This is a genomic window from Rhizobium cerradonense, assembly GCF_030182455.1.
Classification (GTDB): Bacteria; Pseudomonadota; Alphaproteobacteria; order Rhizobiales; family Rhizobiaceae; genus Rhizobium.
Genome location: NZ_JAQJCK010000005.1, coordinates 1 through 114283 on the forward strand (window position 1 = coordinate 1; position 114283 = coordinate 114283).

Consider the following 114283-nt stretch of genomic DNA (forward strand, 5'->3'; position numbering starts at 1 on the left):
AAAATGGGCGATCCCGGCAGGGTGGCGCTCAGCTATGCTCCTCCTTACCTGCTGATTGTCCTTCTGTTCCGGATGGTAGCACCCAAAGCGCCGGTTACGCCACTTTGTGCCGTGACGCTTCTGGCGTCACTCGCCGCCGTCGTGCCGTTGGTCTATCAGGGTAAGGGCTGGGCCTACCATGCTTTCGCTGCGATCTCGCTGGCTCTTGTTGCTGTGCTTTGCAGGGTCGCAGCGTCTTCCGGCTGGCGTTACAACCGTGAAACGCTCGGACGTGGCATTCTTTGTGTCATTGTCGTCATGTTTGCATGGCTGCCGTTTTTACAGACGGAGAAGCCGAGCGACGCTTTCGTCGCGGCAGTGAAAGCGGCATCGAAGGGGGAGCCGACGCTCGGCGTCATCGGCAGCGACATCGCCGCTGCCCATCCGCTCGCCAGGATTGTCGGGGCCCGCTTTTTGTCTGCCAATAACAGCGACTGGTTCGGCGCCCTTGCGTATGTTCTGGCTCGGAAGGCGTCAGCAAAAGGAGAGGTGGCGGATGCCGCTCGCTACCAGAAGCGGTCGGATGCTTATCTGGACACCAAATATGCCGAGTTCGCCAGCCACAACTACGATCTGATCGTTATCCAGCAGGACGAGCCGCTTTGGACCGATTACGTGCTTGGTCAAGCACGTTTTGCCGCGCTGCTTTCCGCATATCATCCCATTGCTAGGGATGAGCGGTTTATGGTCTATGGCCGCGCCGCTCCTGCCGACCAGAGTTCAATTGCTCGGTGAGCGATCCAGAACTTTTTTGGCCAGCAGAAGGGATTGCGCGCCCAGATAAGTTGCCGCCGTATCGGTAGGCTTATGGCGCTATGGTGAAGGTATAGGTCCCTTCGGTCTTATGGCCGTCGGCTGAAAGGGCATGCCACTCCACAGTGTACTTGCCAGCCGTCAGCTTGTCAGTAACCGGCACCATCAGTGTGGTGTCCCCGTTCATCAGCATGGTTTCACCAGTCTTCACCGCCATCTTCTCCGGACCGGTAACCTTCACCCCGCTGAACTTGAGGTTTAGTCCTTCGGTGAAAGTAAGATCGAGTTCCGAAGGTGCCTGCTTCACCGTGCTGTCAGCGGCGGGAACGGCGGACTTAAGGTGGGCATGGGCGAATGCCTGGCCGGCAAATGCAATGCTGGCTGCGGTTGCAACAAAAAGGAGCTTCTTCATCTCGAGCATGCTGGTTTTCCTTCTGGGGTTGATGATCCGCAGGTTCAGTGCGGCCGGTTTCATAAGCGGGATGTTGTCTTCGGATTGCCAATGGTCCGATTTGTGATCCGGTCCGTGATCGATATCCTTCTTGAAAATTTGCAGGTAAGCTGAGCCATTCGTGTCGTTCCCGTCCATCAGGAGAAGAAGCGCCGGAGCGGCGGTACCAAGCGCACCACGATTTGGTCGAAGAGCAACATCACGACGACGGCCAGCCCGGTTAGCGGGAAGGCCGCGCCAAAGACGATCACGATCAGCCATAGACCGACATAGACGCACTTCTGTGGCGGCATCGGCGGCACGCCGAGACGCCCGGCCGGCCGGCGCTTCCACCACATGGCGATCGCAGTCACGCAGGAAAGGATGATCGCCATGCAGGTGGCCAGCATCAGGAGTTGGTTGAACAAACCCCATTCCTGGCCCTGATGGACGTTGATGCCCCATTCGATTGCTTGACCGAGCGCCGGATACTGGGCGAAGGAGAGGTCGACCAGCGGCTTGCCGGAATATTGGTCGATGTGAACGGTGCGCTCGTTACCGAGATTCCCCAGATAATGGCTGGCGGTGTAGACGCCCGTTTCATCGGTAGGGATCGCGAGGTCAGAGCCCAGCGCCATGCCCAGCCCATGCATGATCTCGACAGCCTTGTTCAGATCGATCGGCTTTGCAGCTTGCGCAGCGGCGATGTCGGACAGCGGTACGGGCGCGTTCTCGACGACCCAGCCGGCCGGGCTGACGATATCCTGTGTTACCTTCGCCGACTTCGGCACACTGTCCCAAAGCGCGGCCGGAGTGCCGAGATCATGGGCCGTCAGCCAGGCATTGACATTGGCGCCCCAATAGCCTGACCAAGGCATGCCGCTAAAGGCGAGGAAGAAGATGCCGATGCCGGTAATCGCTCCGGTGACGGCATGCAGATCACGCCAGAAGACACGGCGCGAAGGTGTGCCGCGCACGCTGAGCACGCCGCCTCTCTGCTGTCGCGGCCACCAGAGATAGATACCGGTGACAACGAGCATGAGTGCGAAACCGCCGACGATCTCGACAATGCGGTTGGTCCATTTGCCGAAATATTCCAGGCTGTGAATGCGTTTGACGACCCAATTGAATTCCTGTTTCGAGCCGATCGACGCGAGCACCTCGCCGTTGTGCGGATTGACATAGACGATCGTCGATTGGCCGTCCTTCGATACCGTGACCACTGCAGACCGATTGCCGGATGGGGCCTCGCGATAGGATGCCGGCTCTGAGCCAGGGACGGCGGCAACCGCGGCATCGACGATCTGCTGCGGTGTCAGCATCGATCCGGTATCCGCGACGATGTTGCGATGGGCGTAGAAGGTATCGGCGATCTGATCCTTGAACAGATAGAGCGATCCGGTGATCGCCAGATTGAGCATGAAGGGAATGACGAGCAGCCCGGCGAAGAAATGCCAGCGCCAGATCGCGCGATAGAGCGATACATTATGGGAGGTGGAGGCCTTGGGCTCGGCGGCGGCGAAGGTAGACATGGAAATCCTCAGAAGATCGGCTGGCGGTCCGGAAAGTCATATCTGCGGGGAGATGGCGACCGTTCCGGTCGCAGCCTTATGCGGATGTGCACGCGCGTTTGGGATACCGAGGCAGCCCGTTTCGCGTCGCGATGTTCAGCATGGAGGCAATCCGCCCGCAGCCGGCACGATCAGTTCTCGTGCATGGTCCGGCCGCCGTTGACGACAAGCGTCACGGCTTCCGCCGCAACGCAGGCTCAAGCAGTGATCTGGAGGATGGGCGGAGCGCGGGGGCCGGTGTTCGGCGGATAGAGCTGGCGATGGAAAGCTTCGGCTCTTGGCGCGAGCGCATCCTGATCGGCAGAGGCAAGATGCTCGCAGACATCCGTCGGCGGCACGGGAAGCAGGACTGCCGTGGCGATCCGGCAGGCTTCGCATCCCGGCGCATGTGTCTTGCTGTGTTCCTTACCGTCGGTGCCCTTGTAGGTGACGCAAAGGATCGGCAGGGTCCCGTCCGGCAACCGGTATTGCACCAGCTTCGCAGGGGTGAGCTCATCGGCATCGGAAATCGGCGGCTGATGGGCGAAGCCGACAAGCACCAGCGCGAGGGCGCACATGATGCGCACCATCCACTGTGTTGTGCAGAAGTGCTTCTTCCCCACGGCCGTCCTCATCCCTCTAGCGCGCAACCTTTAGGATGTTCGGCGCGCAAGCTCAATGCGGCAATTTGCTGCCATTGTTATCCCGCGCGTTTTCCGTCGCTATCGAAGACATGCAGATGCTGCGGCGGGAATATCACATTTACCGTCGGCCCCGCCTTCAGCACATCGCGATTGAGCGTGAAGACCTTGAATGGCAGACCATGAAGCGAAAGGTGGAGAATGATGCCGAAACCGGTCGGCTCGATAAGCTCCACATCGGCGCTGATGCCGGAGTCGTCCGAGGACAAAATCACGTGCTCCGGCCGGATGCCGAGCGTCACTTTGGCGCCGTCCGGCAGGTTCGGCGCTGCCGAAAGTGGAACAACCGTTCCGTCCTTGAGCCTAACACCGCCGGTTTCATAGGTCGCGTCGAGGAAATTCATCCCCGGAGAACCGATGAAGCCGGCAACGAAGAGATTGGCGGGACGGTCGTATAGCTCGAGCGGACTGCCGACCTGCTGAACCACGCCGCCATGCATGGCAACAATCCGGTCCGCCAGCGTCATCGCCTCGATCTGATCATGCGTCACATAAATTGAGGTCGCCTTCAGGTCGCCATGTAGTTTCTTGATTTCGGCCCGCATCTGTTCGCGCAGGCGCGCGTCGAGGTTCGAAAGCGGCTCGTCGAAGAGGAAGGCCTTCGGCTGGCGCACGATGGCGCGACCCATGGCGACGCGTTGGCGCTGGCCGCCCGAAAGCGCCTTTGGGCGGCGTTCGAGCAATGGGTCAAGCCCGAGCTTCGAGGCCGCACCCGCGACGGCACGCGAAATCTTGTCTTTCGCGATCTTCCGGAGCTTCAGGCTGTAGCTCATGTTGCCGGCGACATTCATGTGGGGATAGAGCGCATAGGATTGGAACACCATGGCGATGTCGCGGTCTTTCGGATGCAGCTCGTTGACCCGGTTGTCCGCAATACGGATCTCGCCGCCGCTAATGTCTTCGAGGCCGGCGATCATCCTGAGCAATGTCGACTTGCCGCAGCCGGACGGGCCGACGAGAACGACGAATTCGCCATCCTTGATCCTGAGGTCGATGTCGTGCAGCACCTGCACGTGGCCATAGGCTTTCTTGACGTTCTGGATATCGATCGATGCCATTTGACTAACCCTTGACCGCGCCGGCCGTCAGGCCCTGCACGAGATAACGCTGAATGAGCAGGAAGAAGAGGCCGGCCGGAATAAGCGCCATGACGCCCGCCGCCATCATCTGCCCGAAATCCACGGAGAACTTCGAAACGAAGGTGAGAAGGCCTACAGGGAAGGTGGCTGCCTGATTGCCGTTGATGAGCATCAGCGCGAACAGCAGCTCGCTCCAGGCGGCCGTGAAGACGAAACCGAGCGTCGCGGCAATGCCGGGCAACGTCAGCGGCAGAATGATCTGCCGGAACGCGGTGAACTGCGTCGCGCCGTCGATCATCGCCGCCTCTTCGAGGTCCTTCGGGATGCCGTCGAAAAAGGACTGCATCAGAAAGGTGGCAAAGGGCACGTTGAAAGCCGTGTACACGATGACAAGTCCGGTCAGGCTGTTCGTGAGATGCAGCGGCGTCAGGATCTTGAAGATCGGCGCGACCAGCATGACCAGCGGAAACATCTGCGTCAGCAGCATCAAGGCCACGATCCAGTATTTGGCGCGGAAGGTGAAGCGCGAGAGCGCGTAGCCGGAGAGCGACGCGCAGACGGTCACCGCGACCGCCGTCGAAGCAGAGACGATCAGGCTGTTTTCAAAAAATGTCGGGAAATCGCTGTGTTGCAGCACGAAAGCATAGTGCTCCCATGTCGTGCGCGACGGCCACATGCGCACGCCTTCCGTATAGAGCAGGTCGTTTGGTGTGACCGAGACCTTCAACAGCCAGAAGAGTGGGAAGAGCGCAAAAACCACATAACAAAGGATTGCCAGGCGATGCGCGATGGTGGGGATGACGGATCGTCTCATGGCTCAATCCTTGTTCAGCAGGGTCTGCCGCAGCAGGATGATCAGCATGGAATAGGCAAGCAGCAGCAGGAGCAGGACGAGGGCAATGGCGGAGGCATAACCGAAATCCAGCCGCTTGAAGGCCTGGGTGAAGATATAGCTTGCGACGATCTGGGTGCGGTCGGCAGGTCCGCCGCCGGTCATGACGACGATCAAATCGGCGAAGTTTGAGATCCAGACCGTGCGCAGGAGCACCGTGATAGCAATAGTCGGAGCCAGGAATGGGAGCGTGATCGAGCGGAAGCGCTGGAACCAGCCTGCACCGTCGATCGAAGCTGCTTCATAAAGATCCCTGGGGATCGCCTGGAGAGCGGCCAGCAGCGTGATGGCGAAGAAGGGAATGCCCCACCAGACATTGGCGACGATCGGGCCCCACATCGCATATTGCGGATCGGAGAGAATGTTGCCGGGCTCCTTCATCAGGCCGAGGCCGAAGAGCCAGTGCGGGATAGGCCCGATCACGGGATTGAAGAGCCATGACCAGTTGAGGCCGGCAAGGAAGGAGGGGACCGCCCATGGCAGAAAAACCAGCGCCTGGACGATCGCCCTGCCGAAAAACGGCTTGTCCAGCAAGAGGGCAAGGATCAGCCCGAAGATGAACTGCAAAACCACCGAGGCGCCAGTCCACCAGAGCGTATTCTTCAGTGCCCAATAGAAGGCGGCATCCTTTGAAAGATCGCGGAAATGCTCCAGGCCGACAAAGCCGCCGGAAAACGGATTGAGCAGTTGAATATCCCGAAACGCATAGGAAATGCCGATCACCAGCGGCACCAGCATGACGGCGATAATGAGGATGAGCGCGGGAGCGCTGTAGAGATAGGGCTCCGAGGCATCGGCAAAGCGCTTCAGCCACGGCCTGCGGTCGTGACGCCTGTCGAGCGTGTCGGCGGTCATGGTCATCGGCCAATGTTCCCATTCGCGGCGTTCGGACGCCGTCTGTGTCATGTGCGGAAAGCGGCGGCGGATCGCTCGGCCGCCGGTCAGGCGATCTTATTTCTTGGCAAGGAATTTCTGCTGCGCCTTGGTCAGATAATCGGCCCATTGATCAGCCAGATCCTTGGCCGAGATATCGCCGAGCAGCGCCTGCTGCGACGTCTTGATGGCGAGCGAATCCTTGAAGAAGGCGAATTCCTCGAGATAGGTCGGCATGACAGTCGGAACCGTGTTCTTGTCGGCCAGTTCCTCGAACCAACCCTTGAACTGGTCGCCGGCATAGAAGGGGTCCTTCTCAGCCGAGGTATAGGCCGGCAAGGCGCCGATCTTCTTGTTCCATTCAAGATTGCCTTCCTTGCCTTCAAGGGTTGCGATCAGCTTCCAGGACAGATCCTTGTTCTGGCTCGTCGCGAACATCGACCAGCCGGCATAACCGATCGTCGGGAAGGACTTGCCGTCCGGACCCTTCGGCAGCGGAGTGACGCCGAAGTCGTCCTTGTTCATGCGTTCGGCGATCGCAATCAAGGCATCCGGATCCTGATCGAGGAAAGCGCAGGTACCGGAATAGAAACCGGCGACGACTTCATTGAAGCCCCAGTTGACGCTGTCCTTTGGCGCATAACCCTTCTTGTAGAGATCGACCATCCATTCAATGCCCTTGGCCCAGCCGGGGCTGTTCATCGTCGAGGTGCCGTCATCCTTGAAGTACTTGTTGTCGCCGGCCATGGAGGCCGCGAAGATCATCCAGCCGTTTAGACCGCCGGGGCCGCCGCGCATGCAGTAGCCGTATTTGCCGGGCAGTTTGGAGATTGCTTCGGATGCCTTGACGAAATCGTCCATCGTCTTCGGCGGTTCGGCGATGCCGGCGTCCTTCAGGATCTTCTTGTTGTAGAACATGGCGCGCAGATAGAAGCCGTAGGGCAGCATATAGGCCGTATTCTTCACATCGCGGCCGAGTTCGAGCGCCCGCGGCGTCAGCTCTTTGGTCTGATCCCATTTCGCGAGATAGGGTTCGAGGCTTTCGAGCATGCCGTTATTGCCATAGAGCGACAGCCAGGTATCGGGCATTTCCATCACGTCCGGCGTGTCACCCGCCGAAACCATGGTAGCGAACTTCTGGAAGGCCTCGTTCCAGGGCAGGGAAATGATATCGACCTTCGTGCCCGGATTGGCTGCTTCGAACTTGGCGACGATCGACTTTAGTGTCTCGGTGCGTTCCGGGCTGGTAATGACTTCGACGAGCTTCAGCGTGGTATCGGCAAACGCCGTACCCGCCATCATGGTGGCGAAGAGTGCTGCCGTGATCAGTGTTTTCATGTCAGTTCCCCCTGTTTAGGTGTTTCTCTCGGGTTGATGGTCTTATGAGGCGGCGGCGATCGCTTCCTCGATATCTCTCCACAGCGCCTCGGTTCCTTCGAGACCGACATGGAGACGTACGGACCGCGGGTTGATACCAAAGGTATGCGCGGAATTCGGCTGTGCCTTCTGCTGAAGCACGACCTCGCCCGGTACGATCAGGCTTTCGTGCCCACCCCAGCTCACACCCAGTTTGAAGAGCTTGAGGTGATCGGCGAAGGCGCGGATATCGACGTCTTCGCGGAAGATGAATGAAAACAGGCCCGAGGTGCCGTTGAGCCCGGCGGGCAAGCGGTTGGCAAGGCCCGGATGGCAGACCTGCTCGACGACATCGAGCTCCTGCAGCCGCTTGGCGATCGTCATTGCGGCTGCCTCATGCGCCCTCATGCGGATCGGCAGGGTGCGCAGGCCGCGGATCAAAAGCCAGGCATCGAAAGGCGAAAGCTTGCCGCCGAGATAAGGATATGCCTCGGCTTTCAGCCGCGCAATCATCGCCTTCGAGCCGGCAACAACGCCGGCAACGACATCGCTATGACCGCCCAGATATTTGGAGGCGGAATGGATGACGAGATCGACGCCGAGCGTCAGCGGCCGCTGGAAATAGGGGCTGGCCCAACTGTTGTCGATCATGGAAACGGCGCCATGCTTCTTGGCGAGTGCGGCGAGCGCGCCGACATCATGGGCTTCCATCACCCAGCTCGTCGGGCTTTCCAGATAGAGAACCTTCGCGCCGGGAAGTGCCTTGGCAACGGCTTCCTCGTCGCGGCCATCCACATAGGTCACCTCGACCTTCATGCGTTTCAGCACCGTGCCGAAGAGGCGGAAAGCGTCCGGATAGACATGCTTGACCGCGACGATCCGATCGCCGGGTTCGACGAAGCTCAAAACGGCCGAAGAGATCGCCGCCATGCCGCTCGCGAAGCCGAGCGCATCCTCTGCACCTTCGAGTTTTGCCAGCATTTCCTCGAACATGCGCACGGTCGGATTGAGGCCGCGCGTATAGATCGGCCGCACCTTCTCGCCGCGATAGGAAGCGATCATGTCGTCGTAATTGGCAAAGGTGAAAAGCGATGTCTGAAAAATCGGCGGCACCACGGCATCGGCATAGTTGCCGTCGTCATGGGCCGTGATGAGGGAAGCGAGATCGAACGGCTCTAGCCCGTCAGTCATTTGGACATTTCCTTGATGTCTTCCTCGACGACGTCGAGAATTTTCAATGTTTCGGCGCGCGCCGCCTCGGGATCCTGGGCAACGATCGCGTTGAACAGCGTGCGGTGAAAGGGGAAGGACCGGCGGGCAAAATCCTGCCGGTCGAAGGGGTGGGTCCAAAACCGCTCGAAGCTGCCACGCATCTGTTCGAGGAGCTGCTTGAACAGCGGATTGTGCGTGGCGTCGTAGACGGCGAGGTGAAACGCCAGATCCTCCGGCCCGGACGTGCCCTTTGCGATATGGACGCGCTCCATTTCATCGAGCTTCTCCTCGATGATCGCAATATCCTTGGTCGTGCGTCTCTTGGCGGCGACCATTCCGGCCTCGCATTCGATACCGCGGCGAACCTCCAGGGTCTGCAGCAGCGCATCGCGCAGATGCGCGGTATCGAGCGACAAGGGCATATGGATGGTTGCTTTGGAAACGGGTTTCAGCAGATACGTGCCGCTGCCCTTGCGGGTTTCCACGACACCCAGGGCTTGAAAATGCGTGACGACTTCCCGGATCGTCGAGCGCCCAACCGAAAGGGCCGCCATCAGCTCGCGCTCCGTCGGCAACCGGTCACCGGCCTGGAGCTTCGAAGACTCGATAAAGTCGGACAGCGCGTCGATAACTTGCTGCGTCCGGTCGATTGACGGGAGAGGGGTTAGCATTGCTTTCGTCATGACCTTAAATTGGTCTGACATCTGCTATCAGGTCAATCTATTTTTTATATATCAATCTATTTTTCACATGGGGATTGCGGTCTCACCCTCTAGGGGATCAAGCCCGACACGCGGTAACGGCAAGGCCACTACCGAACTGGTTAAAAAACAAAGGCCCGGCTGTGGATTCCTTGAAATCCGCATACCGGGCCGCATTGCAGGGCAAATTTGGGATCAGCGCGCGCTCATCAAACGACCGCTGAACACGCCTTTCCACCGCAACAGTCTCATCGCATTGGCAGTGACAAGTACCGTCGCGCCGGTATCGGCGAGGATCGCCGGCCAGAGACCGGTGATGCCGGCAATCGTGGTCACCAGGAACACCGCTTTCAGGCCAAGCGCCATGCTGATGTTCTGGCGGATGTTGCTCATCGTCGTCCGCGACAGCGCGACCATGTTGGCGACATCGGTGACGCGGCCGTGGAGAGCGGCGGCATCCGCCGTTTCCAGCGCCACATCGGTGCCGCCGCCCATGGCGATGCCGACGTCGGCGGCCGCCAAGGCGGGTGCATCGTTGATGCCGTCGCCGACCTTGGCGACGATCTGTTTTTGCGCCTGCAGTTCGCGCACGATGCGCTGCTTGTCTTCCGGCAGGAGCTGCGCGCGAGGTTCGATCCCGAGACCCTTCGCGATTGCACCGGCCGTGCGGGCATTGTCGCCGGTCAGCATGACGGAACCGACGCCGGCTGTCCGCAGCGCCTCGATTCCGGCGCGCGCATCGGCGCGGGGTTCGTCGCGCATGGCAATCAGGCCGGCGATCTTGCCGTCGACCAAGAGAACGGAGACGCTTTTGCCTTCGTCGTTCATGGTTTCGATCCGGGCGTCCTGTTCGGCCGACAATGGCTCACTCTCCCGAGCCGCCTGCGGAGAGAGAAGCGACAGGGTCTCGCCTCCGACACGGCCGCTGACGCCTTTGCCGGGCAAGGCCTTGGCTTCGGCCGCAGGCGGGACCGGAGCACCATCGGATTTCGCCCGCTCCAGAATTGCGAGAGCAAGCGGATGGCTCGAACCGTTTTCGAGAGCTGCCGCCCGTGAGAGAACCTGTGCCTCGGTGAGACCGAAGCCCAGGACGTCCGTCACCTTGGGCTTGCCCTCGGTCAGGGTGCCCGTCTTATCGAAGGCAACCTTTGTCACCTTGCCCATTGTTTCGAGAACAGCGCCGCCTTTCAACAGCAGGCCGCTGCGGGCGCCTGCCGACAAGGCGGCCGCGATCGCGGCGGGCGTCGAGATCACCAGCGCGCAGGGGCAGCCGATCAGCAGGATAGCGAGGCCTTTGTATATCCATTCTAGCCAGCTTGCGCCGGCCACCAGCGGGGGCGTCACCGCGACCAGTGCCGCGACGGCGACCACGCCGGGCGTGTAATAGCGCGAGAAGCGGTCGATGAAGCGTTCGGTCGGTGCCTTGGATTCCTGCGCCTCTTCGACCAGCTTCACCACGCGGGCAATCGTGTTGTCGGCCGCGGCCGCGGTCACTCTGACACGCAGCACGGCATCCGTGTTGATGGTGCCAGCGAAAACCTTGGCCTCCACGCCCTTGCGTACCGGCGTGCTTTCTCCGGTGACCGGCGCTTCGTCGATGGCGCTTTCGCCTTCGACGATCGTGCCGTCGGCTGCGATGCGGTCGCCCGGACGCACGAGAATGACCGCACCCACCTTAAGGCTTTCGGCCTGCACTTCGCGGGTCTCGCCGTTGTCTTCGATCAAGGCGGTTTTCGGGACCAGGGTCGTCAATGATTGGATGCTTGCGCGCGCCTTTCCGGCGGCGACACCTTCCAGCAATTCGCCGACGAGGAAGAGGAAGACCACGGTCGCCGCCTCTTCACCGGCATTGATGATCACCGCGCCGATGGCCGCAATCGTCATCAGCATCTCGATGGAGAAGGGCGTGCCCGCCAGCGCCGCCATCACGGCGCGGCGCGCGATCGGCACGAGACCGACCAGCATGGCGACAACGAAGGCATAGGATGAAATCGAGGGCACGAGATGGCCGATGGCATAGGCGGCGACCAGTGCCGCGCCGGATACGATCGTCAGCCGGCCCTTCCTGCTCGCCCACCAGGGGCCATCCGTGGGCGTATGGTCGTGACCATGCAGCCCCTCGATTTCCTTTACGGCGTGGTCGTGATGATCATGATCGGCGTGGTCGTGCGATGAATGATCATGGCTATCGTGATTGTGATGATGATCATGATCATGGTCATGATGGTCATGTCGATGTTCGGAGAGCGCGCGCTCAGCCTTGCCAGCCAGCGGCGCGAGGGAATAGCCGAGGCCCGTCACTTTCTTTTCGATCGCGGTGAGATTGCTGGTCTCGTCGTGACGAACGGTCATCGTTCCCGCAGTGACGGAAACGGAGACATCCTCTACGCCCGGCATGCGTCTCACAGCCGTGTCGATCTTGGCCGCGCATGAGGCGCAGTCCATGCCGCTCACCCTATACCGTGCTTCCCCTGTCGCTGCCATGATCCGTTTCCTTGTCAAACCGTGGCATCTCTCCTACATCCTCTAGTGGCTAGAGGTGCAAGAGGAAAATCATGAAAAAGATCACGATTGGCGAAGCGGCCCGGCAAAGCGGCGTGAAGGTGCCGACGATCCGCTACTACGAAAGCATCGGACTTCTGGCTGAACCGGACCGGAGCGAGGGCAACCAGCGTTCCTACGAGCAATCGCACCTTCACAGGCTGGCCTTTATTCGCCACGCCCGCGAATTGGGCTTCGAGGTCGATGCGATCAGGACGCTTCTGGCGCTCCAGGACGATCCAAATCAATCCTGCGCCTCCGCCGACGCCATCGCCAAGGCCCGCCTGATCGAAGTCGAACAAAAGATACGCAGCCTGACGGCCCTGAAAGCCGAGCTGGAGACGATGGTCGAAGGTTGCGGCCACGGCCGTATCGACCAGTGCCGGGTGATCGAAGTTCTGGCCGACCACGGGCAGTGCATGCATCCGCGCCATTAGTGCGGTTAAGCTTGTTTACATTGGCGATCGCGGGCTTGAGCTTCGGATCAAGGGAGAATGCCTGCCGCGTTGCGGGCCGTTCGATCTCAGAGTAGAATCCGCCAACCGTGCCACGAGAGGTACGGAGCATCGCGGAAGGAGGTCCGATATGATGGGCCCGCCCGCACATGAAAGCGACACCAAACCGCCACTCGGAAAGACAAGTCTCCTGTTGGCCGGCACCCTGCGTGAATTGACTGTCCATGCCGATGTTCTCGCTTTGCTGCCCGATCCCGCCATCGTCCGAAACTGCCTGGATCTCGCCGAGGATGCCGCGGGTGCCATACATGGCAGCATGGCTGCAGCGCATATCGGGGCCGATCCCGAAAGGATGATTGCCGCGCCTGAGGAAATTGACCTGCAGATCCTGCGGGACATGGACGAGAACTCTCCGCACCAAAGATTCGAGCGGATTGCCGATGCCTTTGAGGATTGGAAGCGGGAGCGGCCGGATCGTGCGAGCCTTTTCCTGGATGATTGCCGGGGCGATATCGAGCGCTGCGTGATGACCGAATGCCATGAGACGGCGCTTGTCGTCGCTCCCTGTCACGGCAACATGGATGCGCAAGACACATTCTATGATCTTCTGTTCAAGAAGCATAAGCTGGTGCTGGTGCCGCCTGCGGGGGCTTACTCCGGCAATCTGCTGGGCCATGTCCTGATCGGCTGGAAACCGCACAAACATGCGCTGCGCACCGTCGTTGCGGCAAGACGCTGGCTGGCTGTGGCCAATCGCATCACCGTTCTATGCATCGACGATAGAGCGGACGGAAACTATCAGCGCACGGCCAGCGAATTGCTTGATCAGCTCGGCCTTAGGGGCGACGTCGTCGCGGTCAGCGCCGGAGGCCGGCCGGTCGGAGAAACTATCCTCGAGTTTGCCAGATCCACGAGCGCGACATGCCTGCTGATCGGTGCGTTCAAGCGCGGATATTTTATGGAGCTGCTTCTCGGCCGCATTACGCGCCACCTTCTATCGCATTCCACGCTTCCCTTGATGATGAAGCATTAGGAGTTCGCGGGCATTCTCGGACGGCCTTCGCCGCTACACACGCTCCAGGATGATGCCGTAGTGATAGGGCGGCAGTTCCTCGACGCGGGCAGTGACAAATCCGGCAGGTTCGACGATCCTTCGCACCGCGTCGGGCGACATGCGCATGTCCGTCTTCGGTCCACGTGGCTGATCCAGCACGACCGTTTGTTCTCTGGGTATCACATGCCAGTTGACGATCGCGAACAAGCCTCCGGGCCGCAGGACATGCCAGACTGCCCGCGCCAGATCCGGCTTGTCCGGCACGCCATGAAAGGTGTTGGCCATCAGCACGTAATCGACCGGTTCGGGCAGAAGCGACGCGATTTCGCGCGCATCGGCGTTGATCCATTGGCGCACAGTCCCGCCGAGGCGCTCGACCTCGATTCTTGCCTGCTCGATCATTTCCGCATCCAGATCGAGGGCATAGACACGGCCATCGACGAGACCGGCAAGCGGCGCGGTGAAATAACCATCGCCGCAACACAGGTCGAGCACGGTCATGCCGGGCTGAATGCCGAGATCAGCCAGGACCTCCGCCGGTCGCGGCCAAAGTGCCGCCCACCAATCTCGGTCGGGCATGGAGGTCGCGGGGAACAGATCATCCATTGTCTTCTCTTCCGGCGCGCAGGCCGTTTCTGGCTCGGGCAGAATTGCCGAGTGCCAGCAACCTTGATGGTAGGCTAGACGGGCTCTTTCTGGAACCCGTCCACATGCGATTTGACCACCTCCGTCACAAAGGCTGCGCGTTTTGTCGGAAGAAATTTAAGCCCGGAAGGATGGTCTCCCGGGCTCAACCTTTACGTGCTCGTCGACATCATGGAAGCGTATCGAACTGAGCGTTGTGAAGCCTGGCATAGCTACCGCCGCGCGCCAGCAGCTCGGCATGCGCTCCCTGCTCGACAATGCCGTCTGGCCCCATGACAATGATGCGATCGGCGTTGCGGATGGTCGTCAGCCGGTGCGCTACCACCAGGGTCGTGCGCCCCTTCGAAAGATCCGCCAATGCCTGCTGGATGGCAAATTCGGTTGCCGTGTCGAGTGCAGACGTTGCCTCATCGAGGATGAGAATCGGCGGGTTCTTGAGGAAGATGCGCGCGATGGCAAGACGCTGCTTCTGCCCACCCGACAGTTTCACGCCGCGTTCGCCGGTCGGCGTGTCCAGGCCGTCGGGCAGCGAACGAACGAATTCATCGAGCGATGCGCGGCGCAGCGCCTCCATGATGTCCTGATCGGTCGCGCCGAGCTTTCCATAGGCGATGTTCTCGCGAATGGTCGATCCGAACAGGAACACGTCCTGCTGCACGATGCCGATCTGGCTGCGCAGCGAGGCCTGCGTCATATCGCGGATGTCGATGCCGTCAATGGTGATGCTGCCGCCGGTCACGTCGTAGAAGCGCGGCAGCAGCGAGCAGATCGTTGTCTTGCCTGTTCCCGAAGCGCCGACGAAAGCGACCGTCTCTCCGGCCGATATTGTCAGATTCAGAGCATCGAAGATCGTACCCTGATTCGAATAGCCGAAGCTGACATCCTTATAGACGATATCGCCCTTGAGATGATCGACCGCAAACGCGTTCGGCCGGTCGGCAAGGTCGGGCTGTGTATCGATCAGCGACAGGAAACGTTTGAAGCCGGCGATGCCCTTCGGATACATTTCGAGCACCGAGGTGATCTTGTCGATCGGGTGAAAGAAGACGTTGATCAGGAGCAGGAAGCTGACGAAACCACCATAGGTTAGTTCGCCAGACACCACGAACCAAGTTCCGGCCACCATGACCACGAGCTGCACGAGGCGCGTGCTGAAATAGCTGAGCGCGATGCTCGCCGTCATATAGGCATAGGCATTGAGCTTTGTGGCCTTGTAGTCCTCGTTGTTGCGGGCAAAAAGCCGGCTTTCGTAATCCTCGTTGGCGAAAGCCTTGACGACCCGGATGCCGCCAACGCTCTCCTGCACGCGAATGTTGAAGTCACCCACCTTGGTGAACAGGCTGCGCCAGTTCAGTGTCATCTTGGCGCCGTAGCGGCTGACCAGCCAGGTCATGAAAGGCACGATGATCGTCGTCAGCAGCGCCAGCTTCCAGTGCACCGAGAACATCAGCAGGAAAGCGCCGATGAAGGTCATGATGGCGATGAAGACATCCTCGGGTCCGTGATGGGCGATTTCGCCCACCTCTTCGAGATCCTTGGTCACGTGGGTGATCAGATGCCCGGTCCTGTTGTTGTCGAAATAGCGGAACGAGAGCTTCTGGATATGGTCGAAGGCCTGGCGGCGCATGTCCGATTCAATCGAAATGCCAAGCGCATGACCCCAATAGTTGACCACGGCCATCAGGCCGGTGTTCAGCGCATAGACGATCAGCAGCAGCGCGGCAGTCGCGGCGATCAGACCCCAGTTACGGCTCGGCAGCAACTCATCGACAAAGAGCTTGACCGCCAGCGGAAAGCCCAGTTCGAGAAGACCAGCGACAACCGCGCAGCCGAAATCGAGAAAAAACAGGGTCTTGTAGCGCGCATAATAGGAAAAAAAGCGACGAAACATGAATGCCCTCCAAGGGCACGAGAGATCATATTGTCAGACAAGGATGGACTGAACAGCAGCCCGCATTCGGCGGCGCTGTTCAGCGCTGATTGGTGCCGAAATGTCTCATCTAACTGATCTCCCTCATGAGTCGCAGGGATCTTATAACCGACGAACCAGACGTTGTCATCCCCAACGGCAAATTGGTGCTATGACGGGCGCTGATAATGCCACATTATCGCCGTGTGTCGCTTTGAGAGCTAGGACACACGGCGATGTCTGCATAGCCCAGATCAGCGGGCGTTATATTTCGCGTCGACTTCGTTGATTGCCTTGACGTTTCCGGCCGAGCGGCCCTCTTCGTCGAATGTGTGCGCAAGGAAGGTGTCGGCGATGGCCTTGGCAAGTTCCGGCCCAATGACACGGGAGCCCATCGTGATGATCTGCGCGTTGTTCGAAAGTGCGGCACGTTCGGCCGAATAGGTGTCGTGCGTCAGTGCCGCGCGGATGCCGGGGACCTTATTGGCCGAGATGCTGACGCCGATGCCGGTGCCGCAGACGAGGATCGCCTTGTCATAGGTGCCGCCGATGACGCCCGAGGCGACGCGATCGGCAAGGTTCGCGTAGAACGGATCCGGACCGGCGTCCGTGCGCGACACTTCCTGCACGTCGTAGCGGTCCTTCAGGTGGTCGGCGAGAATTTTTGCGAGGCCTTCGCCCGCACTGTCTCCTGCAATTGCAATCTTCAACGTCTATCTCCTTGGAGTTTGGCGGTGCATTGGGCGAGGATGCCGAGATAGCCTTCAGCGCTCCAGGCCGAACGACCGATGAAAAGCCCATCGATATTCGGGCACGATATGAGGTCTTCACAGTTCCCCGGATTGACCGATCCCCCGTAAAGGCAGGGGACGCGGCGGCCGAGCACATCTTGCGCGATCGATACGATCTCGGCATGGCGTGCATCGGCATAGTCTGGCGAGGCGGGAATTCCCCTTTCGCCGATTGCCCAGACAGGTTCGTAAGCCAGAAGGATTTGTGCGCCCTTCTGCGCCTCGGACAGCTTCGAAAAAGCGCCGAGAACCTGAATTTTCAAAATATCCGTGGCCCGACCGCTTTCCCGGTCGGCCAGTGTCTCGCCGATGCAGATGAGCGGGATCAGACCGTGGCGGACGGCGGCTTCGGTCTTCAGGCCGACGGTCTCATTAGTCTCGCCGAAATGTTCGCGGCGTTCGGAGTGGCCAAGCTCGACAATATCGAGATTGCAATCCCTGAGCATGAGGGGAGAGATCTCGCCGGTCCAAGCACCCTCATCGGCCCAGTGCATATTCTGCGCACCCACCTTGACGGAGGTGCCGGCGAGAAGGGCCTTGACCTCGCGCACCGCCGTAAACGGCGGGATGATGAAGCGCTGAATGGCCAGGTCTCGCCCGGCATCGGCATCGGCAGCGCGCAGCGCCTCGGCATAGCTGCTGGCTTCCGCCAGCGTCTTGTTCATCTTCCAACTGGTTCCAATCCAGAATCGAGGTGCGGCGCTCATGTCGTCTCCCAGTTCAAGGCAATGGTCAGCGTGATGTTGGCGCGTTCGAGCTGCTTCAGGGCGGCAGGCTCGGGGGTGTCGTCGGTGATGATGGTGTCGAAATCGGCAAGGTCGGCCATGACATGCAGGGCGGTATGTCCGATGCGCTGGTGGTTGACCAGCAGGCATGTCTTGCTCGCGGACGCGATCATCGCCCGCTTCGCGCGTACGACATTGTCATCCATATGATAGGCAAGGGTGCCGGAAACGGCTGGCGTCGAGATGAAGGCGATATCCGCCCTGAGGCGAAACAGCGCTTCCTCCGTCACCACGCCCAGAAACGCGTTGAATTTCGGCGAATATATGCCACCCAGCGCAATCAACGTGATGCCGCTTTCGTTCTTCAGCCTCTCGATGATCGCGGCATTGTTGGTGATCAGCGTCAGCGGCCGCTTCTGCAACAGCATCTCGCCGAGTACGGCGGCCATGGAGCCGTCGTTGACCATGACCGTCATGCCCGGCTCGACAAGCTCCAGCGCACGACGCGCCATGCTGACCTTGGCCTCATGTCCCTGGCGTTCGCGGATGCGGAAGTCGCTTTCGAACTGCATGCCCGCGTCGATCGTCGCGCCGCCGCGGATCTTGCGCAGGACGCCGGACTGTTCGAGATCGTCGAGATCGCGATGGATGGTCATCTTGGACACGGCAAAGCGGTCGGCCAAGTCGTCGAGGTCGACGCTTTTGTGCTCGACGAGCAGATTGACGATCAATTGTTGGCGTTCTTCGCGTTTCATCTTGGTGCTCCGGTTCTCTCCGGATCGAATGCCTGGGAATGTAACACGTTTATCACATGGTTCCACATTAATTTTGTTATTTTGTTATAATTCATGTGGCGAGGAAGGCCCCAGAAGCGCCTGGGCGGTTCGTTCGTCGGTAATCAGGCCGTAGAGGCATCGGCTTTTCAGGACCGCGCGGATGGCCTCGGCCTTCGCAACGCCGCCGGCCAAGGCGACCAGCCTTTCCTTCTTCGACCGCGGCAAGGAAGCCGACAGGGTTCGCGCCGTCAGCGTCGTCTCAAGAATGTGTCCGTCAGTATCGAAGAAATGCCCGAGTATCTCGCCAACGCCGCCTGCGGCCGCGATCTCCGCGATTTCACGCGGCTCAACCATCCCGGATAGGACAAGCTGCGCGTCGGTATCGACGGTTCCGAGACCAACAAGCTTCAGGTCGGCATTGTTGGCGAGATCGAACACTTCCTTGACGCCGCGCTGCGCAAGCATCACTTCGCGGTCCTCGCCGGTATTGGCGAAAAAAGGCACGGGCATCATATAGGCGTGCGCGCCGGTCTTTTCGGCGATGCGGTGCATCACGTCATAGGGATTGGCCACATAGTTTCTCGACAGGCCACCGAGCATCGAGACGAACCGCAGCCCCTTGGCGTTCAACCGCGGCATATGGTGCACGGCCGATGACAATGTTCGACCGTGGCCGAGGCCTATGACCTTGTTGTCGCCGCGCTCGATCTCTCGCTTCAGGAAGCCGGCGCCGGCCTGGCCGAGGGCGCGAAACTCGAAGCCCTCTTCGCCGAGATCCGGCGCCACCTCGCAATATTGCAGGCCGAAACGTTCCGCCAGGCGGGTCTCAAGCTCCACGCATTCGACGATATCGCCGTCGATCGTCACCTTGACGACGCCGTCGGCGACCGCCCGTGCGATCAGGCGGTGCGCCTTGACCGACGGCACGCCAAGGCGTTTGGCGACCTCCGACTGTGTCAGTCCGCCGGCATAGTGCAGCCAGGCGGCGCGCACGGCGAGCGACTCATCCGCATCGGCCATCGATTGTCCCCTTCCATTCTTTCACCCAAAATCGCGCTTTCGCCATCGGTGCCTTTCGATGGTGGCCAGCGGCAGGCTTCGTTGCTGTTGCGGCATCGGTGCTCGACCAAGAATCAAATGTAATGCCGCAACGTTGATGTCCTAAAGCCTTGCCGGGTTCTTGCAACTAGAGGCGCAGGCTGCCCGCGCCGGTGTCGATATGAGGCGCCCAGAAGGCGATGCTTTCAGCGATCTGTGATATGACCTGGCGATCATTGGGTTCGCGCTCCTTGAACGACAGCTCTAGGCAAATCTCGTTGTCCTCCGCACCGCCCTCGGCGAAGGCCTGCAGCAACGGGGCGGGCTGGATACGGCCCCTGGCGTTGAATTCCGCCGTGAAGGGCCGATGCCCGCCCTTGTCCATCAGGCTTTGCTTGATGTGGATGATCGGAGAAACCGGGGGAACGGCGCGCGCCCAGGCATAGGGATCATAATCGTCGGGATTTGCCGACGTGACATCGCCATGATCGATATCGGCCATCATCCACATCGGCACCGCGAGATCGGCGGCCGTCAGGCGATCCTGAAGCGCAATGCATTCGCTGATCGTCTCGCCGAATTCGCGGCCGATACTCATCGGCTCCCAAAACACATAGGAAAGACCGGCCGAACGGGCATGCTCGGCAACCTCAGCCCAGCAATCGATGGCGATCTGGGTGAGGCTCTCCCGCTGCGCCGGATCGTCGAAATCCTTGTAGGTGAAGATGGCGAATTGCGTGCCGACAGACTGGCCGCCGAGATCGGCGATGATATCGGCGAAGGTCTTGAACCAGTCAACGTAGTAGCGCCGGACATCGGCGTCGGGATGGCCGAAATGATTGAGGCGCCCATAGGGGCCGGTCATGCCCGAGGTTACGCGAACGCCGGTGCGCTCCAACGCGGCTCGCATCCTGCGGGTCAGCCGTCGGATTGCCGATGCTTGCCAGCTCGGATTGATGAATTCATGCGTCAATTGCAGGTCGCGGATCCTGAGGTCGCGCGCAACCGTCTCGATGAGATCGTCCGGCTCGGCGAAGCGGTTCACAAGCGGATTGGTGTTGAGTGAAAGTGTCAATGCCATGGGATCGGCTCCTCGGATGTCTCAGGCGGCCAGAGCCAATTCGCTCTTGAACCAAGTCGAGAAATCCGCCTTCTCCTTCGCGGTCATATGCAGGCCTTCTTTGGTGCGCCGCAGGAGAACATCGTCCACGGTCTGTGCCCATTCGTAAGCAACGAGATAACGCACCTCCGCCTCGTAGAGATTGCCGCCGAAATGGCGCCCGAGGCCGGCAAGTGACGTGGCGTCGCCGATGATGGTTTTGGTCCGCGCCCCATAGAGGTGGCCGTAGTGGTTCACGAGCACGCGCGGCATCCAGGGATAGGCCTCGCGCAACGTGTCTGCGAAGCTGGTGTAGTCCGCGTTCGGAATGTCGCCGCCCGGCAATGTCGCCGCACGGGTCCAATCGCCGCCCATCTTGGGGAAGAATTTGGCGAGCCTTTGCAGCGCGTGTTCGGACAGTTTGCGGAACGTCGTGATCTTGCCGCCGAAAACGTTGAGCATCGGCGCGCCGCCGGTTTCGTCGAGATCGAAAACGTAGTCGCGCGTCACGGCGGAAGGATTGCCCTGACCGTCGTCGAACAACGGCCGAACGCCGGAGAAGCTTGAGATCACGTCGGAACGGCGCAGCTTCTCCTTGAAATAGCGGTTCACGGCGGCGATCAGATAATCCATCTCTTGCTCGTCGGCCTTCACCTCCTCCGGTTGGCCTTCGTAGGGAATATCAGTTGTGCCGATGAGGGCCATGTCGCCTTCATAAGGGTTGATGAAGATCACGCGCCGGTCATGATTCTGAACCAGATAGGCATGTTGCCCGCTCCAGAATTTCGGAACGATGATATGGCTGCCTTTGACGAGCCGGACCTTGCGTTGGCTGTTAGAGCCGGCGACGCGGCCGATGATGTCATTGACCCATGGGCCTGCGGCGTTCACAAGGACGCGCGCCCGCACTGTGCGCAGGTCGCCGGAGCGCTGGTCGCGCATCTGAACGATCCAACTGCCATTGTCGCGCCGTGCGCTGATGCAGGCCGTGCGCGTCAATATCTGAGCGCCCTTTTCGGCCGCATCGAGTGCGTTCAGCAGCACGAGCCGTGCATCGTCGACCCAGCAGTCGGAATATTCGAAGCCCCTGGTAAATTGATCGACGATCGGCGTGCCTTCCGGATCGCGGCTGAGATCGAGGGAGCGGGTGCCGGGCAAGCGCTTGCGGCCGCCCAGATGATCGTAGAGGAAGAGGCCGAGGCGGACGAGCCAGGCGGGCCGGTCCGTCGGGCTATGCGGCAGCACGAAACGCATCGGCCAGATAATGTGGCTTGCGGAATTCAGCAGCACCTCGCGCTCGATCAAGGCTTCGTGTACCAGGCGAAACTCATAATATTCAAGATAGCGCAATCCTCCGTGGACGAGCTTCCCCGATCGCGATGATGTGCCTTCCGCCAGATCGTCCTTCTCGCAGAGCATGACGGAGAGACCCCGACCGGCTGCGTCCCGCGCGATGCCGGCGCCGTTGATGCCGCCGCCGATCACGAAGAGATCGAGGATTTCGGATTCAGTCATTTCACGCTCCTTAGGATGCCTTGCGCATCAAAATCATCTGTCTCGACCGCGCGCGGGATGTGTATGCCCCTATGGCTGCGAAGCGAGCTTGTCCCACGCGGGTGCGATCGCCTGCCGCACCTCTAGATAGGCCGCAAATAGTCGGTCATAACGGCGAGCCTCGTCCGCGTCGGGCGCTTCGGTTTCACCAAGCAGCGGCGTCACCCATTCGGCAATGCAGTCGTCCATGGTCCCATAGGCGCCGATTGCGACCGCGGCCATCATGGCAACACCTGCGGCTCCCGCCTCCTGGCGTTCAGAGACTCTGACCGGCGCATTGACGGCGGCCGAGAGCGATTGCCGCAGTGCGCGGCTCCGTGCCGCTCCGCCCGTCATCCGCAGCTCGAGCGGCATATCGCCCATCGCCGCGTAACAATCGCGCGTCGCCATGCCGAGCCCTTCGACCACGGCGCGAACCAAGTCCGGAAAGCCGTGGCGAATGGAGAGCCCGGTAAAGCCGGCCCGCGCATGGGCATTGACGAAGGGGCCGCGTTCTCCCGCCTCGGAAACATAAGGGTGGTAGAGAATGGAACCGGGACGGCTTTGAGCGAACCAGGCGTCGATCCGGGAGATGAGATCCGAGGCGGCTACAGGCTTGCCCGCTTCGGACATCAGATCGGCGGCAATCTGCAAAATCCAGTCGATATTGATCGTCGCACCCATATTGGTCTGAACCTGGGTGACGATGCCGGGGATCGGCAGGGTGATGACATAGCCGGTGCCCTCGGCATTGAGCTGGACATCGGAGACCGCCTTGGCGCGCATATGCACACCTGTCGAGCCAATCGTCGAGCAAGCGGCATTCTGGCCGGCGGTACGCACTCCCGCGCCGAGCGCCGTCATGACCATATCGACATAGCCAAGGCAGACGGGCGTGCCGGCCAGCAGCCCGGTCGCGCTTGCCGCATCGGCCGATAGCGGATGCGTGAGCTCGGTCCCTTCGATGATCTCGGGCAGAAGGGATGTTCTGTGATTGAGGCCGAGCGCGTCGATGACGACGGAATCGTAGCGACGCGTACGGAAATTGCCGAAGGTGAAGCTTGCCTCGGACGGATCGGTCGCGCGAATGCCGGTGAGATTGAGGTAGAGCCAATCCTTGCAATGCAGCGCCGTCTCGGCGCGATCGAGAAGCTCCGGCATATAGCGGTCCATATGCGCGAGCTGCGAGCCCTGCTGACAGGTGTTGAGCCCGGTGCCGGTCGCCTCGAAACGCGCGCGATTGTCCGGATGGCTGGTCAGGCGATTGACGGTCGGGGCCGCCCGTGCGTCGAGCCATAGCCAGGCATCGCCGACGGGCTCGTTATTGGAGCCGACGAGCCAGGTGCCGTCTCCTTGGCCGGTCACGGCAATGATGGCGGCACGCGCGGCAAGGTCGTTGACCATATCGGCGAGTCCGCGCAAGGCGCTGACGCAGTCCGTCCACGTACGGCCGAGCGGCTGCGTAGCGGAGCCGTCATCCCCCATCGTATATTGATTGCGCGCCGATGCCGACGCGATCTGCCGGCCCGAAAGCTCGAAGGCTACGGCCTTAATGACGGAGGTTCCCGCATCGATGCCAATGATGAGCGTTTCGTTGCTAGGCATTGCGCAATAGCTCCGGCGCGCCAAGACCTGCATCCACGGCGGTCAATCCTTGTGTCGCATCCATTCTTCGCTCCTCCCCAATCGCTTTCATTGAACCGCGCCTGCGGCGCCATCTCAACGACTGCATTCGCTGCCGAAATGCTCGATCAGATTATAACATAGAGATATCATAACGTCCGTAATATTTTTCTAGTAATGTAATTTTTTTCATATAAAATGGATGGTGTCAATTGTTTCGGATATCCCGCGAGCCAAGCGGCGCTTGGTTGGCGGGCATTGCATGGCTTGGCCTTGAAGTGGCCGCAGCCAGGATGCGGTCAATTGAGCAGTCAGCAAATTGACGCTAAAAACTATTGGTTTTCAACGGTATTTTTGGCCTCTGTTGATTTATGGACACTAAGCCGAGCATTGGTGAATGCCGAAAGGCTGGCGATGGCGGCAAGCGCGATGACTATCGTTGCCGGCCCTATCTCATCGACGGCGAATGCGCCAGGAAGCCAGTAGGATCAAGAGAGGCTGTTGACACATCGGAAAATTTATAACATGGTTGATGGCGTTAATAACATATATCTATCGTAACTAACGTCATAGCTGTGATGATGAGGTCAGGTGATTGGGGGAGACAAGCGCCGGCAACCGAGGAGGAATTTCGATGAGCTATTTCGTTTCAGGATACGGTCCGGTTTCGTGCCAAGGCGATCGCGTCTGTGAACGAGGCACGCGCCGTTCCGTTCGCGCAGGCCGACAGCGGCTTCGATGATTGCCGGCCGCCGCTCGCGGTTCCCTTCCTTGTCAACAGAGCAATCCGGCCGATAGCGCCGAAGGTCTTTCGAATATGAGTGCACAAATTCAAAACGCGGCCTCCAAGCCGAAAATTACATTGTGGGCGAGCGTGGCGGCGGCGGTGATCGTCATCGCGGCGATCGGCTTCGATACGACCGTCGTAAGGATCGGCTCCAAACATGACGTGCGCGAACAGGCGTTCTCGCCAGAGGCTTACGGCGCCCAGGAGTTCCCGAAGGTGGTGGCGAATGTCGAGCAGCGCGCCGTTGGTGCCGTCGATCTGGCCAATGCGATCGCGGCCGACAAGAAGGCGGCAGGCGACAAATACGGCGTTGCCACGAGCACCGGCCCGGTCATGCCGGTTTCGCTGACCGGCGTCTTCGGCGCCCGAAAAGCCAATTACAACGAGATCAAGGTGGATGGATTGCCGGACGATGTCGTTGTCCGCGTCCAGACGGGTCCGGCCGTCAACGGCACGGACCTGCGCGATGCCACGGGCACCATCGAGTTCGGCCAGTTCACCAATCAGATCGAGTATCAGGATGCCGGTTCGGCTATAAACAACGAGATGAAGAAGAACGTTCTTGCGGGTCTCGACGTGGACAATCTCTCGGGCAAGACCGCATCCGTCGTCGGCGTCTTCAAGCTCATCAATCCGAAAAACTGGCTGATCACTCCGGTCAAGGTCGAAGTCAAATGAGTGCAGCGCTGCAAAATGAGGGCGCACGCGGCGAGGTCGTTCTTGCCGCCCGCCACATCGCGAAATCCTATGGCAGTGTCCATGCCCTGAAGGGCGTCAATTTCGACATTCATCGCGGCCAGGTGACCACTCTCTTCGGGGAGAACGGCGCGGGGAAATCGACGCTGATGAAGATCCTCTCCGGCGTTGTCCAGCCGAGTTCCGGCGAGATTGTCCTCGACGGTCAGCCGGTCTCGTTTTCTTCCTCTACCCATGCCCGCGAATGCGGCATCTCGATCATTCACCAGGAATTGAGCCTCGCTCCCAACCTCAATGTCCGCGACAATATTTTCATGGGCCGCGAGATTATCAGGAGCGGCAGCGTGGACTTTGCCGAGGAAGAACGCCAGACGCGCGCCCTGATGGCGGAGCTTGAAGAGGAGATCGATCCGCTGACCCCCGTCGAGGATCTGCGCCTCGGCCAGCAGCAGATCGTCGAGATCGCGCGCGCTCTGTCGGTCAATTCGCGTATCCTCATCATGGATGAGCCGACCTCAGCGCTTAGCGCCAGCGAGGTGGAGGTTCTCTTCAAGGTCATTCGCGACCTGACGAGCCGGGGCGTCTCCATCGTCTATATCTCGCATCATCTCGAAGAGGCGCTTCAGATCACCCACCATGCCGTCGTGCTCCGCGACGGCAACATGACGGCCTATGCCGAGCGCAAGGACATCGATCTCGAATGGATCGTCCGCAATATGGTCGGCGAAAACTTCGACCTCGGAAGTCCGCCGATCGGCCATGAGATCGGCGAGGTTGCGCTTGCACTTGAGAATTTGACGGTTCCTGGCCCCTCGGGCGCTGCCTATAACGCGGTGGATCGTCTTTCGCTGCAAGTCCGTGCCGGTGAGATCGTCTGCATATACGGTTTGATGGGGGCAGGGCGCACCGAACTGCTCGAATGCGTCGCGGGACGTCTTCGCTCGAGCGGCGGCAGGGTCCAGCTTGAAGGTCGTGATATCGGCAATCTCAACATCGCCGGACGTATCGCCAGCGGCTTGGTGCTGGTGCCTGAAGACCGCCAGCGCGACGGCCTCGTCCAAACGATGACGGTCGGCTCCAATCTTTCGCTGGCCAGCATCGCTGCCTTCACCAAGGGATTGCTTACCTCCGGCGGACGCGAGCGGGAGCTGGTGAACAACTCGATCCGCAAGGTTCATATCAAGACGGACGGCGGCGAGGCGGCGATCGGCTCCCTTTCGGGCGGCAACCAGCAGAAGGTTGTAATCGGTAAGATGCTAGCGACCGAACCCAAGGTCATGCTGCTCGACGAACCGAGCCGCGGCATCGATGTCGGCGCGAAGGCGGAAGTCTTCAAGCTTTTGGCCGAACGCGCCAAGCAGGGCCTGGCGGTGATCTATTCGACCTCGGAGGTCGGCGAATGCCTCAGCATCGCCCACCGCATCATCGTCATGCATCGCGGCAGGATATCCGCCGAATTCGGTCCCGACGTCACCAAAGAAAAAATCATGGCCGCCTCGGGCGAAGCAGTGGTCGCGCACTAGCCGGCAATTATGGAGCACTGATTATGTCAGTCACGAATGTCACTGAAAAGAAAGCGGTTGCGAACGGGCAGAGGCGGAACACCAATGTCATCCGGTTGATCCTCGAAGGCCGCGCGTTCTTCGCGCTGATCGTCATCGTCGCAGTCTTTTCCTTTCTGTCGCCCTATTATTTCACGCTCAACAACTTCCTGATCATGGCCTCGCATGTCGCGATCTTCGGCATTCTGGCGATCGGCATGCTTCTGGTGATCCTGAATGGCGGCATCGACCTCTCCGTCGGTTCAACGCTTGGCCTTGCGGGCTGCATCGCCGGCTTCCTGATGCAAGGTGTGACGCTGTCGAGTTTCGGCGTCATCCTGTATCCGCCGGTCTGGGCCGTCGTCGTGATCACCTGCGCGCTCGGCGCGGTCGTGGGCGCTGTGAACGGCGTGCTGATCGCTTATTTGCGCGTACCAGCCTTCGTGGCGTCGCTCGGCGTTCTCTACGTAGCGCGCGGGGTCGCGCTGCTGATGACCAACGGCCTGACCTACAACAATCTCGGCGGCCGGCCGGAACTCGGCAATACCGGCTTTGACTGGCTCGGCTTCAACCGCCTGGCAGGCATTCCGATCGGCGTCATCGTATTGGCGGCGCTTGCCATCATCTGCGGTCTGGTGTTGAGCCGCACCGCCTTCGGCCGCTGGCTCTATGCCTCCGGCGGCAATGAGCGCGCCGCCGATCTTTCGGGCGTGCCGGTCAAGCGGGTGAAGATCATCGTCTACGTTCTTTCCGGCGTCTGCGCCGCGATCGCCGGCCTGGTCCTGTCGTCGCAGCTCACCTCCGCCGGTCCGACAGCGGGCACGACCTATGAACTGACCGCAATCGCGGCTGTCGTGATCGGCGGCGCGGCGCTGACCGGCGGCCGCGGCACCGTCCGCGGCACGATGCTCGGCGCCTTCGTTATCGGCTTCCTGTCCGATGGCCTCGTGATCATCGGCGTGTCCGCCTACTGGCAGACCGTGTTTACCGGCGCAGTCATCGTGCTCGCGGTCCTCATGAACAGCATCCAATACGGACGTCGGACCAAGTCGGGCTGACGATCGCGACAGAACTTGTCCACGACGGCAGACCTGCTTCGAACAGCCCGCCGATTGCGGAAAGCACCGCCGGTTCGCCGGCATTATCTGAGCTCATCAAATGGGAGAGAGACCAATGTTTAAAAAGGGATTGCGCATTGTTATGACGGCTGTCGCGGTGGCGCCGCTTTTGACCGGGGCGGCATGGGCCGCCGGTCAGATGACGATCATCGTCAACGATCCGGCCAACCCATACTGGCTGACGGAAGGCAATATCGCCAAGGCAACGGCCGAGAAGCTGGGCTATACGGCGACCGTCAGCGCCCATAAAGGCGATACCAATACTGAAAGCAATCTGATCGACACGGCAATCACGAACAAGTCTGTCGCCATCATCCTCGATCCGGCCAATGCCGACGGCTCGGTCGGCGCGGTGAAGAAGGCAGTGGCTGCTGGCATTCCCGTTGTCCTGGTCAACGCTGAAATCAACCAGGAAGGTCTCGCCAAGGCTCAGCTCGTTTCCAACAATGCGCAGGGCGCCGCACTCGGCGCGCAGCAATGGGTCGAAAGCGTCGGCGACAAGGGCAAGTATGCCGAGCTGCTCGGCGCCCCCTCCGACAACAATGCCGCAACCCGTTCCAATGGTTACGAAACGGTGCTGACGCAGTATCCGGACCTGAAGAAGGTTGCGCAGGAAGTCGCCAATTGGGACCGCACCCAGGGCCATGACAAGATGCAGTCCATGCTGCAGGCCAATCCCGACATCGTCGGCGTCATTTCCGGTAACGACGAAATGGCGCTCGGCGCGATCGCCGCGCTGAAGGAAGCCGGCAAGCTCGCCAAGATCAAGGTCGGCGGTTTCGACGGTTCGCCGGATGCGGTTGCCGCGATCAAGGCTGGCGAACTGCAGTACACCGTGCTGCAGCCGGTCGCGACCTTCTCCGCGGAAGCGGTCAAGCAGGCCGACAACGTCATCAAGACGGGCAACACCGGCGCCAAGAGCGAGAAGCAGCTCTTCGATTGCATTCTGATCACCAAGGATAATGTCGACAAGTACACCGCTCCGTTCGTGCTGTCGCAGTGATGACAACGGGGGCGCCGGTCGCGGCGCCCCCATTCGGCCGCCGGCAGTTTGCTGAAGGCGGCCAGGACATGCGCAATGCAAAGGGTTGTTCCATCTCCTCTTTTTGCCTTCGCACTGCATTCGCTGTACGAAAACGACATCGACGAGATTCAGCGGCAGGGGCCAAAGTGACACAGAAGACAAGCTTAGGAACATCCCTCTTGGACGAATTGCCAAGCGACAGCCGGCACACCCGCCAGCTCGCTCGCCGGCAGATGATTGCCGAGGCGGTGATGACGGAAGGCTCCATGCGTATCGAGGATCTGACGGAGAGATTCGGCATCAGTCTGATGACCGCTCATCGCGATGTCGACGAACTCGTCAGCCGCGGTCTTTTCCGCAAGACGCGCGGAATCGTCACGGCCGCCGCCACCAGCCTTATTGAATCGAGCGACGTCTACCGTTCAAACCGGCAGGCGGCCGAAAAGAAATCGATTGCGGCGGCGGCAATGCAGTTCGTTGAGCCTGGCCAGGCGATTTTCTTCGATGACTCCACGACCGTGCTGCAGATGGCAGCCCATCTTTCTGCCAAGGTGCCGCTGACGGCGATCACCAACTCGCTGACCCTGATGAACACGCTCAAGGGGATGCATGACGTGACGCTTCTGGCCCTTGGCGGCCAGTACTATAGCTGGTGCAACGCCTTCATGGGCCGCATGACGATCAACGAGATCACCAGGCTGCGGGCCGATATCGCCTTCATTTCGATGTCGGCGATCACCGACGACATCGTCTTCCATCAGTCGCCTGAGATAGTCGACACGAAACGGGCGATGTTCGACTGCGCCGTTAAGCGCATCCTGCTTGCCGATCACACGAAATTCGAGCGGCGTGCGTTGCACAGCTTCGCGGCGCTCGGCGAGTTTGATGCCGTGGTCGTCGATGACAAGACGCCCGCCATCCACATCGACCGCATGCGGTCCAAAGATATCAACGTCGTCATCGCCAAGGGCGATGGGGGTCGGTCATGATAGTGGTGAGGATAGACGGGGCCAAAAGCGGCCAGTCTGTTCGCGGACCGGATCATGCCTGCGGCCTTTCCACTATCCGGAGTCATGAGAATGCCGAGTCTGCTCGGAATTGATAGCGGTCTGACGGTCACAAAGGCCGTTATCTTCGATATCGACGGCACGCCGATTGCCGTGGCACGGCGGCGCGTCACGCAGTTCATACCCAGGGCCCGCCACATCGAGCGCGATATGGATGAGCTCTGGTCGGCGACGGCGGATGCGATCGCCGAGGCGATCAGCCTCAGCAAGCGTCCTGCCTCCGATATCCAGGCGGTCGCGGCAACCGCCCACGGCGACGGCATCTACATGCTCGATCGCTCCGGCAGGCCGCTGGCGCGCGCGATCCTGTCGCTCGACAGCCGGGCAGGGGCTGTTGTCGATCGCTGGCTCGAAAGCCCGGTCGCAGACGAAGCCATAAGGCTTACCGGGCAATTGCCGCATGTCTCGGCGCCGTCGGCGCTGCTTGCCTGGATCAAGGAGAAGGAACCGGCCCGTTTTGCCGAGATCGGCCATATCATGAGCTGCAAGGACTGGCTTCGCTTCTGCCTGACCGGGGCGATCGGCACGGACAGGACGGAAGCAAGCACCTCCTTCACCGCTGTTGCCAGCCAGGATTATTCGCAGGATGCGCTCAAGCTCTTCGGACTGGAAGCGCTGGCGGATGCCCTGCCGCCGGCCTCGCGTTCCGACGAGATCGTTGGTCATGTGACGCGGACCGCCGCGGCGCGAACGGGGCTTGCCGAGGGAACACCAGTCGTGGCCGGGCTGCACGATGTTACCGCATCGGCGCTCGGTGCGGGCGGTTACGCATCCGGCGTGGTTGCCGTGATTGCCGGCACATACTCGATCAACGAAACCCTGTCCTCCGAACCGCGCGTCGACAGGCGATGGTTCTGCCGCAATGCCATTGCGCCCGGCCAGTGGAACAACATGTCGATCTCGCCGGCTTCGACGGCGAATTACGACTGGTTCCTCGATCGCCTTTGCGCCAGCGAACGCGTAAGCAGCGAAGCGTCTGGCGGATCGATCCATGCACTGCTGGCGCCCGAGATAGAGGCGGCGTTTGCACGTTCCTCGACAGCGCTTTTCCATCCCTATCTGTTTGGCTCGCCCTACGGCGCTTCCGCAAGCGCCGGCTTCTTCGGTCTGGGCGGCTGGCATGATCGCGGTGACATGCTGCGGGCGGTTCTCGAGGGAATTGCCTTCAATCACAAGATCCATGTCGATGCTTTGAGTGATGGCTTCGCCTTTGGGGAGGCAAGGCTTGCTGGCGGCATTTCCCGCAATCCGAGGGTCGTCCAGATGTTTGCCGACGTACTCGACATGCCGGTGACTGTGACGGAGACGGATGAGGCAGCGGCTTGGGGCGCGGCTCTCTGTGCAGGTGCGGGTGTCGGTCTCTATACCGATCCGCAGAGCGACCCTCGCGATGTCCCCAAGATCGCTACAACCCTCCATCCGGATGCATCCCGCAGCCTCCATTATCGCGAGAGATACGATCTGTTCCGTGAAATCGCCGAGGCAATGACCCCGATCTGGCCGAAGATCGGCCGCCTCGCCTCCACTGAATCGCAAGATTAGGACAATAGGCCGCCGCGCGCGGATAGCTCGCACTGACGGTACTTCCGTAGGAAATAATGGTATGACCGATATCGCCGCCGATCTGAAACAACGCTTTGCGACGTTGCCGGACAGGGACAAGGACATAGACGTCGTCATTCTCGGTGCCGGCGTCAACGGCGCGGGACTCTTTCGCGATCTTGCCGCCCAGGGCGTCAATTGTCTCATCGTCGACAAGGCCGATTTCGGGTCGGGAACGAGCGCGGCGCCGTCGCGCCTCATTCACGGCGGCTTGAAATATTTGGAGACGGGTGAGTTCGGCCTGGTTGCCCAATCGACGCTGGAACGCAATCTCCTGCTTCAGAACGCGCCGCATTGCGTCGAGCCGCTGCCAACCTTCATCCCGATTTTCTCATGGACGCGGGGCATATGGGCGGCTTTGCGCACGCTGACGGGCTCGACGACGGCACCCCGCAGCCGCGGCGCCGTTCTTATCAAGATCGGGCTTGCGCTTTATGACTTCTTCGGATCACGCAACCGCGTCATGCCGCGTCACCGGTTCATATTGAAGAAGCGCGCGCTCAAGGAAATGCCGTATGTCACCCCTGATATCGCAGCGGGTGGCATTTACTACGATGCCACGATCAGCCGGCCGGAACGGCTCGTTTACGAACTGGTTATGGACGGGCTTCAGGCCAACAAGAACGCGCTGGCGGCAAACTTCACCATGCTGACGTCATCGGCGGGTGGGAGGCTCAGCTTCGAGCGAGCTGACGGCACGACATTTTCGGTTGCTCCTAAGCTTGTCGTCAACGCCGCCGGTCCTTGGATCGATCGCGTCAATGAAGCGCTCGGCGCGCCCTCGCATCTGATCGGCGGCACGAAAGGCTCGCATATCCTGCTCGATCACCCCGAGCTCGTGCGCGGCCTGAACGGCCATATGATCTACTTCGAGGCGGATGATGGCCGTATTTGCCTCGTCTACGGCTATCTTGGCCTCGCTTTGGTCGGCTCCACGGATATTCCCTGTGACGATCCCGACAACGTTCGGTGCGATGAGCCGGAGATCGACTATTTCCTCGAAAGCGTCCAGGCATTGCTGCCGGGTCTTCGCTTCGGGCGGGAGCAGGTGGTCTATAGCTATAGCGGCATTCGTCCCTTGCCGGCTTCGGATGCATCGTCGCCGGGGCTGATCAGCCGCGACCATTCCGCTCCGGTGATCGAGCCGAAGGCGGATCGTCCCTTTGCGATCGTTTCGCTCGTGGGCGGCAAGTGGACAACCTTTCGAGGCTTTGCCGAGGAAGTTGCGGATCTTGCGCTCCAGCGCCTGAACCGCACGCGGACCCAATCCACAAAGCATCTCGCGATCGGCGGCGGCCGCGATTTCCCGATGAATTCGACGGCGCGCGCGGAATGGGTGCGCGCCGTGGCGAAACGAACGGGTGCGACGCCGGGGCGGATCGACCAACTCTTGAGCCGCTACGGCACCACCGCGACCGCGATCCTCGATTATCCGTCGGCACATACCGATACCGTGCGCCTCTCTGGGGCTTCACATTACAGTGCTCTCGAAATCGATTGGATCGTGCGGCAAGAGCTCGTTGTCCATCTTTCGGACGTGGTGTTCCGGCGCACGACGCTCGCGATCGAGGGCGCGCTGACCATGCAAGGCTTGCGCGACATCGGCGCAATTGCCGCCGAAGCGCTTGGCTGGACGGAACAAAGGCTAGAAGCCGAGATCGAAGACGTGGTGAATTTGCTCGCAAAGTTCCACGACGGCCGGCTGACGGATGCGTCTGGTCAGCAGCCGGTGGACGTGCGGATATGAACCGGCCCAGCCTCTGTTTCCGCTCACCCTATTCTTTGTAGGACGCGTCGCTGCGGTCGAGCATCGATTTGAGGTAATCGAAATGTGCGAACGCCATGCCCTTGTAGGCATGCCAGCCTTCCGCGGTTTTGTGGGCGATCTCGTCGGACAGGATGTTCAATGCCTGGCCGCTGGAATAGGCCAACATCAGCGTCTTCGCAGCCTTTTCAAAGAAATAGAGATCCTCGAATGCCTCCGCTACGGTATCGCCGGTACAGGTAACGCCATGATTCCCCATCAGCAGGGTCTTGTTGCTGCCGAGAGAGCGAGCCAGCCTTTCGCCTTCCTCGGCATCATCAGCGATCCCTCCGAAACCGAGGTCGATGCCCAGCCTGCCGAAGAAGCGCGCCGTATTGTTGTCGATCGGCTTCATCGACGGGTCCTTGAGGGTGGAAAGTGCCGTCGCATAGGGCGGATGGCAGTGGAGCAGCACGCGGACCGCAGGGCATTCGCGATGGATTGTGCCATGAACAGTCCACGCAGACGGATCTGGTGCATTTGTGCGGTTCATAACCGTCCGATCATCCGCATCGAGCAACAAGAGATCGCTTGCCCGGATTGATCCGAAGTGTTTCCACTTCGGGTTCATCAGGAACCGTTTGCCATTCGCAGACACGGCTGCGCTGAAGTGATTGCCGACGGATTCGCTCCAGCCGAATTCGACGCAGAGACGAAAGGCGGCCGCCAGATCGATCCGCAACTGTGCGAGATCATCGCCGGCAACATCGGCATGGGAAGCCTGTCCGTTCATTTGAACCGTCCTTCGGATGTCAGCGCGCGATAGGTGCTGCGCATCTCGCCGCGATCGGCGTAGCAACCGCGAAGATAGCGTTCGCCGCTGTTTGCCGAATAGGCCGCCCGCCCGTGCACGATGCGGTGATTGTCGAAGACGATGCATTCCGTCGCCTTCAGCGTGAAGCGCATGAGGTACTTGTCGGATTGCAACATGCGGCCGAAACGGCAGAAGGCCGGATAATACCGATCCAGAAAAGTCTGCGGCAGGTCGAATATATCGGCCATGTGTTGGCTGATGGTGACGCCGGACACCTCGCCGTGCTCGTCCAGTTCGATGACCCTCTGACGGGAGCGCACATCATAGGCGTCGTGCTCGCAGTAATAGGGAATTTCCGTTTCCGTCAGGAGCTTGAAGTCGTCCGGAAACTCCTTCTTCAGATCGTTCGCCACGGCAACGCCATCGAGAAAGAGATTCCTGCCTCCCTCGACGCTATTGGCCCGGCAATGCAGGAATTGCATGCCCGGCGCCATTTCTTCCGCGGGAGTGTCGGTATGCAGTTCCAGAGCCTTTGCCGTATAGGCAAGGTTTGTCGGTTTGATATGCGTGCGCACGTCAAAATAATCGCCGAAGAATGTCGGGCGTACATGCCCCATCAGGCGCACCAGTTCCGTCAGCCCCTCGTTGCTGTCGGGCATGTCCGTCACGATCGCGACACCTTCGACGATCAGCGCCTCCAGCCATTTGGCGACGATGGATTTGTCGCCCAGAAGCGCCGGCTGTGAGAATCTGGCAATGGCGGGATAGTGATCCGAATACCAAGGGCGTCGCGGAAGGTCTGCAGGATCATGCCGGCGCTTGCCGTTGCTATACTGCGCCAGCAGGCTCAGCGGATAACGGCTCTTGTGCCCGTCTCCCGTCCAGACGATTTCTAAGGCATTTTCGACCATCGTGGCCTGCTCCGGTACGGGTGCACTATCAAGATGGAAGATATCGAACACGCGCTCGCGCGTCTGACTGTCGAACGATGTCGGGCAATTATCCCGCAACCAATAGTAGTTGAAATAGCTTGCCGTTCCACCTGACAGGCAGAGATGAAGACCCAGCTCGCCCAGTTTTACCGGTGCTTCGTTCAAAAGACTCGTGCCCATCCTACCCTCTTGCTAGCTTATGTTTTACCGTTGGCCTTCATCTCGAAAGGCCCTTGTTTGTGGACAATAGAGAGGGTAGGCGCTAATCTGAATACTGGAAAAAATACATCTAGTATAATGTAGGGATTATATTGGGCGCTCGTCTTCCACCCCTTCGATTGCTGACGGTCTTCGAGACCGTACTACGGACAGGCAGCGTCCAGAAGGCTGCGTCGGACCTGAATGTTACGCAACCGGCCGTGAGCCAAGCGCTCAAGACCCTGGAAGACTACGTCGGCACACGCCTGCTTGACCGGAGCAAGCGCCCGGCAACACTCACGGAAGCGGGCAGGATTCTACAGACCGGTGTTTCAGAAGGGCTTGGGCGCATAGCGGAGGCCTTCATGCAGATACGCTCGCTTCAGAATGCTGCCGAACAATCCGTCACCGTCGCCTGCAGCGTCGGTACGGCGACCTATTGGCTCATGCCGCGGCTGGCGGATTTCTACAGTGAGCACCAGAACATCGCCGTGAACGTGCTCACGACCGCCGGCGCGCCGGAATTCCAGCCCGGTGTGGATCTTGTCATCCGCTACGGCACGGGCAGGTGGACGGACGGTCGAAGCGTTAAGCTCTTTGACGAAAGGGTCGTTCCCGTCTGCAGTCCGCTCGTCGCTAAAAGGATCGAATCCGAAGGCGGCCTGTCGACCGCGACCTTGCTGCATGTCAGAAGCGACGACAATAGCTGGCTCACTTGGAAGGATTATCTCAGTCTCAATGGATTGCCCGAAAATCGGGCGCTGGGCCGCTACTTCACCAACTATGTTCAGGCAACCCAGGCTGCCTTGTCGGGGCAGGGCGTCCTGCTCGGATGGGAGTCGAATGCGGGAGATCTCGTTCGCGAGGGGAGGCTCGTGGTGTTTGGCGCGACTGCCTATTATCCCAAGGAAGCCTTCTTCCTCGTTTCTCCCACGACGTCGGAGCGCGGGGAGGCGGTGCGGCTTCTGACGGAGTGGATCGTCGGTCTCGGAACCGGCAGCAATGGCGTCGGCGCTTCGGCCTGAGGAGCGGCCGTTCGCATATCCGGAAGAGAGTGTCCACAAAGCCTGCCATCCCCGGCAGGCTTTGTGGATCGACATTTTACGTTTGTGCCGGAGTCGGTCTATCGCCCGACATCAGCTTTTACGAAAAGACCGGGTCGAGCGAGCCGGACTTGTAGCGCTTGGCCATTTCGGCGACCGAAAGCGGTTGAATGCGGGCGGCGTGACCGGCCGTTCCAAACTGCTCGAACCGCTCCTTGCAAAGCTTCGTCAGCGCCGCCATGGCGGGCTTCATATATTTGCGCGGATCGAATTCGCTCGGGTCTTCCTGCAATATGCGGCGAATCTGGCCGGTCATCGCCATGCGGCCATCGGTGTCGATGTTGATCTTGCGCACACCGTTTTTAATGCCGCGCTGAATCTCTTCGACCGGCACGCCCCAGGTTGGCTTCATCTGGCCGCCATACTTGTTGATGATCTCCTGCAGTTCGGCCGGAACCGAGGAAGAGCCGTGCATGACGAGGTGCGTATTGGGCAGCTTGCGATGGATTTCCTCGATCACGTTCATTGCCAGCACCGAACCGTCGGGCTTTCGCGTGAACTTATAGGCGCCGTGCGAAGTACCCATGGCGATGGCAAGCGCATCGACCTTGGTCTCGCGAACGAACTTGACCGCCTCGTCAGGATTGGTGAGAAGCTGATCATGCGACAGCTTGCCTTCGGCACCATGACCATCTTCGGCCTCGCCCATGCCGGTTTCCAGCGAGCCCAGCACGCCAAGCTCACCCTCGACAGAAATGCCGCCGAGATGCGCCATGTCGGTGACCGTCTTCGTCACGCCGACATTGTAATCCCAATCGGCCGGCGTCTTGGCGTCTGCCTTCAGCGAACCGTCCATCATGACCGAGGTGAAGCCGGCCTGAATCGCCGTCATACAGCTCGAGGGATCGTTGCCATGGTCAAGATGCACGCAGACCGGAATATGCGGGTAGATCTCGACGACCGCGTCCATCATGTGCTTCAGCATGATGTCGTTGGCATAGGCTCTGGCGCCGCGTGATGCCTGCATGATGACGGGCGCATTGACAGCGTCGGCAGCCTCCATGATGGCGAGCGCCTGCTCCATATTGTTGATATTGAAAGCGGGTACGCCATAGCCATGTTCTGCTGCGTCATCGAGCAACTGCCTCAACGTGATGCGTGCCATTCAAGCTCTCTCCCTTTGCCATTGTGAGCGACTGCGATCATTTTGATACTTATCGGGATGTCATTTCGATTGCACCGGAGATTGGCTACAGGTCGTAGCCGGATGCGAGATCGAAGATAGCTGGAACCTCCCGAAAACTTCGTGGAAGGCCTCATAGCATTCCATCAAAATTCATAACAGCATAAACTAACAAGATCACATGGTTTGTGACGCTTTGCTTAAAGTCGCAGGAAATCGCGGGAAATTCCGCCCGCCGCTTTGTTAAGCGCGGATATCTCTTTATACTTCAAGCAATCTTGTCGGTGATTTGATTATTATGTCTTTTCAGGCGTTTTTTCGAGACGAGGCATTCAACCTATGCATCACAGGTTGAGAGAATCGCTTCAATTTTCATGTGATGGGATTATCGGTTCGCCATCCGGTGGCTGTTACAGGCAGGCCGAGGACCTGTGAATGGCATGAGAGGCAGGTGTGCCGCTCAGTTCGCAATTCTGACCGGAACGTGATTTTCATCGAAAAAAAGAAGGGATTGGATCGATCGTCTCGGGGGACAGAGCACGATAGACCCTAATCCAAAACAACGCTTCGCTTGTTCGTTGGCTGCGTTCGGCAATCAGCGCCCGTATCAACGCTTCAGAGCCGGCCATATCGTGCCAGCTCGTTTTTAATCCAGTGGCGGCTTGGCTCACCGCCTCCTCCGCTTCGTCCGATTGGCCCATCTCGCTCTCCTAACGTGAGGATATACGACCGCCTTTCCTAACGTCATTCCCCTCATATGTGGGGATCCCCTTGTTTGTGGAAGCAATCTCGCGGTAAGATGGTATCGAAGCGAGGTGGTGCGTCATGCGGGGAACTTCCGACAACCCAAGATTCGAGCACGCCTTCAATGAGATCAAAGCGGCGCCGAATGTCGACAGCGCCATTCGGTCTCTGCAGGCGGCATATCACGTCGACTACGTGACTTACCATCTTGCGCAGACCATAATGGATACGATCGACGCGCCATTTGTGCGTACCACCTATCCGGACGCCTGGGTTTCCCGATATCTTCTCAGTGGCTACGTCAAGATCGATCCCGTCGTTAGGGAAGGCTTTCTCCGTCAACTTCCGTTCGACTGGAGCGAGGTGGAGCCGACGCCGGAGGCCTATGCACTATTGGTCGACGCGCAGAAACATGGTCTCGGCGGCAACGGTTATTCCATTCCGGTTGCCGACAAGGCCAGACGCCGGTCGCTGCTTTCCATCAATTCAGGCTTGCCGGCCGATAAGTGGCAGGAATTGGTCGTCAGTTGCCGAGAGGAATGGACGGAACTTGCACATCTCATCCACGGCAAAGCCGTCTTGGAACTTTATGGCGAACATGATCCGGTGCCATCCTTGAGCCCAAGGGAAATCGAGTGCCTGCATTGGACAGCGCTTGGCAAGGACTATAAGGACATCGCGCTGATCCTCGACATTTCCGAACATACGACACGCGATTATCTGAAGACGGCGCGGTTCAAGCTCGGCTGCGCCACCCTCTCGGCTGCCACCACCAAAGCCGTCCAGCTTCGCATCATCACGCCCCTGACCAATCCCCTCAAATGAGGGGCTCCATTTGCGGGATTTCCGATAGCGGTTTTCCGGCCCATTCTCGCCTTACGACAGCAACTGTTGGAGGCGAAAATGTTCATAGTTATTCAGGCTCATGAATATCATAAATATGCGAACATCCTCGATCAGATGTTCCGCCTTCGTAAGACAATCTTCGCAGATACGCTCGGCTGGGACGTAAACGTCATCGGACCTTACGAGCGCGACAGCTATGATGCGCTCGGCCCCGCCTATCTTGTTTGGTGCGATGAGCGCCGCATGCGGTTCTACGGCGGGATACGGCTCATGCCGACGACAGGGCCGACGCTTCTTTACGACGTCTTCAGAGACACGTTTCCGGCCGCAACGGACCTCGTTGCCCCGGGGATTTGGGAAGGAACGCGCATGTGCATCGATGAAGCTGCCATTGCGAGCGAGTTTCCCGACATCGATGCAGGCCGGGCATTCAGCCTGTTGTTGCTCGCGCTTTGCGAATGCGCGCTCGATCATGGCATCCACACTATGATTTCCAACTATGAACCCTATCTCAAGCGCGTGTACAAGCGGGCAGGTGCCGAAGTTGAGGAACTCGGCCGCTGCGACGGATATGGAAAATATCCTGTTTGCTGCGGTGCGTTCGAGGTCTCGCAGCGTGTGCTCGCAAACATGCGGCGCATGCTCAAAGTCTCGGCTCCCCTTTATGTTCGCCCGAAGCCGATCCGATCCGTTACGACCCGACTGTTGGAGATCGCGGCGTAAGAAACGTGACCTTCGTGTTTCGAATTAGGAGGTGCTCATGCCCGAAGACGATAGTCTGAGAGTGCGTGAATTTGTCAGAATGTTCAGGCTGATTTCCACGGCGAAGGAGGCGGCCGAAGCGCTACAGCTTCGCAACCTTGTCCACCTGACGAACATGGCACTGCTGCAGGTGGCATTGGACTGGGATGGTCTGGACCCGGAACGTGACCCCGATATCGATCTCGGAGGACTCGTTCGCGAAAAAGCACGGATCGCGATGAGGAACGGCCGAGAGAACCTGCTCGTCCTACCTCATCCTTGAATGACGAAACCTGGGCGGGGGACATTCAATGATTTCCATTGGGTCGGGTCGGCGCCTTCGTCGACCTGATCTTCGTCCAGAGCGTCGTTGCGGCTTTGAAGGGTGGCATTCGACTCGGTGCCGGGACTCGAAAAAATGCCCCGCGGCGCGGGGCAATTGGCTAATACGACCTGTTAGTGCCAGGTCTGCCTGTTATACCAGCTATCAATGTCGCGCCGCGCGCGATCTCTTTCCAAACCATAGCGTTCCTGGATTTTGCCTTCGAGCTGATCCAGGCGGCCGTCGATTTGATCGAGGTCGTCGTCCGTGAGCTTACCCCACTGCTCCTTTACCTTGCCTTTAACCTGCTTCCAGTTTCCTTCGACTCTATTCCAGTCCATGATTTTCTCCTCGTTATCTCGGTTGCTCATGGGGAGATAACGCTGCTTGGCTGTCTTTGTTCGGGAAAAAGGCCTGCGACGAGGAGCGAAAATGACAGGCTAACTAGACTTACGAGAGATCGGCCAGGATGGGCCGCAACCCCATCCCAGTAGGGTCAAGTGACGTACAGAACGATCATCGGAAGCCCGCAGATATTTAGGCCCGCCGCGAAGCTGGGCAAGCACGCGACGGGCCAGGGCATCGCTGCTTGGTTCATGCGATACCCAGTGGCGCCCCCCTGCCACCCGCGTTCAAACCACGATAATCTGGGAAAGTTCCAGGGTATTTTCTGAAAGCCCGGCTAAAGACCTAGACGTTGTACAAAAGGCGTAGTTCCCCAGCCGAGCCATTGTTTGACCGCTTCTTTCTTGGTTCTATGGTCGCCGCACGACCCGCATGACCAGCGAGACGATAAACAAAACCAGGAAGATGAAGAATAGAAACTGTGCGATCGAAGCAGAGGCGCCTGCAATGCCCCCGAATCCGAGAACACCGGCAATCACTGCCACAACCAAAAACACGAGAGCATAGTAAAGCATCGTGGTCTCCTTTCGATTGATGTAGGAGATAACGGAGCGCTTCGGTATTAGTTCCGAAAGGTCATGCCCGCGCCAATCTAACCTTTCGAGCATGGCTATCGCATCGATCGTTCAAACCACAGATGGACGCCGGCGGCGACCGGGGCGGGAGCAACTATTTGTTGGCTATCCAAATCCGACGGCATGCTGGAATGATCTGTCGCCCTCATTGGGCTCCGGCGGTTCCGCCGCTTGAAGGTAGAATTTGACAGGCGCCGTCAGAACGAACCAAATACTTGCGCCGAACAAAAAATACGCGCCCACGGAATCGCCGGAGCCGGCGAAAAACGGAAGGCTGGCGGACATGAACAACACAGTCATTCTCACTGACCATTCTGTTTCCCGTCTTGCGAAGGCATGTGTCCTAAGGCGCGCATATTCCCGCCGGCCATATGTGTCGGCTTTTCTCATCGACAAATAGAGCTTCCAAACGGAAGGAAGTGCCAGCATGATGAGCGCTGCAGCGCTGACGAGGAATCCCGAGCCGTGTAGAAAGTGTTCAGCGGCAATGAAAAGAAACAGGAGTACGGCAAGGTGCCAAGTCGGCTCGAGCCGCTCTGGAGGTTGACCGGAATAAATATGCCAGGCTCGAAGCCAGTTGGCTGCGCCATCGAGCAGTGGCTGATCGATGTAACGATTGATCCATTCCATTGCGTAAGTCGTCCCATTTGCCGGAGGAGAAGGGAACACCACGCAATTCCGTCATCATCGTGGCAAGATTAGTGATAAGCAATAAATGGCTGTCACCGAAGGCACCGCTGACGGCCGGAACTTGATGAACAGTCTGCCGTTTATAGCCATCTCTCATCGGAGGACATCATGCAATTCACCGACATAGCTATCGCGTTCAATGGGGCGACCGCTCCAGTGGAATTCATCGGCGAAGGAGTCAAACTGTGAACACTGCCAACCTCCAACTCGAAGGTCTCCTCACCGCAGTCGCTTCAATCAATGCCCTTCTCGTCGACAGCGGCATCGTTTCTCGCAGCGAAATGCAGCAGGCGTTGGAACGAGCACAGCAGGGCGTCAATGGCGAGGCCCGCGGCCTTTCAGAAGCCAATCGAAAGGCCATGCTCTTTCCCATTCGCCTTCTGCTGCTTGCCAACGAGGACGCTGATTTGGGGAAATCCAGGACATTTGCCGAATATGCAGAGGCAGTCGGCAAATCATCCTGAAGAATGCCTGATCTCCGAGACATGCCTGAGGAGAACCGGAGAGCTGCAGCCGCCGGGCCGAAAGAGTTTGCGGCAGATTATGCCATTCCTGTCTACCGCAAACGGGGCGTTCGCACGAGGCCGTAAGTCGATATAGAACTCCATCGGCCAGTCACGAAGCTGCGGTCGAGCTATAGGTGAATGTTGCGGTGCCCGTCCTAAGGCTGCTCTCGCGTCCCCGGCGCGGCGGTCCGTTTATCCGCATCTTCCAGATCGCTTTTTACCAGAAATGCGTCGGTATGTTTGCGGGCGGCTTCCCGTAATGCATCAAGTTTCGGCACGTCGTCGCCCTCGATCTCGATCTTATCGAGATGGAACTCGCCGCTGATCTGTCTTTCCGCACGTTCCCAGTGCTCGACGGCTCGACCTTCCGGTCTGCCTTCGTTCTCCCAGATGGCGTAAGCCCGCTCTCTGATTTCCTTTTCAAGGTCTCTTGTTGCCGGTTCCGCCGCTTTTGATTGATCGGCTGCTGGTGAATTGATGGGTGCGTTGTCTGCCATCGGTCATCTCCTTTTGCCTATCAAATCGACGTAAGGAGAGTATGTTCCGTGCCCAGGCTTGCCTTTTGCTCATTCCGCGCAAATTTCTGCGGCGGCACGTCATCGGCTGACGCAAACGCGCTCGGCGATCTACTTGAGCAAGATGCCTTTGGCGGCAAGGCCCCGTCTCAGCCGCTCGATCATGGCGTGGCGCGTCTCCGACCATTCCCTCGTTTTCGCCCAGTATTCGATCATCAGGACCGTCTTATCGGCGGTAAGATCGTCCGAATAAACGCGGGACGGCGGATCCTTTTGCACTCGTTCGTCCGATCTGACGAGTTCGAGGATCGCCTGCGTCACGATGTCGATATCGACATCGTTGCCGACCGCTACCGATAATTGCTGGCGCCGGCTGACCTCGCGGCTGTGATTTTTGATCGGTGTATTCCAGAGCGTGGAATTTGGAGCCATCAGGTAGAGGCCGTCGGCCGTCTTCATCTCGGTGGCGAACAAGCCTATTTCGAGAATGCGTCCTTCGACGTTGGCAGTCTCGATATACTCACCGACGCGCAGCGGCCTCAGCACCAGAAGCATGATGCCGGCTGCAATGTTTTGAAGCGTGCCTTGCAGCGCCAAGCCGATCGCCAAGCCTGCAGCGCCCAGAGCAGCAACGATCGATGCGGTCTGGATGCCGAATTGCGCCAGTACTGCGACAAAGACAAAAATGAGAATGCTGTAGTGCAGCAGGTTTTCGAAAAAGCGCGCAAGTGTCTCATCGATCCCATGTATTCTCGACAGACCTTCATAGGCCCACCGGCTTAAAACGCCGGACAGAATCCAGCCGGCGACGAGAAGAATGACTGCGCCGAGGATGGAGAAGCTATATTGTACAATCAGTGCCGCTGCTTGGCTGAAGGCGGCGCGGGCGGCGAGAATAAGATTGACCGGCTGATTTTCCATCGGAAAAGCATCCTTCCAAGATAGTGTCGACTTTGATTGGGTCTGAAATAGTTCGTTGCCCCCGTTTTCAACCGAGATGTTGCGGTTTCTGTCGAGGCGAAGCTTAGCCCGGAGCGGTATCGAGGACGGCGATGCACGAAACGCCGCTCCTTCATGGGCGCGCTGGCAAGCTTATTTCTACTTGGAGGATCAAGGTCTTCCGGCTGTCGCTCGATGTATGGCATGAGGGGCATGGAACATGAAAAGAACTCGCTGCCCTCTGGCGGATAGCGGCGAGTTCTCTTCATTCAGTCCGCCGCAAAGCACTCATCTTTCCGCTTTGTGGCTGCACGAAATTCTTCGACTCAGCACCGCCCCGAATTCCGCAGAATACTTGCCACATGCCGGGGCATCCAAATAGTCGCTAATAGGTATTAGCGCGTTCGGTTCAATCGGGGTACCGATGGTTGGTCCAATCAACCGCGCGGTGGGACGTCGAAGCCCTGCATCGGACGGCTACTCGAGGTGGCGCAATTCGAGAACAGATTTCCTCCTTTCGTAGCAAGGAAAGATGCTCGTTCCTTTTATCTACTATTCTTATAGAGAATATTGGTAAGCGGTCTTGGATGACCGATAGGGCAGACGGCTTAGTTCTGCGTGACGAGATCAACGAGATGGAGGATCGCATGAAATTCGATTTCATCAGCCGCTTGAAGATAGTTTTCCGCCGTCTTGCACCTCACCAGTCGGGCAAGCCTGGCGCTCTGAGGACATCTGTCGAAAGAACGATCACGTCGGGTGAAAGCCACGATCCATCGGCGCGCGATTACGAGCTCTATTATTGGTGCTCCACGCCGGCGCCCTGGTATTGAGAGGAAACCCGCTATGGCATTAGCCTTCGATCTGCGACGACCGGTTGCGAACCGGTTTCCGAGCGACATTCGATCCCATCTTGTTCATGGTATCGAAGTTTTCTCCGTTATTTCGGCCTTCCTGTTTCTGTTCGCGTTTGTGGCGGGCGTATTCTGATGCCTCAAAGCATAATCATGGACATGCGATGAGCAGAGTGCTGATCTTGCCGGGTCTGTTCGGATCGGGGGAAGGGCATTGGCAGCGTTACTGGCTGCAGGATCAGCCGGACGGGCGCCTGGTGGATCAGGACGATTGGGATCACCCGAACTTTTGCGATTGGATGGCGAGGCTTGAGGCAGCGCTTGAAGAGGCAGGAGAAGCCTACATCGTTGCCCACAGCCTCGGCTGCCTCCTGGCAGCGCGGCTGGCGGGCCGGACGGCGGCGCGACACGTCAAAGGCGCGCTGCTCGTTGCGCCTTGCGATCTTCCGGCAACCGAGGCGCTGCATGCGGGACATATTTCTTTCGGAGCCATGCCCACCGAGGCCTTGCCTTTTCCCAGCATGACGATCGGCAGTCTGAACGACATATACATGACGCTTGACCGCCTTACGATGTTCGGGCACCTCTGGAATTCCGATATCCGGAATATCGGCCTTGCGGGCCATATCAATGTCGCGAGCGGCTTCGGGCGCTGGCCGAGCGGATACGGCTTGTTGGAGATGCTGAAGGCGCGGGCTAAACACTGGAGACCCCGAAGGTCTATGTCCGTGACTGCCGCGACCGCCTAAAAGGAGGACTTTTCTTCGGATGCATTAGGCGGCATCCTGCGATTAGATTTTAACCCAACGTTCGCCGCCAAAAATTTGCAAGAGACGACGAGCCCCTATTTGGAGGATCCACCATGAGCCTGCGTATCAATGATATCGCACCCGACTTTACCGCCGAGACGACCCGCGGGCCGATCCAATTCCACGACTGGATTGGCAATGGCTGGGCAGTGCTGTTCTCGCATCCCAAGAACTTCACGCCGGTCTGCACGACCGAGCTCGGAGCAATGGCGGGCCTTGAGCAGGATTTTGCCAAGCGCGGCGTCAAGATCATCGGCATTTCCGTCGATCCGGTCGAGAGCCACAGCAAGTGGAAGGGCGACATCAAGACGGCGACCGGCTTCGATGTCGACTATCCGCTGATCGGCGATAAGGACCTCAACGTCGCCAAGCTCTATGACATGCTGCCCGCCGGCGCGGGTGAAAGCTCGGAGGGCCGCACGCCCGCCGACAACGCCACCGTGCGCTCAGTCTTCGTCATCGGCCCCGACAAGAAGATCAAGCTGATCCTCACCTATCCGATGACGACCGGCCGCAACTTCAACGAAATCCTGCGCGCTATCGACTCCATTCAATTGACGGCGAAGCATCAGGTCGCCACGCCGGCGAACTGGCAGCAGGGCGAAGATGTCATCATCACGGCCGCCGTTTCCAACGAGGACGCCATCACACGCTTTGGCTCGTTCGATACGGTTCTGCCCTATCTTCGCAAGACGAAGCAGCCCTCGGCCTAAGCGGCCCGCATCCGGGAACGTCGGCTCGATCTGAGCCGCGTTCCCATTCCATCGAGGGATCGCCAATTCGCTCCCTATTTAATGTTCTTGTTTAACAACAGAAAATTCTTGTATTGCGCTGTTCTTGAATGATTTTCATGATAGCTGCGTATGCGGAAAGCCGAATTTAGCTTTCCGGGCGCCTCGCGGGCTCACCGATTTATGTCAGATGGAAAGGTGCCTGGAGCGGAGAGAGTCGATTTCGCCCGCCGAATTGCATCCAGTGCAATCATCGTCAACAACGCTGCGGCCAGAATGAGAAGGTAGCCGCCGACGGCGCGATAGATGACGACGCCCAGAATGCCACCGATCAGGAAGGCGGCAATGGTGTAGAGATGCAGCCGGAGCTTGGTCAGATTGTGCCGCGCCTCAGTCTTGGGCTCGCGCCCGCATAGAATGTCGAAGGCAATCCCGAGTTCGATTCCGAGATCGGTGGCCATGCCTGAGACATGTGTGGTGCGCACGCGGGCATCGGAGATGCGGGTGACGACGGCATTTTGCACGCCCATCAGGAACGCAAGGCCAAGAACGAGAACCGGCACACGCCAGATGGCCAGCAGCCAGAGATCCGCGCAGCCGAGGAGGGCAAGCAGTCCCGCTTCGGTCAGGATGCTATAGGCGTAAATGGCATAGACGTTACGGCGGCGGCCTTCGTTGATGATCAGCGTCGAGACTGCCGCGCCAAGTATGAACGCCACCACGATCCCGCCATAGAACAGGGCGGAGAGCCACTGGCCAATCGCCAGATCGTCGGAAAGCGTGGAGACGTTGCCCGTCATATTGGCGGAGAAGAAGCCGACGGCATAGAAAGCCGATGCGTTCAAGGCGCCGGCGATGGCGGCAAGCGAAGCCGCAAGGCCGCGATCGATCTTTTCGTTACGGTGAGAACCCTGTCTTACGAGCATATGTTGAGAGCTATTGGCGTGACGGCATGTGTGAAACGCTCTCAGCTTACCCACAGGCGCCGAGTCTTTACAAGCGGCGGTTTCGATCGTGCTGCAGGCTCTGCCGGGCGCGCTTGGCTTAGGGCTGCCGTATCTCCAAATGCCGCCAGCCCTCCCTTGAAGATGAAGGGGACTGGGCAATATTCATAGCTCAGAGCGATTGGGACGGCATTCGACTGGAGGAAGAAAATGTTGAACAACAACGTTCCCTGGATACGGTCCGTCAGCATCCGGTTGCAATGCGGTTTGGAGCGGAGTTTCTCCGGCGCATACGATGCTTTGGATTTCCTCGAAAATGAATGGCCACTCCGACACGGAAAGCGGTATGATCGCGCAATCAAGTCATGCCACGGAGCGTTGAATGGCGTGATCCCCTCGATCGTCGCACGTGAGGCGTTTCTCGCAGCGTGCCTGGAGGCAGATATGCCGGCGGTCATTTCGCCTCGCAAGGCGATACCGCAACTGGCTTCCGGACCTTCGCGGCCAATGCGCTCCACCAGGATTTGAGGCAGATGGCTCCGCCTGAGGGCGGAGTTCTGAGCAGCGGGTACAGGTATCACCGTTAAACGCCCAACGAACGGAGCAAATCTCTCCGGTTGGCGATGTCCGATATCATCAACGTTACAGGTTGGAGAAGACAATGCCTCCCGAAGAGATGAATGACGTGCTGACGAAGCTGCCGCTCCGGATCGGTGCCTATGTGCCCGAAGACTTGCTTGAAGATTGGTTTGCTCCGGGGACCGGCATGAATCCGGTGAGCAAGGCGGCCCTCGACAATGCCGAAGCCTATGGCCGGCGCTTCGAGTGCGAATTCAAATATTATCCGGAACGCTCTGAGGGCGTGTTTTGGAAATTTGTACCGGCGATGTAGAAGCAGCTCACGTTCACGGCACGTATATGACCCCGGTCAAATGCCGCGCTTCGCGATGATCCAATCGACCGCTGCGGAAATATCATCCACCGTTGCGGTTGGAGAAGGCTTGAAACGATTCTCGTCCTCACGACGGTATTTGCCCGTACGGACCAGCAACGCGCAGGAGATTCCGGCCTGCAAGGCTCCCGCGACGTCGTTTTCCGCATCGTCGCCCACCATCACCGCTTCCGTTTTCGAGCAATGCATGCTGTTGAGCGCGGACAGAAAGAAATCGGGTGAGGGTTTCCCCAAGATGACGGCACGCTTCTGACTTGCGAACTCAAGCGCCGTCACAAACGCGCCCGCATCGAGACTAAGTTTTCCGTCCGCATCTTTGAACGCCCTGTTCGGTGCGAGCGCCAGGAAGTCCGCGCCCTCAATCAATTCTCGAAATGCCCTATTCAGCGTCCGGTAATCGAAAATCTCGCCTGCATCGCCAACAACAACAGCCTTGCCTTTGCTACCCGTCAGGTCATGAAAATCCGGCACAAGATCGGGATGGACTAGGAGGTGGGGCGATTGCTCATGTCGACCAAGCCACTCGCGGGCCGCTTGCGCGGGAGTGAACAACTCATCGCTTTTGATTGAAAGTCCGAACCGGGAAAGTCGGTCCAGAATGGCCTGCTTGCTTGAGCGTGTCGTGTTGCTCACGAAACGCACGGGAAGGCCGGCCTCGTGCAGGCGGGCGACCGCAGATGTTGCGCCCGTTATGAGGTCTTCGCCATCATAAATGACGCCGACTAGATCAAGAAGCACTCCACTGATCATCGAAGCAAATTACCTTTCTTCGTGTCATCTGGGCTCTGCCGCTCACTCTTCCGCTTGTTCTCCGCGATTTCAACTGGGGCGCTGGCCAAATGTTCCGGAATGTGGGGCTCGATGGAGCGTTGTGGGGTACCCTGATGCCGGCTATTGCTCTCCGCCGAGCATCTTCTGTAGTTCCCGGATTTGCTGGTTCAATGCGTCCAACTGCTCAGGCGTCATGCCCGAGCGCGCCATCAAGGTTTCGCCCAGGCAGCGACTCCGGGCGAAGAGGTCGCCGCCGGCTGTCGTCAGCCAGACATGGACCTGGCGTTCGTCGATCTTGCTGCGTCGGCGTTCGACAAAGCCCGCCTGTTCCAGGCGCTGCACCGGGGGGGTGATGGTGCTCGACTCTAGTGCGAGACGGTCGGCGATCGCGCCGACCGTCAGCCCATCATTTTCACCCAAGGTGCATAAGACCAGATATTGCGGATAGGTGATGCCCATCGAATCCAGCATCGGCTTGTACGTTCGATTGATAGCTATGCTTGCCGAATACAGCGAAAAGCAAAGCTGATTGTCCAAGGGGACGGGCGTGGGTTCTGACATAGACATCTTCCAATTGCGCTCATCCTTTCTATATCACGAAAAATGATATCGCGATAATTTTTTATGGACAAGGATTCGAAATGGCTTTAAGCATATAGATATCGCGATAATAAATAGTGCGATATAAATTAAATGGAGATTGAAATGAGCCAGTCGATCAATCAAGCTACCCGCCGAGGCGTTATGACGGCCGGTCTTGGCCTGGCCGCTACAGCGGCTGTCATGCCCTTCGCGCAAACTGCACAAGCCTCTCCCGTAAAACAATCTTCGAAAGGTAAGGACATCATGAGCAGCAGCACGATTACGACCAAGGATGGAACGCAGATCTTCTACAAGGACTGGGGCACAGGTCAGCCGATCGTCTTTCATCATGGCTGGCCGCTGAGCGCCGATGATTGGGACGCGCAGATGCTGTTTTTCCTGCACCAGGGCTTCCGTGTCATCGCCCACGACCGTCGCGGTCATGGCCGCTCGAGCCAAACGGCGACTGGCAATGAAATGGATACCTACGCCGCCGATGTCGCAGAGCTCGCAGCTCACCTCGACCTGAAGGGCGCCATCCACGTCGGTCATTCGACTGGCGGTGGTGAGGTTGCCCGCTATGTCGCCCAGCACGGTGGCAACGGCCGGGTCTCCAAGGCGGTGCTGATTGGCGCGGTCCCGCCGATCATGGTCAAGTCCGAGAAAAATCCGGGTGGTTTGCCGATCGAGGTGTTCGACGGTTTCCGCGCCGCACTTGCCGCCAACCGCGCCCAGTTCTTCCACGATATTCCGGCCGGGCCGTTCTATGGCTTCAATCGTCCGGGTGCGACTGTCTCTGAAGGCATCATCGACAACTGGTGGCGTCAGGGCATGATGGGTGGCGCTAAGGCTCATTACGATTGCATCAAGGCCTTCTCGGAAACCGACTTCACGGAAGACCTGAAGAAGATCGATGTGCCGGTGCTGGTGATGCACGGCGACGACGACCAGATCGTCCCGCTCGCGGATTCGGCACTTCTGTCGTCCAAGCTGCTCAAGAATGCGACGTTGAAGGTCTACAAGGGCCTTCCGCACGGCATGGCGACCACCCATGCTGACGTCATCAACGCCGACCTGCTTGCCTTCTTCAAGGCGTAACAATCTTCAGAAAAAGAGAGCGCTCGCCGGCAGGCGGGCGCCTTTGGGGCAATGACCCAGGCACTTCACTTCGGCTGCGGCAGGCGGAGAAGCAATGTTCTTCCGCCGTCACACCATATATTATCGGCCGCCTTCGATCTTGCGATGACGCTGATTGGCGCCGCCCTTGCCGTAGGGGTAATCAGACGGCTGCGGTGCGCTGACCTCGTTGAGCCTGCCCATCTCCGCCTCCGATAGAGTCAGCTCCGCCGCACCGAGATTGTCGGCAAGCTGTGCGGGCGTGCGGGCGCCGAGGATGACGGAGGTCACGGCCGGCCGCGCTGCCGTCCAGGCGAGCGCTACCCGTGCCATGCTGACGCCGCGTGCCTTGGCGATCTCTTCGACGGCGGCGATAATCGCCCAGGTCCGTTCCTGCGCATTACGTGCCGCGTAGGATTCGCTGCCGCGGTTGGGGTTTTCACCGAGGCGAGTTGCGCCGGTCGGCATATGGTCACGCTTGTACTTGCCGGTCAGCCAGCCGCCGCCGAGTGGCGACCAGGGGAGCAGGCCCATGCCGGCATCCTGGCAGGCCGCGACGATTTCAAGCTCGATATCGCGAGCAAGCAGGTTGTATTGCGGCTGAAGCGTAACCGGCCGCGTATAGCCGCGCGCCTTGGCAATTTCGACGGCCTTGGCGATGTGCCAACCGACATAGTTGGAGAAACCGTAATAGCCGATCTTGCCGGCAGAGACGGCGTCATCGAGGAAGCGCAGCGTCTCTTCGATCGGCGTCAGCGCGTCCCAGGCATGCATCTGATAGAGGTCGATATGTTCAACATCGAGGCGCCGAAGCGAGTCATTCAGAGCTTGGTTGAGATGCCGGCGTGACAGACCGATATCGTTCGGCCCGTTGCCCATCGGAAAGCGTCCCTTGGTGGCGATGATTGCCTGCCGCGCTTCGGTCGGCCGCGCTTTCAGCCAGCGTCCGATGATCTCCTCCGATTTGCCGGCACTGTAGACATCGGCGGTGTCGATGAAATTGCCGCCCCAGGCGAAATAATCGTCCAGCAATATGTGAGATTCCGCTTCGTCGGCCTCCGCACCGAAGGTCATGGTGCCAAGGCAATATGCAGTAACGACAGCCCCGCTGGGACCGAGCTTGCGATAATCCATTCCTGCCTCCTCTGGTGGGAGCACCTGCATCCGATCCGCAAAGCGGCCAGCAGAGCGAGAGCCCCGTGATCTATAGCGATGTTGTGCTTGGGACGGCCTCCGGCCATCGAATGACATTCGGCGCTTTGCGCTTCAGCGCAAGGCCGCGACGGAACAATAGCCAATCATACCGCTGCGACCAAGTGGGTCTGCAAAATAAGCCGCACCGCTCCCGGCGGGACGGATCAATCAAAAATCTCAGGTCTTCGCGCCAACAGAGAGTCGATGGTGCGGAAGACCTGCTGCAGATGTTTGGCCATGTGTTTTTTGGCAGCCGAAGCATTGCCAGCTTCGATCGCGGTCACGATTGCCAGATGCTGTTCGTAGAGCTCGGCCAGGTGCCCCGGCTCGGGCAGGCTTAGGACACGAACGCGGTCAAGCTGGCCTTTGACATTCTGGATGACCTTCCAGGCCCGTGTCAGATTGACGGATACGGACAGGATGAAATGGAAATTTTCATCCTCCGCCAAGAATCCATCCAGGTCGCTGTTGTCGACCGCGCGCTTCTGTCGCGCCAGGCTTTCATGCAGGCGAGCGACGACGGCGGGATCGGACATTTCGGTCACGCGCGCGACAACGGCTACCTCAAGCGCCTCGCGAATGAACTGTGCCTCCAGAACTTCCGAAACACGGATCGGCGCAACGAATGTGCCACGCTGGGGAAAGATATCGACCAGCCCATCCTCGGCGAGCTTGATCAGCGCTTCACGAACGGGCGTGCGGCTGACGCCGAGCATGAGGGCAAGCTCCTTTTCGCTCAAGGCCTGCTTGGGCGCGAGGCGGAGATTGAGGATCGACTGGCGAATATTGCCATAGATCTGCGGCGCCATCGGCAGTTTCGGATCGATTGCAAGCAGGGATGACGACTTTCTATCGGTCAGAGCCAATGATGTTCTCCTGTACGGGTGGAACGCTTTTAGCACAGAGGTGTGACGGCGCGCACTGACCAGCTTCATTGACATGTTACCATGGTAGTGTATGTGAATCGAGAGCGATTATTGCCTGGTTTGGTGGCGTAGGTTTTCAAGGGAAAAGTCAGGATGAGACATACGTGGAGATGGTTTGGACCGATCGACAAGGTCAGCGTCAGAGACGCCGTTCAGGCTGGCGCGGATGGCATCGTCAGCTCCCTCCATCATATTCCGACCGGTATCGCCTGGCCGTTGGAGGAAATCCGCAAGCGGCAGGATGAGATCCGGCAGGGCGGATTAGAGTGGGAGCTAGTCGAGAGCATCCCGGTTTCCGAAAGCATCAAGACCATGTCCGGCGATTGGAAAGGCCATGTGAAGGCGTGGGCGGAGACTCTCCGGCGTCTGGCTGAAGCAGGAATTTCCACGGTCTGTTACAATTTCATGCCCGTTCTTGACTGGACCCGTACCGACCTGCGCTGGACGACGCCCAGAGGCGCAAAAGCCATGCGTTTCGATCTCGTCGATTTCATCGCCTTCGATCTGCATATTCTGCAACGCCCGGATGCGGCGGCCGATTATTCCGCCGAAATGGTGGAGGCTGCCGCCCGGCGCTTCGCCGAGATGCCGGAAGAAGAGCGCTCGGTGCTTTCGCGCAGCGTCGGGGCCGGACTTCCCGGGCAGGCAGAGGCCTATACTCTGTCGGAATTACGTGCCGAACTCGTGCGCTACAGCGCCATTGATGCTGACCGCCTTCGCGGCAATCTGGTCGACTTCCTGTCCGAGGTTGTGCCGGTCGCCGAGGAACTGGGCATGCGGCTCTGCGCCCATGGAGACGACCCGCCATGGCCGCTTCTCGGCCTGCCGCGCATTCTCTCGACCGAAGAGGACTATGCGCGCATCCTGAAGGCCGTGGACACCCCGGCCAACGGCGTTACCTTCTGCACCGGCTCGCTCGGCGCGCGCGGAGACAACGACCTGCCGGCGATGATCTCGCGGCTGGCCTCGCGCATCCATTTCGTTCATCTGCGCAATGTCCGCCGCGAAACGACGGCGCAGCCGGGTTCCTTCTTCGAGGACGAACATCTTGAGGGAAATGCCGATATGGTCGCGGTGATTGCCGCCGTCCTTTCGGAAGAGCGGCGGCGCAAAGCCGAGGGGCGCGCGGATCATACGATTTTCATGCGGCCAGATCACGGCCAGGAAATCCTGGATGACTTGGCGCGCGGGGCGCAGCCGGGCTATCCTGCCATCGGCCGGTTGAAAGGCCTCGCAGAACTGCGGGGCATCGAGCGAGCCTTGTCACACCCTCAATATGGATTGGCCCGCTGATGGAACGATTGAATGCCCGCACGCAACCACATGATTCAATTCAGTCTCCCGCTTATGACCGGCAGGTTCTGAAGCCTGGGATCGTCCATATCGGTCTCGGCGCTTTCCACCGTGCGCACCAGGCGGTTTATACGGATGCGGCGCTGGCTCAGGCATTTGGAACCTGGGGTATTGTCGGCGTCAGCCTGCGGTCGACCGAGATCGCCCATGATATGCAGGCGCAGGACTGCCTTTACAGCGTTGTTGCGCGTGACCGCTCCGGCGATAGCGTCCGGGTTATCGGCTCGATTGTCGAGGCGCTTGCGGCAAGCGAAGACGGAGAGGCTGTCCTTGCGAGGCTCGCCGATCCGGCCGTCCATGTCGTGACGCTGACCGTCAGCGAAAAGGCCTATGGCATCGATCCCGTCGGCGGCGGAATTGATCATGCCCATCCCGCAATTGCCAACGATCTGAAATCGCCGGCCCGCCCTTCGGGCGTGATCGGTTACTTGACCGAAGGACTTGCCCGGCGGCGGGATAGGGGTCTGCCGCCGTTCACCGTGCTTTGCTGCGACAACCTGCCGAGCAATGGCCGCATCGTCCGCCGTCTTGTGACCGAGATGGCAGAAATGCGCGATCCCAACCTTGCTGCCTGGATCACGGAAAAAGTGTCCTTTCCTTGCAGCATGGTGGATCGCATCGTTCCGGCCGCAACGGCGGAAACCCGCGCCCGCGCCGAAAGTCTCCTGGGAGTGGAGGACATGCTGTCGATCGAGGCGGAAACCTTCTCGCAATGGGTGATCGAGGATGATTTCGTTTCGGATCGCCCCGTCTGGGAGGCGGGCGGCGCGCTCTTTGTCAAAGATGTCGAGCCCTACGAGAAAATGAAGCTGCGGCTGCTCAACGGTTCGCACTCCCTGATCGCCTATCTCGGGCAATTGCAGAAGCTCGAGTTCGTCCGCGACGTCATGAGTGTGCCGGAGAATGTCGCGCTGGTTCGGCGGCACATGCAGGCGGCGGTGCGCACGCTCGATCCCGTGCCCGGTATCGATCTTGCCCACTATATGGATCAGTTGGTGGAGCGTTTCGCCAACCCGGCCATCGCGCATCGCACGCTGCAGATCGCCATGGACGGCTCGCAGAAACTGCCGCAGCGGCTTTTCCAGCCCGCTGTCGACGCCCTTTCTTCGGGGAGCGACGGAGCGGAGTTCGCCTTCGCCACGGCTGTCTGGATAGCCTTTCTCAAGCAGGCCGATACTCTGGACGATCCGCGCGCCGACGAACTGTTGAAGGCCGCGGCGGACACGGGGCATCCGGACGACGAAACAGCCTCCTTCTTTGCTGTGCCGGGGCTTTTCCCGAGGGAATTACAGGCAAACAGGGCCTGGCGTGACCTGGTGAATTCGCTTTTGAAATCCCTCCAGTGAGGCGAGAGGCGCTTTGTCGATGACAGCCTAAAAAACAGCCTTGCGCCTCCCGGCATTCTTGGATACAAGTATGCAAGCTTTACATCAGCCGCTTCTTTGGAGCGTGGCCTATGTGGGAGCAGGGAGGATACATGGTTGCGATAGCGGTACGCGCGCCTCATCGGCTGGCGTTGGAGGACGAAAATTCTTCTGGAGAATTGGCGCCGGGCGAAGTTTCGATCCGCGTCAGCCGCGCCGGCATTTGCGGTTCGGACATACACATCCTGCACGGCTCGAACCCGTTCGTCGTCTATCCCCGTATCATTGGGCATGAGTTTGCCGGCACGGTGGAAGCGATTGGTGCCGGCGTTTCACGCCTTGCGGTCGGGGATCATGTGGTCGCCGATCCCGTCATTTCCTGCGGAAAGTGCCATCCCTGCCGCATCGGCCGATCGAATGTCTGCGCCAATCTGCAGGTGATCGGCGTTCACCGCGATGGCGGCTTCCGGTCGGTGGCCGTCGTCCCGGAAGACAATGCGGTAAAGGTTTCATCGTCCCTCGGTTTCGACATAGCCGCTCTTGCCGAGCCGCTGGCGGTTGCCGCGAATGTGCTGGCGCGAACGGGCTGCGGCCCCGAAGATGCGGTGTTGATCTATGGCGCTGGCACGGTCGGCCTGACTGTGCTGCAGGTCGCCAAAATGAAGGGCGCGCGCTGCATCGTTGCCGATATCGATGACAAGCGGCTTGAGCGTGCTCGTGAATTTGGCGCCGACCTCGTGTTCAATTCTTTGGAAAAGTCCGTTCCGGACATGGTTGCCGGCGAGCTGGACGGGCTCGGCCCATCGGTCGTTATCGATGGTGCGGGAATCCCTTACCTGCTTGAGGAAGCATGCCGTGTCGCCGCGCCTGCCGGCAGGATCGGATTGCTCGGATTTTCCTCCGCGCCTTGCAATGTCAGCCAACAGGAGATCGTCCGCAAGGAGCTGAGCCTCGTCGGTTCTCGTCTCAATCGCCGTTTCATTCCAGAGGTGATCGGCTGGTTGGAAAGCGGCGCGCTCAAGCCGGATGCGATGATCACGCAGACCTTTGCCGCTGCCGATGCGGCCGCAGCCTTTGATCTCATCGAACAGCATCCCGAGCAGACACTCAAAGTGCAGCTCGCCTTCGATGCCTAGTCACCCCGCCGCTTAGCGGAAGCATTCAACCTAATGACCTGGGAGGGTATATCCATGTTCTTGAGACGCGCATTTTTGGGTCTTCTTAGTGGTCTGGCGATCGCCGCAACTGTTTCGGTTCCGGCCTTCGCGGAATCCGGCAGTGTTCTTCAGTCGATTCTTTCCAACGGCAAGCTTCGCGTCGCCGTGCTCGGCAGCCTGCCGCCCTATGCGACTGTCGGCGCCGACGGCGTGCCTGTCGGCTACGACATCGAAATCGCGAAAAAGCTGGCGGCGGCATTGAAGGTCGATCCGGAATTCGTCGTTACCGATATTCCAAGCCGCGTAACGTCGCTGCAGACCGGCAAGGTCGACGTGACGATCGCCGACTTCACCCGCAATGTCGAGCGTTCGACGTCGGTTGCTTTTTCGAACCCCTATGTGGTGACCAATATGCGGCTGCTCGTGCCGGCAAGCGCGCCCTATAAGACGATCGATGAGGCCAATGCCGCCAAGATCCGCGTTGCTATTTCTCGCGGCGGTACGGCGGAGCGCGCCGTGCCGGCCCATATGCCCAACGCCCAGCTCGTCCGTTTCAACACGCAAGCCGACGAACTCAGCGCTCTGCTGTCCGGACAGGTCGACGCAATGGCGGAAGACGATTTCTACAACCGCAAGGCCATCAGCGACAATGCGGGCAAGCTTCGCCAGGTCGACGGTTCGCTCGCGCGCGCTGAGATAGCGATCGGTGTGCCGGCGGGCGATGCCGATTGGCTGCGGGTCGTCAACCTGTTCGTCGACCAGTTCAACGCGTCCGGCGACAACAAGGCGCTTTTCAAGACGTGGTTCGGCTTCGACCAGCCGGCGCTGCAGGCACAATATTGATCCAAGGGAGCGGCGTTGAGCCGCTCCACCATCCCGCGGAGAGGACTTGGCGGAGGGGACCATGCACTACACGCTCCAGTTTCGCAGCATCCGCGAATATCTGCCGCTGCTCTGGGATGCCGCACAGACCACGCTGAACCTGTCGATTCTCGCGATCGTCCTCAGCGTGATCATCGGCTGCGGATTGGCAATCATGCGGCGCAGCCAGAGCCGCCTCTCGCGCGTCTTGGCGATCACCTATATCGAGATCATGCGGAACACGCCGCTTCTGGTCATTCTCTATATCGTCTATTTCGCGCTTCCCGCCATGGGATTGCGGTTCTCTTCCTTCACCGCCGCCTTGATCGGATTGACGCTCAACAGCGCCGGCTACATGGCAGAAATCATCCGCGCGGGGCTCGTCGCCATCGCGCATGGCCAATTCGAAGCGGCGCGGGCGCAGGGTTTCAACCCCGTCCAGACCTATCGCCATATCATTCTGCCGCAGGTCTTTCGGGTCATCTACGCCCCGCTCGGCAATCAGGTGATCGCAGTCATCCTTGCCTCCTCACTCGCTTCCGCGGTCGCCGTGGAGGATGTGGCCTCGTGGATGCAGACGGTCGGCTCCACCTCCTTCCGGTTCTTTGAAACCTTCTTGGTGGCGGCGGGCGTCTATCTGGTTCTTTGCCAGGCGGTGAACCTCATGCGCCTTGCGATCGGCCGCATGCTTTTCAGGGATAATGGTGCGCGCCGATGAATCACGACCTGTTTTCCTTTCTGCCGCTTTTTCTGAAGGCGGCCGCACTCACGATCTGGTTGTCATGGCTGGCTCTGATGATCGGTGCCGTCGCGGGTGGCTTCGTGGCGCTAGCGCGGACGTCCCGCTGGTGGCCGCTAAGAGTGGTGGCTCTGCTTTTTGTCGAATTCTTTCGGTCCATTCCGATCCTGATTGTGCTGTTCTTTGCCTATTTCGGCCTGCCGGTCATGTTTGGGGTTGATATTTCGACCTTTATGGCGGCGACCCTTGCGCTGGCGCTGCACGCCACGGCCACGATGTCCGAGGTCATGCGCGCTGGCATCGAGAGCGTGGGACGCGGCCAATGGGAAGCCGCGCAATCCTCGGGAATGACCTTTGCTCAGACCATGCGGCATGTGGTCGGCCCGCAGGCATTGAGGGTCGTCCTGCCGCCTTCGGTCGGTGTCTATGTGACGACGCTGAAGGAGTCCTCGCTCGCCTCGATCATCGGCTATGTCGAATTGACCAAGACCGGTCTTCTGGTCCGCGAAAGCACGGGCGGCAGTTTCGCTCCGCTGCTGATGCTCGGCGTCCTTTATTTCCTCATCAACTATGGAATCTCGCTGGCGGGAGGCGCGCTTGAGCGGCGCTACAACGTCGGAACGAAGCTCATGCTCGCGGGAGGCGGACAATGACGCAGGCAGTCCTCGAATTCGACAATGTGGTGAAGCGCTTTGGCAAGCGCACCATTCTCGATGGTATTTCCATGCAGGTACAGCCGGGTGAGATCGTCTGCTTCATCGGCCCTTCCGGCACCGGCAAATCGACGCTGCTGCGTTGTGTCAATGGATTGGAAGACATCCAGGGCGGCGAGATCCGCTTCGAGGGCCGGCCGGTGCTTGCGCATGAACGCGGCGCGATCACCAGCGTCCGCCGTCGGATCGGCATGATCTTTCAGCATTTCAACCTCTATCCGCATCTGACCGCCCTGCAAAATGTCGTGCTCGCCTCCGTGGTCGTGCATAAACAGGATCGAAAGACGGTCGAAGCGCGTGCAAAAGCTTTGTTCGAACGGGTGCGCCTATCCCACCGGATGAATGCCTATCCGGCGCAGATGTCGGGAGGCGAGCAGCAGCGGGTGGCGATCGCCCGTGCCCTTTGCGCCGAGCCGCACATCTTGCTGTTCGACGAGCCGACCTCGGCGCTCGACCCGGAAACCGTCGGCGAGGTTCTCGGCGTCATGCGCGACCTTGCTCGCGAGGGCCGCACAATGCTAGTCGTCACGCACGAAATCCGTTTCGCCGCCGATGTCGGTACACGGATGATTTTCATGGACGAAGGCAAGATCGTGGAAGACCGGGAGCCTCGCGCGCTGATCGCAAATCCGAGCAGTGACCGAGCCCGGCGCTTCCTGAGCACCATCACAGCAGAGGCGCATTGAACCGATGGCCGTATCACCAATCCGCCCACGGATGAGCATCAAGGACCTTTATGACGTCCTTTATATGCGGATACTGACCGGCGAACTTCGTCCGGGCGCGGCTATTTCGGAAACACGGATCGCCGACGAGGTCGGCTTGAGCCGAACGCCGGTTCGGCAGGTGTTTCAAAGGCTGGCGGATGCGGGCTTTCTGGTCGTCGTGCCGCAGGTCGGCACCTATGTTGCACCCATCGAAATCAGCGCGGTTCGGGACGCGCAGTTCGTGCGCGAAATGCTGGAATGCAGCGCCGTCGCCGAAGCCGCCACGTCACCCGTGGCGGACAAGGAAGCGCGGCTGCACCGGTTTCTGGAGGACCAGCGGCGATTGATTGGCAAGGGCGATCACATCGGTTTTTTCCTGTCTGACGAGGCGATGCACCGGGCACTGATGGAAATCGCCGGGCATCCCCATGTCTGGGGCATGATCGCGTCGGCAAAAGTGTCCCTCGACCGTCTTCGCTATCTCTCGCTCGAGCGGATCGATTGGCTGGAGATGATCTTTCGTCAACACGAGGATTTGGTCCATCGCGTCGTCACGGGCGATCCGGATGGGGCGACCAAGGTGATGCAAGCCCATTTGCGCACCGCTTTTGCCGCCATCGAACGGATCGCCGCGGAAAATGCGGATTTCTTCGCGGAATAGCGTTCAGGTGCGCAAGGGGATTTCGTTGCGAAAACAGGGTGCATGGCGTAGACACCTTCACCTCGAAACTCCGTTTTTCAGATTCTGAACATCCTCTGCCCATGGATCAAACTCCTACGACCCGAATGCTGGCCTGGGCACGCAATTCGACGATCTATCGCCTTGAACGCAAGATGATGACCGAGAAGCAGTTGTTCGATGTGATTACGAGAAAAGCGAAACAGAAGTTTGAAGACATCAGCGATGCGCAGATCAAGGCCGTCGCTGATTTCGCGGTCCAGTTCGCTTATGACCAGAACGCCCTTAATGACGTCGCCTATGCCGAGATCAGCACGCGGTCCGCGATGCGCTCCGGCAAATCAAGGAAGGCCATTGGCTACAAGCTCGCTTCGAAAGGCATAGACAGCAACACGGTGATGACGGCGTTGGACGCCACGAACGACTTGTTCGCGGCCATCATCTTTGCCCGCAAACGCGGCTTCGGGCCATTTCGGAGAGATGAGCCCGATGAGAAGCGAAAGGCGAAAGAACTGTCCGCATTCGCCCGCAACGGATTTGGCTTCGAGATCGGCAAGGCGATTTTCCATATGAGCCGGCAGGAGGCCGAAGAACTCCTGCAGTCATCGCCGGTCGTCTGAGCGGGACGAGTTCGTTCGGCTTCTCATCGTCCGATTGAAAGCGGCATTTGCACCCGGTAGTTTCGCCGGCATTGGGCATTGTTCATGGGGATTTGCATGAAGGCAGGCGTTCGATTTTGTGTGCTGACAGTCTGTTTTGCATCATTGCCGATGGTTGCGCACGCCCAGTGGCAGGCCGTCGAGAAGGTGAAGACCTATGCCATTGCTGGCAAGTCTGGCGCGGATCTTTATGAATCGATCGGCGAGAAAGGGCCTGAGGTTGGCGGTGGAGCGCGCGCTATCGCACACACGGGTTTCAAGCTGACCTGGACGAGGAAATACGAACCGCAGGGCGAATCCTGCGTCCTAGTTTCCGCACAACCGAAGCTGACAATCACCTACACGTTGCCCAAGCCTGCGGAGCAGTTGCCGGTCTCGACCAAGAGAAGCTGGGAGACGTTTATCGCAGGCGTGCACAAACATGAGCTCGTGCATGGCGAGATGATCAAGGACATGGTGAAGGAGATTGAGACCGTGAGCGTCGGCCTCAGTGCCGCCGACGATCCTGAGTGCCAGAAGATCAGGAGTGATCTGACGAAGCGCCTGTCCGAGATTTCCGACAGACAGCGTCAGCGAGCCCGGGATTTCGACAAAACCGAACTCAGCGACGGCGGCAATCTGCAGCAGCTCGTGCTGAAATTGGTGCGGGAACAATAGGCCCCGTTGGGATCTATTGAGCCGCGGTCAGATAGTTGTTGCCGATCGAAAGGCCTTCCGCGGTGCGAACGAGCTCTGCGCCCAGGGCCGTTTTGTGGTCCTCCGAAACATCGATCGGCAGGACGAAGCAGATGGTCGCTTCGACGATGCCGTTCGAGTTCCAGATGGGGGCGGCCATGCATTGGGTGAAGCTGTTGATCAAGCCCGTGGTGACGATCAGCTTCTTTTTCTTGGCCTCGCTGCATTCGCGGGCGAAATCCTCTAGGTCGACCGAGCGTCCGTCGGGAAGGGTCAGGTCGCCTTCCTCCAGCAATCTACCGATTTCTTCCTTGGATAGATGTGACAGCAGCAGCCTTCCCGATGCCGTCCAGGGGATAGGTACCTGCGATCCGATCTCCGAGCTGATGCGGAGCGGGCGCGAACCTGGCGCGGCATGGACGATTGCCTGCTTGTTCCTATGGCGCACACAGAGCTCGCTCGTCTCGCCGGTCTGTTTCGAGAGCCGCTCGACTGCTTCCCTGCCGCGAATAATGATGTCGTTTTCCTGCAGGTAACGCGTGCCATAGAGATAAAGCAGCTTGCCGAAATAGACCCTATTGTCGCTGCCGTTCGTCTCCAGAATACCCGCATCAGAGAGGATACCAACGAGATCGTAGATGGTCGATCGCGGCGCGTCGATCGCCTTGGGCAGATCGGCGAGCCGCACCGGTTGCCCGGCCTTGTTCAGATAAGCGAGCAATTTCAAGACTCTATCGATACCGCGCTCACGAGGTCCGTGGGCCTCCCGGGTCTTTCGCGCACCTTCGTCGTTCGAAACCATGCCAGAAATGCTCCATTGCTGCCGCTCTGGCATTGCGCCAGCGCCAAAATCGGTATATCGTCCTAAATATAAGAAACGTGTCTTATATATAAGACAGAAGCTTGAAAAACAAGCTCGACTACGGGAACTTTATCTCAAACGCGGAGGCTTACATGAACGATATTTCGCAGCGTCGTGATTTTTTGAAGCTGGGCCTGGGTGGCTTGGCGGTCGGTACCGCCGTTGGCCTTATGGCCAGCAGCGAAGAGGCGGCGGCGCAGGCAGCCAGCGACAGCCTGCTGCGCACGGTGCTGGATCGCGGCCACCTGATTGTCGGCACCGGCAGCACCAACGCTCCCTGGCATTTTGAGAACGATGCCGGAGAGCTGGTCGGCATGGACATCACCATGGGCCGCATTCTTGCCAAGGGCCTGTTCGACGATGAAACCAAGGTCGAATTCGTCAAGCAGGATGCGCAGCAGCGCATTCCGAACATCGTTACCGGCAAGGTCGACATTACCATCCAGTTCATGACGATGTCGGCGCAGCGTGCGCAGCTCATCAATTTCTCCCGGCCCTACTATGTCGAAGGCGTCGCGCTGCTAACCCGTCCAGACGCCGACAACAAGACCTTTGACAAGCTCCTGGCCGGTGGCAGTAGCACGCGCGTTTCCATTCTCCAGAACGTCGACGCGGAAAAGACCATTCACCTCGTTCTGCCGGATGCGCAGGTCATGCAGATCGACACCCAGGCGAACGTTCTACAGGCTTTGGAAGCCAAGCGTGTCGATGCGGCCGCGGTCGATCTGTCGACCGTGCGCTGGCTTTCCTCGCGCAATCCCGATCGTTATTTCGATGCGGGCAAGCAGTGGAACAGCATGCTTTACGGCGCCGGCGTCCGTCAGGGCGATCTCGACTGGCTGTATTTCGTCAATACGACGTTCAACACCGCCATGTTCGGCCATGAATCGGCGCTCTATGATGCTGCTTTCAAGGAGTATTTCGGCCTGGATGCGCCGGTGCGCAAACCGGGTTTCCCGACCATCTGATCTGGACGGAGCCAGCGCGGCTTCGGCTGGCGCTGGCTCCGCCGCAGACATCGATCGCTTAGCGGGAGATAATGGCCGGCATGGGCTATCACCTGAATTTCAATCTTATCTGGCGGCACATCGACAAGCTGTGGGGCGGGCTGCTGCTTAGCCTCGAGTTGGCGGTCATTTCTATCGCCATCGGTGCCTTGATAGGGCTCGTCCTCGCCATCTGGTATGTATCGGCCGGCAAAATTGTGCGCCGTTTCATTGCCGCTTACGTCGAGTTCATCCGCAATGTGCCGTTGATCCTGCTCGTCTATCTCGTCTTTTATGGACTTCCGACCGCTGTGAACATCGCCTATAGCGCGACGACCTCCTTCGTCATCACCTTGTCGGTCTATGCTGGTGCCTATCTCGTTGAGGTGTTCCGATCCGGTCTCGAAGCCGTGCCGCGGGGCCAGATCGATGCGGGCAAGGCGATCGGGCTGACGCCGTTGCAGCGGCTCCTCTATGTCCGCCTGCCGACGATGACGCGCATTACCTTGCCTGCGCTATCCAATACCTTCATCTCCTTGTTCAAGGATACGTCGGTCGCCTCGGTCATTGCCGTTCCGGAGCTCACCTACGGAGCGCAATGGATCAATTTCAACACCTTCCGCATCGTCGAGGTCTACATCATCGCGACCCTGATGTATCTCGTCACCGGCTACCTCATCTTGTTCGGCCTGCGACGGCTGGAAGGTCATTTCAGGGTGGAGCGCTAGTATGGCTGCGATCGTCTATGCTCTGCCGTTCCTTCTGAAAGGGCTGCTGATCACGCTTTGGGTCTCCGCGATCGTTGTCGCGCTTTCGCTTTGCATCGGCATCGTCTTTGGGGTCGGGCTGATCTACGGCCCCTGGCCGATCAAGCTGCTGGTGCGCTTCTTCAGCGATTGTATCAGAGGCATTCCAATCCTCGTTCTCATCTTTATCGTCTATTATGGATTTCCGGCACTCGGCCTGCATATAGTTGCCTTTTGGGCCGGCGTCGTCGCGTTGACGCTGTTCAAATCGGCCCAGGTCGTCGAATACGTGCGCGGCGCCGTTCTCTCCATTCCCAAGGGACAGATGGAAGCCGGCATGGCCATCGGCCTGACTTTTGTGCAGCGCCTGCGCTACGTCATCTTCCCGCAGGCGACACGCCGCTTTCTGCCGCCCTGGATCAATGGCGTGACCGATGCGGTCAAAGGAAGTGCTCTGATTTCGCTGCTCGGCATCGTTGACCTCATGCAGTCGATCAACGAAGTGATCGGCCGGACCTATGAGGCCATGCCGCTCTACCTTCTCGGAGCCTTCATCTACTTCGCGATCAACTACAGTCTCTCCAGCCTGAGCCGGAGAATGGAGCGCCGCTACTCCTACATCAGGGATTGACCGTCATGAACAATATACAAGCTGCCACGCCGCTCCTTAGAATACGCAATGTCGCCAAGGCATTTGGACCCGTCCAGGTTCTGCATTCCATCGATATGGATGTCGCCAAAGGCGAGGTGGTCTCGGTCATCGGCCCTTCGGGCAGCGGCAAGACCACGCTTCTGCGCTGCGTGAACTTTCTCGAAAGTTATGACAGCGGCTCGATCCAGATCGATGGCGCCGAGGTCGGCTATCGGGACGGCACCAATCAGCAGCGCCGTGGCGAGAAGGACTTGGCACGTATGCGGGCCGAAACGGGCATGGTCTTTCAGAGCTTCAATCTCTTTCCGCATCTGACTGCCGCGGAAAATGTGATGCTCGGCCTTCAGAAGGTCCGGGGCAAGCCTAAGAAGGAGGCGCGGGAGATAGCCGAACATTGGCTCAGCCGCGTGGGGCTCGGACACCGCATCAACAATCTGCCGTCGGAATTGTCGGGTGGCCAGCAGCAGCGCGTTGGCATCGCCCGCGCCGTGGCCATGGACCCGAAGATTCTGCTGCTTGATGAAATCACCTCGGCGCTCGATCCGGAACTGGTGAACGAGGTTCTCGATGTTGTCAGGCAATTGGCGGAGGAGGGCATGACGATGCTGATGGTCACCCATGAGATCGCCTTTGCCAGGGACGCCAGCGACCGCATCGTCTTCATGGCTGATGGAAAAGTGTCCGCTCAGGGAGCGCCGAAGGATCTTCCGGCGCTTGTGGCGGAGAATGAACGGCTGAAGGCTTTCTTGTCCCGCTTCCATGCGGCCGCGGCCGTCTGAGATTGAACGGGAGAACAGAGACATGCACCGTTCGCAAATGGCCGGACTGAGGGAAACTAGCCTTAAACGGCATCGGCTCCAATGGCAACAAGTGCGGCGCGGGCGACCTCGAAATCCTGATCGCCTGTGCCCGACCCTACGCCGATCGCGCCAGCAAGCCGGCCGCGGAAACGGATGGGCAGGCCGCCCGGCAGATGCGTGACGCCGCCTTGCGAGGCGATGCCGGCGGCGGTGCCGAATTCGAAGGAGATGGCGCCGGTCGGCGCATTGATCGAGGCGGCGGTGCGGGCCTTGGCGCGAGCCGTATGCATGCTCAGATATTTTGCGCCATCCATCCGGATGCTCGCAATGGTTTCGCCGCTCGCGTCGACAATAAAGACACACTGCGGAATGCCGATCTTCTCGGCATGGACGATCGCTGCCGCAAGAGCCTGCATTGCGCCGGCATGGGACAGGGCTAGGGTTTCGCGTGTGACGGACATGGGCTTGTAACTCCTCAACTATCAAATTCTCGCGGCAAAGATGGGCTGCCTGTAGCTAGACCGGTATGCTCATAATTGGCAATGCCAAGAGGCGAGGCCGCCAACACCCGTGCGCGGCCAAGGGCAACGAATTTTCAGACGACACCAAAGAAGGGGTCTTCATAGATAAAATTAGATAATATCGATAATATGTTGATATAATTCTTTTATTCTCAGAAAGAATCCCGTCCCCGTAATCGGTGACGGGATTTCGGTTCGACATAGCGCTGAAGACGCCGATCAGCGTCCTTTCTGCTTCCGCCACTCGGCGAACTTGACCTTCGGCGCGTCGCTGGTTGCCGGGTAAAGTCCGATGATGGTCGCGCCGTTCAGAACTTCCTCGGTGACGAAATCCTCGTAAGCGGTCATTTCGACAGTCTCATCGGCGATTTCGTCGGCGAGGTGGGCCGGGATGACGATAACGCCCTCATTGTCGCCGACAAGAACATCGCCGGGGAAAACTGCGACATCGCCGCAGCCGATCGGTCCATTTATTTCGATCGCCTGGTGCAGCGTCAGGTTTGTCGGCGCGGACGGGCGGTGATGATAGGCGGGAATGTCGAGATTGGCGATTTCCGGACTGTCGCGAAAACCGCCATCAGTCACGACGCCGGCGACGCCGCGCACTTGCAGCCGCGATATCAGGATCGAGCCGGCCGAGGCCGCGCGTGCATCCTTGCGGCTATCCATCACGAGGATGGCGCCGGGCGGGCACGCTTCCACTGCTGCACGCTGCGGATGTTCAGGGTTGCGGAAGACCTCGATCGTGTTCAGATCTTCGCGCGCGGGGATGTAGCGCAGCGTGAAGGCCTGGCCGACCATATTGGCCTTTTTCGGCGATAGCGGGCGGACATCCTGAATGAATTGGTTGCGAAGGCCGCGCTTGAAGAGCGCCGTGGCGATCGTCGGCGTGGCAACGCCCATAAGCTTGCTGCGGGTCTCGCTGCTCAACACGTAATTGCTCATGATATCGTCCTTTGCGGTCAATAAATATCGGGTTCGCCCGGCGTCGGGCCGAAACCGGTTTCCAGGAAATCAAAGTCGCAGCCCGTATCGGCCTGCGCTACGTGGCGGGCGAACATCCAACCATAGCCGCGGCCGAATTTTTCCGCGGGCTTGACCCAGGCTTCGCGCCGTCGCTGCAATTCGTCGTCATCCACAAGCATGTCGATCCGCCGTGCTTCAAGATCGAGGCGGATAATGTCGCCGTTCTTCAGCAGCGCCAGCGGGCCGCCGACATATGATTCCGGGGAGACATGCAGGATGCAGGCGCCGTAGCTCGTGCCGCTCATGCGGGCATCGGACAGACGCAGCATGTCGCGATGGCCTTGCTTCAATAGTGCCTTCGGGATTGGGAGCATGCCCCATTCCGGCATCCCAGGCCCGCCCTGCGGGCCGGCGCCGCGCAGCACCATGACATGGTCCGGCGTGATGTCGAGATTTTCGTCGTCCACCGCCGCTTTCATCTCCGGATAGCTGTCGAACACCAAGGCCGGTCCCTGGTGCTTGTGGAAGCGCGGATCGCAGGCAGCCGGCTTGATGACTGCTCCGGTCGGCGCAAGATTGCCCTTCACGACTGCGAGGGAGCCCTCGTGATAGACGGGATTGTCGAGCGAGCGGATGACATCGTCATTGTAGCACTTGGCGCCCTCCAGGGTCTCGCCGAGGGTGACGCCGGAAACGGTCAGCGCGGAGAGATCGAGCTTCGTGGACAGCTTTGCCATCAGCGCACGCAGGCCGCCGGCATAGTAGAAGTCTTCCATCAGATAGGCCTTGCCGGTCGGCCGGATATTGGCGAGTACCGGCGTCGTCCGGCTAGCCTTGTCGAGATCATCCAGCGTAAGGGCGACACCGGCGCGGCGCGCCATGGCGATCAGATGCACGACCGCATTCGTGGAACAGCCCGTCGCCATAGCCACTGCAACTGCGTTGCTGACGGCGGCGGCCGTGACGATCTTCGAGGGGACAAGGTCTTCCCAGACCATCTCGACAATGCGGCGGCCGACGGCCGAAGACATGCGGATATGGTTGGAATCGGCTGCCGGGATGGAGCTCGCTCCGGGCAAGGTCAGGCCCAACGCCTCGGCAATCGCCGTCATCGTGCTCGCCGTGCCCATCGTCATGCAGTGGCCGTAGGACCGGGCGATGCCAGCTTCGACGTCGACCCATTCCTTCTCCGAAATGGCGCCGGCGCGGCGCTCGTCCCAGAACTTCCAGGCGTCGGAACCGGAACCCAGATATTCGCCGCGATAATTGCCGCGGAGCATCGGGCCGGCGGGTAGGTAGATCATCGGCAGGCCCACGCTGAGCGCGCCCATGACGAGGCCGGGCGTGGTCTTGTCACAGCCGCCCATCAGCACGGCACCGTCGACCGGATGCGAGCGCAGTAGTTCTTCCGCCTCCATCGCCAGCATATTGCGATAGAGCATAGTCGTCGGTTTGACATAGCTTTCGGACAGTGACAGCGCCGGCAGTTCGAGAGGAAAGCCACCGGCCTGAAAGATGCCGCGTTTGACATCTTCGACCCGGTGCTTGAAATGCGCGTGGCAAGGGTTGGCGTCGGACCAGGTGTTGAGGATGGCGATGACGGGCTTGCCCGCCCATTCTTCCGGCGCATAGCCCATCTGCATGGTGCGCGAACGATGTCCGGAACTTCTGAGGTCGTCGGGCGCGAACCATCTGGCGCTGCGCAAGCCCACCGATTTCCTTTTGATATTCATTATGTTGAGACCTTATATTCAACTATTGGCCGAGGACTCGAATTTGCGCGGGCGTCATTCCTTCATGCCCCATTTCTGTAAGGTTCGGCGCTCGATCGTCTGGAAGACCAGGTTCTCGACGATAAGGCCGATGACGATGACCGTCAGCAGGCCGGCAAAGACCGAGGGTATGTCGAGGAGGTTGCGGTTTTCGAAAATGAACCATCCAAGCCCGCCTTGACCGGAGGAAACGCCGAAGACGAGTTCGGCGGCGATCAAGGTGCGCCAGGAGAAGGCCCAGCCGATCTTCAACCCCGTGAGGATTGATGGGAAGGCGGCAGGGATCAGAATGCGGAAGACATAGGAAAGTCCGGTCAGCCCATAGTTGGCCCCCACCATGCGCAGCGTGCGCGAAACGCCGAGAAAGCCGGCATGGGTGTTGAGTGCAACCGCCCAGAGCACGGAATGCACGAGCACAAAGACCAGGCTCGCGGGGCCGAGACCGAACCAAATGAGGGCGAGCGGCAGCAGCGAGATCGCCGGCAGCGGGTTGAACATCGCCGTCATTGTTTCGAGAAAATCGGTGCCGATACGGGTGTTGATTGCGACAACGGTCAAAATAGCGGCGAGGACCGTCCCCGTCACGTAGCCGGTCACCAGCACCTTCAGCGTCGTCCAGATGCGCTCGGGCAGAACGCCGTCTGCAAAACGATCGTAGAGCGCCGTCAGCGTGTCGCTGAGTGTCGGGAAAAGCAGCGGATTGTCGAGATGCCGCGCATAGCTCTCCCAGATGATGGCCAGGACGACTATCAGCAACGATTTGCGGAAGAGGCTCGACTGCCAAAGAAGTTCGATGGCGCCGAGTTTCTGCTCGACAGAGGCGATGTGGCCTGCGGGTTCGGTCCTCTCAGGCGCGAGGATGATCTGCGGTGCGTTCATGGCCTATTCCCTATGTCCGGCTTCGGCAAACAGCATGTGATGGATTTCGTGTTCCAGTTCCGCGGCTGCGGCGGTGTCGTGACGGACGGATTCGACATTGCGAACCTCGGCCTTGACGCGGCCGGGATGCGGGGAAAGCAGCAGGATGCGGTTCGAGATCTTGATTGCCTCGGCGATCGAATGCGTGACGAAGATGACGGTGAAACGCGTATCCTCCCAAAGCTGTAGAAGCTCGTCCTGCATCTGCCGGCGGGTCAGCGCGTCGAGTGCGGCAAAGGGTTCGTCCATCAGCAGGATATCGGGTTGCATAGCCATGCCGCGAGCGATCGCCACACGCTGTTTCATGCCGCCCGAAAGCATATGCGGATAGGTATCGACAGCCCGGGTGAGCTTGACCTTATCGATATAGTCGCGGGCGATGGCTTCGGCTTGCGCACGAGGCAGGCGCCGGGCGGTCGTCAGCGGAAACATGACGTTTTCCAGGACGGTCTTCCAGGGCAGGAGCTGGTCGAACTCCTGAAAGACCATCATCCGGTCCGCGCCGGGCTTCTTGACGGGTTGCCCCTTGATTTCGATGCGGCCTGCCGCCGGCGTCAGATAGCCGCCGATCGCCTTCAGCAAGGTCGATTTTCCGCAACCGGATGGTCCGAGGAGTACGAAACGATCGGATTGCGCTACCGAAAAGCTGACCTCTTCGGTGGCGGTGATCAAAAGGTTCGGCGTCTTGTAGCGAAGCGTCACCTTGTCGACGTTCAAGAGTGGTTTGGCCTTGGCCATTTCAGCCGGCACGGCATCGGCTGCAATTTTTGCCTGAAGCATAAGGCTCCTCCATGAGAGATAGCTGAGGGCGGCATTGGCGCCGCCATCAGGCTTCAATTGCCATTCAGATCCGCCGCTTCCGGCAGATAGTAGTCGGTCCAGGCCTTGGGCATCGCCTTCAAGGTCCCGATCTTGTGGAGATGCGCCGCAAATTTCATGGTTCCCTGCGGATCCATGCGGAATTCCATCATGTGCGGCTGGTTCAGGATCGTCAGGAGGTCGTCGACACTGGTCTTGTCACCGCTGACCGTCTTGTAGGCCTCGACTGCTGTCTTCGGGTCCTTTTTGATTACACCGATGGCATCGGCCGTCGCTTCGCGTATGGCCTTGATGATCGTGGGGTTGGCATCAGCGAATTGCGTCGTCGTGAAGAAGGTGCCTTGCGTCAGCTCGCCACCGATGATGTCGCGGGAATCGACGACTTGATGAACGCCCGGCTGCTTCAGTTCTAGATATTGGAAGGGTGGGGCCGAGAAATGGCTTTTCACTTCATGGTTCTGGTTTGCAAGCGCCGCCATGGCGTCGGGATGGCCAAGCTGCACCGTATTGGCGTCGAACTTGTGTACTTGATCGTCACCATACATCTGAGCGGCGGCCATCTGCAGCAGGATCGCCTGCGTCGAGACGCCGACCGTCGGCACGGCGATCTTATCGCCCGGCTGGATGTCCTTCAGCGATTTGATGCGCGGATCGCGCGAGACCATGATGACCGGCTGCGCGGAGTTGGTGACGATGCCCTTGACCTTGCCTCTCGTGCGATCCCAGAGCAGCAGCAGATTGCCGGTGCCGGTATTGACGATGTCGACGCTGCCGGCAAGAAGCGCGTCCGTTTGCGCGCCGCCGCCGCTAAAGGTACGCCATTCGACCTTGACGCCCGGTAGGCCGTCAGCTTCGGCGCGTTTCTCGATCAACTTCTGCGTCTCCATGACGTGGCTGACGAGATAAAGAATGCCTGGCTGGCGTGTGATCGAAATATCGGTCTTTTCGGCAGCGCTAGCGGAAAACGTGCCGGCCAGCATTACGGCAACCGCGGTCATGCCGCGAAGAAATCCTCTCATTATGTCCTCCCAAATGACGCAAACCCGTGAAATCGCGTTTACATAAATTGACTAAAGCACTAATGTATCAGTGCATCAAGCCCTAAATTGTGCTTTATGAACTTACGTTCTCGATCAGGAAGGTAGCCAGTGAAAGTAAACCCGAAAGAATTCGCCTTGGATCGCTCCCGCCAAGTGGCGCCGCAGATCCTGGAAATCCTGCGATCGCGTATTCTTTCAATGAGTTTGCCGCCGACCACCGTCCTGTCGCGCATCTCGCTTCAGAGCGAGTTCAATGTCAGCCAGACGCCGGTTCGCGATGCTTTGATCAGGCTGGAGGAGGAGGGGCTGGTCGAGGTTTACCCGCAATACGCCACCGTCGTCGCGAGGATCGATATCGGTAACGCCGTCGAGGCGCACTTCCTGAGATTGTCGATCGAGCTGGAAGCCGTCCGGCGATTGACGGCCGAATCGCCGGAGGAAACGGCGGCGGCGTTGCGGCATGTTTTGGTGCGGCAAGAGCATGTGGCGTCACCCGAGACCTACGATCTGTTCGATGCCCTCGACAAGGATTTCCACCGTGTCCTCTTCGAAAGGGTCGACATCCTGGGACTGTGGGCAACCGTGCGGCGCCAGAGCGTTCATCTCGATCGGCTTCGCATGCTGAACCTGCCGATGCCGGGCAAGCAGCAGCAGGTCATCGCCGATCATCATGCCATTGTCGATGCCATCCAGTCGGGGGATGTGGAACAGGCAGTGGCAGCGCTTCGCAGGCATCTTTCCGGCACGCTGTCGATCATCGATCTCATTTGCGAGAAATATCCGGATTACGTCAGCCGATAAGCGCTTGTCCTAGAACGATCATCGAAAAGTTGCGCGCAGCACATGCCCCGAGGCGTGCGTATCCTCCTCGGGAACGGTCCGTCTGGTCGTGACAAAAACGGAGCGCGGATTGGCTCTGTCCATGACGATCTTGGTTGGATGTGTCACGGGAAAGGCGATCGGTTCCAGCGTTTCGCCCGATGGTGCGAAGCGGAGGAGCTGCGATCCCTCGACGCCGGCAATCCAGTAGATGCCGTCCTCATCGATAAACGCGCCGTCGGGCCGGCCGGCGAATTCATGCGTCGTCGCAAAGACGCGGCGATTGCTCGGCGTTCCCGTGGAGACATCATAATCGCAGACCCAGATCGTTTGTACGGTCGGATGAGAATCCGAGAAATACATGCGGCTACGGACCGGATCGAAGGCGAGCCCATTGGGCGTCCATATGCCATCGAAGACGCGGCGATGACTAAGATCGGCTTCGACGCAGAAAATGGCGCCCGCAGGTTCGGTCAGGGTGAATTGCATGGTGCCCGCCCAGAAGCGGCCCGCCGGATCGAGGGCGCCATCGTTGAAGCGAACATCCCTACGGCTTTCCGGCGAGCAGGCGAGGTCGAAACCGCCCTTTGCCGGATCGAAGAGAAAAATGCCGCTGGCGAGGCCTGCCAGCAGCGTTCCATCCGGCCGCAGGGCGATGCAGCCGACAGCCTCCGGCGCATCCCAGACCTCGGTTCTGCCGGACGCTACGTCGGTTCGCAGCAGCCGGCAGCCCTCGGTATCGACCCACCAGAGACAGTTGCCGTCATCCGACAGGACCGGGCTTTCGCCGAGAAAACTCCAGCGGTCGGAGAATACTTCGAAGGCTGATATCATTTTGTCTCTTGCTTATGCGCGCTGTCGGCGGGCTTCCATATTATCGCCAGACGTCAAGCTGTCGACCAGATCCTTCCATCGCCCGAGGCGCGGCGCCGTTTCCGGCAGCGCCGCCGTGCAGGCGATGGTGATCGCACAGCCGAGAGCGACGAAGCCAGCAAGCGCCCAGGGCGCACCATTCAAAAGCGCCAGAAGCCAGCCGGCAGCAAGTGTTCCGACGGAGCCGATCAACGCGCCGATCTGCTGGATGAAGGAGACGCCGCTGGCGCGGACCCGGGTCGGGAAGAATTCGGCAAAATAGGCGGCCTGCGGCCCGTACATGGCGCTATGGCCGATGGCCAGCGCCGCCGTCAAGCCGACCCAGATGTAGCTGTCGACGCGATAATAGACCAGCGCGAAGGTCGGAAAGCTCGCCAGCAGCACGGTCGACGCGCCAAGGATATAGACCGGCTTGCGGCCGATGCGATCGGAAAGCGCGCCCCAAAACGGCATGCAGACCAACTCCAGCACGATGGCGATAAGCGATGCCGTCGTCATTACCGGCCGCGACACGCCGCGGCTCGTCGCATAGGCGGTGATCAGCACCGCAAAGCTGGTGAATGCAACGCTTTCGGCAAACTTGGTGCCGCAGCCAAGCGCCAGATAGCGCGGATATTTTCTGACGATCTCGACAAGCGGATGCGGGTCCTCGGCGCGGCGCCTGCGCATTTCCAGGAACAGCGGCGATTCCGTCAATTGCAAGCGGATATACATGCCGACAGCCACCAGCACGAGGCTGAGCAGAAAGGGAATACGCCAGCCCCAGCTCATGAAAGCCTCTTCCGACAGCGTGGCCGTTAACGCTGCGAAGATGCCGAGCGGCAGGATGAAGCCGGCGGGCGCACCCGTCTGTACCCATGAGCCGAAATAGCCGCGCCTTTTGGCGGGCGCATGCTCGCACATGATGAGGATCGCATTACCCTGTTCGCCGCCGATGCCGAAACCGTGCAGCATGCGGATGAACAGCAGGATCAGCGGAGCGGCAATGCCGATGCTTTCATAAGTCGGCATGAGGCCGATGACGAAGGTGGCGATGCCGACGATCAAAAGCGTGGTGACTAGCGCGCTCTTGCGGCCGTATCGGTCGCCGAGATAGCCGAACAGTAACCCGCCGATCGGCCGCACGAAGAATCCGGCGGCATAGGTACCGAGCGCAACCAGCGAGCCGACGAGCGGATCGAAACTCGGAAAAAACAGCTTATTGAAAACCAGCGCCGAAGCGGTGGCATAAATGAAAAAATCATACCACTCGACGGTGGTGCCGATGCAGGAAGCAATCGCCACCCTTCGCATCATGGCGGAGTTTGCCTGCTCCTCCAGTCCGATATTGCTCATAATATCCTCCCAAATCCGGCAGGGCCGGCCTCACGCGTGCAAGACTAAAGCACTAATGTATCAATATATCAATAGGACGCTTACAATATGTTTGGCTGGCTGCAAGTGCTCGCGTGTAGGAGTTTGCACGCGTTTATATTGTCGGGAATTGTTGAGTGGCCGAACGGCTGCATTGGCTTCGGTAATGCTTCGTGCGAGAAAAGCAGAGCTCGAACAAGATAGGGAATCTTCTTGACCATTGGACTTGCGCACGCCGAATTGATCGCGGTTCTCACAGCCGTCACCGGCAACGATCCCCGGGTTATGACGGTGCGCTCCGGCGATGCTTTGCCGTCGGGACCATTCGAGCTTGGACACCGGACGCTGCAGAGCGGTCTTCGCGAATGGGTGCGGGAGCAGACGGCGCATCCGGTCGGCTATCTCGAGCAGCTTTACACATTTGCCGACCGAGACAGGAACAACGAGATCCTGGGCGGCCGGACGATTTCGATCAGCTATCTCGGTCTCGTGAGGGAGCAGGCGGCGCCTGGCGGTGGGCGGCCGGGATGGCATGGTTGGTACGAATATTTTCCTTGGGAAGACCATCGCAACGGCCGGCCGGCCGTCATGGATGATGTCGTCGAGCGGCTGAATAGCTGGATCTCCGACGACCCGGCCAAGCGCGATCAACGCCGGCGCCGCGCGGATTTCACTTTTGGTTTGAACGATGCCCCCTGGAATGAAGACCTTGTTCTGCAGCGCTACGAGCTTCTTTATGAGGCCCGGCTTGTCTTGGAGGCGGGCTGCGCGCAGCAGAGCAATTCCGGTCGGCCGATGTTTGCCGATCACCGGCGGATTCTTGCGACCGGCATGGCGCGGCTACGCGCGAAAATCAAATATCGTCCCGTCGTCTTCGAACTGATGGCGGAGAGTTTTACGCTCCTTCAACTGCAGCGTACCGTTGAGGCTCTGGCAGGTTTAACACTGCATAAGCAAAATTTCCGCCGGCTGATCGAGCAGCAGGAGCTGGTGGAGGAAACAGGCGCAACCGAAAGCGAGACAGGCGGGCGTCCGGCCAAGCTCTTCCGTTTCCGCCGCGCCATCCTCGAAGAACGCGAACTCGCCGGAACGAAATTACCGCTCTCCCGCAATTGACATATGCTCATAACGAGAATATCTATTTGCGCATGATATACTCAAGATGAGTATAATTAGGAGAGCCGGTCATGAACCAACCCGTATCCGCATCCTCCCTCTACAATCGCGTCAGCCGCGTTATTCCCAAAGCCGAATGGATGATGTTTCAGGACGATGTCGAGGCGATCCTCGAGTTGAAGCGTCGCCGCAACGCCGTCATCCTAGCGCACAACTACCAGACGCCGGAAATCTTCCACGGTGTTGCCGATATCGTCGGCGACAGCCTGGCGCTCGCTCGCAAGGCGATCGATGTAGACGCCGACATCATCGTGCTCGCCGGTGTGCATTTCATGGCCGAGACCGCCAAACTGCTCAATCCGGAAAAGACCGTGCTGATCCCCGATATGGCGGCCGGTTGCTCGCTGGCGGAATCGATCACGCCGGAAGACATTGCACTTTTGCGCCAGGCCCATCCTGGGGTTCCCATCGTCACCTATGTCAACACGTCCGCTGCGGTGAAGGCGGCATCCGATATCTGCTGCACGTCGGGCAATGCCAAACAGGTGGTGGAATCGCTCGGCGTTCCCAAGGTGCTGATGATCCCCGATGAATATCTGGCGCAGAACGTGGCGCGCGAGACCAATGTCGAGATCATCGCCTGGCATGGGCATTGCGAGGTGCATGAACTTTTCACCGCCGCCGATGTGCGCCAGCTTCGCGAAAATTATCCCGGCGTGACGGTGCTCGCCCATCCGGAATGTCCGCCTGATGTCGTCAGGGAAGCGGATTTCGCCGGCTCTACCGCCGTCATGTCCGATTACGTCGGCAAGAAACGCCCGGCGCGCGTCGTGCTGCTGACCGAATGCTCGATGAGCGACAATGTTGCCGTCCATCATCCGGATGTCGAGTTTGTCCGGCCCTGCAATCTCTGCCCGCACATGAAGCGCATCACGCTCGGTAATATCCGCAGGGCACTTGAGGAAAACCAGCATGAAGTGACTGTCGACCCCGCAATTGCGGTCGCAGCCCGCCGCGCAGTGGAAAGGATGCTGACGATATGACCGAGGTTCTTCACGATCTTGCAGACCGCGTCGTCATCGTCGGTAGCGGTCTCGCCGGACTGATGGCGGCATTGACGCTGGCGCCGCAGCCGACCGTCATCGTCACCCGTGCAGCACTTGGCGCCGAGACATCGAGCGCCTGGGCACAGGGCGGCATCGCCGCGAGCATGGGAGCGGACGACAGCGCGGAGCTGCATGTCGCCGACACGCTTGCCGCCGGCGATGGGCTCTGCGATCCCGTAGTGGCCGCAAGCATCATCGGTGAAGCGCCGGCGGCAATTGCCGCTCTGGAGCGGGCAGGCGTCCGCTTTGACCGAAATGGTGCGGGAGCCTTGTCGCTCGGCCTCGAAGCCGCCCATTCGCGCCGCCGCATTGTGCATGCCGAAGGCGACGGCTCCGGCGCGGCGATTGTTCGGGCGCTGGTGCATGCCGTCGCCAACACGCCGTCCATTACGGTGCTTGAGGGATATGAGGCGCGGCGGCTGCTCCTCCTGGATGGCGAGCGGATCAGCGGCCTCCTATGCGCGACACCAAAGGGAATGGCCGTTCTGCCCACCTCGCGTATTCTCCTCGCGACCGGCGGCATTGGTGGTCTCTTCGATGCGACGACCAATCCCATCGGCAATTTCGGCCAGGGAGTAGCACTCGCCGCGAGAGCTGGGGCGCTTCTTGCCGATATGGAGTTCGTGCAATTCCACCCGACAGCGCTCGATTCTCGCCGCCGGCCGCTAGCGCTGGTCAGCGAAGCTGTGCGCGGCGAAGGTGCCTTGCTTGTCAACGAGAGAGGCGAGCGTTTCATGGCTGAGGTTTCCGGTGCGGAACTGGCCCCGCGCGATGTCGTTGCGCGGGCGATCAGTGCGGAAATCGCCCGCGGCGGCCGTGTCTTTCTCGATGCGCGCGAAGCGCTCGGTAGTCGCTTTGCCGCTCGCTTTCCGGTGATCGATGCGCTCTGCCGGGAGGCAGGCATCGATCCGGCGAGCCAGCTCATCCCGGTCCGTCCCGCCGTCCATTACCACATGGGCGGGGTTGCCACGGATGTAAACGGCCGCAGTTCCGTCTCCGGCCTCTGGGTGGCAGGGGAGGCGGCGTCAACCGGCCTTCACGGAGCCAACCGGCTCGCTAGCAACTCGTTGCTGGAGGCCGCCGTCATGGGCATGCGTGCCGCACGGGACATGGGAAGCACTCCTGCGACCTCTGCGAATATGCCGTCGGTCCACGCACGTCCGATAGTTCCGGATCCTTCGCTTGTCCGGCCGATCGCCTCGCGTCATCTCGGCGTGCTTCGCAATGCCGGCGCCATCCACGGAGCAATCGCTGCGCTGTTGCCGCTGGCCGAAAGCGAAGGTCCCGCCGCCGATTCTGCCGTGGTGGCGCTGCTGATCGCCGTCTTCGCAAGTCTCAGAACGGAATCGCGCGGCGCCCATGCCCGCACGGATTTTCCGTTGAAACTGAAGCATACTCAGCGGCGGACAATGCGACTGCCGGATGCATTGGATATCGCTCGGTCGGCCATTCCCTATACTTTCGCCAGGAGCGCCTGACATGACCCTCGTTCCCCTGCCGCGCCTCATCATCGAGCCGCTGGTGCGCAATGCTCTGCTGGAAGATCTCGGCCTTGCCGGCGATATCACGTCTGCCGCCGTCATCCCGGAGGATCACCGTTCCACCGTTGCCATGGTGGCGCGCCAGCCGGGCGTGGTCGCCGGGCTGGATGCCTCGGAACTCGCCTTCCAGCTCGTTGATCCGCGGATCGTCATGATCCGTCATCTGCACGACGGCGCAAAGGTGGCTGCCGGCGATATGATCGCAACGATCGAAGGCCCGTCTCGCGGTCTGTTGACGGCGGAGCGGACCGCACTGAATTTCCTCGGCCATCTCTCGGGTATCGCGACCGTAACAGCCGGCATCGTCGAGGTGATCAGCGGCACGAAAGCCTCGATCGTCTGCACCCGCAAGACGACGCCGGGACTGCGGGCGCTGGAGAAATATGCAGTCCGTGCCGGCGGCGGTATGAACCATCGTTTTGCGCTCCATGATGCCGTGCTGATCAAGGACAATCATGTCGCGGTTGCAGGCGGCGTCACAGAGGCTATCCGCCGGGCAAAAGCCGGGGTCGGTCACATGGTCAAGATCGAGGTTGAAGTGGACACGCTCGACCAGCTTCGTGAAGCCATGGCAGAAGGCGTCGACGCCGTGCTGCTCGACAATATGACGCCCGATCAATTGCGCGAAGCGGTAGGCATCGTTGCCGGGCGCGCAATCACCGAGGCCTCGGGCCGTGTCACGCCCTCAACTGCCGCGACAATTGCGGCTTCGGGCGTCGATCTGATCTCGGTGGGCTGGGTGACGCATAGCGCGCCGACGCTCGATATCGGGCTCGATTGGAAAGCGGTTGCATAGCGCTGAGCTCGATATTGGCATAGCAAGCAGCGACGGAATCGGCGGTAGTCAGGTAACGATATCGTTATGGAAATTCCCCCCCGTGGCATTCGCTTGGCGCTTGCACACCCGCCGCCTTGCTGATCAAACTCCGCGAGTTTTCATCATCATGCATGGGATGCGGCAAACAGTGACCAAGATCATAGATTACGTTTTTTCCATCGGCTCGCCCTGGTCCTATATCGGCCTGGAGCCGTTTCTCGATCTCGCCGAAAAGACGGGCGCGGAAATCCGGCCTTATCTCACCATCGTCCTCGAGGAGAACGGCGGCATTTTCTCGCGCAATCGGCCGGAGCCTCGCCGGCAATATTGGCAGCGGGATCTCAAGCGTTGGGCCGGCCTTCGCGGTAAGAAACTGCTTCTGGAAAATCGCCCGCCGCTCGCGGACCCGGCGCCTGCCGCCTTCATGGTCATCGCCGCCTATCTCGACGGCAAGCCCTGGCTCGAACTGACGAAAGCCCTACAGGAAGCCTTCTGGGGTCGCGGCGAAGATATCGGCAATCCCGCGGTACGCAAGGCGATCGCCACCGCCGCAGGTTTCGACGGCGATGCGCTCGCAAAGCGGGAACAGGATGCGGACGTACAGGGCAAGTGGACGGCGGATCGTGAGTTTGCGATCAAGAATGGCGTCTTCGGCTTTCCATCATTCCTCTATGACGGCGAGCTTTACTGGGGCCAGGACAATCTGCACTTCCTCGAGAGCCATCTCAACGGCATCAAGCCGTAAGTAAATCGGCTTTGGTATAGCCCTGAAGATAGAAATCGACTGGGGGTTAGACGCTGTTTGGAAGTACCATGGACTGCATTGGTGCAATGCAGTCCGGCATAGCGGAAGGGTAAAGGCATTTGAGCAATCCTTGGTCCGGGGGCCAAACAATCGATGTCGCCATTATTGGCGGCGGTGCGGCCGGCGTCGCAGCGGCGCGGCGGCTGCAATCCCTCCGCCCCGACGTTTCGGTGTTGATTCTCGAGGCGAAGGACCGGGTCGGAGGTCGCGCCTGGACCTTTCGATTGTCATCGCTCGGGGATGAGCCGGTCGATCTCGGCTGCGGATGGCTCCACGGCGCAAGGACGAATGGATGGACCGAGATTGCCCGCCAGCTCGGGCTGACGGTGGAAACGACGCCCGCCCCCTGGAGCGAAGGCGGGCGGACGATCGGAGGGGCGGAAGCGAGATCCGCCATCGGCGCCTTTTTCGCGCGCGCGGAACAACGGGGGGATTCCGGCGAAGACGGATCGCTCGACGAACTGCTGGAACCCGGAAATCGCTGGAATGGCTGTGTTGAAGCAATCGGCACGTTTCTAAATGGCGTCGAGCTCGCGGCGGCCTCCATTCACGATTATGTCCATTATGATCCGGGGCCTAGCCCGGACTGGCGCGTGCGTGAGGGGTATGGGACGCTGATTTCGGCCTACGCGCAGCCGATACCCACGATGCTGTCGACTGTGGTCCAAACCATCGATCATCGCGGCGCCGAATACATCCTTTTGCAGACGGATCGCGGCACGCTGCGTGCACGCATGGTCTTGGTCACGGTCGCGACAAATATGATTGCGAAGGATCAGATCAAATTCGATCCGCCACTGCCGAGAAAGCGGGAAGCGGCCAGTCGATTGCCGCTGGGGCTTGCCAACAAGCTGTTCCTGAGCGTGCTCTCGCCAGACGATCTGCCGATCGATACCAGACTGACGGGTTCCCTGGATCAGGTCCGAACGGGTTCCTACCAGATACGCCCCTTCGGCACCGCCTTGATTGAGGCCTATTATGGCGGTTCATTGGCGCGGGATCTGGAGGCCTCTGGGGAGCAGGCGGCGCTCGCATTCGCCAGAGAAGAGCTGACGAAGCATTTCGGAAGCGCCTTCGGCCGTCGGATTGATGCTGTGGCAATGTCGGCCTGGCGTGGCGAGCCACATATTGGCGGATCCTATTCCTATGCCGAACCGGGCGCTTCCGGTGAACGTATCGTGCTCGGCGAAACCGTTGACGACAGGCTCTTCTTTGCCGGCGAAGCCTGCTCGCCGACACGCTTTTCAACGGCACACGGCGCTCTCGAAACCGGCTTCGGCGCCGCCGAAGCGATCGCTGCGGCTTTGAAGCGAGCCGCTTGATGCGATCACCTCTCTTGTATTGCACTTTGCATTACATTGGCCTATTTTTCTTCTGAAACTGAGGATCATGTGATGGCAACGCCTGCGCAGAAAAAAGAGACACCCGTATCGATGCGGTTGCGCAATGACGATCTGGCCATCATTGACCGCGGCGCGGAACTGCTCGGTCTGTCACGTACGGAGTTCATGCGCCGCGCCGCAGTTCATGAGGCGCAAACCGCGATCTTGAACGAGACGGTCATTCGTCTTTCGCCAGGAGCTTTCGATGATTTCCTGCAGGTCATCGGCGCAACACCGGCAGTTCCGCCGGCAAAGGTGAGGGAGCGGTTGCAGCGCAAGGCGCCGTGGGAACAATAGGACCATGGCGCTTTCCGGCATCGCCCTTTTATCCGATCATCACCGGTTGGATGGTTTTACCTGCGGGAAACCTGCGCTGGATGATTGGTTGGCAAATTTTGCGCGAACCAATCAGACACGCGGATTCACCCGAGTCCTCGTCGTGGCTGATGACGATGTCGTCGTTGGTTATTACGGCCTTGCTCCCTCCGTCATTGAGCCCAATGCCACCCCACGCAAGATTCGCACGGGCCGTCCGCCTGATCCCATCCCCTGCTTATTGATCGGTCAGCTCGCCGTTGACCGCCGCTACGCCGGACGTGGCATCGGCTCGGGTCTGGTGAAGGACGCGCTGGCGCGCTGCGTCGCCGGCGCGGATATCGTTGCAGGGCGGGCTGTGGTGGTTCGTGCTATAGACACGGAGGCGGAGACATTCTGGCAGAGCTGGGGTTTTATTCCGGCCCATGATAATCCCTCGATCCTGATGCGTTCAATAGACGATATCAGACACTGGCTTGCCGAATGTGCTTGATAGGCGTCCGACGGGTGAGCACCCCCTGCTAGGAGAGTTGCTTCGCCTTCAGCACCGAGACGGCCGCTTCGCTGTTGTGAACGTAATCGTTCGCGTCTGGCTGCCTCTGCACGAGCAGGATGAACAGCAGGTCGGTGAGCATCAGTTGCGCGTCGCGCGCCGTAATCGCCGAGGAGCGGACGCGGTCTTCGTCGCCGACGGTATAGAGGCGGATATCGGCGACGTGGGCCAGTGGATTGTCCTGAAGGCCGGTCACGGCGATGACGACCGCATTTCGCTGGCTGGCGAGTTCGGCGATCCTGAGAGTCTCGATGCTGGTGCCTGAATAGGAGAGGGCGAATAGCAGGTCGTCGGGGCCGAGTGTGGAAGCATTGGCCATCTGTACATGGCTGTCGCTGTCGTGCAGGACATTTCGGCCGAGTTTCATAAGCTTATAGGAAAAGTCTCGAGCGACCAGCGAAGACGCGCCGACACCGGCGAGATGAATGCGGCGGGCTTCGTAGAGCGCTTTCAGCGCCTTGCCGATATCGAGTTCATTGTTGACGGCGATCGTCTGCTGCATGGCCTGCAGCTTGCTGCCGAGCAATTTTTGCAGGATCGTCAGATAACCATCATCGACTTCGATGGTCCCGTGGATCATGCCCGCCGGGGCCTGCCATTCCTGCGCCTTGGCCTCGCTGACGGCGAGTTTCAGTTCCTGATAACCGGCATAGCCGAGTTTCTGGCTGAACTTGACGACGCTCGACTGGCTGCGGCCGGTCTCGGCGGCAAGGGCGGCGGAGGAGAGCCGCAGCATCTGATCGGGATTTTCGACGATGAATTGCCCGATCTGGCGATCGGCCGGCGCCATGCCTTCGAGCTTCGCGCTGATTTTCTTTAAGATAGACATCCGCCCCTTCAGGCCCTGGAGGCCAGTACACACGCCGACATAGTCGCGCAACAAGATATCATCTGACCGAGGGTGGGCAACCATGCTTTCACTCCGTCGGCCGCTGACGTTAGCACAAATGCGAGGAATAAAAAATTCCACTCCGCATTGACATGGCGGAATGAACGAATAGTCTTGAACCGGAAGCAGACGAGATGGCGCATGCTCCTTCGCCCCTCTCTTCGACGGGTTTCATCTCATGGACAGATTGCGGATATCAGGCGGAAACAGGTTGCAGGGCGCTGTGACGATTTCCGGCGCCAAGAACGCCGCCTTGCCGCAGATCGCGGCGGCGCTACTCAGTTCGCATCCGCTGGAACTGACGAACCTACCCGCCGTGACCGATGTCGAGAACATGCTCGGCGTCGTTGCCCTCCACGGAGCGGTCGTGACCCGCGCGGCGCACGGAACCACCATCGATCCCAGCGCCATAGTCTCGAAGGAGACCTCCTACGACACGGTGAGGCGCATGCGGGCGACGGTGTTGGTGCTTGCGCCGCTGCTGGCACGCTTCGGGCATGCCCGCGTCTCTCTGCCCGGAGGCTGCGCCATCGGTGCACGGCCGGTCGACATGCATATCAAGGCACTGGCGACGCTTGGCGCTGATATCGCGATCGAGAATGGCCTGATCGTCGCATCGGCCCCTGGCGGACTGAGAGGCGCGCGTATCGTTTTGAGCTCACCATCCGTCGGCGCGACCGAGACTGCGATGATGGCGGCATGTGCTGCCAAGGGCGAGACGGAAATCTTGAACGCAGCGCGCGAGCCGGAGGTGGCCGATCTCGCCGCCTGCCTTACAGCCATGGGCGCTCGGATCGAGGGCGCAGGTACGCATCGCATCCTGATAGAGGGCAGCACGAATTGGCAGCCTGCCCGGCATCATGGCATATCCGACCGGATCGAGGCCGGCACCTATGCCGTCGCGGCCGCCATCACCGGCGGCCAGCTTGAACTGATTCACGCCCGGCTGGAGAATCTCGCTTCCGTCGTGCAGGCGCTGGAAGCCATGGGCGTCAGCGTCTGGCCAAGCGATCGCGGCCTGGTGGTTTCGAGGGATGGCCCGCTGAAGGGCGCCGATATCACTACGGAACCCTATCCTGGCTTTCCCACAGACCTGCAGGCGCAGTTCATGGCGCTCGCCTGCTGCGCCGAAGGCGCCTCGCTGATCCGCGAAACGGTGTTCGAAAACCGCTTCATGCACGTGCCGGAATTGATGCGTCTCGGCGCCAACATCACGCTGCAGGGCACCACGGCGCTGGTCCGCGGCGGCGCACCTCTTCGAGGGGCGCAGGTCATGGCGACCGATCTGCGCGCCTCCGTCTCTCTGGTGTTGGCGGCGCTGGTGTCGAACGGTGAAACCATCGTCAACCGCGTCTATCATCTCGATCGCGGTTACGAGCAGTTGGATCGCAAACTCCGCCTTTGCGGCGCTGATATCGAACGATTGACGTCATGAGCGGCGAAACAGACGACGTCCGCTACTTTCTCGGCATCGACGGCGGGGGCACCGGCTGTCGCGCAAGGATCGAGGATGCGGCCGGGGCCGTATTGGGCCAGGGACTATCCGGCCCCGCGACCACGCGGCTCGGCATTGCCGAAGCATGGGCTTCCATTACGAGGGCTTTCGAAGCCGCGATCGAAGAGGCGGGCCTCAGCCCATCTGACATCGTGCGTGTTCACGCGGGCGTCGGCCTAGCCGGGATCGGGCGCAAGGGTGCGCTAGAGGCGCTGCGAGCCATAAAGCATCCCTTTGCCAGCATCGATTTCGTCAGCGACGGCGAGGGCGCCTGCCTCGGAGCCCATTCGGGCCGCGACGGTGCGATCGTCATTGCCGGGACGGGATCGATCGGCCTGGGTTTTGTCGAGGGTCGCCACTTGCGTGTCGGAGGATACGGCTTTCCGATCTCAGACGAAGGCAGCGGCGCGGATCTCGGGTTAAAAGCTGTGCAGCTTGCGCTACGCGCCAATGATGGCCGCCACGAGAAGACGGCACTGTTGGCCGAGATCATGCAGCGATTTCAGAATGATCCCATGGAAGCGGTCGCCTGGATGGACCGCGCCTCCGCCACGGACTACGCCGCTCTGGCGCCGATGGTCATGCGCCATGCGGATCAGGGCGATGCCGCCGGGCGGCGTATCGTCCAGAATGCGGCCGAGCATATCGACACGCTGATTCGCACCCTCTTCGACAAGGGTGCTCCGCGCGTCTCCTTGCTCGGCGGCCTTTCCAGCCCGCTTGAGCCGTGGCTGGCGCCGGATGTCCGCCGCCGCCTCAAACCCATTGACGGCGATGCCGTTTCGGGCGCCATCATTCTTGCCAGAAAGTCGGTCTGCGGCCGCTGAAATGGCGGCTCTGCGTGTCGTCGATTTTACGCATTAAATATGGAATATTTTATTCCCATCATGATTGACTGGCGGAATAAATGGACATAATGTTAACGAAGGTAAACAGGGAGGCCAGCAGCGAATGAAGCCATAAAGGCCGGCTGCTTGTGCTGATGACCAGCTTTCTGTTGTGTTGAAAATCCAAGGCTGCTGCGGCGAGCCCGATCCTTGTCGATCGAGCTCGCCATCCCTGATCTATTGATATCGAAGAGCATTCTTCCGAGAGCAGGCACATGACAGAGCAAAGATTGATATCCGAACTGGAGCAGTTGGTTTCCGAGGGTCGCAATCCGAACACGATGCATATCGATCTACTGTCAACCTTCGATATCCTGCGTGAAATCAACTATGAGGACCAAACCGTCCCCGCTGCGGTCGAGAAGGTGATTCCTTCTATCGCCGCCGCGGTGAACCAGATCGTCGCGGCCTTTCAGAAAGGCGGTCGACTGATCTATATGGGCGCCGGCACCAGCGGCCGGCTTGGTGTTCTCGATGCATCCGAATGCCCGCCGACGTTCAGCGTGCCGCCGAGCATGGTGATCGGCCTGATCGCTGGTGGCCCCGACGCGCTGCAACGCTCGATCGAAGGCGCGGAGGACGATCCGGAAGAGGGTCGCCAAGCTTTGCAGGATATCAACGTGGCGGCCGCGGATGTTGTCGTCGGCATCGCCGTCAGCGGCCGTACGCCCTACGTCATCGGCGGGCTGAACTATGCAAAGAGCGTCGGCGCGGCCACCATTGCCCTGTCCTGCAACCCCAATTCCGTCATCGCCGGCATTGCCGATCTTGCGATTTCTCCCGTCGTCGGTCCGGAAATCCTGACGGGATCGACCCGGCTGAAGTCGGGAACGGCGCAGAAGCTTATTCTCAACATGCTGACGACGGCGAGCATGATCCGGATCGGCAAAAGCTATCAGAACCTGATGGTCGACGTGAATGCGAGCAACAAGAAACTGGTCGCGCGTGCCTCCAGGATCGTCATGCAGGCGACCGGTTGCACGCAGGAAGAAGCACGCCGCGTGCTCGACCAAACCGGCAATGATGTCAAACTCGCCATACTCATGGAAATTACTGGGATGGGCATTGAAGAAGCTCGCGTGGCATTGCAAAACGCTGGTGGATTTCTGCGAAGAGCGATCAATGCGAAGACCGCGTGAACTGAAGTTGCAATGGCAATAGCTTTTACGAAGTAGCCAAAATCGGCTGGGGAAGCGTCAAGACGCTCGGAGGGAGAAAACAATGAAAAGGCATTTTGCGAGGAAGCTGATTTCGTGCGTCGCAGTGGCGGCAGCTCTCGGCGTGGCGGCGGTTTCGACCGAAGCGCAGGCGGCAACGCTGCGGATGGCATGGGCGCAGGATGCGACCGGCCTCGACCCGCACAAGCAGACCGCCTTTTCCTCGATCCGCCTGCTGGAGCTGATCTATGAGCCGCTCGTCCGGCTCGACAGCAATCTTCAGATCATTCCTGCCATTGCCGAGAGCTGGCAGTTTTCGTCCGACGGCAAGGAGCTGACCTTCAAGCTCAATCCGAATGCGAAGTTCCAGAATGGCGCTGCCGTCACGTCGGCTGACGTGAAAGCGTCGTTCCAGCGCATTCTCGACCAGGCGACGGGTGCCGCCGCACGCGCCAATTTCCTGTCGATCGCCAGCATCGATACGCCGGATGCGACGACCGTCATCTTCCACCTGTCGCAGCCCGATGTTCCTATCCTGACGTCGATGACCAGTCTCAACGCGTCCGTCGTTCCGGCAAGCGAAATCACCGCCGGCTCCATCGGCACGAAGGCGATCGGTTCCGGTCCCTTCAAGCTCGACAATTGGGTTCCGAATTCCAAGGAGGTCCTGAGCGCCAACAAGGCCTGGGCCGGCGGCACAGTCGGTGTCGATGGCATCGACATCAGCGTCCTTCCGGATGAAACGGCGATCTTGGCATCGCTTCGCACCGGTCAGATCGATTTCGCGCTTCTGAACGATCCGCTGGTAGCGACGCTGGTTCCGAAGGAGCCGAAGCTGCAACTGACCCGCACGCCGGTGCTTTCCTATAACGTCCTGCAGCTCAACCCCTCGCACAAGCCGATGGATCAGTTGGGCGTGCGCCAGGCAATCTCCTGCGCGATCGACCGGCAGGATGTGCTGGATACGGCAGCGCTCGGCGAAGGCAAGGTGACGGGCCCGTTGACCATGCCACTTTATGCGACCGATCCGAGCCAGCTCTTCTGCTACAAGCGCGATGTCGAAAAGGCGAAGAAGCTGATGGCCGACGCGGGCTTTGCCAACGGCTTCTCCGCAACCGTGATCGCCGCCACCGGCGAGCCGCCGACCGCCACCGCCGAAGCCCAGGTCATCCAGTCGCAGCTCGCCGAAATCGGCATCAAGCTCGATATCAAGGTCATGGAACTCAACGTCTATGTCGATGCCTGGCTGAAGGGCAATTTCGATATGGCTGTTGCGCTGAATGGCGGCAGCGCCGATCCGTATTCGATGTACAACCGTTACTGGACCAAGACCGGCAACCTGCAGAAGGTCGCGAACTATATCGACGATACCTTGGACAGCCTGATGCAGAAAGGTCGTGTCGAAACCGATCCCACCAAGCGAAAGGTCATTTTCGGCGACTTCGAAAAGCACATTGCCGAAGTCTCGCCGTGGATCTGGCTCTACACCGCCTATGGCTACACGGCCGAGCAGAAGAACGTGCAGGGCTTCGTGCCGACACCGACGGGCTCTCTCTTCGGCCTCAGCAAGGTATCCATCCAGTAAGGATAGGTATCTGGTTCTAGAGGAAGTCCCATGGGTTACCTGACGCGCCGGCTGATGACATTCCCGCTGATCATGTTGGGAGTGTCCGTCCTCGTGTTCGTCGCCATCCGGCTGGTGCCGGGCGATGCGATCACGGCTATGCTCGGAACCAATGCCGGCCTGCTGACACCCGAGCAGAGGCAGGCGCTGGCGGCCTATTTCGGCATCGACCAATCATGGTTCGTGCAGTACTGGCATTGGCTGTTCGGTGTGCTGCAGGGCAATCTCGGCATTTCCGTCACCTACGGCAAACCGGTGCTGGACATCATCCTCGAGCGATTTCCGCTGACACTTGAGCTTGCGCTGCTCTCCATGGTGATCGCGCTGCTGATTGGCCTGCCGGCAGGCGTCTTCGCCGCGACAAGAAATGAAAGACTGTCCGATCTCGCGGTACGCGTCGTTGCCATGGTCGGGCAGTCCACCCCGAATTTCGTTCTCGGCCTTCTCATCATCTACGCTCTTTCGGCAGGCTTCGGTGTCCTGCCGGCTATGGGCGCCTTCACGCCGTTCTTGCAGGATCCGCTTGGCAATCTCGGCCAGATGATCCTGCCGGCATTGACACTCGGTTTTGCCTTCGCCGCTTCGGTGACGCGTGTCGTGCGCTCGGCCATGCTCGATGTTCTGAGTGACGACTATGTCCGCACTGCGCGCAGCCGCGGCGTGCCAGCCCGGGGCGTCATCTGGCGTCATGCGCTGCCCAACGCGCTCATTCCGGTGGTGACGCTGAGCGGCGTGGAATTTGGCTATCTCCTTGGCGGCGCCGTGCTGGTCGAGCAGATCTACGCGCTGCCCGGTCTCGGGCGGCTGGTGCTCGATGCGATCCAGCAACGCGATTACGCACTCGTTCAAGGCTGCGTCCTGTTCATTGCCTTCAACTTCATGATCGTCAATCTGCTCGTCGACCTCGCCTATGTCGCGCTCGATCCGCGCGTTCGTTTGGGAGAAGGCTGATGCGCACCGTCAAAGCCATTTTCGGGCACACGAGCGGCTGCATTGGCGGCGCCATTGTCGTCGTTTATCTCATCCTTGCCACTCTCGGCATGCTGGGACTGACCCCCTATGATCCGGTGACGCGGAGCCCGCTCAACCGATTGCACGCTCCAAGTGGCGCCTTTTGGATGGGGACGGACTTGCTAGGGCGCGATGTTGCTAGTCGGCTAATGAACGGCATCGGCGAGTCCTTCATCGTCGCCTTTCTCTCCGTTGCGCTTGCAAGCCTGATCGGCACCGTGCTCGGCCTGACCGCCGCCTGGTTCGGCAAGCGCTGGGACGGGGTGATCATGCGCACGATGGATGTATTGCTGGCATTCCCCGCCATCCTTCTCGCGCTATTGATCATCGCCATAGTCGGCCCCGGCACCTGGACCAGCGTCGCGGCGATCGCCATCGTCTATACGCCGATCTTTACCCGTGTCGTGCGCGGGCCGGCCCTCTCGCTGAAATCGCGCGATTTCGTCGATGCCGCCCGCACCTTTGGCAGCAGCAAGCCCTATATCCTGACACGGCATCTGCTCCTGAACCTCGTCGCACCATTGACGGTCCAGATCACCCTGGCGCTGGCATGGTCCCTCTTGACCGAAGCCGGCTTAAGTTTCCTCGGCCTCGGTACTCAGCCGCCGGCCTCTTCCCTCGGCTTGATGCTCAGCGACAGCCGCAACCTGATGGAAACCGCACCCTGGCTGCTGATCTTCCCCGGCCTTACCATCATGATCAGCATCCTCGGCTTCAATCTGCTCGGCGATGCCTTGCGCGATGTTCTCGATCCGAAAATGCGGAGGGCCAGCCTGTGAGCCCTCTGCTTTCTGTGTCAAACCTGCAAGTAGGCTTTGGCCGCAATCCGGAGGCCAACAAGATCGTCCGTGGCATCCGCTTCGATCTCGAAGCCGGTGAGACGCTGGCGATCGTCGGAGAGAGTGGCTCGGGCAAATCGGTGACCGCACTCTCGATCAATCGCCTCGTCGATTTCGGCGGCGGTCGCATCATCGGCGGCTCGATCAAGCTGAGGCGCGCCGACAACAGCATTCTCGATCTGACGATGGCGACGGAAGCGGAGCTCACCAAAATCCGCGGCGCCGAGATCGGCATGATCTTCCAGGAGCCGATGACCTCGCTCAATCCGGTGCTGACGATCGGGACGCAGATCGAAGAGTCTTTCCGCCTGCATCGCGGGCTGACCGGTCGTCAGGCAACCGCTGCAGCAAAGGATGCGCTGGATCGCGTCCGCATCCCCGATGCTGCGCGGCGGCTGAAATATTGCCCGAACCAGCTCTCCGGCGGCATGCTGCAACGTGTGATGATCGCGACCGCGCTTGCCTGCAATCCGCGCCTGCTGATCGCCGATGAGCCGACAACGGCACTCGACGTGACAGTGCAGGCGCAGATCATGGCGCTTCTGGCCGAGCTGAAGCGCGAGACCGGCATGTCGATGATCTTCATCACCCATGATATCGGTCTCGTTGCTGGTATCGCCGACAAGGTCATGGTGATGCAGGCTGGCGAGGCGGTCGAGCAGGGCGAGTTGAATCAAATCCTCGACAAACCCAGCCATCCCTATACCCAGCATCTCCTTCATTCCGTGCCGCATTTTTCGGCCGGCCGCGCGACCCGTTCGGATTTTAGCCGCGATGAGACAGTAGAGACTGCGCCGGCGCTCAAGGTTGATGGGCTGACCGTTCGCTTCCCGGTATCGGGCGGCTTCTTCTACCGTCCGACCGGTGCGGTGCATGCGGTCGAAGGCGTTGGTTTCGATCTTCTGCCCGGCGAAACGCTGGCGATCGTCGGCGAAAGCGGCTCGGGTAAATCCACTACGGCGCGGGCAATTCTCGGATTGGTGAAGTCGACGCGGGGCACATTTACCGCAAATTCCGGAAAGACGGCGGACCGGACGAGCGCTGTGCAAATGGTGTTCCAAAACCCCTATGCCTCGCTCAACCCGAGGCTTCGCGTCGATAGCATCCTGGCGGAACCCGTCATCGCCGCCGGCGGACGGGCGTCGGGGGAAACACGCAACAGGATGGCCATGTTGCTGAAGCGCGTCGGACTGCCCGAAAACAGTCTCGAACGCTATCCGCATGAATTTTCAGGCGGGCAGCGCCAGAGACTGTGCATTGCACGCGCGCTGATGCTGAACCCTTCGGTTCTGGTGCTGGACGAAGCCGTCTCGGCGTTGGATGTTTCCGTTCAGGCTCAAGTCCTGGATCTTCTGATCGAATTGCAACGCGAGTACCGCCTTGCCTATCTTTTTATCTCGCATGACATGGCAGTGGTCGAGCGGATTGCGCACCGGATCGCGGTGATCTATGCCGGCCAGATCGTCGAGATCGGCGATGCCGTGTCTGTACTCTCGCAGCCGAAGCATTCTTATACCAAGCGATTGATCTCGGCCGTTCCGGCCGTTGACCGTCGGCAAGAGAATTTTGCGCTGGATACGCGTCAGGTCCCCTCTCTGATGCGCCCGCTCGGGTTCGAGCCGGCGGCACCCGAATGGCGACAATTCGCTCCGGATCATATAGCCCAGGCGGAAGCCTGAGAGGAAAACGCGGGGAAGCATGACGGCGACAGGGAATACGGAATTCGCGCAGCGCTTCGATCGGGCATTCCAGCCCGTTGAAGCCGCCGTTGCGACCGGGCGCATTCCCGGCGGCGTGCTCGGCATTATCGATCGCGACGGCAATCGGATGGTCCGCGCTGTTGGCTCGGCGCAGAAGGTTCCGATCACGCGGCCAATGCTTGCCGATACTTGGTTCGATCTGGCTTCGTTGACCAAAGTGATCTTCACCACACCGCGCATCCTGGCCTTGGCGGAAGCCGGCACGATCGATCTCGACGCGCCGCTGATTTCGTTGCTGCCGGATCTGCGCCAATATGATGCGGCTGCCTGGGAGCGGAAGGTGACCTTTCGCCAGTGCCTCGGCCATCAGACGCCCTTTCCGGCCGTCGAGCCGCTTTATACCTACGGCCGCGATCCCGAGCTGCTGCGCACCTTCATTCTCCAGCGCGAGTGGCGGGCCGGGCCGCCCGTTTATTCCGATATCAATTTCATCTTGCTCGGCTTCGCCCTGGAGCGCCTGACGGGTCAGACGATCCGCGACATGGATGCCGGCCCGGGCTTTGCGTTTTCCGCTACACCCGATCAGGCTGCCGCGACGGAGGATTGCACCTGGCGCCACCGCGTCCTTTCGGGCGAAGTCCACGATGACAATTGCTCCGCTTTGCAGGGCGCTGGGCATGCCGGCCTGTTCGGAACGGTCGACTCGATCCTCAATTTTGCTGTGGGCTTGCTTACAGGCTCCGGCGCCTCCGAGCGCTCCATCGCGTTGATGCGCTCGCCGTTATCGGCGACCCGCACGCATGGATGGGAGCGGCCTTATGACGGCTGGTCGGGTGGCAGCTTGTGCTCGCCGGGCACAATCGGCCATACCGGCTTTACCGGCACCGGCCTCTGGATCGATTTCGACAAGGGAAGAGCCTGGACGCTGCTCACCAACCGTATTCACCCGACACGCCATTTCGACAGCGGGATCGTGGCGCTTCGCCAGACCGTCGGCGATCTCGTCAACAAAGCTTAGGAGCTTGATCATGGAACCAATCTGGGCCGTGGGTCTGATGACCGGAACCGTTCTCGACGGCAATATCGATGTCGCCCTGCTCAAGACGGATGGCGAGCGGATCGAAGAGTTCGGTCCCTATGTGCTGGCGCCCTATCCGGAGTGGATCAGGACATTGCTGGAGGAGACATTGGCGCAGGCCCGGGTCTGGAATTTCAACGGGCCGGAGCCGGAAATCTTCAGGCAAGCCGAGGAGGCCTTGACGCGTGCGCAATCGGACGCGGTCAAGGACCTTGTTGAAAGCCACGGGCTGACGATGGCCGATATCGGTGTGGTTGGTTTCCACGGCCAGACCGTCCTGCATCGCGCGCCGCAAAAGGAGCGTCGCGGCGATACACGCCAGCTCGGCGACGGCGAATTGATGCGCTCCATCCTTGGCACCAAGGTTGCCTATGACTTCCGTTCCGCCGATGTACGCGCTGGCGGGCAGGGTGCGCCTCTGGCGGCCGTCTATCATACCGCCCTGTTGCGGCGTGCAGGCGCCGGAGACGATACCGCCATCCTCAATCTCGGCGGTGTCGCCAACATCACTTGGTCGGACGGGGAGGGCAATTTCGTCGCCTTCGACACCGGGCCGGCTAACGCGCCGCTCAATGATTTTGTCAAATCCCATGGCCTTGGCGAGATGGACAGGGACGGCGCACTCGGCCGAGCGGGTACGGTGGATGAGGCAAGGCTCGCGAAGCTGTTGCAACACCCTTATCTCAGCGCCCCCTATCCGAAATCGCTGGATCGCTTCGACTTCGGAGCCTGCATGGCTGACGGACTTGGCCCCGAGGACGGCGCGGCAACGCTTTCGGCCTTCACCGCATCCGCTGTCGGCAAGGCGCTGGACCTGCTGCCCCGCCGCCCGAAGAAGCTGGTGGTCAGCGGCGGCGGCCGCCGCAATCCGACGATCATGTCGATGCTCAGGACCCGCGCTGGCGTCGAGCCCATCTCGGCGGAAACGCTCGGCTGGCGTGGGGATGCCGTCGAAGCCGAATGCTTTGCATTCTTGGCCGTGCGCGTCTTGCGAGGCCTGCCGATCAGCTTCCCGGGCACGACGGGCGTCCCGACGCCGATGTGCGGTGGCCGGCTTGCAGAATAGGTCGGCTTCGGCGGAGATCACACTTCGATCGTAATCGAACCATTGCCGAGCGAAAATCACTTATGGTGAAGCGGACGTATCCTGTTTCAGGAGGACGAAGTGAGAACCGTTGAACCAAAAATCTTGTATTTTGGAACACCTATCGCACTGATCAGCAGCCTGAACGAGGATGGTTCGACGAATTTGTCACCGATCTCGTCATTTTGGGCACTTGGCTGGACGATGGCACTTGGCCTGTTGAATGATGCCAAGCTCGCGGAGAATCTCGCGCGGCACCCGGAATGCGTCGTAAACCTTCCTTCTCCCTCAATGTGGCAGATGGTCGAAAAGCTTGCGCCGCTGACGGGCAAAGACCCAGTACCCGAACTGAAGTCCAGACAATTCAGGACGGAGAAAGACAAATTCACAGCAGCGGGATTTTCCAGGCGCGACAGTGAGCTGGTTCGCCCGGTCCGGGCTGTAGAATGCCCGGTTCAAATGGAAGCCCGTGTCTTGTCACGTCATGAAATGGGCGGAACAAGACTGGCTGAACTTGGAGGCGGCCTTGTTGCGGTTGTTGAGATCTTGCGCGTGCATGCCTGCGAAGAGTTCTTGAAAGGAGATAGCGATCATATCGATCCGCATAAATGGTCTCCGCTGGTTTACAATTTTCGTCACTATTACGATTTGTCCGACACTGAGCTTGGGAAAACATTCCGGGCGTAAGATCTCTATCCGACTGTTTCATAGCGCGCGCGGCTGAAGCTGACGCAGCTAGAGACCGCCGCGCAGATGCCGGCCAAGACAAGTGCGAAGCTGGGTGCGCTTGTCTGCGGCATGGTTTCGAAAATGATCGACATGCAAATGGCGCCAAAAGTTTGCCCGAGCAGACGTGCCGTGCCCTGCATGGCTCCCGCAGCACCGCTACGCGCCTTCGGTGCGGTGAGAAGGAGAATGCGGTTGTTCGGAGTCTGGAAAAGACCGAACCCGACACCGGCAATCACGGTACCAACCAGAAATGCAATTCCCCGCGGATCGGAAGGGCTTAGTCCCGCGACGAAAAGGCCTGTGGCAAGGAGCGCGCCGCCAGTGGCGCAGAGCCACGCCGTCTTGATGCGACCGGCCAGCCGCCCGGAAATCGGAGCAATGATGATGGTCGCGGCGGGCCAAGGCATCATGTAGAGCCCCGCCAGCGCCGGTGGCATGTGCAAAGTGTGCTGCAGGTAGAACGGCAGCGCGACGTAGCTCAGCATTTGGCCGGTGAAACACGCGATTGAGGCGATGACGGCAACCCGAAAGGCAGGATCGGCCAATAGATCCGTCGGAACAATCGGCGCAGTGTTCTTGCGCTCAAGGCGTAGCAGCGCGACGAGAGAGAGAATTGAGCCGCCAATCAACACGGCGCCGCTGATCGGTGCGCTGGCTATCCGATCTGCGCCGCAAAAGAACAAAACGAACATCAGCGTGTTGGCCAGCAGTGCCGCAACATTCAATTGTCGCTTCATGACTGGTAAATGGCCTAGAAGCCTGCCACACAGGAGGACGGTTGCGCCAAGCGGTATGTTGACGGCAAACAGCCAAGGCCAACTGGCCACAGAGAGGATTGCCCCGGCGACACCTGGCCCTGCGGCCGACGAAATGGCAATGACCATCGCGTTGATGCCGATGATCGTTCCCAATAGTTGTTGCGGCACCGCAAAGCGCAGGTTCATCATCGCCAGGGCCATGATCGCGCCGGCACCCAATCCCTGGGCAAATCGCGCCGCGACCAGAACCGGCAGATTTTCGGCGAAGGCACAGGCTGCCGAAGCTAGCGTGAACAGAGCGACACCCATCAGGAAGACTCGTCGCGGCCCGTAAATTTCGCCCAGCGCGCCGCAGGGCAGGAGGGCGACAAGCACAGCGAGCTGGTAGCTGGATACGACCCAGACGGTGTCGCTGGCATCGGCACCAAGCGAGGCCGCGATGGATGGCAGCGCGACATTGGCAATGGCTCCGTCCAACACGACAAGGACGAGCGTCATAAGAAGCACGGCAATGGCCATGTATCGTCGCGGATAGGGCAGGCCGTCATGGGTAGGACTGACGAGTGATGCTACGGACATAGGGGCTCACTTTGTTCGTTTGTTTGCGCCATGGATATCCGCGGCGGGCGACTTGCGCCAGACGCAACACAGGAAACTGAGCGTTGCGTCGAACGCCTCACCTCGTTAAAACCAGCCTATGCCCGATGTCGACTTGAACCTGCTGGTAGCCCTGGACGCTTTGCTTCGTGAGCGGAGCGTATCGGCTGCCGCGCGAAAGCTTGGATTAAGTACGTCCGCCATGAGCCGGACGTTGTCGAGGCTTCGGATAGCGTTGAGCGATCCCATTCTGGTTCCGGCCGGCCGTGCGATGGTCGCGACGCCCCATGCCGAGGCGATAGCAGACCAGGTGCGTTCACTGACCGCTGCTGTCCAGGCCGTGCTTAGCCCGCAGCCAGCGGTCGAAATTCGCGAGCTGCAACGCGATTTCACGATCCGTGCCAACGAGGCATTCGTGCTCTTACATGCCGCGCGCCTCAGTATCGCCGTCACGAATGCCGCGCCCGGTGTGCGGCTGCGTTTCGCGCCCAAGCCTAACAAGGAAATTCAGCCCCTGCGGGATGCAACGATTGACCTGGACATCGGGGTCATCTCGGGTGATGGCGCGGAGTTGCGCGGGCAAACACTGTTTGAGGACTCCTTTGTCGGCGTGGCGCGGGCTGGACATCCTCTTTTAAGGGCAGAGCATATAACCCCCGAGCGATACGCGGCGTGCGAACATGTCATCTCCTCCAGGCGAGGGCATTTCACGGGTCCCGTTGACGAAGCTCTCGCCGAACTCGGCCTTTCGCGAAAGGTCAACCTCGTCGTGCCGAGCTATCCGGCAGTTATCGCCGTCGCGGCAGCATCCGATCTTATCGGATTGGTGCCGCGTTCGTATTGCCGGCCGGGCGCTGCGAGCCAGATCGAGATGTTTGAGCTGCCAGTGGCCACCCCCGGCTTCGTCATCGCGCAGACGTGGCATCCGCGCATGGACGCAGACCCTGTCCATCGATGGCTGCGGGCATTGATCTTCGATGCTTTCAGGCCATAGCCGACCGTCGAACGGAGGCTATCCGGAAACCCCCCGCAGCTTCCTAGTTTTCGTCGTCGCGCATCGATGCTATCAAGAAGGCAATCTAGCGATTTGACGATTTCAAACGGGTTTCGCAGGGATGGCAGGCAACCAGCATCGGTCCGGCTTTGTCGTAAGGGTCACAGGTTTTGTTATTGCGTCCGGCTTCGTCGTCTCGGCCGCTTGCCCCGCGAAGGCCCAGCCTGAATGGAGCGTTGCGTCACCGGCCTGCATTTCCGGACCTTTGGTGACGGATACCGGCAAGACACTTTGCATCCACAAGGAGAGCTACAATCGCGACCTCTGCGACGCGATCGACTATTTTGCCCACGCCAATCATCTGCCATCGGATTATCTCGCCAGGCTCATCTGGCGCGAGAGCACATTTCGCCCCGATGCGGTCAGCCCGAAGGGCGCGCGAGGCATTGCGCAGTTCATGCCGGGGACAGCACGGTTGCGCGGCGTTCAGGACAGCTACGACCTGCTGGAGGCACTGGGCAAGGCGGCGGCCTATCTGGACGAATTGCGCAACCGTTTCGGCAATCTCGGCTTGGCCGCCGCCGCCTATAATGCCGGCGAAAACGGCCTCGCAAATTTCCTCAATTCCGGCAATCTTCCCTATGAGACACGCAGCTATGTGATTGCCATCACGGCACACACGGTCGAGCAATGGAAGGATGACCCGCCCGATACCGTCGCGCCGGAACTCGACAAAGGCAAGCCTTTCGCGCAGGCCTGCATGGCGCTTGCCGGCAGCCGCCGGCTGAAGCAGGTCGCTTTGGAGCAGGAGCGGCCCTGGGCGCCCTGGGGCGCCCAGCTTGCGGAGCACCTCCAACTCGATACCGTCCGGCGGCTTTTCTCCGAAGACGTCAGCAAGCTTCCATCGCCATTGAATGAAGAAAAGCCGCTTATCGTGCGCCAGCGCAATGCCGATTTCGGCTTCCGCATCCGATACGCTGCCCGTATCGGCCGGCAGACGCGTGATGAGGCAGATGCCGTTTGCGCTCAGGTCCGCCAAAAGGGCGGCGCTTGTTTCGTCTTTAAGAATTGAGGGTTTCGCCGCGTCGCAATGCAGCAAAATGCACAATGGGTTCATCGCTCGCTGCTTCTCAATGTGCAAATACTCGTCAATCGGCTAGTCTCGTTCGCGGGTCTCGGGCGGGCAACCAGAGGAGCGTGCTATGGCGAAGAAGCGCGAAGTTCCGGGAATTCGTACCTACAGCAATCCCGCGGGCGGCTGGGGTGCCTTGAGGGCGACCGCCAAGGCCGTGCGCGAGCAGATGGATGTCACGGAAGCGCCGCTGCTTCTTCTGCGCACCAACAAGCCTGATGGTTTCGATTGCCCCGGCTGCGCCTGGCCCGACAAGGAACACACATCGACGTTTCAGTTCTGCGAAAACGGCGCAAAGGCCGTCACCTGGGAAGCCACGAACAAGCGCGTGACGCCCGAGTTCTTCGCCAAGCACACCGTGACCGAGCTGCTCAAACGGAGCGATTACGAGTTGGAGAACGAAGGCCGGCTCACGCACCCGATGGTCTATGACAGGATAACCGATACCTATCGGCCGATCGAATGGGACGCGGCGTTTGCCCGCATCGGCGAGATCATGCGCAGCTTGCCCGATCCAAATATGGCGGAGTTTTACACGTCCGGCCGTGCCTCCAACGAGGCCGCGTTTCTGTTCCAGATTTTTGCACGCGAATACGGCACCAACAATTTCCCCGATTGCTCCAACATGTGCCACGAGGCGACCAGCGTAGGCCTGCCGCAATCGATCGGCATCGGCAAGGGCACGGTATCGCTGGAGGACTTCGACCGTTGCGAGCTGATCATCTCCATGGGCCACAATCCCGGCACCAACCATCCGCGCATGATGGGCACGCTGCATGAATGCTCGCGGCGCGGCGTGCCGATCATCGTCTTCAATCCGCTGAAGGAACGGGCGCTCGAGCGCTTTGCCGATCCGCAGAACCCGATCGAGATGAGCACTTTCGGTTCGACGCGGATTGCCTCTTCCTACTATCAGGTGAAGATCGGCGGCGATGCGGCGGCGCTGAAAGGCATCATGAAGGCAATACTGGAGTTGGCCGAGGCGTCGGAAGACGTTGTCGACCGTGCCTTCATCGCCGAACACACCAACGGTTTCGATGCCTTCGCCGCTGATCTCAAGCAGACGGCATGGGCCGATATCGAAAGGGCTTCCGGCCTTGTGCGGGCAGAGCTGGAACGGGTCGCAGCCGCTTATGCTAAATCGAATGCCACGATCGTCACCTACGGCATGGGCATCACCCAGCACGCCAAGGGTACTGCGAATGTGCAGCAGATTGCCAATCTGTTGCTGCTGCGCGGCAATTTCGGCAAGCCCGGCGCAGGCATCTGCCCGTTGCGCGGCCATTCCAACGTGCAGGGCAATCGCACCGTCGGGATCAGCGAGAGGCCCAATCCTGCGATGTTCGCCGGCATCGAGCGCGCGTTTGGCTTCAAATCGCCCGAACACCATGGTCACGATGCGGTCGCGGCAATGCAGGCGATGGCGGAGGGGCGGTCGAAGGTGCTGCTCTGCCTTGGCGGCAATTTTTCGATCGCGCTGCCGGACCCGGAACTCTGCGCCTCGGGCATGCGCAAGCTCGATCTCGCCGTTCACATGAATACCAAGCTCAACCGCTCGCAACTGCTGATCGGCAGGGAGTCCATCATTCTGCCGGTGCTTGGGCGCACCGAGCAGGATATCCAGTCCTCCGGGCCGCAATCGGTGACGATCGAAGACTCGATGTCGATGGTGCATGCCTCGCGCGGCAAGCTGAAGCCGGCCTCGGACCATCTGCGTTCCGAACCGGCGATCGTTGCCGGTATGGCGCAGGCAACATTGCCCAATAGCAAGGTCGCCTGGATGGACCTTGTTGCCGACTATGATCGCATTCGTGACAAGATCGAAATCGTCTTTCCCGATTTCGCGCGCTACAATGAGCGCATCCGTGTACCGGGCGGTTTCCGCCTGCCTCTTGGTCCAACCGAGCGCGTTTGGAAGACGCCTTCCGCCAAGGCGGAATTCCTGCTGTTCCAGGGGCTCAACGAGGATGTCGCAGTGGCAGACGCCGGCCTGCTCAAACTCGCGACGATACGCAGCCACGACCAATACAACACGACGATCTATGGTCTAGACGATCGCTATCGCGGCGTTTTCGGCCGCCGTGACGTATTGTTCATGAATGACAGCGATCTGGCGGCGAAGGGGCTGGAGCATGGCGATCTCGTCGAGATCGAAACAGCGCTGCCTTCGGGCGACAAGCGGCTGCTGAAACTGACAGCGATCTCCTACGACATCGCGCCGGGTTCGGTCGCCGCCTATTATCCGGAGGCAAACTGCCTGATCCCGATCGACTATCAGGACAAGGAAAGCGGCACGCCGTCTTATAAGTCGGTTCCGGTGCGCATCAACAAAGCGGTGTAACCTATTGTTTCTGAAGCGGTCTGAACTTGAAGCATCCGAACTGGCGAACTTCAGTAACTCTTTCCGATCATCTCCGCTGCCTTGGAGCCGATCGCCATTGCCGGCGCATTGGTATTTCCCGACGGGATGAAGGGAATGATCGAGCAATCGATAACCCGCAGGCCTTCAATGCCGCGCACGCGCAGCTTTCCGTCGACCACCGACATCGGATCATTGTCCGGTCCCATGCGCAGGCTGCCGGAAGGGTGGTAATTCGTCTTGACGGTCTGGCCGGCGAATTTGGTCAGGGCCTCTTCGTCCTGCAGTGCTCGGCCGGGCAGGATTTCGTCCGCGATCTTCGATTTGAACGGTTCCGTCTCCAGCAGTTGCCGGGCGACCTTCAGCGAGGCGAGCGTCAGGCGCAGGTCGTCCGGATCACCGAAGAAGTTGCAGTCGACCAATGGCTGATCCGCGGGGTTGCTCGAGCGTAGTTTGACACTGCCGCGTGCCTTCGGGCGCAGGAGGCAGGAGGTGAAGGTGACGCCATAGGTGGGCTTGGCGGAGGAGACGTCACGGTCGAGATAGACGATCGGGGCGCAATAGAGCTGGATCGATGGCCGCTCGCTGCCATCCGGATCGTAGAAGAGACAGGATTCTATGCCCGTCGTGGTGACTGGACCCGAGTTGAAGAGCAGGTATTGCAGCCCGTTGCGAAGCATCGGCCAACCCTTGTCCTCGCCGAAATAGCCGGATTTGGCTTTGGTCGTGGCGATGACCGGGACTTCGTGATGATCCTGCAGATTGGCGCCGACGCCGGGAAGATCGAGCGTAACGGCGATATCATGCTCGCGCAGATGATCGGCCGGGCCGATACCGGACAGCATCATCAGTTTGGCGCTGTTGTAGGTGCCCGCCGCGACAAGGATTTCCCGCGCTGCATGGATCGTCTGGCTTTCTCCATTGCGCGTGTAGGTCACACCGGTCGCGCGGCCGTTTTCGATGACGATGCGGTCGACGCGGGCATCCGTGATGATCTCCAGCCTCTTGTCACCTGCTAGCGGATCGAGGAAGGCCTTCTTGGCATCGGAGCGCTCCATCTTGCCGTTCCATTGGCCGTAGGTGTGCTGCATGATGCCGACGCCGTTTTGCCGGACGCCGTTGAAGTCGGGATTGTAGGGATGACCGAGCCCTTGCGCGGCCAGCAGAAAATCCTCCGTCGTGTCCGAGATGTGTCCGGGCTCGGAGACGCGCAGATTGCCGGATATGCCGTGATATCTGTTGTTGAAGCGCGTATTGGCTTCGATCCCTTTGAAGTGCGGCAGCATGTTGGCATAGGACCATTCTATCCCATGGCCGAGATGGGCGGCCCAGCCGTCGTAATCCTCTTTCTGCCCGCGCATGTAGACCATGGCATTGACGGCGCTGCCGCCGCCGAGTGCCTTGGCGACCGGAACGATCGGCCCGCGGCCGCCAAGCTGCGGCTGCGGAACCGTGTGATGCATTTCAAGGAAATCGTCGCGGGCAAGATATTTCATATAGCCCGCGGGAAAGGCCATCAGCTTCGCGGTCCTGCGCGGCCCGCGTTCGATGACGAGCACGGAAAAGCCGAAATCACGCACCAGCCGCATGGCGGCGACGCAAGCTGCCGAACCGCCGCCGGCAATGATGAAATCATAGGTCTTCGCCACCAAAGCTCCCCCCTTGGTCAATATTCACTGTCTTAAATTGATCGGATCGTGCCCTCGTCGACCCTGATCCGTGCGCCTATTCTCTTGCTTGACCCCAGCACCAGTGCCTCCTTGCTCGCCAGCCCGAGCGTCATGCGCCGATCTCCTGAAGACGGCGTGCCTGCCGGGCAAGCAGGCGTTCGACGTCCTTCACGTCGAGCGGCGAAAGCTTGGCGCCGGGCTTGCGCAGGGTGGCGGATTTGATGACACCGCGTTTGGCGAGGACATATTTGCGGGCGGCGAGGCCAATGCCCTGTTGCTGCTCGTAGCGTGCCAGCGGCAGATAGGCATCGAAGATCTCATGCGCCCGATCGATATTGCCGGCTCCATAGGCCTCTACGACGCCGACCATCATTTCCGGATAGCAGAAGCCGGTCATGGCGCCATCGGCGCCGCGGCCCATTTCCTCAGGCAGAAAGAGGCCGCCATTGCCGCAGAGGATAGAGATACGCCGCGTTTCACCACTGTCGCTGGAGGCGCGCAGCGCGGTAATCTTCGACAGGCCTGGCCAATCCTCATGCTTGAGCATGACGCAGTTCGGCACGCCCTTGATGATCCGGTCGATGACCTTGGGCGCGATGGTGACATTGGTCGTCAGCGGATAATCCTGCAGCACGAAGGGTGTATCGCCTAATGCTTCGCCGACCGATTGATAGAAGGCAAAGGCCTGGTCGTCTGTCTTGATCGTCCAGGGCGGCGCGACCATCACGCCCGCCGCGCCCTGGTCCATCACCGCTTCGGCCAGTTCCTGCATCGGCGCAAGCCCCGGCGCGGAGACGCCGACGACAACGGGCAGGCGGCCATCGAGGCGCTTCAGCACGCGTTCGACGACGGCGCGCGATTCCTCCGCCGTCAGTTTCGGCGCCTCGCCGAGCTGACCGAGCACAGTCAGCCCGGTCACCCCGACGCTTTCGTAGAAATCCACCATGCTGTCGATGCTGGCGAAATCGAGCGCGCCTTCGTCGGTGAAGGGTGTAACGGCGATCACATAGACGCCCCTGGCGTCTTCGGTCAGTCTGGCCATCCTGCCGCCTCCAAATTCATTCGCCGAAACAGATGCTCCCGCGCTACCGGCAAACATCGTCATAATTTTAGTTGTTCGTCAAATGATTAGGCAGCGTCGCTTTGAGATGATCCTTCAACGGAGCCGGTTCCCCTGTCCGTCGAAATAGCGGCGTCTTTCCGGCGGGCAGCGCAGGTAAAGCGTATCGCCGCGCTGAACATTGGGGCCTTCGCGATATTCGGCGATCAGGTTTTGACCGTCCTCCGTCTGGCAATAGAGATAGCGCGTGCCGCCGAGATATTCGTCGAAATCGACGGTCACGCGGATCGCATCATTATTGTCGGATACGACGACCAGATGTTCCGGGCGCATGCCCAGCATCAGCTTGTCGCCGGCCGCAAGGTTCGCCTGTCCTATGTCCGCCCTGATGGAGCCGCCTGGAACTTTGGCGGAACCATCATGGGTCCATTCGGCTTCGATCATGTTCATGCGCGGGGAACCGATGAAGCCGGCGACGAAAATATTGGCTGGATCTTCATAGACCTCGCGCGGGCTGCCGACCTGCTCGATCTTGCCGTCCCTGAGCACGACGATCTGGTCGGCGAGTGTCATCGCTTCGGTCTGGTCGTGCGTCACATAGATCATCGTGTTGCCGAGCTCGCGGTGCAGCCGGGCGATTTCGATGCGCATGGAGACGCGCAGTTCCGCGTCGAGGTTGGATAGCGGCTCGTCGAACAGGAAGACATCCGGCTTCCGCACGATCGCCCGGCCGATGGCGACGCGCTGCCGCTGGCCACCGGAAAGCTGGCCGGGACGACGGTCCAGCAAATGGTCGATCTTGAGGATCGCCGAAGCGGCCCTGACGCGCGCTTCGATCTCTTCAGCATCGGTTCGGGCCATTTTCAGCCCGAAACCGAGATTTTCACGCACGCTCATATGCGGATAGAGCGCATAGGATTGAAAGACCATGGCGATGCCGCGCTCGGACGGGTCGAGATCGGTGACATCCCGGCCCTTGATGGCGATCTCGCCGTCGGTCACTTCCTCCAGTCCGGCGATCATCCTAAGCAAGGTCGACTTACCGCAGCCGGACGGGCCGACGAAGACGACGAATGCACCTTCCTGCACTTCGAGATCGATACCGTGAATGACCTCCAGCCCGCCGTAACTCTTGCGGACGCCGGTCAATCTCATGCTGTTCTTGCCCATGTCAGGCTCCGTGTTGTGTCTGGCCGGCGCGGACCCAGACCAGCATCTCACCCGGCTCGCGATTATCCCACAAATGATAGGGAACGAAACGGGCGGTGGCGGAGCGGCTCTTCGGCGGCGCCGTTCGATAGAGGTCCGTTCCCCAATCCGACTCATCGCGCTTCACCGGAATATCGAGCGCGACTGCGCCCTCCAGTGCGGCAATTTCCGCCGTCTGCGCCAACGCGGGATCGCCGGTAAGCGAGATGCCGTTGAGATCGCGGCCATTATCGGTCGTCTCGACGCAATAGACCAGCGGCCCACGCATTAGCGCTGCACGGCCGGCGTCCTGGCGCACCCTGGGATTGGCGAACAGGGTACGCGGGATCAACGGAATGTTGAGGTCGACCTTGTCGCCAGCCTGCCACTCCCGCTCGATGCGAGCATAGCCGTCGACGGTAATTGTGGAAAGATCGATGGGCGCGCCGTTGATGGCGAGCGTAGCACCATCAGCCCATCCGGGGATGCGGAGCGATAGCGCGAAGAGGGCGCTGCGGTCCGGATTGACGCCAAAACGGATCGCGCCGTTCCAAGGATAATTCGTCTCCTGAGACAGTTCGACCGTGACGCCGCTTGCAAGCGGAACGCGGGCCTTGCTCTCGCCATAGAGATGGACGGCGATTTCGTTATCGGCCGCCGCATACATGTAGGAACCGACGGAAGCGAGCAGGCGGGCAATGTTCGGCGGGCAGCAGGGGCAGTTATGCCAGGTCCAGCGATGATGCTTGCCGGCGCTTTCCAGCGGATTTTCGTAGAAAAATGTCTTTCCGTCGAGCGACAGCCCGGCCATGGCGCCATTATAGAGCGCCTGTTCCATGATGTCGGCATAACGCCGGTTCGGCCCGCGCCCCAGCATGCGGTTCGCCCAGAAGACCAGACCGACCGAGGCGCAGGTTTCGGCATAGGCGCTTTCGTTCGGCAGGTCGTAATAGTCGGTAAAGCCTTCGTTGGAGGCGGCCGGCCCGATGCCGCCGGTGACGTACATCTGCTTGGTGGTCAGATCGTCCCACAGCGTCTCCAGCGCCGAGGTCAGGCTGTCATCATTATATTCCGTGGCGATATCCGCCATGCCTGAATAGAGATACATGGCGCGCACCGCATGGCCGACGACCTTTGTCTGCTTGCGCACTGGCTGATGAGCCTGGTTGTATTCATAGGTCTTCTGCACGAATTTTGCCGGATCGCGGCCGTCGCGCAGCGCCTCCTCGGTGAAGAAATGCGGTTCCTGGCCACGCTCGTCGATGAAATACTTGGCAAGGTCGAGATATTTCTTCTCGCCGGTGACGCGGCCAAGCTTCACTAGCGCCAGCTCGACCTCCTCATGGCCGCAATAGCCGCGCAATTGCCCCTCGCCATGGCCGAAAACTGTGATCATGTAATCGGCAAAACGGCTCATGACGTCGAGCAGCTTGCGTTTTCCCGTCGCCTGATAATAGGCAACGGCGGCTTCGATCAAATGTCCGGCGCAGTAGAGCTCGTGATGGTCGCGCAGGTTGGTCCAGCGACGGCCCGGCTGCACGCGCTGGAACCAGGCGTTCAGGTAACCGTCCTCCTGCTGCAGCTTTTCATACATATCGATGATCGCATCGGCGCGGGCTTCGAGCTCTGGATTGGGGCGGCGATAGAGCGAATAGGCGATGGTCTCGATCGATTTGCCGAGATCGCTATCCCAGAACATCTGTGTCGAGCCCGACCAGGTCTGCAGCGGCAGGATAATGCCAGGGCTCGGCTTGTCGACGTCGATTGCCCTGACCATGCCGGCCTCGACGCAGCGGTCGAGAAGGGTGGCGGCCGTGGAGTTGCAGATCGCGTCCTGCCGGGCACCGAAAAGGCCGTGAAGTTCGACATTCGGAACGGGCAGGGGGCGGAATTGGCGATTTTGCTTGTCTGACATGGCTTTCATCCGTTTCGTTTGAGGTTCATTTCACCGCGCCGGCCATCAGACCGCGCATGTAATAGCGTTGCAGAAGCAGGAAGACGATGACGCAGGGTATGGTCATGACGGCAATGCCGGCCTGAACCGCGCCCCAGTTGACGGCGCCGAGCCGCCCGGTCCGGACCGCGATCATCAGCACCGGCAGCGTGAATTTCTCATTGCTGGAAAGCAGTACCAGCGCTGCCAGGAACTCATTCCAGGCATTGAGGAAGGCAAAGATCGCAACGGTCGCTACACCCGGCAGCACCAGCGGGAAGAGGACGCGAAAAAGGAGTTTCAGATCGCGTGCGCCGTCGATGCGAGCGGCTTCCTCGATCTCCTTGGGCACCGCGTCGAAGGCGTTGCGCATCATGAAGACCGAGAAGGGTAGCTGGAGGGTGACATAGACGAGCGTCAGCCCGAGCAGCGAATTGTTGAGGCCGAGCCTTGCCAGGATGATGAAGAGCGGCGTCAGGATCGACTGGAACGGGATCATCAGCGTAGCGATGATCAGAATGAAGAAGGCGCCCTTGAACGGAAACTGATAGCGCGAAAAGCCGTAGCCGGCGAGCAGGCTGACCATGACCGTCAGGATGACCGTCGCCACCGAAACGAAGAGCGAGTTCAGCGTATGCTGCACGACACCGGCACCGAAACCGTCGAGGGCACGGTAGGCATCAAAGCTGAACCCCGATGTCGGCCACGGCGGCAGGGGCGGAAGGCTCGCCTCCGTACCGTGCCGGAACGATGAAAGGAGCGCGATTGCGAAGGGCGCGAAGAAGAAGATGACGATGATGACGCCGACGCCGTGGTAGCTGACGGCACTCCACATTTTCCGCCGGGCACGACGCTCTTTTGCGGTTCTCACCTTTGTGGTGCTCATATTCGCGATGCTCATGGGCGATCCTCCCCGACGCGCAGCAGCCAGAGCTGGACGATGCTGATCAAGACGAGAATGACGAGGAGGGCGATCGACAGCGCCGCGCCATAGCCGAGATTGAAGGACACGAAGGACTGGTTGAAGATATAGTAGACGACTGAGATCATCTGGTTCTGCGGTCCGCCGCTGGTCATGATGTAGAACTGGTCGAAGGCAAGCACGGAGCCGGTGATCGAGATGATCAAAGCAAGCGCAATCGTCCGGCGCATCAGCGGCAGGGTCAGGAATCGGAAGCGCTGCCAGCGCCTGGCGCCGTCGATGCGGGCGGCCTCCGTCAGCTCGGAGGGGATCGCCTGCAGGCCGGTGAGCAGGATGATCATGGTGAAGCCGGCGATCTTCCAGACCACCATCACGATGATCGTGGCAAAGGCGGTGTCGAAGTCGGCAAGCAGGTTCGGCCTGCGGTCGATCAGTCCGAGTGCCTGAGCCGCGGGTACGAAAAAGCCGCTATCGACATTCGCGAGCCAGACCCAAAGCAGCGAAGCCGTCGCCAGCCCGACGACGACGGGCAGGAAGATGATGGTGCGGTAAAAACCAACGAGCCGCCGCTGCTTTTCGACGTAGAACGCCAGTGGGAAGGCGACGGCGAAAATAGCGATGGTGACGATCACGGTATAATAGGCGGTGAAGCGCAATGCCGCCATGAAGCGGACGTCCGACACCATCCTTGTATAATTGCCGAAGCCGATCCAGCGCGGACTACCGAGCAGGGGCCAGTTGTGCAGGCTCATCCAGCCGGTAAAGATCACTGGCAGGACAAAAAAGACCAGGACCAGCGCCATGGCGGGCGCGATGTAGAGAAATCCGTGCCAACCGGCACGTCGACGCCGCTTGCGCTGCCGCAGTGCTGTAATAGCTCCGGGACCAGCCATGGGATGCTCCTGATGTTTTGGTGGGGAAAACCGGGAGGCCAAGCCTCCCGGTCCGTGATGGTTTATTACTACTGGGCGTTGTCGATGATCGACTGCATTTCCGATTGTGCATTGGAGAAGGCCGTATCGACGTTGTCTCCAAAGATTGCGGCATTGGTGAAGCCGGCCCAAGGGCCGTTGGCGCTGTTGATCAGGTCATTGAACTGCAGCGTATAGGGCGTCTTGGCGATGGAGATCGCTTTCAGGCCCACCTGCATGCGCGGATCGAGGCCTTGAAGCACCTGGTCGGCGATATCGCCGCGCGTCGGCAGGCTGCCATATTTCGCCATGATCTTCTGACCGTCCATCGAATAAGTGTATTCGAGGAACTTCTTCACCGCATCGAGCTTCTTCGTACCCTTGGTGATGACGAAGTTGTCGCCGCCGGCAAAGGAGGACGGCTTGCCATCGACACCGGGGATCAGCGTCACACCGAAATGAATATCGGGGTATTGCGTGATCAGTGTGCCGATCGAGAAGGCGCCGATGCTCTGCTGGCCGATCTTGCCGTTGCTGATGCTTAGGAAGTTGGCGCCGGTGTCACTCGCGGCACCCGCCGGCACCAGATCCTTCTTGACCATGTTGCGGTAGATATCGACAGCCTTGCGCATCTGCGGCGTGTCGAGCGTCGCCTTCTTGCCGTCTTCCGAGAGAATGTCGGCGCCTGCACCCCAGACGAGCGGCGTGAAGGTGAAGATCATGCAGCCGCCGCAGCCGCCACCGGAGAAATAGAAGCCGTAGGTATCGCCGCCGAGCGCACGGATCTTTTCGGCATTGCTCGTAATCTCATCCCAGGTCGTCGGCGCCTTGTCCGGATCGAGACCGGCTTTCTTGTAGAGGTCCTTGTTCCAGGCGAAAATGGAAGTCTCGACCGAGAGCGGCAGGCCGTAGATATGGTCCTGATAGGTGCCGAGCTTCACATGAGACGGAGAGAGCGAGTTGAAATAGGGCAGGCTCTTGGCCCAGTCGGTCAAGTCTTCCAACTGGCCGGCGGCGGCGAAGGCTGGCGTGTAGATCAGGTCCATCGACAGGGCGTCGGGTGCCTGCCCGCCGGCGATCGCGGTTGCGTATTTCTGCACCAGTTCGGAGAAGGGCACCTCGGTCATGGTGACCTTGTCGTCGTGGCTGGCATTATAAGCCTCGACGACCTTCTTGAAGGAATCGCCGATGCCGGAGCGCACCCACATCGTAATGTTTTCGGCGGCTGACGCGCCGGACATCAGGCATAAGGATATGAGGCCGGTCGCGGCCAGAAGTCGCTTCATCATGTTTCTCCTCCCATGGGGCATTTCCATCAGCCCCTCTTCCTCAACTAATGAACGGGGTGTCCCCCACACGACTGCCGCACGACCAATTCGCACGGCAATGTCCTGATCCCTGGTTCGATGGCGCGGCCCTCCGCCAGCGCCAGAACCGTAAGCCCGGCCTCCCGGCCGAGTGCCTTGAGATTCATGTCAACCGTCGTCAGCGGCGGCCGTGTTTGGGCGGCGACGATCTCCCAATTGTCGAAGCCAACCACGGAGACGTCCTCCGGCACGCGCACGTCGCGCTCGCGCAGGGCGTCGACTACAGCGCGGGCGATCTGGTCGTTGCCGCAGAAAATGCCGTCCGGTTTCGGTCCGGGCGTATCCCAGATTTGCGCAACGGCCTCGTGGCCCCAGGCCTCCGACCATGTGCCGTACATCACCGGCAACGCATCGCCGACGAGGCTTCGATAGGCCCTTGTGCGCTCGCGTACCGAAACGAAGCTCTCGGGGCCGGTGACATGAGCGATCCGGCGGCGGCCGAGACCCATCAGCCAATCGACGGCAAGAGCGGCGCCCTGGAAATCGTCGGCGCAGAAGGTAACACTATCGGGTGTCCCTTCCGTGAAGGCATAGACGACGGGCACGGGCAGGTTGGACAGATCCACCGGTAGCCGGCGGTCGATCCTCTTTCCTGAAGCGATGATGCCATCGACGCTCTTGTCCAACATGGCGTCCACATGAACCTTTCCGAGCGCAGGATCGTCTTCGATCGTGCAGAGAAATACCGAGACGCCGTGATCGACAAGCGCCTCGGTAATTCCGGCCATGACAGGGAGAGTGAAACGGCCGTAGGTATCGTTGGTCAAAAGACCGATGGTGAAACTCCGATTGCTAAGCAGACCCTTGGCCAAGGCGTTCGGCCGGAACCCGATCTCAGTCGCGACGCGCTTGACCCGTTCCCGCGTGTCGTCGGCCATCCGCCCGGTATTGTTCAAGGCTTTCGACGCCGTCGAAATGCTGACCCCTGCGGCAGCGGCAACATCGTGAATCGTTACCCGACCGTTTCTGATCCGCTGGTTTTCCAGATGTCCTCTCCCGAACTTATTTGCGGTGAGAAAAGCTTTTCCCATCCGAAGAGTCAAGATGAGAAAAGCTTTTCTCAAATTTTTTTGATCATGCCTGCCCATGAATGTCTTTGGCTGTAAAGGTGGGATATCTGCGCGACTTCTACGGCCGGTCGAAAGACCAGCGGTTCACCATGTAGGTGCGCGGCGAGGTTCCGAGCATGCGTCGGAACATGGTGGTGAAAGCGGCAACGCTTTCGTAGCCGGCCTCCAGCGCGACGTTGGTCACCGGCTGCCCCTCCGCAAGTTGCGGCAGGCACGCGAAGACGCTCGCCTGCTGACGCCAGGTGATGAAACTGATGCCGGTTTCCTTGCGAAATTGCCGGGTGAAGGTGCGGCGGCTCATTGCGAGCTTCTCGGCCCAGTCGTCCAATCTGGCATTCGGGGTCGGGTTTGCCAGATACTCACGGCAGAGCGCCGCCAGCCGTCGGTCGGATGGGAAGGGGAGGCCGAGCGGGCGTTCTTCCAGCGTCGAAATCTCCTCGATGAGGAGGGAAAGGACAAGTTCAGCCTTGCGATTTCCGACCGGCGCTTCCCGCAGCCGGATGGCTTCGAGCAGCAGACTGCGCGCGAGATCCGTCACTTCGACGACGCGGGGCGCCTCGTCCGGCGGGATCGGGTCACGCGGCATCACATAGACCGATTTCAGGCTGACATCGCTCAGCATCTCGACGGAGTGCTCCAGCCCAACGGGAATGAGCAAGGCATGGCCGGGCGGCACCATCCATCGGCCGCGGGTCGTCAGGATCAGCACGACACCGGCGAAAACACAGAGCAATTGTGTGCGGCGATGATGATGCCAGGGAACAGTGTAACCCTGCGGCGGCTCCGAGCTGTGGACGAGCACGCCGGCATTCGATCCCTCCATCCAGAGCATATTTTGCTCGTGATCTCGGTCGAGTGTCGCCAGCAGCTTTTGAGAGAGCTTTTCCATTTTGGCCCGATCGCGAAAGAACTGGACCAAAACACGAAAGAAGGTCACCTGCAAGCCGTGTAAAAGCTGATCAAACGGCATGGCTGAAAGAATCGGCCGGCGCAGGAAGGAATCCTCAATGGTTGCGGCATTTTCGGGCGCGCAGGCCCGATTTGAGAAGACGACAATTTCAATCGTCGTGGCGGTCAGTGTCTGCCATCTTTTGAACGACATCATGCAATCGCTGCTGACGTCGCTCTACCCGATGTTCCGGGAGAATTACGCCCTCGATTTCGTTCAGATCGGTCTGCTGACGATGACGTTTCAGATTACGGCGTCGCTGCTGCAGCCGGTCGTCGGCATTGTCACAGATAAATGGCCCATGCCTTATTCCCTGCCGGTCGGTATGGTCAGCACGTTTTCAGGGCTGGTGCTGCTCGGTTATGCCGGCAGCTTCCCCATGCTGATGGTCGCGGCGAGCCTCATCGGTTTCGGGTCCGCGGTGTTCCATCCGGAAGCCTCGCGCGTCGCGCGGCTGGCTTCCGGCGGGCGCCATGGCCTGGCGCAGTCGCTCTTCCAGCTCGGCGGCAATGCCGGTTCCGCCATCGGCCCGTTGATCGCCGCCTTCTTCGTGCTCCAGCACGGCCAATCGAGCGTCGCCTGGCTCGCGGTTCTGGCGGTCATCGGCTTCATCGTCCTGAGCTGGGTCGGCACCTGGTATGTCAGCCATCGCCGCGAGCATGCCGCGCGTCCGGCTCCCAGCCGCGCCTTGCCGATAGCACGCAACAAGGCCGTCTGGGCGCTTGCAATCCTCATCCTGCTGACGGCAACGAAGAATGTGTATATGGCGAGCATATCGAGCTATTTCACTTTCTACGTCATCGACAAATTCCATCTCGACGTTCGCGATGCACAATTGATGCTGTTCCTTTTTCTCGGTTCTGTTGCGGTCGGAACGATCATGGGCGGTCCGGTCGGAGACCGTCTCGGAGCGCGCTTCGTGATCTGGTTCTCGATCCTGGGCGTCATTCCCTTCGCGCTGATGATGCCCTATGCGAACCTGTTCTGGACCTGCGTCCTGACGGTTGTGATCGGGCTGGTGTTTGCTTCGGCCTTCCCGGCTATCGTGGTCTTCGCGCAGGAATTGATCCCCGGCCGCGTCGGGCTGATTGGCGGCATCTTCTTCGGCTTTGCCTTCGGGGCAGGGGGGCTTGGCGCGGCGTTTCTCGGCGATTTTGCCGATACGCACGGGATTTCCTTCGTCTACACGATCTGCTCGTATCTGCCGTTGCTCGGTCTGTTCACAATCTTTTTGCCGCGCATACCGAGACATTGAGCAATAGCGGCGGGGTCTATTGCCCCGCCGAACATCTCGCCGCCTTGCGCGGGCAAGGAGACAAGCCCGAAAAATTGCTTCCATTTTGAGACTGGTCATCGGTCTGCTCTTCGCCATAATCTATGCCTGCTTTACGCAGGAGGAGGAGACCGTCGAGTGAGCACAGGCACCAAAGTCCCGGCCGAGGAAGGTTTCTCCGGTGGCCGTTCCCATCTGCTTTTGCCGATCACATCAGCCTGATCCCGCCCTCAGCATCCTTCCTGCTTTGCAATGCCTCATTCGCGACGCCATGACCGCCCGTGCGGTCCCGGCCTGACATCAACCAAGTAGGACATGCCATGCAGCTCACCATCGCCCAGCGCCTAGACCGCCTCAAGGTACGCACCGCAGAGCTCAGCCATTGGCGCGAACGCGCTGTATTGCCGATCCACCACTGGACGTTCGAGGGCGAGGATATCGCCATCGGTCAGGCCTGGCCTCATCGCAAGGGCGTGGTGCATTTCGCGTCGCAAGCAAACGTACCCGCCGACTGGCCCCTTGAGGAAACCCGCCTGCAGCTCGACCTCGGCGGCGAGAGCCTGATTACGCTCGCTTATCAAGGCGGCGGGAGCGAAAGCTTCGGGCTCGATCCCTATCATCAGGAATTCCCGCTGAAGGATCGCAATCTTTCGATCACGACGGACAGCGTTGCCCGCTTCCCGTTCGGCGAACCGAACCGCCAGCCGAAGTTAAACCGGGCGCGGCTCGCCTGGCTGGACATTCCCGTGCACCGGCTGAACCTTTTGTTGCGGCAGATAGTGGAGGCTATCGAGGCGCTTGATGATCACGATGTCGTGCCGCATCTGCTCGATGCCGCCGAGACGGCGCTGCGCAGCCTCGACTGGCCTTCCGCGACGGCTTCCTATGTTTCCCGCACGGCGAACGCCGAATGGCAACAAAAGATCTGGGAATTGCCCGAGCTGGTCGAAAGCCCGCCGGGTTTGTCCGAAGATGAGCGCGCGACGGTCGCTGCTGCCTATGACGGCCTGCTTGCCCGCCTGAAGACGCAGCAGGAACGCTATCCGCAAAACGGCGAATTGCTGCTGACCGGCCATGCCCATATCGACCTTGCCTGGCTGTGGCCCTATGACGAGACGCGCCGCAAGATGCGCCGGACCTTCCATACGGCGCTGTCCTTGATGGATCGCTCGCCCGATTTCCGCTTCAACCAGTCGACGGCGCATTATTATGCGCAGATGGAGGCTGACGACCCGCAATTGCTTGCGCGCAT

The 114283-nt window shown here is 59.9% G+C and carries 113 protein-coding genes (1 of these 113 cut by a window edge); 60 read left to right on the plus strand and 53 right to left on the minus strand.

What is annotated here, in order from left to right; translation table 11 throughout:
* The coding region (locus PH547_RS13455) for a hypothetical protein (protein WP_285168462.1) at positions 1–774 on the plus strand (774 nt) is incomplete at its 5' end.
* 70 nt (positions 775–844) lie between these two features.
* Here the strand turns inward: PH547_RS13455 and copC are convergent.
* The 10 genes from copC to PH547_RS13505 all read right to left on the minus strand — a co-directional run bounded on the left by copC (position 845) and on the right by PH547_RS13505 (position 12070).
* Positions 845–1213: a copper homeostasis periplasmic binding protein CopC gene (copC, locus tag PH547_RS13460; RefSeq protein ID WP_285168725.1), complete on the minus strand. Its 369-nt coding sequence runs from the start codon at positions 1211–1213 to the stop codon at positions 845–847.
* 167 nt (positions 1214–1380) lie between these two features.
* Positions 1381–2754 carry a PepSY-associated TM helix domain-containing protein gene (locus tag PH547_RS13465; protein WP_285168465.1) on the minus strand — a complete coding sequence of 458 codons (1374 nt, stop codon included), beginning with the start codon at positions 2752–2754 and terminating at the stop codon, positions 1381–1383.
* Positions 2755–2990: 236 nt separating this feature from the next.
* A complete protein-coding gene (locus PH547_RS13470) occupies positions 2991–3407 on the minus strand; it encodes a hypothetical protein (RefSeq protein WP_285168466.1) in 417 nt (138 codons plus the stop codon).
* A 65-nt stretch (positions 3408–3472) separates the two neighbouring features.
* Positions 3473–4531, minus strand: coding sequence for an ABC transporter ATP-binding protein (locus PH547_RS13475; protein ID WP_104826892.1), 1059 nt, complete (start codon positions 4529–4531; stop codon positions 3473–3475).
* Between the two features lie 4 nt (positions 4532–4535).
* Positions 4536–5366: a carbohydrate ABC transporter permease gene (locus PH547_RS13480; protein ID WP_104826891.1), complete on the minus strand. Its 831-nt coding sequence runs from the start codon at positions 5364–5366 to the stop codon at positions 4536–4538.
* A gap of 3 nt (positions 5367–5369) precedes the next feature.
* Positions 5370–6305 carry a carbohydrate ABC transporter permease gene (locus PH547_RS13485; RefSeq protein ID WP_104827901.1) on the minus strand — a complete coding sequence of 312 codons (936 nt, stop codon included), beginning with the start codon at positions 6303–6305 and terminating at the stop codon, positions 5370–5372.
* Positions 6306–6395: 90 nt separating this feature from the next.
* Positions 6396–7655, minus strand: a complete 1260-nt coding sequence (locus PH547_RS13490) for an ABC transporter substrate-binding protein (protein ID WP_104826890.1) — start codon at positions 7653–7655, stop codon at positions 6396–6398.
* A 42-nt stretch (positions 7656–7697) separates the two neighbouring features.
* Positions 7698–8864 (minus strand): PLP-dependent transferase, encoded by a 1167-nt coding sequence (locus tag PH547_RS13495; RefSeq protein ID WP_104826889.1) that lies wholly within the window; start codon positions 8862–8864, stop codon positions 7698–7700.
* A complete protein-coding gene (locus PH547_RS13500) occupies positions 8861–9556 on the minus strand; it encodes a FadR/GntR family transcriptional regulator (RefSeq protein ID WP_104827900.1) in 696 nt (231 codons plus the stop codon). The genes PH547_RS13495 and PH547_RS13500 overlap by 4 nt, the downstream gene beginning before the upstream one ends.
* Positions 9557–9781: 225 nt before the next feature.
* The gene (locus tag PH547_RS13505; protein WP_104826888.1) at positions 9782–12070 is read right to left on the minus strand and encodes a heavy metal translocating P-type ATPase; all 2289 of its coding nucleotides are present in this window, start codon (positions 12068–12070) and stop codon (positions 9782–9784) included.
* Positions 12071–12141: 71 nt separating this feature from the next.
* Here PH547_RS13505 and PH547_RS13510 point away from each other — a divergent pair, with 71 nt between their 5' ends.
* Together PH547_RS13510 and PH547_RS13515 are read left to right on the plus strand one after the other, a co-directional pair.
* Entirely contained in the window at positions 12142–12564 is a 423-nt protein-coding gene (locus PH547_RS13510; RefSeq protein ID WP_028750304.1) for a MerR family transcriptional regulator, read from the plus strand.
* Positions 12565–12712: 148 nt separating this feature from the next.
* Positions 12713–13615 carry a universal stress protein gene (locus PH547_RS13515; protein WP_245464189.1) on the plus strand — a complete coding sequence of 301 codons (903 nt, stop codon included), beginning with the start codon at positions 12713–12715 and terminating at the stop codon, positions 13613–13615.
* Positions 13616–13648: 33 nt separating this feature from the next.
* Here PH547_RS13515 and PH547_RS13520 read toward each other — a convergent pair whose 3' ends face one another.
* From PH547_RS13520 to PH547_RS13560, 9 genes are all read right to left on the minus strand, one after another.
* The gene (locus tag PH547_RS13520; protein WP_104826887.1) at positions 13649–14242 is read right to left on the minus strand and encodes a class I SAM-dependent methyltransferase; all 594 of its coding nucleotides are present in this window, start codon (positions 14240–14242) and stop codon (positions 13649–13651) included.
* Between the two features lie 208 nt (positions 14243–14450).
* On the minus strand, positions 14451–16172 hold the full coding sequence (locus PH547_RS13525; protein ID WP_104826886.1) for an ABC transporter ATP-binding protein: 1722 nt from the start codon (positions 16170–16172) through the stop codon (positions 14451–14453).
* Positions 16173–16444: 272 nt separating this feature from the next.
* The gene (gene derI / locus PH547_RS13530) at positions 16445–16900 is read right to left on the minus strand and encodes a D-erythrulose-4-phosphate isomerase (protein ID WP_104826885.1); all 456 of its coding nucleotides are present in this window, start codon (positions 16898–16900) and stop codon (positions 16445–16447) included.
* Positions 16897–17688: a triose-phosphate isomerase gene (locus tag PH547_RS13535; protein WP_285168479.1), complete on the minus strand. Its 792-nt coding sequence runs from the start codon at positions 17686–17688 to the stop codon at positions 16897–16899. Before PH547_RS13535 ends, derI begins: the two co-directional genes overlap by 4 nt.
* Positions 17685–18461 (minus strand): DeoR/GlpR family DNA-binding transcription regulator, encoded by a 777-nt coding sequence (locus PH547_RS13540; RefSeq protein WP_285168480.1) that lies wholly within the window; start codon positions 18459–18461, stop codon positions 17685–17687. Before PH547_RS13540 ends, PH547_RS13535 begins: the two co-directional genes overlap by 4 nt.
* 84 nt (positions 18462–18545) lie before the next feature.
* Positions 18546–19502: a sugar-binding transcriptional regulator gene (locus PH547_RS13545; protein WP_285168481.1), complete on the minus strand. Its 957-nt coding sequence runs from the start codon at positions 19500–19502 to the stop codon at positions 18546–18548.
* A 166-nt stretch (positions 19503–19668) separates the two neighbouring features.
* Positions 19669–20601 carry a sugar phosphate isomerase/epimerase family protein gene (locus tag PH547_RS13550; RefSeq protein ID WP_283053898.1) on the minus strand — a complete coding sequence of 311 codons (933 nt, stop codon included), beginning with the start codon at positions 20599–20601 and terminating at the stop codon, positions 19669–19671.
* 21 nt (positions 20602–20622) lie between these two features.
* Positions 20623–22134, minus strand: a complete 1512-nt coding sequence (locus PH547_RS13555; protein ID WP_285168484.1) for a glycerol-3-phosphate dehydrogenase — start codon at positions 22132–22134, stop codon at positions 20623–20625.
* 69 nt (positions 22135–22203) lie between these two features.
* A complete protein-coding gene (locus PH547_RS13560; RefSeq protein WP_285168487.1) occupies positions 22204–23757 on the minus strand; it encodes an FGGY-family carbohydrate kinase in 1554 nt (517 codons plus the stop codon).
* A gap of 321 nt (positions 23758–24078) precedes the next feature.
* On the opposite strand from PH547_RS13560, the gene PH547_RS13565 reads away from it, so the two are divergent.
* The 8 genes from PH547_RS13565 (at position 24079) to PH547_RS13600 (ending at position 33357) form a co-directional block, all read left to right on the plus strand.
* Complete coding sequence (locus tag PH547_RS13565) at positions 24079–24261, plus strand: hypothetical protein (RefSeq protein ID WP_260305191.1); 183 nt, start codon at positions 24079–24081, stop codon at positions 24259–24261.
* 331 nt (positions 24262–24592) lie between these two features.
* Entirely contained in the window at positions 24593–25240 is a 648-nt protein-coding gene (locus PH547_RS13570) for a DUF2291 domain-containing protein (protein WP_283053902.1), read from the plus strand.
* Positions 25237–26781, plus strand: a complete 1545-nt coding sequence (locus tag PH547_RS13575; protein ID WP_285168489.1) for a sugar ABC transporter ATP-binding protein — start codon at positions 25237–25239, stop codon at positions 26779–26781. The genes PH547_RS13570 and PH547_RS13575 overlap by 4 nt, the downstream gene beginning before the upstream one ends.
* Before the next feature lie 23 nt (positions 26782–26804).
* Positions 26805–27857, plus strand: coding sequence for an ABC transporter permease (locus tag PH547_RS13580; RefSeq protein WP_285168490.1), 1053 nt, complete (start codon positions 26805–26807; stop codon positions 27855–27857).
* A 115-nt stretch (positions 27858–27972) separates the two neighbouring features.
* A complete protein-coding gene (locus tag PH547_RS13585) occupies positions 27973–28920 on the plus strand; it encodes a D-ribose ABC transporter substrate-binding protein (RefSeq protein WP_260305187.1) in 948 nt (315 codons plus the stop codon).
* Positions 28921–29087: 167 nt separating this feature from the next.
* Positions 29088–29930, plus strand: coding sequence for a DeoR/GlpR family DNA-binding transcription regulator (locus tag PH547_RS13590; RefSeq protein ID WP_283053906.1), 843 nt, complete (start codon positions 29088–29090; stop codon positions 29928–29930).
* Positions 29931–30020: 90 nt separating this feature from the next.
* Complete coding sequence (locus PH547_RS13595; RefSeq protein ID WP_285168493.1) at positions 30021–31550, plus strand: FGGY-family carbohydrate kinase; 1530 nt, start codon at positions 30021–30023, stop codon at positions 31548–31550.
* 61 nt (positions 31551–31611) lie between these two features.
* Entirely contained in the window at positions 31612–33357 is a 1746-nt protein-coding gene (locus PH547_RS13600) for a glycerol-3-phosphate dehydrogenase/oxidase (RefSeq protein ID WP_285168495.1), read from the plus strand.
* Between the two features lie 28 nt (positions 33358–33385).
* Here PH547_RS13600 and PH547_RS13605 read toward each other — a convergent pair whose 3' ends face one another.
* Together PH547_RS13605 and PH547_RS13610 are read right to left on the minus strand one after the other, a co-directional pair.
* Complete coding sequence (locus tag PH547_RS13605; RefSeq protein ID WP_285168496.1) at positions 33386–34147, minus strand: class II aldolase/adducin family protein; 762 nt, start codon at positions 34145–34147, stop codon at positions 33386–33388.
* A complete protein-coding gene (locus PH547_RS13610; RefSeq protein ID WP_285168498.1) occupies positions 34144–35280 on the minus strand; it encodes a TauD/TfdA family dioxygenase in 1137 nt (378 codons plus the stop codon). The genes PH547_RS13605 and PH547_RS13610 overlap by 4 nt, the downstream gene beginning before the upstream one ends.
* Before the next feature lie 158 nt (positions 35281–35438).
* On the opposite strand from PH547_RS13610, the gene PH547_RS13615 reads away from it, so the two are divergent.
* A complete protein-coding gene (locus PH547_RS13615; protein WP_285168726.1) occupies positions 35439–36323 on the plus strand; it encodes a LysR substrate-binding domain-containing protein in 885 nt (294 codons plus the stop codon).
* Positions 36324–36441: 118 nt separating this feature from the next.
* Here the strand turns inward: PH547_RS13615 and fba are convergent, their stop codons facing one another.
* Both fba and PH547_RS13625 read right to left on the minus strand, forming a co-directional pair.
* Complete coding sequence (fba, locus tag PH547_RS13620; protein WP_285168499.1) at positions 36442–37506, minus strand: class II fructose-bisphosphate aldolase; 1065 nt, start codon at positions 37504–37506, stop codon at positions 36442–36444.
* Positions 37507–38015: 509 nt separating this feature from the next.
* Entirely contained in the window at positions 38016–38225 is a 210-nt protein-coding gene (locus PH547_RS13625) for a hypothetical protein (protein ID WP_104826869.1), read from the minus strand.
* A 124-nt stretch (positions 38226–38349) separates the two neighbouring features.
* On the opposite strand from PH547_RS13625, the gene PH547_RS13630 reads away from it, so the two are divergent.
* The 3 genes from PH547_RS13630 to PH547_RS13640 all read left to right on the plus strand — a co-directional run bounded on the left by PH547_RS13630 (position 38350) and on the right by PH547_RS13640 (position 40138).
* Positions 38350–39093, plus strand: coding sequence for a LuxR family transcriptional regulator (locus tag PH547_RS13630; RefSeq protein ID WP_285168501.1), 744 nt, complete (start codon positions 38350–38352; stop codon positions 39091–39093).
* 78 nt (positions 39094–39171) lie between these two features.
* Entirely contained in the window at positions 39172–39837 is a 666-nt protein-coding gene (locus PH547_RS13635; protein ID WP_104826867.1) for an acyl-homoserine-lactone synthase, read from the plus strand.
* Between the two features lie 37 nt (positions 39838–39874).
* Positions 39875–40138: a hypothetical protein gene (locus PH547_RS13640; protein WP_104826866.1), complete on the plus strand. Its 264-nt coding sequence runs from the start codon at positions 39875–39877 to the stop codon at positions 40136–40138.
* A gap of 173 nt (positions 40139–40311) precedes the next feature.
* Here PH547_RS13640 and PH547_RS13645 read toward each other — a convergent pair whose 3' ends face one another.
* The 3 genes from PH547_RS13645 to PH547_RS13655 form a co-directional block, all read right to left on the minus strand.
* Positions 40312–40518 carry a CsbD family protein gene (locus PH547_RS13645; protein ID WP_104826865.1) on the minus strand — a complete coding sequence of 69 codons (207 nt, stop codon included), beginning with the start codon at positions 40516–40518 and terminating at the stop codon, positions 40312–40314.
* Positions 40519–40932: 414 nt separating this feature from the next.
* Positions 40933–41097, minus strand: a complete 165-nt coding sequence (locus tag PH547_RS13650; RefSeq protein ID WP_028750291.1) for a DUF1328 domain-containing protein — start codon at positions 41095–41097, stop codon at positions 40933–40935.
* 165 nt (positions 41098–41262) lie between these two features.
* On the minus strand, positions 41263–41787 hold the full coding sequence (locus PH547_RS13655) for a hypothetical protein (protein ID WP_260305178.1): 525 nt from the start codon (positions 41785–41787) through the stop codon (positions 41263–41265).
* A gap of 245 nt (positions 41788–42032) precedes the next feature.
* Here PH547_RS13655 and PH547_RS13660 point away from each other — a divergent pair, with 245 nt between their 5' ends.
* Positions 42033–42311: a hypothetical protein gene (locus tag PH547_RS13660; protein ID WP_260305177.1), complete on the plus strand. Its 279-nt coding sequence runs from the start codon at positions 42033–42035 to the stop codon at positions 42309–42311.
* Positions 42312–42508: 197 nt separating this feature from the next.
* On the opposite strand, the gene PH547_RS13665 is transcribed toward PH547_RS13660, so the two are convergent.
* Both PH547_RS13665 and PH547_RS13670 read right to left on the minus strand, forming a co-directional pair.
* Positions 42509–42850: a DUF2934 domain-containing protein gene (locus PH547_RS13665; RefSeq protein ID WP_285168504.1), complete on the minus strand. Its 342-nt coding sequence runs from the start codon at positions 42848–42850 to the stop codon at positions 42509–42511.
* A 129-nt stretch (positions 42851–42979) separates the two neighbouring features.
* The gene (locus PH547_RS13670) at positions 42980–43789 is read right to left on the minus strand and encodes a mechanosensitive ion channel family protein (RefSeq protein ID WP_285168505.1); all 810 of its coding nucleotides are present in this window, start codon (positions 43787–43789) and stop codon (positions 42980–42982) included.
* A gap of 605 nt (positions 43790–44394) precedes the next feature.
* On the opposite strand from PH547_RS13670, the gene PH547_RS13675 reads away from it, so the two are divergent.
* The 3 genes from PH547_RS13675 to PH547_RS13685 all read left to right on the plus strand — a co-directional run bounded on the left by PH547_RS13675 (position 44395) and on the right by PH547_RS13685 (position 46183).
* On the plus strand, positions 44395–44640 hold the full coding sequence (locus PH547_RS13675; RefSeq protein WP_245464188.1) for a hypothetical protein: 246 nt from the start codon (positions 44395–44397) through the stop codon (positions 44638–44640).
* A 185-nt stretch (positions 44641–44825) separates the two neighbouring features.
* On the plus strand, positions 44826–45410 hold the full coding sequence (locus PH547_RS13680) for an RBBP9/YdeN family alpha/beta hydrolase (RefSeq protein ID WP_260305174.1): 585 nt from the start codon (positions 44826–44828) through the stop codon (positions 45408–45410).
* A 113-nt stretch (positions 45411–45523) separates the two neighbouring features.
* Complete coding sequence (locus tag PH547_RS13685) at positions 45524–46183, plus strand: peroxiredoxin (protein WP_104826859.1); 660 nt, start codon at positions 45524–45526, stop codon at positions 46181–46183.
* Positions 46184–46374: 191 nt separating this feature from the next.
* Here the strand turns inward: PH547_RS13685 and PH547_RS13690 are convergent, their stop codons facing one another.
* Positions 46375–47127 (minus strand): YoaK family protein, encoded by a 753-nt coding sequence (locus PH547_RS13690; protein ID WP_104826858.1) that lies wholly within the window; start codon positions 47125–47127, stop codon positions 46375–46377.
* 228 nt (positions 47128–47355) lie between these two features.
* Between PH547_RS13690 and PH547_RS13695 the strand changes: the two genes are divergently transcribed.
* Both PH547_RS13695 and PH547_RS13700 read left to right on the plus strand, forming a co-directional pair.
* Entirely contained in the window at positions 47356–47673 is a 318-nt protein-coding gene (locus PH547_RS13695) for a DUF982 domain-containing protein (RefSeq protein WP_285168508.1), read from the plus strand.
* A gap of 133 nt (positions 47674–47806) precedes the next feature.
* A complete protein-coding gene (locus tag PH547_RS13700; RefSeq protein WP_104826856.1) occupies positions 47807–48037 on the plus strand; it encodes a hypothetical protein in 231 nt (76 codons plus the stop codon).
* Between the two features lie 36 nt (positions 48038–48073).
* On the opposite strand, the gene PH547_RS13705 is transcribed toward PH547_RS13700, so the two are convergent.
* Both PH547_RS13705 and PH547_RS13710 read right to left on the minus strand, forming a co-directional pair.
* On the minus strand, positions 48074–48847 hold the full coding sequence (locus tag PH547_RS13705; protein ID WP_285168512.1) for a TIGR01458 family HAD-type hydrolase: 774 nt from the start codon (positions 48845–48847) through the stop codon (positions 48074–48076).
* 141 nt (positions 48848–48988) lie between these two features.
* Positions 48989–49429, minus strand: a complete 441-nt coding sequence (locus PH547_RS13710; protein ID WP_483315543.1) for a MarR family winged helix-turn-helix transcriptional regulator — start codon at positions 49427–49429, stop codon at positions 48989–48991.
* Between the two features lie 285 nt (positions 49430–49714).
* On the opposite strand from PH547_RS13710, the gene PH547_RS13715 reads away from it, so the two are divergent.
* On the plus strand, positions 49715–50548 hold the full coding sequence (locus PH547_RS13715; RefSeq protein WP_285168727.1) for an alpha/beta fold hydrolase: 834 nt from the start codon (positions 49715–49717) through the stop codon (positions 50546–50548).
* A gap of 120 nt (positions 50549–50668) precedes the next feature.
* Here PH547_RS13715 and PH547_RS13720 read toward each other — a convergent pair whose 3' ends face one another.
* Positions 50669–51700, minus strand: coding sequence for an aldo/keto reductase (locus PH547_RS13720; protein ID WP_285168515.1), 1032 nt, complete (start codon positions 51698–51700; stop codon positions 50669–50671).
* Between the two features lie 224 nt (positions 51701–51924).
* Complete coding sequence (locus tag PH547_RS13725) at positions 51925–52626, minus strand: GntR family transcriptional regulator (RefSeq protein ID WP_285168517.1); 702 nt, start codon at positions 52624–52626, stop codon at positions 51925–51927.
* A 153-nt stretch (positions 52627–52779) separates the two neighbouring features.
* Between PH547_RS13725 and uxuA the strand changes: the two genes are divergently transcribed.
* The 10 genes from uxuA to PH547_RS13775 all read left to right on the plus strand — a co-directional run bounded on the left by uxuA (position 52780) and on the right by PH547_RS13775 (position 61575).
* Positions 52780–53979, plus strand: coding sequence for a mannonate dehydratase (gene uxuA, locus PH547_RS13730; RefSeq protein WP_285168518.1), 1200 nt, complete (start codon positions 52780–52782; stop codon positions 53977–53979).
* Complete coding sequence (locus PH547_RS13735) at positions 53976–55385, plus strand: mannitol dehydrogenase family protein (protein ID WP_483315545.1); 1410 nt, start codon at positions 53976–53978, stop codon at positions 55383–55385. Before uxuA ends, PH547_RS13735 begins: the two co-directional genes overlap by 4 nt.
* 131 nt (positions 55386–55516) lie before the next feature.
* Positions 55517–56539: a Zn-dependent oxidoreductase gene (locus PH547_RS13740; RefSeq protein ID WP_285168521.1), complete on the plus strand. Its 1023-nt coding sequence runs from the start codon at positions 55517–55519 to the stop codon at positions 56537–56539.
* A 54-nt stretch (positions 56540–56593) separates the two neighbouring features.
* Complete coding sequence (locus PH547_RS13745; RefSeq protein WP_104826848.1) at positions 56594–57403, plus strand: transporter substrate-binding domain-containing protein; 810 nt, start codon at positions 56594–56596, stop codon at positions 57401–57403.
* 61 nt (positions 57404–57464) lie between these two features.
* Positions 57465–58139, plus strand: coding sequence for an amino acid ABC transporter permease (locus PH547_RS13750; protein WP_104826847.1), 675 nt, complete (start codon positions 57465–57467; stop codon positions 58137–58139).
* Positions 58136–58813, plus strand: coding sequence for an amino acid ABC transporter permease (locus tag PH547_RS13755; protein ID WP_104826846.1), 678 nt, complete (start codon positions 58136–58138; stop codon positions 58811–58813). Before PH547_RS13750 ends, PH547_RS13755 begins: the two co-directional genes overlap by 4 nt.
* Entirely contained in the window at positions 58810–59559 is a 750-nt protein-coding gene (locus PH547_RS13760; RefSeq protein WP_104826845.1) for an amino acid ABC transporter ATP-binding protein, read from the plus strand. Before PH547_RS13755 ends, PH547_RS13760 begins: the two co-directional genes overlap by 4 nt.
* 4 nt (positions 59560–59563) lie before the next feature.
* A complete protein-coding gene (locus PH547_RS13765; RefSeq protein WP_260305165.1) occupies positions 59564–60241 on the plus strand; it encodes a GntR family transcriptional regulator in 678 nt (225 codons plus the stop codon).
* Between the two features lie 101 nt (positions 60242–60342).
* Positions 60343–60879 carry a recombination regulator RecX gene (gene recX / locus PH547_RS13770; protein WP_285168524.1) on the plus strand — a complete coding sequence of 179 codons (537 nt, stop codon included), beginning with the start codon at positions 60343–60345 and terminating at the stop codon, positions 60877–60879.
* A gap of 96 nt (positions 60880–60975) precedes the next feature.
* Positions 60976–61575: a DUF922 domain-containing Zn-dependent protease gene (locus PH547_RS13775; RefSeq protein ID WP_285168525.1), complete on the plus strand. Its 600-nt coding sequence runs from the start codon at positions 60976–60978 to the stop codon at positions 61573–61575.
* 13 nt (positions 61576–61588) lie between these two features.
* Here PH547_RS13775 and PH547_RS13780 read toward each other — a convergent pair whose 3' ends face one another.
* On the minus strand, positions 61589–62320 hold the full coding sequence (locus PH547_RS13780) for an IclR family transcriptional regulator (protein ID WP_285168526.1): 732 nt from the start codon (positions 62318–62320) through the stop codon (positions 61589–61591).
* 227 nt (positions 62321–62547) lie between these two features.
* Between PH547_RS13780 and PH547_RS13785 the strand changes: the two genes are divergently transcribed.
* The 4 genes from PH547_RS13785 to PH547_RS13800 all read left to right on the plus strand — a co-directional run bounded on the left by PH547_RS13785 (position 62548) and on the right by PH547_RS13800 (position 65618).
* Positions 62548–63423, plus strand: a complete 876-nt coding sequence (locus tag PH547_RS13785) for a transporter substrate-binding protein (RefSeq protein WP_104826840.1) — start codon at positions 62548–62550, stop codon at positions 63421–63423.
* 80 nt (positions 63424–63503) lie between these two features.
* A complete protein-coding gene (locus PH547_RS13790; RefSeq protein ID WP_104827894.1) occupies positions 63504–64169 on the plus strand; it encodes an amino acid ABC transporter permease in 666 nt (221 codons plus the stop codon).
* A 1-nt stretch (position 64170) separates the two neighbouring features.
* Positions 64171–64818, plus strand: a complete 648-nt coding sequence (locus PH547_RS13795; protein WP_104826839.1) for an amino acid ABC transporter permease — start codon at positions 64171–64173, stop codon at positions 64816–64818.
* A 5-nt stretch (positions 64819–64823) separates the two neighbouring features.
* On the plus strand, positions 64824–65618 hold the full coding sequence (locus tag PH547_RS13800; protein WP_104827893.1) for an amino acid ABC transporter ATP-binding protein: 795 nt from the start codon (positions 64824–64826) through the stop codon (positions 65616–65618).
* Between the two features lie 62 nt (positions 65619–65680).
* Here the strand turns inward: PH547_RS13800 and PH547_RS13805 are convergent, their stop codons facing one another.
* The 6 genes from PH547_RS13805 to PH547_RS13830 all read right to left on the minus strand — a co-directional run bounded on the left by PH547_RS13805 (position 65681) and on the right by PH547_RS13830 (position 71654).
* Positions 65681–66100, minus strand: coding sequence for a GlcG/HbpS family heme-binding protein (locus tag PH547_RS13805; RefSeq protein WP_285168534.1), 420 nt, complete (start codon positions 66098–66100; stop codon positions 65681–65683).
* A 279-nt stretch (positions 66101–66379) separates the two neighbouring features.
* Complete coding sequence (locus PH547_RS13810; RefSeq protein ID WP_285168535.1) at positions 66380–67105, minus strand: ribonuclease activity regulator RraA; 726 nt, start codon at positions 67103–67105, stop codon at positions 66380–66382.
* 17 nt (positions 67106–67122) lie between these two features.
* The gene (gene araD / locus PH547_RS13815) at positions 67123–68859 is read right to left on the minus strand and encodes an L-arabinonate dehydratase (protein ID WP_285168536.1); all 1737 of its coding nucleotides are present in this window, start codon (positions 68857–68859) and stop codon (positions 67123–67125) included.
* Between the two features lie 54 nt (positions 68860–68913).
* Complete coding sequence (locus tag PH547_RS13820; RefSeq protein WP_104826836.1) at positions 68914–69777, minus strand: ABC transporter permease; 864 nt, start codon at positions 69775–69777, stop codon at positions 68914–68916.
* 3 nt (positions 69778–69780) lie between these two features.
* Complete coding sequence (locus PH547_RS13825) at positions 69781–70596, minus strand: ABC transporter ATP-binding protein (protein WP_104826835.1); 816 nt, start codon at positions 70594–70596, stop codon at positions 69781–69783.
* Between the two features lie 53 nt (positions 70597–70649).
* On the minus strand, positions 70650–71654 hold the full coding sequence (locus PH547_RS13830; protein WP_104826834.1) for an ABC transporter substrate-binding protein: 1005 nt from the start codon (positions 71652–71654) through the stop codon (positions 70650–70652).
* Between the two features lie 129 nt (positions 71655–71783).
* Here PH547_RS13830 and PH547_RS13835 point away from each other — a divergent pair, with 129 nt between their 5' ends.
* A complete protein-coding gene (locus PH547_RS13835) occupies positions 71784–72476 on the plus strand; it encodes a GntR family transcriptional regulator (protein WP_285168543.1) in 693 nt (230 codons plus the stop codon).
* A gap of 18 nt (positions 72477–72494) precedes the next feature.
* On the opposite strand, the gene PH547_RS13840 is transcribed toward PH547_RS13835, so the two are convergent.
* Both PH547_RS13840 and PH547_RS13845 read right to left on the minus strand, forming a co-directional pair.
* Positions 72495–73328 carry an SMP-30/gluconolactonase/LRE family protein gene (locus PH547_RS13840; protein WP_285168544.1) on the minus strand — a complete coding sequence of 278 codons (834 nt, stop codon included), beginning with the start codon at positions 73326–73328 and terminating at the stop codon, positions 72495–72497.
* 12 nt (positions 73329–73340) lie between these two features.
* A complete protein-coding gene (locus PH547_RS13845) occupies positions 73341–74702 on the minus strand; it encodes an MFS transporter (RefSeq protein WP_285168546.1) in 1362 nt (453 codons plus the stop codon).
* A 231-nt stretch (positions 74703–74933) separates the two neighbouring features.
* Here PH547_RS13845 and PH547_RS13850 point away from each other — a divergent pair, with 231 nt between their 5' ends.
* The 8 genes from PH547_RS13850 to PH547_RS13885 all read left to right on the plus strand — a co-directional run bounded on the left by PH547_RS13850 (position 74934) and on the right by PH547_RS13885 (position 82295).
* A complete protein-coding gene (locus PH547_RS13850) occupies positions 74934–75836 on the plus strand; it encodes an NUDIX hydrolase (protein ID WP_285168547.1) in 903 nt (300 codons plus the stop codon).
* A 71-nt stretch (positions 75837–75907) separates the two neighbouring features.
* Entirely contained in the window at positions 75908–76879 is a 972-nt protein-coding gene (gene nadA / locus PH547_RS13855) for a quinolinate synthase NadA (RefSeq protein WP_285168552.1), read from the plus strand.
* Positions 76876–78420, plus strand: coding sequence for an L-aspartate oxidase (locus tag PH547_RS13860; RefSeq protein WP_285168555.1), 1545 nt, complete (start codon positions 76876–76878; stop codon positions 78418–78420). Before nadA ends, PH547_RS13860 begins: the two co-directional genes overlap by 4 nt.
* A gap of 1 nt (position 78421) precedes the next feature.
* Complete coding sequence (gene nadC, locus PH547_RS13865; protein WP_104826828.1) at positions 78422–79279, plus strand: carboxylating nicotinate-nucleotide diphosphorylase; 858 nt, start codon at positions 78422–78424, stop codon at positions 79277–79279.
* 169 nt (positions 79280–79448) lie between these two features.
* On the plus strand, positions 79449–80045 hold the full coding sequence (locus PH547_RS13870; protein WP_260305152.1) for a 2-hydroxychromene-2-carboxylate isomerase: 597 nt from the start codon (positions 79449–79451) through the stop codon (positions 80043–80045).
* 119 nt (positions 80046–80164) lie between these two features.
* Complete coding sequence (locus tag PH547_RS13875) at positions 80165–81427, plus strand: flavin monoamine oxidase family protein (RefSeq protein WP_285168559.1); 1263 nt, start codon at positions 80165–80167, stop codon at positions 81425–81427.
* A 72-nt stretch (positions 81428–81499) separates the two neighbouring features.
* Positions 81500–81784 (plus strand): type II toxin-antitoxin system TacA family antitoxin, encoded by a 285-nt coding sequence (locus PH547_RS13880; protein ID WP_260305150.1) that lies wholly within the window; start codon positions 81500–81502, stop codon positions 81782–81784.
* 4 nt (positions 81785–81788) lie between these two features.
* Complete coding sequence (locus tag PH547_RS13885) at positions 81789–82295, plus strand: GNAT family N-acetyltransferase (protein ID WP_285168561.1); 507 nt, start codon at positions 81789–81791, stop codon at positions 82293–82295.
* 28 nt (positions 82296–82323) lie between these two features.
* Here PH547_RS13885 and PH547_RS13890 read toward each other — a convergent pair whose 3' ends face one another.
* Positions 82324–83184 carry a MurR/RpiR family transcriptional regulator gene (locus PH547_RS13890; protein ID WP_028750248.1) on the minus strand — a complete coding sequence of 287 codons (861 nt, stop codon included), beginning with the start codon at positions 83182–83184 and terminating at the stop codon, positions 82324–82326.
* 238 nt (positions 83185–83422) lie between these two features.
* On the opposite strand from PH547_RS13890, the gene murA reads away from it, so the two are divergent.
* The 10 genes from murA to PH547_RS13940 all read left to right on the plus strand — a co-directional run bounded on the left by murA (position 83423) and on the right by PH547_RS13940 (position 94806).
* Positions 83423–84679: a UDP-N-acetylglucosamine 1-carboxyvinyltransferase gene (gene murA, locus PH547_RS13895; RefSeq protein WP_285168563.1), complete on the plus strand. Its 1257-nt coding sequence runs from the start codon at positions 83423–83425 to the stop codon at positions 84677–84679.
* A complete protein-coding gene (locus PH547_RS13900) occupies positions 84676–85566 on the plus strand; it encodes a glucosamine kinase nucleotide-binding domain-containing protein (protein ID WP_285168565.1) in 891 nt (296 codons plus the stop codon). The genes murA and PH547_RS13900 overlap by 4 nt, the downstream gene beginning before the upstream one ends.
* Positions 85567–85841: 275 nt before the next feature.
* The gene (gene murQ, locus PH547_RS13905; RefSeq protein WP_285168567.1) at positions 85842–86765 is read left to right on the plus strand and encodes an N-acetylmuramic acid 6-phosphate etherase; all 924 of its coding nucleotides are present in this window, start codon (positions 85842–85844) and stop codon (positions 86763–86765) included.
* A gap of 82 nt (positions 86766–86847) precedes the next feature.
* On the plus strand, positions 86848–88368 hold the full coding sequence (locus PH547_RS13910) for an ABC transporter substrate-binding protein (RefSeq protein WP_285168570.1): 1521 nt from the start codon (positions 86848–86850) through the stop codon (positions 88366–88368).
* 30 nt (positions 88369–88398) lie between these two features.
* On the plus strand, positions 88399–89358 hold the full coding sequence (locus PH547_RS13915) for an ABC transporter permease (protein WP_283053943.1): 960 nt from the start codon (positions 88399–88401) through the stop codon (positions 89356–89358).
* Entirely contained in the window at positions 89358–90197 is an 840-nt protein-coding gene (locus PH547_RS13920) for an ABC transporter permease (protein ID WP_285168572.1), read from the plus strand. Before PH547_RS13915 ends, PH547_RS13920 begins: the two co-directional genes overlap by 1 nt.
* Positions 90194–91936, plus strand: coding sequence for an ABC transporter ATP-binding protein (locus PH547_RS13925; protein WP_285168574.1), 1743 nt, complete (start codon positions 90194–90196; stop codon positions 91934–91936). The genes PH547_RS13920 and PH547_RS13925 overlap by 4 nt, the downstream gene beginning before the upstream one ends.
* Before the next feature lie 19 nt (positions 91937–91955).
* Complete coding sequence (locus PH547_RS13930; protein WP_285168576.1) at positions 91956–92975, plus strand: serine hydrolase domain-containing protein; 1020 nt, start codon at positions 91956–91958, stop codon at positions 92973–92975.
* 10 nt (positions 92976–92985) lie between these two features.
* Entirely contained in the window at positions 92986–94101 is a 1116-nt protein-coding gene (locus PH547_RS13935; protein WP_285168578.1) for an anhydro-N-acetylmuramic acid kinase, read from the plus strand.
* Between the two features lie 99 nt (positions 94102–94200).
* Positions 94201–94806, plus strand: a complete 606-nt coding sequence (locus PH547_RS13940; protein WP_285168580.1) for a flavin reductase family protein — start codon at positions 94201–94203, stop codon at positions 94804–94806.
* A gap of 5 nt (positions 94807–94811) precedes the next feature.
* Here the strand turns inward: PH547_RS13940 and PH547_RS13945 are convergent, their stop codons facing one another.
* On the minus strand, positions 94812–96113 hold the full coding sequence (locus PH547_RS13945; protein ID WP_285168729.1) for an MFS transporter: 1302 nt from the start codon (positions 96111–96113) through the stop codon (positions 94812–94814).
* 190 nt (positions 96114–96303) lie between these two features.
* Here PH547_RS13945 and PH547_RS13950 point away from each other — a divergent pair, with 190 nt between their 5' ends.
* The 3 genes from PH547_RS13950 (at position 96304) to PH547_RS13960 (ending at position 100670) form a co-directional block, all read left to right on the plus strand.
* Positions 96304–97197 carry a LysR family transcriptional regulator gene (locus tag PH547_RS13950; protein WP_285168582.1) on the plus strand — a complete coding sequence of 298 codons (894 nt, stop codon included), beginning with the start codon at positions 96304–96306 and terminating at the stop codon, positions 97195–97197.
* A gap of 121 nt (positions 97198–97318) precedes the next feature.
* Positions 97319–98269, plus strand: a complete 951-nt coding sequence (locus PH547_RS13955) for a lytic transglycosylase domain-containing protein (protein ID WP_285168584.1) — start codon at positions 97319–97321, stop codon at positions 98267–98269.
* Between the two features lie 130 nt (positions 98270–98399).
* Positions 98400–100670 carry an FdhF/YdeP family oxidoreductase gene (locus tag PH547_RS13960; RefSeq protein ID WP_285168585.1) on the plus strand — a complete coding sequence of 757 codons (2271 nt, stop codon included), beginning with the start codon at positions 98400–98402 and terminating at the stop codon, positions 100668–100670.
* A gap of 50 nt (positions 100671–100720) precedes the next feature.
* Here the strand turns inward: PH547_RS13960 and PH547_RS13965 are convergent, their stop codons facing one another.
* From PH547_RS13965 to PH547_RS14005, 9 genes are all read right to left on the minus strand, one after another.
* A complete protein-coding gene (locus PH547_RS13965; RefSeq protein WP_285168587.1) occupies positions 100721–102337 on the minus strand; it encodes a GMC family oxidoreductase in 1617 nt (538 codons plus the stop codon).
* Positions 102338–102467: 130 nt separating this feature from the next.
* Positions 102468–103400: a dihydrodipicolinate synthase family protein gene (locus tag PH547_RS13970; RefSeq protein ID WP_285168589.1), complete on the minus strand. Its 933-nt coding sequence runs from the start codon at positions 103398–103400 to the stop codon at positions 102468–102470.
* 114 nt (positions 103401–103514) lie between these two features.
* On the minus strand, positions 103515–104588 hold the full coding sequence (locus tag PH547_RS13975; protein WP_285168591.1) for an ABC transporter ATP-binding protein: 1074 nt from the start codon (positions 104586–104588) through the stop codon (positions 103515–103517).
* Between the two features lies 1 nt (position 104589).
* Positions 104590–106521 (minus strand): glycoside hydrolase family 127 protein, encoded by a 1932-nt coding sequence (locus PH547_RS13980; RefSeq protein WP_285168592.1) that lies wholly within the window; start codon positions 106519–106521, stop codon positions 104590–104592.
* A gap of 25 nt (positions 106522–106546) precedes the next feature.
* Positions 106547–107410: a carbohydrate ABC transporter permease gene (locus tag PH547_RS13985; RefSeq protein ID WP_260305236.1), complete on the minus strand. Its 864-nt coding sequence runs from the start codon at positions 107408–107410 to the stop codon at positions 106547–106549.
* A 26-nt stretch (positions 107411–107436) separates the two neighbouring features.
* Positions 107437–108354 carry a carbohydrate ABC transporter permease gene (locus PH547_RS13990; protein ID WP_285168593.1) on the minus strand — a complete coding sequence of 306 codons (918 nt, stop codon included), beginning with the start codon at positions 108352–108354 and terminating at the stop codon, positions 107437–107439.
* Positions 108355–108422: 68 nt separating this feature from the next.
* On the minus strand, positions 108423–109661 hold the full coding sequence (locus tag PH547_RS13995; RefSeq protein ID WP_260305131.1) for an ABC transporter substrate-binding protein: 1239 nt from the start codon (positions 109659–109661) through the stop codon (positions 108423–108425).
* Between the two features lie 44 nt (positions 109662–109705).
* Positions 109706–110770, minus strand: a complete 1065-nt coding sequence (locus PH547_RS14000) for a LacI family DNA-binding transcriptional regulator (protein WP_285168595.1) — start codon at positions 110768–110770, stop codon at positions 109706–109708.
* A gap of 97 nt (positions 110771–110867) precedes the next feature.
* Positions 110868–111698, minus strand: coding sequence for an AraC family transcriptional regulator (locus PH547_RS14005; RefSeq protein WP_285168597.1), 831 nt, complete (start codon positions 111696–111698; stop codon positions 110868–110870).
* 118 nt (positions 111699–111816) lie between these two features.
* On the opposite strand from PH547_RS14005, the gene PH547_RS14010 reads away from it, so the two are divergent.
* Positions 111817–113013: an MFS transporter gene (locus PH547_RS14010; protein WP_104826809.1), complete on the plus strand. Its 1197-nt coding sequence runs from the start codon at positions 111817–111819 to the stop codon at positions 113011–113013.
* Between the two features lie 338 nt (positions 113014–113351).
* Positions 113352–114283, plus strand: partial view of an alpha-mannosidase gene (locus tag PH547_RS14015; protein ID WP_285168600.1) — the start only. Its footprint extends 2095 nt past the window's final position; only the first 932 of its 3027 coding nucleotides appear in the window; the start codon lies at positions 113352–113354; its stop codon lies off the right edge, out of view.

What these genes read in the sequence shown, in the direction of transcription:
- PH547_RS13775 (WP_285168525.1), top strand. Translation starts at nt 60,976, where the DNA reads ATGAAGGCAGGCGTTCGATTTTGTGTGCTGACAGTCTGTTTTGCATCA.
- PH547_RS13495 (WP_104826889.1), bottom strand. Translation starts at nt 8,864, where the DNA reads ATGACTGACGGGCTAGAGCCGTTCGATCTCGCTTCCCTCATCACGGCC.
- PH547_RS13525 (WP_104826886.1), bottom strand. Translation starts at nt 16,172, where the DNA reads ATGTTTCGTCGCTTTTTTTCCTATTATGCGCGCTACAAGACCCTGTTT.
- PH547_RS13535 (WP_285168479.1), bottom strand. Translation starts at nt 17,688, where the DNA reads ATGAGCGCCGCACCTCGATTCTGGATTGGAACCAGTTGGAAGATGAAC.
- PH547_RS13830 (WP_104826834.1), bottom strand. Translation starts at nt 71,654, where the DNA reads ATGAGAGGATTTCTTCGCGGCATGACCGCGGTTGCCGTAATGCTGGCC.
- PH547_RS13760 (WP_104826845.1), top strand. Translation starts at nt 58,810, where the DNA reads ATGACGCAGGCAGTCCTCGAATTCGACAATGTGGTGAAGCGCTTTGGC.
- PH547_RS13680 (WP_260305174.1), top strand. Translation starts at nt 44,826, where the DNA reads ATGAGCAGAGTGCTGATCTTGCCGGGTCTGTTCGGATCGGGGGAAGGG.
- PH547_RS13715 (WP_285168727.1), top strand. Translation starts at nt 49,715, where the DNA reads ATGAGCAGCAGCACGATTACGACCAAGGATGGAACGCAGATCTTCTAC.
- PH547_RS13520 (WP_104826887.1), bottom strand. Translation starts at nt 14,242, where the DNA reads ATGGATGATCTGTTCCCCGCGACCTCCATGCCCGACCGAGATTGGTGG.
- PH547_RS13630 (WP_285168501.1), top strand. Translation starts at nt 38,350, where the DNA reads ATGCGGGGAACTTCCGACAACCCAAGATTCGAGCACGCCTTCAATGAG.
- PH547_RS13980 (WP_285168592.1), bottom strand. Translation starts at nt 106,521, where the DNA reads ATGTCAGACAAGCAAAATCGCCAATTCCGCCCCCTGCCCGTTCCGAAT.
- PH547_RS13570 (WP_283053902.1), top strand. Translation starts at nt 24,593, where the DNA reads ATGAGTGCACAAATTCAAAACGCGGCCTCCAAGCCGAAAATTACATTG.
- PH547_RS13575 (WP_285168489.1), top strand. Translation starts at nt 25,237, where the DNA reads ATGAGTGCAGCGCTGCAAAATGAGGGCGCACGCGGCGAGGTCGTTCTT.
- PH547_RS13600 (WP_285168495.1), top strand. Translation starts at nt 31,612, where the DNA reads ATGACCGATATCGCCGCCGATCTGAAACAACGCTTTGCGACGTTGCCG.
- PH547_RS13795 (WP_104826839.1), top strand. Translation starts at nt 64,171, where the DNA reads ATGGCTGCGATCGTCTATGCTCTGCCGTTCCTTCTGAAAGGGCTGCTG.
- PH547_RS13920 (WP_285168572.1), top strand. Translation starts at nt 89,358, where the DNA reads ATGCGCACCGTCAAAGCCATTTTCGGGCACACGAGCGGCTGCATTGGC.
- PH547_RS13490 (WP_104826890.1), bottom strand. Translation starts at nt 7,655, where the DNA reads ATGAAAACACTGATCACGGCAGCACTCTTCGCCACCATGATGGCGGGT.
- PH547_RS13880 (WP_260305150.1), top strand. Translation starts at nt 81,500, where the DNA reads ATGGCAACGCCTGCGCAGAAAAAAGAGACACCCGTATCGATGCGGTTG.
- PH547_RS13510 (WP_028750304.1), top strand. Translation starts at nt 12,142, where the DNA reads ATGAAAAAGATCACGATTGGCGAAGCGGCCCGGCAAAGCGGCGTGAAG.
- PH547_RS14010 (WP_104826809.1), top strand. Translation starts at nt 111,817, where the DNA reads ATGGTTGCGGCATTTTCGGGCGCGCAGGCCCGATTTGAGAAGACGACA.
- PH547_RS13625 (WP_104826869.1), bottom strand. Translation starts at nt 38,225, where the DNA reads ATGGGCCAATCGGACGAAGCGGAGGAGGCGGTGAGCCAAGCCGCCACT.
- PH547_RS13860 (WP_285168555.1), top strand. Translation starts at nt 76,876, where the DNA reads ATGACCGAGGTTCTTCACGATCTTGCAGACCGCGTCGTCATCGTCGGT.
- PH547_RS13595 (WP_285168493.1), top strand. Translation starts at nt 30,021, where the DNA reads ATGCCGAGTCTGCTCGGAATTGATAGCGGTCTGACGGTCACAAAGGCC.
- PH547_RS13550 (WP_283053898.1), bottom strand. Translation starts at nt 20,601, where the DNA reads ATGGCATTGACACTTTCACTCAACACCAATCCGCTTGTGAACCGCTTC.
- PH547_RS13670 (WP_285168505.1), bottom strand. Translation starts at nt 43,789, where the DNA reads ATGGAAAATCAGCCGGTCAATCTTATTCTCGCCGCCCGCGCCGCCTTC.
- PH547_RS13840 (WP_285168544.1), bottom strand. Translation starts at nt 73,328, where the DNA reads ATGATATCAGCCTTCGAAGTATTCTCCGACCGCTGGAGTTTTCTCGGC.
- PH547_RS13930 (WP_285168576.1), top strand. Translation starts at nt 91,956, where the DNA reads ATGACGGCGACAGGGAATACGGAATTCGCGCAGCGCTTCGATCGGGCA.
- PH547_RS13475 (WP_104826892.1), bottom strand. Translation starts at nt 4,531, where the DNA reads ATGGCATCGATCGATATCCAGAACGTCAAGAAAGCCTATGGCCACGTG.
- PH547_RS13470 (WP_285168466.1), bottom strand. Translation starts at nt 3,407, where the DNA reads ATGAGGACGGCCGTGGGGAAGAAGCACTTCTGCACAACACAGTGGATG.
- PH547_RS13465 (WP_285168465.1), bottom strand. Translation starts at nt 2,754, where the DNA reads ATGTCTACCTTCGCCGCCGCCGAGCCCAAGGCCTCCACCTCCCATAAT.
- murA (WP_285168563.1), top strand. Translation starts at nt 83,423, where the DNA reads ATGGACAGATTGCGGATATCAGGCGGAAACAGGTTGCAGGGCGCTGTG.
- PH547_RS13655 (WP_260305178.1), bottom strand. Translation starts at nt 41,787, where the DNA reads ATGGAATGGATCAATCGTTACATCGATCAGCCACTGCTCGATGGCGCA.
- PH547_RS13825 (WP_104826835.1), bottom strand. Translation starts at nt 70,596, where the DNA reads ATGCTTCAGGCAAAAATTGCAGCCGATGCCGTGCCGGCTGAAATGGCC.
- PH547_RS13990 (WP_285168593.1), bottom strand. Translation starts at nt 108,354, where the DNA reads ATGGCTGGTCCCGGAGCTATTACAGCACTGCGGCAGCGCAAGCGGCGT.
- PH547_RS13635 (WP_104826867.1), top strand. Translation starts at nt 39,172, where the DNA reads ATGTTCATAGTTATTCAGGCTCATGAATATCATAAATATGCGAACATC.
- PH547_RS13480 (WP_104826891.1), bottom strand. Translation starts at nt 5,366, where the DNA reads ATGAGACGATCCGTCATCCCCACCATCGCGCATCGCCTGGCAATCCTT.
- PH547_RS13745 (WP_104826848.1), top strand. Translation starts at nt 56,594, where the DNA reads ATGTTCTTGAGACGCGCATTTTTGGGTCTTCTTAGTGGTCTGGCGATC.
- PH547_RS13810 (WP_285168535.1), bottom strand. Translation starts at nt 67,105, where the DNA reads ATGAGCAATTACGTGTTGAGCAGCGAGACCCGCAGCAAGCTTATGGGC.
- PH547_RS13885 (WP_285168561.1), top strand. Translation starts at nt 81,789, where the DNA reads ATGGCGCTTTCCGGCATCGCCCTTTTATCCGATCATCACCGGTTGGAT.
- PH547_RS13910 (WP_285168570.1), top strand. Translation starts at nt 86,848, where the DNA reads ATGAAAAGGCATTTTGCGAGGAAGCTGATTTCGTGCGTCGCAGTGGCG.
- PH547_RS13515 (WP_245464189.1), top strand. Translation starts at nt 12,713, where the DNA reads ATGATGGGCCCGCCCGCACATGAAAGCGACACCAAACCGCCACTCGGA.
- PH547_RS13960 (WP_285168585.1), top strand. Translation starts at nt 98,400, where the DNA reads ATGGCGAAGAAGCGCGAAGTTCCGGGAATTCGTACCTACAGCAATCCC.
- PH547_RS13935 (WP_285168578.1), top strand. Translation starts at nt 92,986, where the DNA reads ATGGAACCAATCTGGGCCGTGGGTCTGATGACCGGAACCGTTCTCGAC.
- PH547_RS13900 (WP_285168565.1), top strand. Translation starts at nt 84,676, where the DNA reads ATGAGCGGCGAAACAGACGACGTCCGCTACTTTCTCGGCATCGACGGC.
- PH547_RS13665 (WP_285168504.1), bottom strand. Translation starts at nt 42,850, where the DNA reads ATGGCAGACAACGCACCCATCAATTCACCAGCAGCCGATCAATCAAAA.
- PH547_RS13720 (WP_285168515.1), bottom strand. Translation starts at nt 51,700, where the DNA reads ATGGATTATCGCAAGCTCGGTCCCAGCGGGGCTGTCGTTACTGCATAT.
- PH547_RS13685 (WP_104826859.1), top strand. Translation starts at nt 45,524, where the DNA reads ATGAGCCTGCGTATCAATGATATCGCACCCGACTTTACCGCCGAGACG.
- PH547_RS13950 (WP_285168582.1), top strand. Translation starts at nt 96,304, where the DNA reads ATGCCCGATGTCGACTTGAACCTGCTGGTAGCCCTGGACGCTTTGCTT.
- PH547_RS13690 (WP_104826858.1), bottom strand. Translation starts at nt 47,127, where the DNA reads ATGCTCGTAAGACAGGGTTCTCACCGTAACGAAAAGATCGATCGCGGC.
- PH547_RS13750 (WP_104826847.1), top strand. Translation starts at nt 57,465, where the DNA reads ATGCACTACACGCTCCAGTTTCGCAGCATCCGCGAATATCTGCCGCTG.
- PH547_RS13765 (WP_260305165.1), top strand. Translation starts at nt 59,564, where the DNA reads ATGGCCGTATCACCAATCCGCCCACGGATGAGCATCAAGGACCTTTAT.
- nadC (WP_104826828.1), top strand. Translation starts at nt 78,422, where the DNA reads ATGACCCTCGTTCCCCTGCCGCGCCTCATCATCGAGCCGCTGGTGCGC.
- PH547_RS13605 (WP_285168496.1), bottom strand. Translation starts at nt 34,147, where the DNA reads ATGAACGGACAGGCTTCCCATGCCGATGTTGCCGGCGATGATCTCGCA.
- PH547_RS14005 (WP_285168597.1), bottom strand. Translation starts at nt 111,698, where the DNA reads ATGGAAAAGCTCTCTCAAAAGCTGCTGGCGACACTCGACCGAGATCAC.
- PH547_RS13500 (WP_104827900.1), bottom strand. Translation starts at nt 9,556, where the DNA reads ATGCTAACCCCTCTCCCGTCAATCGACCGGACGCAGCAAGTTATCGAC.
- PH547_RS13555 (WP_285168484.1), bottom strand. Translation starts at nt 22,134, where the DNA reads ATGACTGAATCCGAAATCCTCGATCTCTTCGTGATCGGCGGCGGCATC.
- recX (WP_285168524.1), top strand. Translation starts at nt 60,343, where the DNA reads ATGGATCAAACTCCTACGACCCGAATGCTGGCCTGGGCACGCAATTCG.
- PH547_RS13700 (WP_104826856.1), top strand. Translation starts at nt 47,807, where the DNA reads ATGCCTCCCGAAGAGATGAATGACGTGCTGACGAAGCTGCCGCTCCGG.
- PH547_RS13975 (WP_285168591.1), bottom strand. Translation starts at nt 104,588, where the DNA reads ATGGGCAAGAACAGCATGAGATTGACCGGCGTCCGCAAGAGTTACGGC.
- PH547_RS13740 (WP_285168521.1), top strand. Translation starts at nt 55,517, where the DNA reads ATGGTTGCGATAGCGGTACGCGCGCCTCATCGGCTGGCGTTGGAGGAC.
- PH547_RS13805 (WP_285168534.1), bottom strand. Translation starts at nt 66,100, where the DNA reads ATGTCCGTCACACGCGAAACCCTAGCCCTGTCCCATGCCGGCGCAATG.
- PH547_RS13915 (WP_283053943.1), top strand. Translation starts at nt 88,399, where the DNA reads ATGGGTTACCTGACGCGCCGGCTGATGACATTCCCGCTGATCATGTTG.
- PH547_RS13970 (WP_285168589.1), bottom strand. Translation starts at nt 103,400, where the DNA reads ATGGCCAGACTGACCGAAGACGCCAGGGGCGTCTATGTGATCGCCGTT.
- copC (WP_285168725.1), bottom strand. Translation starts at nt 1,213, where the DNA reads ATGCTCGAGATGAAGAAGCTCCTTTTTGTTGCAACCGCAGCCAGCATT.
- PH547_RS13580 (WP_285168490.1), top strand. Translation starts at nt 26,805, where the DNA reads ATGTCAGTCACGAATGTCACTGAAAAGAAAGCGGTTGCGAACGGGCAG.
- fba (WP_285168499.1), bottom strand. Translation starts at nt 37,506, where the DNA reads ATGGCACGCATCACGTTGAGGCAGTTGCTCGATGACGCAGCAGAACAT.
- PH547_RS13790 (WP_104827894.1), top strand. Translation starts at nt 63,504, where the DNA reads ATGGGCTATCACCTGAATTTCAATCTTATCTGGCGGCACATCGACAAG.
- murQ (WP_285168567.1), top strand. Translation starts at nt 85,842, where the DNA reads ATGACAGAGCAAAGATTGATATCCGAACTGGAGCAGTTGGTTTCCGAG.
- araD (WP_285168536.1), bottom strand. Translation starts at nt 68,859, where the DNA reads ATGAATATCAAAAGGAAATCGGTGGGCTTGCGCAGCGCCAGATGGTTC.
- PH547_RS13955 (WP_285168584.1), top strand. Translation starts at nt 97,319, where the DNA reads ATGGCAGGCAACCAGCATCGGTCCGGCTTTGTCGTAAGGGTCACAGGT.
- PH547_RS13560 (WP_285168487.1), bottom strand. Translation starts at nt 23,757, where the DNA reads ATGCCTAGCAACGAAACGCTCATCATTGGCATCGATGCGGGAACCTCC.
- PH547_RS13545 (WP_285168481.1), bottom strand. Translation starts at nt 19,502, where the DNA reads ATGGCCGATGCGGATGAGTCGCTCGCCGTGCGCGCCGCCTGGCTGCAC.
- PH547_RS13675 (WP_245464188.1), top strand. Translation starts at nt 44,395, where the DNA reads ATGACCGATAGGGCAGACGGCTTAGTTCTGCGTGACGAGATCAACGAG.
- PH547_RS13785 (WP_104826840.1), top strand. Translation starts at nt 62,548, where the DNA reads ATGAACGATATTTCGCAGCGTCGTGATTTTTTGAAGCTGGGCCTGGGT.
- PH547_RS13640 (WP_104826866.1), top strand. Translation starts at nt 39,875, where the DNA reads ATGCCCGAAGACGATAGTCTGAGAGTGCGTGAATTTGTCAGAATGTTC.
- PH547_RS14000 (WP_285168595.1), bottom strand. Translation starts at nt 110,770, where the DNA reads ATGGGAAAAGCTTTTCTCACCGCAAATAAGTTCGGGAGAGGACATCTG.
- PH547_RS13645 (WP_104826865.1), bottom strand. Translation starts at nt 40,518, where the DNA reads ATGGACTGGAATAGAGTCGAAGGAAACTGGAAGCAGGTTAAAGGCAAG.
- PH547_RS13845 (WP_285168546.1), bottom strand. Translation starts at nt 74,702, where the DNA reads ATGAGCAATATCGGACTGGAGGAGCAGGCAAACTCCGCCATGATGCGA.
- PH547_RS13890 (WP_028750248.1), bottom strand. Translation starts at nt 83,184, where the DNA reads ATGTCTATCTTAAAGAAAATCAGCGCGAAGCTCGAAGGCATGGCGCCG.
- PH547_RS13650 (WP_028750291.1), bottom strand. Translation starts at nt 41,097, where the DNA reads ATGCTTTACTATGCTCTCGTGTTTTTGGTTGTGGCAGTGATTGCCGGT.
- PH547_RS13540 (WP_285168480.1), bottom strand. Translation starts at nt 18,461, where the DNA reads ATGAAACGCGAAGAACGCCAACAATTGATCGTCAATCTGCTCGTCGAG.
- PH547_RS13485 (WP_104827901.1), bottom strand. Translation starts at nt 6,305, where the DNA reads ATGACCATGACCGCCGACACGCTCGACAGGCGTCACGACCGCAGGCCG.
- PH547_RS13820 (WP_104826836.1), bottom strand. Translation starts at nt 69,777, where the DNA reads ATGAACGCACCGCAGATCATCCTCGCGCCTGAGAGGACCGAACCCGCA.
- PH547_RS13995 (WP_260305131.1), bottom strand. Translation starts at nt 109,661, where the DNA reads ATGATGAAGCGACTTCTGGCCGCGACCGGCCTCATATCCTTATGCCTG.
- PH547_RS13710 (WP_483315543.1), bottom strand. Translation starts at nt 49,429, where the DNA reads ATGTCAGAACCCACGCCCGTCCCCTTGGACAATCAGCTTTGCTTTTCG.
- PH547_RS13610 (WP_285168498.1), bottom strand. Translation starts at nt 35,280, where the DNA reads ATGGGCACGAGTCTTTTGAACGAAGCACCGGTAAAACTGGGCGAGCTG.
- PH547_RS13585 (WP_260305187.1), top strand. Translation starts at nt 27,973, where the DNA reads ATGTTTAAAAAGGGATTGCGCATTGTTATGACGGCTGTCGCGGTGGCG.
- PH547_RS13695 (WP_285168508.1), top strand. Translation starts at nt 47,356, where the DNA reads ATGTTGAACAACAACGTTCCCTGGATACGGTCCGTCAGCATCCGGTTG.
- PH547_RS13755 (WP_104826846.1), top strand. Translation starts at nt 58,136, where the DNA reads ATGAATCACGACCTGTTTTCCTTTCTGCCGCTTTTTCTGAAGGCGGCC.
- PH547_RS13800 (WP_104827893.1), top strand. Translation starts at nt 64,824, where the DNA reads ATGAACAATATACAAGCTGCCACGCCGCTCCTTAGAATACGCAATGTC.
- PH547_RS13505 (WP_104826888.1), bottom strand. Translation starts at nt 12,070, where the DNA reads ATGGCAGCGACAGGGGAAGCACGGTATAGGGTGAGCGGCATGGACTGC.
- PH547_RS13705 (WP_285168512.1), bottom strand. Translation starts at nt 48,847, where the DNA reads ATGATCAGTGGAGTGCTTCTTGATCTAGTCGGCGTCATTTATGATGGC.
- uxuA (WP_285168518.1), top strand. Translation starts at nt 52,780, where the DNA reads ATGAGACATACGTGGAGATGGTTTGGACCGATCGACAAGGTCAGCGTC.
- nadA (WP_285168552.1), top strand. Translation starts at nt 75,908, where the DNA reads ATGAACCAACCCGTATCCGCATCCTCCCTCTACAATCGCGTCAGCCGC.